This is a genomic window from Helicobacter sp. NHP19-012 (assembly GCF_019703325.1).
In the GTDB taxonomy this organism is placed as follows: domain Bacteria; phylum Campylobacterota; class Campylobacteria; order Campylobacterales; family Helicobacteraceae; genus Helicobacter; species Helicobacter gastrofelis.
This window is the reverse complement of the sequence record NZ_AP024819.1, coordinates 913,770-1,028,843: the sequence shown is the minus strand read 5'-3', so window position 1 is coordinate 1,028,843 and position 115,074 is coordinate 913,770. Positions and strand designations below refer to the sequence as shown.

General features: G+C 45.1%; 113 protein-coding genes, 1 tRNA gene, 2 rRNA genes and 9 pseudogenes (2 of these 125 running past the window's edge). 54 read left to right on the top strand and 71 right to left on the bottom strand.

What is annotated here, in order from left to right; translation table 11 throughout:
- Nucleotides 1-119, bottom strand: the 5' portion of a protein-coding gene (locus K6J74_RS05210; protein WP_221271233.1) for a tetratricopeptide repeat protein. It extends 190 nt beyond the left edge of the window; only the first 119 of its 309 coding nucleotides appear in the window; the start codon lies at nt 117-119; its stop codon lies beyond the left edge, outside the window.
- Nucleotides 120-738: 619 nt separating this feature from the next.
- Nucleotides 739-1,077, bottom strand: a complete 339-nt coding sequence (locus K6J74_RS05205; RefSeq protein WP_221271232.1) for a cupin domain-containing protein — start codon at nt 1,075-1,077, stop codon at nt 739-741.
- A gap of 83 nt (nt 1,078-1,160) precedes the next feature.
- On the opposite strand from K6J74_RS05205, the gene K6J74_RS05200 reads away from it, so the two are divergent.
- Nucleotides 1,161-2,324: an epoxyqueuosine reductase QueH gene (locus K6J74_RS05200; RefSeq protein ID WP_260321535.1), complete on the top strand. Its 1,164-nt coding sequence runs from the start codon at nt 1,161-1,163 to the stop codon at nt 2,322-2,324.
- On the opposite strand, the gene K6J74_RS05195 is transcribed toward K6J74_RS05200, so the two are convergent.
- The 3 genes from K6J74_RS05195 to K6J74_RS05185 form a co-directional block, all read right to left on the bottom strand.
- A complete protein-coding gene (locus K6J74_RS05195) occupies nt 2,314-2,691 on the bottom strand; it encodes a hypothetical protein (protein WP_221271231.1) in 378 nt (125 codons plus the stop codon). The genes K6J74_RS05200 and K6J74_RS05195 overlap by 11 nt on opposite strands.
- An 11-nt stretch (nt 2,692-2,702) precedes the next feature.
- Nucleotides 2,703-3,329: an NAD(P)H-dependent oxidoreductase gene (locus K6J74_RS05190; protein WP_221271230.1), complete on the bottom strand. Its 627-nt coding sequence runs from the start codon at nt 3,327-3,329 to the stop codon at nt 2,703-2,705.
- An 81-nt stretch (nt 3,330-3,410) separates the two neighbouring features.
- Nucleotides 3,411-5,279, bottom strand: a complete 1,869-nt coding sequence (locus tag K6J74_RS05185) for an outer membrane beta-barrel protein (protein WP_221271229.1) — start codon at nt 5,277-5,279, stop codon at nt 3,411-3,413.
- A gap of 328 nt (nt 5,280-5,607) precedes the next feature.
- Between K6J74_RS05185 and K6J74_RS05180 the strand changes: the two genes are divergently transcribed.
- The 3 genes from K6J74_RS05180 (at nt 5,608) to K6J74_RS05170 (ending at nt 9,553) form a co-directional block, all read left to right on the top strand.
- A complete protein-coding gene (locus K6J74_RS05180) occupies nt 5,608-7,602 on the top strand; it encodes a methyl-accepting chemotaxis protein (protein WP_260321534.1) in 1,995 nt (664 codons plus the stop codon).
- 176 nt (nt 7,603-7,778) lie between these two features.
- Entirely contained in the window at nt 7,779-8,633 is an 855-nt protein-coding gene (locus K6J74_RS05175; RefSeq protein WP_221271228.1) for a menaquinone biosynthesis family protein, read from the top strand.
- 11 nt (nt 8,634-8,644) lie between these two features.
- Nucleotides 8,645-9,553 carry an alpha/beta fold hydrolase gene (locus tag K6J74_RS05170; protein ID WP_221271227.1) on the top strand — a complete coding sequence of 303 codons (909 nt, stop codon included), beginning with the start codon at nt 8,645-8,647 and terminating at the stop codon, nt 9,551-9,553.
- On the opposite strand, the gene flhB is transcribed toward K6J74_RS05170, so the two are convergent.
- The 4 genes from flhB to K6J74_RS05150 are packed head-to-tail and all read right to left on the bottom strand — an operon-like array spanning nt 9,550 to nt 12,772.
- Nucleotides 9,550-10,605, bottom strand: coding sequence for a flagellar biosynthesis protein FlhB (gene flhB / locus K6J74_RS05165; protein ID WP_221271226.1), 1,056 nt, complete (start codon nt 10,603-10,605; stop codon nt 9,550-9,552). The two genes, K6J74_RS05170 and flhB, sit on opposite strands and share 4 nt — an antisense overlap.
- The gene (locus K6J74_RS05160) at nt 10,598-11,107 is read right to left on the bottom strand and encodes an NTP transferase domain-containing protein (protein ID WP_221271225.1); all 510 of its coding nucleotides are present in this window, start codon (nt 11,105-11,107) and stop codon (nt 10,598-10,600) included. Before K6J74_RS05160 ends, flhB begins: the two co-directional genes overlap by 8 nt.
- 47 nt (nt 11,108-11,154) lie before the next feature.
- Nucleotides 11,155-11,961, bottom strand: a complete 807-nt coding sequence (locus K6J74_RS05155; protein WP_221271224.1) for a DNA-methyltransferase — start codon at nt 11,959-11,961, stop codon at nt 11,155-11,157.
- Complete coding sequence (locus K6J74_RS05150; RefSeq protein ID WP_221271223.1) at nt 11,954-12,772, bottom strand: type II restriction endonuclease; 819 nt, start codon at nt 12,770-12,772, stop codon at nt 11,954-11,956. Before K6J74_RS05150 ends, K6J74_RS05155 begins: the two co-directional genes overlap by 8 nt.
- 101 nt (nt 12,773-12,873) lie before the next feature.
- Between K6J74_RS05150 and K6J74_RS05145 the strand changes: the two genes are divergently transcribed.
- The gene (locus K6J74_RS05145; protein WP_221271222.1) at nt 12,874-13,575 is read left to right on the top strand and encodes a GIY-YIG nuclease family protein; all 702 of its coding nucleotides are present in this window, start codon (nt 12,874-12,876) and stop codon (nt 13,573-13,575) included.
- Here the strand turns inward: K6J74_RS05145 and K6J74_RS05140 are convergent.
- A complete protein-coding gene (locus tag K6J74_RS05140) occupies nt 13,572-14,819 on the bottom strand; it encodes an Eco57I restriction-modification methylase domain-containing protein (protein WP_221271221.1) in 1,248 nt (415 codons plus the stop codon). The two genes, K6J74_RS05145 and K6J74_RS05140, sit on opposite strands and share 4 nt — an antisense overlap.
- A gap of 105 nt (nt 14,820-14,924) precedes the next feature.
- On the opposite strand from K6J74_RS05140, the gene moaA reads away from it, so the two are divergent.
- The 5 genes from moaA (at nt 14,925) to K6J74_RS05115 (ending at nt 22,107) form a co-directional block, all read left to right on the top strand.
- A complete protein-coding gene (gene moaA / locus K6J74_RS05135) occupies nt 14,925-15,893 on the top strand; it encodes a GTP 3',8-cyclase MoaA (protein WP_221271220.1) in 969 nt (322 codons plus the stop codon).
- An 18-nt stretch (nt 15,894-15,911) separates the two neighbouring features.
- Nucleotides 15,912-16,994, top strand: coding sequence for an aminofutalosine synthase MqnE (mqnE, locus tag K6J74_RS05130; RefSeq protein WP_221271219.1), 1,083 nt, complete (start codon nt 15,912-15,914; stop codon nt 16,992-16,994).
- A gap of 199 nt (nt 16,995-17,193) precedes the next feature.
- Nucleotides 17,194-19,608 carry an outer membrane protein assembly factor BamA gene (gene bamA, locus K6J74_RS05125; RefSeq protein WP_260321533.1) on the top strand — a complete coding sequence of 805 codons (2,415 nt, stop codon included), beginning with the start codon at nt 17,194-17,196 and terminating at the stop codon, nt 19,606-19,608.
- Between the two features lie 8 nt (nt 19,609-19,616).
- Entirely contained in the window at nt 19,617-20,666 is a 1,050-nt protein-coding gene (locus K6J74_RS05120) for a dehypoxanthine futalosine cyclase (protein WP_221271217.1), read from the top strand.
- Nucleotides 20,667-20,751: 85 nt separating this feature from the next.
- Nucleotides 20,752-22,107: a M16 family metallopeptidase gene (locus tag K6J74_RS05115; protein ID WP_260321532.1), complete on the top strand. Its 1,356-nt coding sequence runs from the start codon at nt 20,752-20,754 to the stop codon at nt 22,105-22,107.
- Here K6J74_RS05115 and hypD read toward each other — a convergent pair.
- From hypD to hypB, 3 genes are read right to left on the bottom strand one after another with little or no spacing between them, the layout of a single operon-like run.
- Entirely contained in the window at nt 22,100-23,206 is a 1,107-nt protein-coding gene (gene hypD / locus K6J74_RS05110; RefSeq protein ID WP_221272595.1) for a hydrogenase formation protein HypD, read from the bottom strand. The genes K6J74_RS05115 and hypD overlap by 8 nt on opposite strands.
- Nucleotides 23,193-23,426, bottom strand: a complete 234-nt coding sequence (locus K6J74_RS05105) for a HypC/HybG/HupF family hydrogenase formation chaperone (protein WP_221271216.1) — start codon at nt 23,424-23,426, stop codon at nt 23,193-23,195. Before K6J74_RS05105 ends, hypD begins: the two co-directional genes overlap by 14 nt.
- On the bottom strand, nt 23,426-24,160 hold the full coding sequence (gene hypB / locus K6J74_RS05100; RefSeq protein ID WP_221271215.1) for a hydrogenase nickel incorporation protein HypB: 735 nt from the start codon (nt 24,158-24,160) through the stop codon (nt 23,426-23,428). The genes K6J74_RS05105 and hypB overlap by 1 nt, the downstream gene beginning before the upstream one ends.
- A gap of 85 nt (nt 24,161-24,245) precedes the next feature.
- Here hypB and K6J74_RS05095 point away from each other — a divergent pair, with 85 nt between their 5' ends.
- A complete protein-coding gene (locus K6J74_RS05095) occupies nt 24,246-24,914 on the top strand; it encodes a non-canonical purine NTP pyrophosphatase (RefSeq protein WP_221271214.1) in 669 nt (222 codons plus the stop codon).
- Nucleotides 24,915-25,068: 154 nt separating this feature from the next.
- Here the strand turns inward: K6J74_RS05095 and K6J74_RS05090 are convergent, their stop codons facing one another.
- The 4 genes from K6J74_RS05090 to K6J74_RS05075 are packed head-to-tail and all read right to left on the bottom strand — an operon-like array spanning nt 25,069 to nt 30,691.
- Entirely contained in the window at nt 25,069-28,182 is a 3,114-nt protein-coding gene (locus tag K6J74_RS05090; RefSeq protein WP_221272594.1) for an efflux RND transporter permease subunit, read from the bottom strand.
- Nucleotides 28,182-29,126, bottom strand: coding sequence for an HlyD family efflux transporter periplasmic adaptor subunit (locus K6J74_RS05085; protein ID WP_221271213.1), 945 nt, complete (start codon nt 29,124-29,126; stop codon nt 28,182-28,184). Before K6J74_RS05085 ends, K6J74_RS05090 begins: the two co-directional genes overlap by 1 nt.
- Nucleotides 29,123-30,316, bottom strand: a complete 1,194-nt coding sequence (gene crdB, locus K6J74_RS05080; RefSeq protein ID WP_221271212.1) for a copper resistance outer membrane protein CrdB — start codon at nt 30,314-30,316, stop codon at nt 29,123-29,125. The genes K6J74_RS05085 and crdB overlap by 4 nt, the downstream gene beginning before the upstream one ends.
- Nucleotides 30,317-30,691 carry a FixH family protein gene (locus tag K6J74_RS05075; RefSeq protein WP_221271211.1) on the bottom strand — a complete coding sequence of 125 codons (375 nt, stop codon included), beginning with the start codon at nt 30,689-30,691 and terminating at the stop codon, nt 30,317-30,319.
- A gap of 101 nt (nt 30,692-30,792) precedes the next feature.
- Here K6J74_RS05075 and fumC point away from each other — a divergent pair, with 101 nt between their 5' ends.
- From fumC to K6J74_RS05050, 6 genes are all read left to right on the top strand, one after another.
- The gene (fumC, locus tag K6J74_RS05070; protein ID WP_221271210.1) at nt 30,793-32,184 is read left to right on the top strand and encodes a class II fumarate hydratase; all 1,392 of its coding nucleotides are present in this window, start codon (nt 30,793-30,795) and stop codon (nt 32,182-32,184) included.
- Nucleotides 32,185-33,248: 1,064 nt separating this feature from the next.
- Nucleotides 33,249-33,452 carry a hypothetical protein gene (locus K6J74_RS08850; RefSeq protein WP_279346969.1) on the top strand — a complete coding sequence of 68 codons (204 nt, stop codon included), beginning with the start codon at nt 33,249-33,251 and terminating at the stop codon, nt 33,450-33,452.
- A complete protein-coding gene (locus tag K6J74_RS05065) occupies nt 33,443-34,348 on the top strand; it encodes a zinc-binding dehydrogenase (RefSeq protein ID WP_279346968.1) in 906 nt (301 codons plus the stop codon). The genes K6J74_RS08850 and K6J74_RS05065 overlap by 10 nt, the downstream gene beginning before the upstream one ends.
- A 7-nt stretch (nt 34,349-34,355) precedes the next feature.
- On the top strand, nt 34,356-35,462 hold the full coding sequence (locus K6J74_RS05060) for an NAD(P)/FAD-dependent oxidoreductase (RefSeq protein ID WP_221271209.1): 1,107 nt from the start codon (nt 34,356-34,358) through the stop codon (nt 35,460-35,462).
- A gap of 64 nt (nt 35,463-35,526) precedes the next feature.
- A tRNA-Asn gene (locus K6J74_RS05055) sits at nt 35,527-35,601 on the top strand.
- A 180-nt stretch (nt 35,602-35,781) separates the two neighbouring features.
- The gene (locus K6J74_RS05050; RefSeq protein ID WP_430886798.1) at nt 35,782-36,330 is read left to right on the top strand and encodes an outer membrane protein; all 549 of its coding nucleotides are present in this window, start codon (nt 35,782-35,784) and stop codon (nt 36,328-36,330) included.
- Nucleotides 36,331-36,345: 15 nt separating this feature from the next.
- Here the strand turns inward: K6J74_RS05050 and hemE are convergent, their stop codons facing one another.
- From hemE to ftsY, 20 genes and pseudogenes are all read right to left on the bottom strand, one after another.
- Complete coding sequence (gene hemE, locus K6J74_RS05045) at nt 36,346-37,368, bottom strand: uroporphyrinogen decarboxylase (RefSeq protein WP_221271208.1); 1,023 nt, start codon at nt 37,366-37,368, stop codon at nt 36,346-36,348.
- 1,098 nt (nt 37,369-38,466) lie between these two features.
- The gene (locus K6J74_RS05040; protein WP_221271207.1) at nt 38,467-40,107 is read right to left on the bottom strand and encodes an ABC transporter ATP-binding protein; all 1,641 of its coding nucleotides are present in this window, start codon (nt 40,105-40,107) and stop codon (nt 38,467-38,469) included.
- A complete protein-coding gene (gene copP / locus K6J74_RS05035; protein WP_221271206.1) occupies nt 40,104-40,304 on the bottom strand; it encodes a copper-binding metallochaperone CopP in 201 nt (66 codons plus the stop codon). Before copP ends, K6J74_RS05040 begins: the two co-directional genes overlap by 4 nt.
- 2 nt (nt 40,305-40,306) lie before the next feature.
- Nucleotides 40,307-42,466, bottom strand: coding sequence for a heavy metal translocating P-type ATPase (locus tag K6J74_RS05030; RefSeq protein WP_221271205.1), 2,160 nt, complete (start codon nt 42,464-42,466; stop codon nt 40,307-40,309).
- A gap of 12 nt (nt 42,467-42,478) precedes the next feature.
- Nucleotides 42,479-43,117: a CDP-diacylglycerol--serine O-phosphatidyltransferase gene (gene pssA / locus K6J74_RS05025; RefSeq protein WP_260321718.1), complete on the bottom strand. Its 639-nt coding sequence runs from the start codon at nt 43,115-43,117 to the stop codon at nt 42,479-42,481.
- 59 nt (nt 43,118-43,176) lie between these two features.
- The gene (gene ftsH / locus K6J74_RS05020) at nt 43,177-45,090 is read right to left on the bottom strand and encodes an ATP-dependent zinc metalloprotease FtsH (protein ID WP_221271203.1); all 1,914 of its coding nucleotides are present in this window, start codon (nt 45,088-45,090) and stop codon (nt 43,177-43,179) included.
- A 17-nt stretch (nt 45,091-45,107) separates the two neighbouring features.
- Nucleotides 45,108-46,001, bottom strand: a complete 894-nt coding sequence (gene prmA / locus K6J74_RS05015) for a 50S ribosomal protein L11 methyltransferase (RefSeq protein WP_430886775.1) — start codon at nt 45,999-46,001, stop codon at nt 45,108-45,110.
- Between the two features lie 6 nt (nt 46,002-46,007).
- Entirely contained in the window at nt 46,008-46,382 is a 375-nt protein-coding gene (locus tag K6J74_RS05010) for a chemotaxis response regulator CheY (RefSeq protein WP_015107116.1), read from the bottom strand.
- Nucleotides 46,383-46,493: 111 nt separating this feature from the next.
- Nucleotides 46,494-47,462: an McrC family protein gene (locus K6J74_RS05005; RefSeq protein WP_260321530.1), complete on the bottom strand. Its 969-nt coding sequence runs from the start codon at nt 47,460-47,462 to the stop codon at nt 46,494-46,496.
- Nucleotides 47,463-47,552: 90 nt separating this feature from the next.
- On the bottom strand, nt 47,553-47,861 hold the full coding sequence (locus tag K6J74_RS08610; RefSeq protein WP_260321529.1) for an McrC family protein: 309 nt from the start codon (nt 47,859-47,861) through the stop codon (nt 47,553-47,555).
- Nucleotides 47,858-48,612, bottom strand: a pseudogene (locus tag K6J74_RS05000) (McrB family protein); the annotation flags it as partial. The gene K6J74_RS08610 and the pseudogene K6J74_RS05000, both read right to left, overlap by 4 nt.
- Before the next feature lie 482 nt (nt 48,613-49,094).
- Nucleotides 49,095-49,397: a hypothetical protein gene (locus K6J74_RS04990; protein WP_221271199.1), complete on the bottom strand. Its 303-nt coding sequence runs from the start codon at nt 49,395-49,397 to the stop codon at nt 49,095-49,097.
- Nucleotides 49,398-49,466: 69 nt separating this feature from the next.
- Complete coding sequence (locus tag K6J74_RS04985) at nt 49,467-49,877, bottom strand: hypothetical protein (protein ID WP_221271198.1); 411 nt, start codon at nt 49,875-49,877, stop codon at nt 49,467-49,469.
- Nucleotides 49,867-50,205, bottom strand: a complete 339-nt coding sequence (locus tag K6J74_RS04980) for a hypothetical protein (protein ID WP_221271197.1) — start codon at nt 50,203-50,205, stop codon at nt 49,867-49,869. The genes K6J74_RS04985 and K6J74_RS04980 overlap by 11 nt, the downstream gene beginning before the upstream one ends.
- A 151-nt stretch (nt 50,206-50,356) precedes the next feature.
- Nucleotides 50,357-51,644 (bottom strand): annotated as a pseudogene (locus K6J74_RS08605) (RNA-guided endonuclease InsQ/TnpB family protein).
- Nucleotides 51,619-52,268, bottom strand: a pseudogene (locus K6J74_RS04960) (IS607 family transposase). Before K6J74_RS04960 ends, K6J74_RS08605 begins: the two co-directional pseudogenes overlap by 26 nt.
- A gap of 72 nt (nt 52,269-52,340) precedes the next feature.
- Nucleotides 52,341-52,586 carry a hypothetical protein gene (locus K6J74_RS04955; RefSeq protein WP_221271195.1) on the bottom strand — a complete coding sequence of 82 codons (246 nt, stop codon included), beginning with the start codon at nt 52,584-52,586 and terminating at the stop codon, nt 52,341-52,343.
- 3 nt (nt 52,587-52,589) lie between these two features.
- Nucleotides 52,590-52,922: a hypothetical protein gene (locus K6J74_RS04950; RefSeq protein ID WP_221271194.1), complete on the bottom strand. Its 333-nt coding sequence runs from the start codon at nt 52,920-52,922 to the stop codon at nt 52,590-52,592.
- A gap of 50 nt (nt 52,923-52,972) precedes the next feature.
- A pseudogene (radA, locus tag K6J74_RS04945) lies at nt 52,973-54,309 on the bottom strand (DNA repair protein RadA).
- The gene (gene ftsY / locus K6J74_RS04940) at nt 54,293-55,177 is read right to left on the bottom strand and encodes a signal recognition particle-docking protein FtsY (protein WP_221271193.1); all 885 of its coding nucleotides are present in this window, start codon (nt 55,175-55,177) and stop codon (nt 54,293-54,295) included. The pseudogene radA and the gene ftsY overlap by 17 nt, the downstream one beginning before the upstream one ends.
- Before the next feature lie 682 nt (nt 55,178-55,859).
- On the opposite strand from ftsY, the gene K6J74_RS04935 reads away from it, so the two are divergent.
- The 10 genes and pseudogenes from K6J74_RS04935 to K6J74_RS04890 all read left to right on the top strand — a co-directional run bounded on the left by K6J74_RS04935 (nt 55,860) and on the right by K6J74_RS04890 (nt 63,496).
- Nucleotides 55,860-56,063, top strand: a complete 204-nt coding sequence (locus K6J74_RS04935) for a hypothetical protein (RefSeq protein ID WP_221271192.1) — start codon at nt 55,860-55,862, stop codon at nt 56,061-56,063.
- Between the two features lie 113 nt (nt 56,064-56,176).
- Nucleotides 56,177-56,515: a hypothetical protein gene (locus K6J74_RS04930; protein ID WP_221271191.1), complete on the top strand. Its 339-nt coding sequence runs from the start codon at nt 56,177-56,179 to the stop codon at nt 56,513-56,515.
- A 194-nt stretch (nt 56,516-56,709) separates the two neighbouring features.
- Complete coding sequence (locus tag K6J74_RS04925; RefSeq protein WP_221271190.1) at nt 56,710-57,546, top strand: carbon-nitrogen hydrolase family protein; 837 nt, start codon at nt 56,710-56,712, stop codon at nt 57,544-57,546.
- 18 nt (nt 57,547-57,564) lie between these two features.
- A complete protein-coding gene (locus K6J74_RS04920; RefSeq protein ID WP_221271189.1) occupies nt 57,565-58,446 on the top strand; it encodes a polysaccharide deacetylase family protein in 882 nt (293 codons plus the stop codon).
- The gene (locus K6J74_RS04915; protein WP_221271188.1) at nt 58,446-58,736 is read left to right on the top strand and encodes a hypothetical protein; all 291 of its coding nucleotides are present in this window, start codon (nt 58,446-58,448) and stop codon (nt 58,734-58,736) included. Before K6J74_RS04920 ends, K6J74_RS04915 begins: the two co-directional genes overlap by 1 nt.
- On the top strand, nt 58,729-59,679 hold the full coding sequence (locus K6J74_RS04910; RefSeq protein WP_221271187.1) for a CobW family GTP-binding protein: 951 nt from the start codon (nt 58,729-58,731) through the stop codon (nt 59,677-59,679). Before K6J74_RS04915 ends, K6J74_RS04910 begins: the two co-directional genes overlap by 8 nt.
- Nucleotides 59,680-59,767: 88 nt before the next feature.
- Entirely contained in the window at nt 59,768-60,142 is a 375-nt protein-coding gene (locus tag K6J74_RS04905; protein ID WP_221271186.1) for a hypothetical protein, read from the top strand.
- Nucleotides 60,143-61,886: 1,744 nt separating this feature from the next.
- Nucleotides 61,887-62,339, top strand: a complete 453-nt coding sequence (gene exbB / locus K6J74_RS04900) for a TonB-system energizer ExbB (RefSeq protein WP_221271185.1) — start codon at nt 61,887-61,889, stop codon at nt 62,337-62,339.
- Nucleotides 62,339-62,728, top strand: a complete 390-nt coding sequence (exbD, locus tag K6J74_RS04895; RefSeq protein ID WP_221271184.1) for a TonB system transport protein ExbD — start codon at nt 62,339-62,341, stop codon at nt 62,726-62,728. Before exbB ends, exbD begins: the two co-directional genes overlap by 1 nt.
- Nucleotides 62,694-63,496 (top strand): annotated as a pseudogene (locus K6J74_RS04890) (energy transducer TonB). The gene exbD and the pseudogene K6J74_RS04890 overlap by 35 nt, the downstream one beginning before the upstream one ends.
- 152 nt (nt 63,497-63,648) lie before the next feature.
- On the opposite strand, the gene K6J74_RS04885 reads toward K6J74_RS04890, so the two are convergent.
- From K6J74_RS04885 to K6J74_RS04850, 8 genes are all read right to left on the bottom strand, one after another.
- Nucleotides 63,649-63,804 (bottom strand): hypothetical protein, encoded by a 156-nt coding sequence (locus tag K6J74_RS04885; RefSeq protein ID WP_221271183.1) that lies wholly within the window; start codon nt 63,802-63,804, stop codon nt 63,649-63,651.
- Nucleotides 63,795-63,944 carry a hypothetical protein gene (locus K6J74_RS04880; protein ID WP_221271182.1) on the bottom strand — a complete coding sequence of 50 codons (150 nt, stop codon included), beginning with the start codon at nt 63,942-63,944 and terminating at the stop codon, nt 63,795-63,797. The genes K6J74_RS04885 and K6J74_RS04880 overlap by 10 nt, the downstream gene beginning before the upstream one ends.
- Nucleotides 63,938-64,639: a replication initiation protein gene (locus tag K6J74_RS04875; protein WP_221271181.1), complete on the bottom strand. Its 702-nt coding sequence runs from the start codon at nt 64,637-64,639 to the stop codon at nt 63,938-63,940. The genes K6J74_RS04880 and K6J74_RS04875 overlap by 7 nt, the downstream gene beginning before the upstream one ends.
- Before the next feature lie 1,776 nt (nt 64,640-66,415).
- On the bottom strand, nt 66,416-67,579 hold the full coding sequence (locus K6J74_RS04870) for a glycosyltransferase family 4 protein (RefSeq protein ID WP_221271180.1): 1,164 nt from the start codon (nt 67,577-67,579) through the stop codon (nt 66,416-66,418).
- 299 nt (nt 67,580-67,878) lie between these two features.
- Nucleotides 67,879-68,091, bottom strand: coding sequence for a hypothetical protein (locus K6J74_RS04865; RefSeq protein WP_221271179.1), 213 nt, complete (start codon nt 68,089-68,091; stop codon nt 67,879-67,881).
- Between the two features lie 2 nt (nt 68,092-68,093).
- A complete protein-coding gene (locus tag K6J74_RS04860) occupies nt 68,094-68,405 on the bottom strand; it encodes a class I SAM-dependent methyltransferase (RefSeq protein WP_221271178.1) in 312 nt (103 codons plus the stop codon).
- Nucleotides 68,406-68,418: 13 nt separating this feature from the next.
- The gene (locus K6J74_RS04855; protein ID WP_221271177.1) at nt 68,419-68,667 is read right to left on the bottom strand and encodes a helix-turn-helix domain-containing transcriptional regulator; all 249 of its coding nucleotides are present in this window, start codon (nt 68,665-68,667) and stop codon (nt 68,419-68,421) included.
- A complete protein-coding gene (locus K6J74_RS04850) occupies nt 68,660-68,827 on the bottom strand; it encodes a type II toxin-antitoxin system RelE/ParE family toxin (protein ID WP_260321528.1) in 168 nt (55 codons plus the stop codon). The genes K6J74_RS04855 and K6J74_RS04850 overlap by 8 nt, the downstream gene beginning before the upstream one ends.
- Nucleotides 68,828-70,044: 1,217 nt before the next feature.
- Between K6J74_RS04850 and K6J74_RS04845 the strand changes: the two genes are divergently transcribed.
- From K6J74_RS04845 to K6J74_RS04835, 3 genes are all read left to right on the top strand, one after another.
- Nucleotides 70,045-70,296, top strand: coding sequence for a hypothetical protein (locus K6J74_RS04845; RefSeq protein ID WP_221271176.1), 252 nt, complete (start codon nt 70,045-70,047; stop codon nt 70,294-70,296).
- Nucleotides 70,297-70,860: 564 nt separating this feature from the next.
- Nucleotides 70,861-71,142, top strand: a complete 282-nt coding sequence (locus K6J74_RS04840; RefSeq protein WP_221271175.1) for a hypothetical protein — start codon at nt 70,861-70,863, stop codon at nt 71,140-71,142.
- A 9-nt stretch (nt 71,143-71,151) separates the two neighbouring features.
- Nucleotides 71,152-71,376 (top strand): hypothetical protein, encoded by a 225-nt coding sequence (locus K6J74_RS04835; RefSeq protein WP_221271174.1) that lies wholly within the window; start codon nt 71,152-71,154, stop codon nt 71,374-71,376.
- Nucleotides 71,377-71,650: 274 nt separating this feature from the next.
- Here K6J74_RS04835 and K6J74_RS04830 read toward each other — a convergent pair whose 3' ends face one another.
- Genes K6J74_RS04830 through K6J74_RS08595 form a run of 3 tightly spaced genes read right to left on the bottom strand, consistent with a single transcriptional unit; the run spans nt 71,651 to nt 73,678 of the window.
- A complete protein-coding gene (locus K6J74_RS04830) occupies nt 71,651-72,925 on the bottom strand; it encodes an adenine-specific methyltransferase EcoRI family protein (protein ID WP_221271173.1) in 1,275 nt (424 codons plus the stop codon).
- Between the two features lie 34 nt (nt 72,926-72,959).
- Entirely contained in the window at nt 72,960-73,214 is a 255-nt protein-coding gene (locus K6J74_RS08600; RefSeq protein ID WP_260321527.1) for a hypothetical protein, read from the bottom strand.
- Between the two features lie 26 nt (nt 73,215-73,240).
- Nucleotides 73,241-73,678, bottom strand: coding sequence for a hypothetical protein (locus K6J74_RS08595; RefSeq protein WP_260321526.1), 438 nt, complete (start codon nt 73,676-73,678; stop codon nt 73,241-73,243).
- Nucleotides 73,679-74,238: 560 nt separating this feature from the next.
- Here K6J74_RS08595 and K6J74_RS04820 point away from each other — a divergent pair.
- The 3 genes from K6J74_RS04820 to K6J74_RS04810 are packed head-to-tail and all read left to right on the top strand — an operon-like array spanning nt 74,239 to nt 75,751.
- Nucleotides 74,239-74,811, top strand: a complete 573-nt coding sequence (locus tag K6J74_RS04820) for a hypothetical protein (protein WP_221271172.1) — start codon at nt 74,239-74,241, stop codon at nt 74,809-74,811.
- A complete protein-coding gene (locus K6J74_RS04815; RefSeq protein ID WP_221271171.1) occupies nt 74,811-74,990 on the top strand; it encodes a hypothetical protein in 180 nt (59 codons plus the stop codon). Before K6J74_RS04820 ends, K6J74_RS04815 begins: the two co-directional genes overlap by 1 nt.
- Before the next feature lie 23 nt (nt 74,991-75,013).
- Nucleotides 75,014-75,751, top strand: coding sequence for a hypothetical protein (locus tag K6J74_RS04810; RefSeq protein WP_221271170.1), 738 nt, complete (start codon nt 75,014-75,016; stop codon nt 75,749-75,751).
- 232 nt (nt 75,752-75,983) lie between these two features.
- On the opposite strand, the gene K6J74_RS08590 is transcribed toward K6J74_RS04810, so the two are convergent.
- The 4 genes from K6J74_RS08590 to K6J74_RS04795 form a co-directional block, all read right to left on the bottom strand.
- Complete coding sequence (locus K6J74_RS08590) at nt 75,984-76,109, bottom strand: hypothetical protein (protein ID WP_260321525.1); 126 nt, start codon at nt 76,107-76,109, stop codon at nt 75,984-75,986.
- A gap of 15 nt (nt 76,110-76,124) precedes the next feature.
- Nucleotides 76,125-76,484 carry a hypothetical protein gene (locus K6J74_RS04805; protein ID WP_221271169.1) on the bottom strand — a complete coding sequence of 120 codons (360 nt, stop codon included), beginning with the start codon at nt 76,482-76,484 and terminating at the stop codon, nt 76,125-76,127.
- A gap of 272 nt (nt 76,485-76,756) precedes the next feature.
- Nucleotides 76,757-76,872, bottom strand: a 5S ribosomal RNA gene (gene rrf, locus K6J74_RS04800).
- Between the two features lie 305 nt (nt 76,873-77,177).
- Nucleotides 77,178-80,063 (bottom strand): 23S ribosomal RNA (locus K6J74_RS04795).
- Nucleotides 80,064-80,463: 400 nt separating this feature from the next.
- On the opposite strand from K6J74_RS04795, the gene K6J74_RS04790 reads away from it, so the two are divergent.
- From K6J74_RS04790 to K6J74_RS04770, 5 genes and pseudogenes are all read left to right on the top strand, one after another.
- On the top strand, nt 80,464-81,087 hold the full coding sequence (locus K6J74_RS04790) for an MBL fold metallo-hydrolase (protein ID WP_221271168.1): 624 nt from the start codon (nt 80,464-80,466) through the stop codon (nt 81,085-81,087).
- 17 nt (nt 81,088-81,104) lie between these two features.
- Nucleotides 81,105-81,875: a HesA/MoeB/ThiF family protein gene (locus tag K6J74_RS04785; protein WP_221271167.1), complete on the top strand. Its 771-nt coding sequence runs from the start codon at nt 81,105-81,107 to the stop codon at nt 81,873-81,875.
- A 24-nt stretch (nt 81,876-81,899) separates the two neighbouring features.
- A pseudogene (gene motA, locus K6J74_RS04780) lies at nt 81,900-82,669 on the top strand (flagellar motor stator protein MotA).
- On the top strand, nt 82,669-83,451 hold the full coding sequence (gene motB, locus K6J74_RS04775) for a flagellar motor protein MotB (protein WP_221271166.1): 783 nt from the start codon (nt 82,669-82,671) through the stop codon (nt 83,449-83,451). The pseudogene motA and the gene motB overlap by 1 nt, the downstream one beginning before the upstream one ends.
- Nucleotides 83,448-83,855 carry a hypothetical protein gene (locus K6J74_RS04770; protein WP_260321524.1) on the top strand — a complete coding sequence of 136 codons (408 nt, stop codon included), beginning with the start codon at nt 83,448-83,450 and terminating at the stop codon, nt 83,853-83,855. Before motB ends, K6J74_RS04770 begins: the two co-directional genes overlap by 4 nt.
- Here K6J74_RS04770 and K6J74_RS04765 read toward each other — a convergent pair.
- Complete coding sequence (locus K6J74_RS04765; RefSeq protein ID WP_221271165.1) at nt 83,839-84,576, bottom strand: HpaA family protein; 738 nt, start codon at nt 84,574-84,576, stop codon at nt 83,839-83,841. The genes K6J74_RS04770 and K6J74_RS04765 overlap by 17 nt on opposite strands.
- 108 nt (nt 84,577-84,684) lie before the next feature.
- Nucleotides 84,685-86,124, bottom strand: a complete 1,440-nt coding sequence (gene glnA, locus K6J74_RS04760) for a type I glutamate--ammonia ligase (RefSeq protein WP_430886774.1) — start codon at nt 86,122-86,124, stop codon at nt 84,685-84,687.
- 440 nt (nt 86,125-86,564) lie between these two features.
- Here glnA and K6J74_RS04755 point away from each other — a divergent pair, with 440 nt between their 5' ends.
- The 3 genes from K6J74_RS04755 (at nt 86,565) to K6J74_RS04745 (ending at nt 88,408) form a co-directional block, all read left to right on the top strand.
- Nucleotides 86,565-86,957, top strand: a complete 393-nt coding sequence (locus K6J74_RS04755) for a hypothetical protein (RefSeq protein WP_221271164.1) — start codon at nt 86,565-86,567, stop codon at nt 86,955-86,957.
- Nucleotides 86,958-87,095: 138 nt separating this feature from the next.
- Entirely contained in the window at nt 87,096-87,512 is a 417-nt protein-coding gene (locus tag K6J74_RS04750; protein WP_221271163.1) for a hypothetical protein, read from the top strand.
- Nucleotides 87,513-87,532: 20 nt separating this feature from the next.
- Complete coding sequence (locus K6J74_RS04745; protein ID WP_221271162.1) at nt 87,533-88,408, top strand: hypothetical protein; 876 nt, start codon at nt 87,533-87,535, stop codon at nt 88,406-88,408.
- Nucleotides 88,409-88,450: 42 nt separating this feature from the next.
- Here the strand turns inward: K6J74_RS04745 and K6J74_RS04740 are convergent, their stop codons facing one another.
- Nucleotides 88,451-90,142 (bottom strand): outer membrane beta-barrel protein, encoded by a 1,692-nt coding sequence (locus tag K6J74_RS04740; RefSeq protein WP_221271161.1) that lies wholly within the window; start codon nt 90,140-90,142, stop codon nt 88,451-88,453.
- 129 nt (nt 90,143-90,271) lie between these two features.
- Nucleotides 90,272-91,264, bottom strand: a complete 993-nt coding sequence (locus tag K6J74_RS04735; RefSeq protein ID WP_221271160.1) for an alginate lyase family protein — start codon at nt 91,262-91,264, stop codon at nt 90,272-90,274.
- A 294-nt stretch (nt 91,265-91,558) separates the two neighbouring features.
- On the opposite strand from K6J74_RS04735, the gene K6J74_RS04730 reads away from it, so the two are divergent.
- The 4 genes from K6J74_RS04730 (at nt 91,559) to K6J74_RS08580 (ending at nt 94,047) form a co-directional block, all read left to right on the top strand.
- Nucleotides 91,559-91,903, top strand: a complete 345-nt coding sequence (locus K6J74_RS04730) for a type II toxin-antitoxin system death-on-curing family toxin (protein WP_221271159.1) — start codon at nt 91,559-91,561, stop codon at nt 91,901-91,903.
- Between the two features lie 138 nt (nt 91,904-92,041).
- Nucleotides 92,042-93,430 (top strand): mannose-1-phosphate guanylyltransferase/mannose-6-phosphate isomerase, encoded by a 1,389-nt coding sequence (locus K6J74_RS04725; protein WP_221271158.1) that lies wholly within the window; start codon nt 92,042-92,044, stop codon nt 93,428-93,430.
- Between the two features lie 290 nt (nt 93,431-93,720).
- Nucleotides 93,721-93,921: a GDP-mannose 4,6-dehydratase gene (locus K6J74_RS08585; protein WP_260321717.1), complete on the top strand. Its 201-nt coding sequence runs from the start codon at nt 93,721-93,723 to the stop codon at nt 93,919-93,921.
- 3 nt (nt 93,922-93,924) lie between these two features.
- A complete protein-coding gene (locus K6J74_RS08580) occupies nt 93,925-94,047 on the top strand; it encodes a hypothetical protein (RefSeq protein WP_260321523.1) in 123 nt (40 codons plus the stop codon).
- A 261-nt stretch (nt 94,048-94,308) separates the two neighbouring features.
- Here the strand turns inward: K6J74_RS08580 and K6J74_RS04715 are convergent, their stop codons facing one another.
- The 4 genes and pseudogenes from K6J74_RS04715 to speA all read right to left on the bottom strand — a co-directional run bounded on the left by K6J74_RS04715 (nt 94,309) and on the right by speA (nt 99,756).
- Nucleotides 94,309-95,586 (bottom strand): MATE family efflux transporter, encoded by a 1,278-nt coding sequence (locus K6J74_RS04715; RefSeq protein WP_221271157.1) that lies wholly within the window; start codon nt 95,584-95,586, stop codon nt 94,309-94,311.
- A 56-nt stretch (nt 95,587-95,642) separates the two neighbouring features.
- Nucleotides 95,643-96,935 (bottom strand): Na+/H+ antiporter family protein, encoded by a 1,293-nt coding sequence (locus K6J74_RS04710; RefSeq protein WP_221271156.1) that lies wholly within the window; start codon nt 96,933-96,935, stop codon nt 95,643-95,645.
- Nucleotides 96,936-96,938: 3 nt separating this feature from the next.
- Nucleotides 96,939-97,855 (bottom strand): annotated as a pseudogene (locus K6J74_RS04705) (carbon-nitrogen hydrolase).
- Between the two features lie 35 nt (nt 97,856-97,890).
- The gene (gene speA, locus K6J74_RS04700) at nt 97,891-99,756 is read right to left on the bottom strand and encodes an arginine decarboxylase (protein WP_221271155.1); all 1,866 of its coding nucleotides are present in this window, start codon (nt 99,754-99,756) and stop codon (nt 97,891-97,893) included.
- Between the two features lie 68 nt (nt 99,757-99,824).
- Between speA and selA the strand changes: the two genes are divergently transcribed.
- Nucleotides 99,825-101,105, top strand: coding sequence for an L-seryl-tRNA(Sec) selenium transferase (gene selA, locus K6J74_RS04695; protein WP_221271154.1), 1,281 nt, complete (start codon nt 99,825-99,827; stop codon nt 101,103-101,105).
- Nucleotides 101,106-101,316: 211 nt separating this feature from the next.
- Here selA and dapB read toward each other — a convergent pair whose 3' ends face one another.
- The 6 genes and pseudogenes from dapB to K6J74_RS04665 all read right to left on the bottom strand — a co-directional run bounded on the left by dapB (nt 101,317) and on the right by K6J74_RS04665 (nt 106,137).
- Nucleotides 101,317-102,090 (bottom strand): 4-hydroxy-tetrahydrodipicolinate reductase, encoded by a 774-nt coding sequence (gene dapB / locus K6J74_RS04690; protein ID WP_221271153.1) that lies wholly within the window; start codon nt 102,088-102,090, stop codon nt 101,317-101,319.
- Nucleotides 102,091-103,049 (bottom strand): annotated as a pseudogene (trxB, locus tag K6J74_RS04685) (thioredoxin-disulfide reductase).
- The gene (gene trxA / locus K6J74_RS04680; RefSeq protein ID WP_221271152.1) at nt 103,033-103,350 is read right to left on the bottom strand and encodes a thioredoxin; all 318 of its coding nucleotides are present in this window, start codon (nt 103,348-103,350) and stop codon (nt 103,033-103,035) included. The pseudogene trxB and the gene trxA overlap by 17 nt, the downstream one beginning before the upstream one ends.
- A gap of 64 nt (nt 103,351-103,414) precedes the next feature.
- Nucleotides 103,415-103,753: a YraN family protein gene (locus K6J74_RS04675; protein WP_221271151.1), complete on the bottom strand. Its 339-nt coding sequence runs from the start codon at nt 103,751-103,753 to the stop codon at nt 103,415-103,417.
- Entirely contained in the window at nt 103,750-104,892 is a 1,143-nt protein-coding gene (locus K6J74_RS04670; RefSeq protein WP_221271150.1) for a homoserine dehydrogenase, read from the bottom strand. Before K6J74_RS04670 ends, K6J74_RS04675 begins: the two co-directional genes overlap by 4 nt.
- A 6-nt stretch (nt 104,893-104,898) precedes the next feature.
- A complete protein-coding gene (locus K6J74_RS04665) occupies nt 104,899-106,137 on the bottom strand; it encodes a cation:proton antiporter domain-containing protein (protein ID WP_221271149.1) in 1,239 nt (412 codons plus the stop codon).
- Between the two features lie 97 nt (nt 106,138-106,234).
- On the opposite strand from K6J74_RS04665, the gene K6J74_RS04660 reads away from it, so the two are divergent.
- The 7 genes from K6J74_RS04660 to K6J74_RS04630 all read left to right on the top strand — a co-directional run bounded on the left by K6J74_RS04660 (nt 106,235) and on the right by K6J74_RS04630 (nt 111,720).
- On the top strand, nt 106,235-106,549 hold the full coding sequence (locus K6J74_RS04660; protein ID WP_221271148.1) for a hypothetical protein: 315 nt from the start codon (nt 106,235-106,237) through the stop codon (nt 106,547-106,549).
- Entirely contained in the window at nt 106,540-106,821 is a 282-nt protein-coding gene (locus tag K6J74_RS04655) for a CiaD-like domain-containing protein (RefSeq protein ID WP_221271147.1), read from the top strand. Before K6J74_RS04660 ends, K6J74_RS04655 begins: the two co-directional genes overlap by 10 nt.
- 61 nt (nt 106,822-106,882) lie before the next feature.
- Nucleotides 106,883-107,566 carry an acid response regulator transcription factor ArsR gene (gene arsR, locus K6J74_RS04650; RefSeq protein WP_221271146.1) on the top strand — a complete coding sequence of 228 codons (684 nt, stop codon included), beginning with the start codon at nt 106,883-106,885 and terminating at the stop codon, nt 107,564-107,566.
- Entirely contained in the window at nt 107,567-108,838 is a 1,272-nt protein-coding gene (locus K6J74_RS04645) for an ArsS family sensor histidine kinase (RefSeq protein ID WP_221271145.1), read from the top strand.
- A complete protein-coding gene (locus K6J74_RS04640) occupies nt 108,838-110,037 on the top strand; it encodes an amidophosphoribosyltransferase (protein ID WP_221271144.1) in 1,200 nt (399 codons plus the stop codon). Before K6J74_RS04645 ends, K6J74_RS04640 begins: the two co-directional genes overlap by 1 nt.
- Nucleotides 110,030-110,998, top strand: a complete 969-nt coding sequence (gene hemB, locus K6J74_RS04635; protein WP_221271143.1) for a porphobilinogen synthase — start codon at nt 110,030-110,032, stop codon at nt 110,996-110,998. The genes K6J74_RS04640 and hemB overlap by 8 nt, the downstream gene beginning before the upstream one ends.
- Entirely contained in the window at nt 110,998-111,720 is a 723-nt protein-coding gene (locus K6J74_RS04630) for a YebC/PmpR family DNA-binding transcriptional regulator (RefSeq protein WP_221271142.1), read from the top strand. Before hemB ends, K6J74_RS04630 begins: the two co-directional genes overlap by 1 nt.
- Here K6J74_RS04630 and ruvX read toward each other — a convergent pair.
- From ruvX to ilvC, 5 genes are read right to left on the bottom strand one after another with little or no spacing between them, the layout of a single operon-like run.
- Entirely contained in the window at nt 111,702-112,094 is a 393-nt protein-coding gene (ruvX, locus tag K6J74_RS04625) for a Holliday junction resolvase RuvX (RefSeq protein WP_221271141.1), read from the bottom strand. The genes K6J74_RS04630 and ruvX overlap by 19 nt on opposite strands.
- Complete coding sequence (gene dprA, locus K6J74_RS04620) at nt 112,091-112,903, bottom strand: DNA-processing protein DprA (RefSeq protein WP_221271140.1); 813 nt, start codon at nt 112,901-112,903, stop codon at nt 112,091-112,093. Before dprA ends, ruvX begins: the two co-directional genes overlap by 4 nt.
- Nucleotides 112,904-113,152: a cell division topological specificity factor MinE gene (minE, locus tag K6J74_RS04615; protein ID WP_221271139.1), complete on the bottom strand. Its 249-nt coding sequence runs from the start codon at nt 113,150-113,152 to the stop codon at nt 112,904-112,906. It abuts the gene before it with no gap.
- The gene (minD, locus tag K6J74_RS04610; RefSeq protein WP_221271138.1) at nt 113,149-113,949 is read right to left on the bottom strand and encodes a septum site-determining protein MinD; all 801 of its coding nucleotides are present in this window, start codon (nt 113,947-113,949) and stop codon (nt 113,149-113,151) included. Before minD ends, minE begins: the two co-directional genes overlap by 4 nt.
- Nucleotides 113,950-113,957: 8 nt before the next feature.
- On the bottom strand, nt 113,958-114,950 hold the full coding sequence (ilvC, locus tag K6J74_RS04605; RefSeq protein WP_221271137.1) for a ketol-acid reductoisomerase: 993 nt from the start codon (nt 114,948-114,950) through the stop codon (nt 113,958-113,960).
- A 73-nt stretch (nt 114,951-115,023) separates the two neighbouring features.
- On the opposite strand from ilvC, the pseudogene K6J74_RS04600 reads away from it, so the two are divergent.
- Nucleotides 115,024-115,074: pseudogene (locus K6J74_RS04600) on the top strand (phosphoenolpyruvate carboxylase); it runs 2,563 nt beyond the window's last position.

The following is a 115,074-nucleotide window of genomic DNA, read 5'->3' as shown; positions in this document are numbered from 1 at the left end:
AAGGCTTTGGCATGATCTTGAGTAACTCCATTACCCATAAAATACAACATGCCCAATTTGTAGTATCCTCTACCATATCCACCCTCTCCAGCTTTTAAGTAGTATTCCTCAGCTTTCAAGTAATCCTTGTTTTCATAAGCTTTGCTGGCTATCTCAAAACACGATATAGGGCCTCTTTCATATAAAAACTCCTGATTTTTAGATAAAGATATGCGATTCTATCAGCTTTAAGTATCAATTTTTTAAATTTTTTCTATCGTCTAGATAGTGTGATAAATATTAACATGTGCACACGATCACTCACTAAGGATTAAGAGGATAGCTAATATAAAAAATCCTCAACTCCACCTAGCAAACACTTTTTTACGATGAACTCCAAAAAATCAAAGTCGCCATGAAAAAAGTGGACTTGTTAGAGCAATACGAAAGTTTTAGAGATTGAAAAGGTCCTTGAAACCATGCTTTCTAAGACCCCAAAAACCCCCAAACCCCCAAAAACGCCTCGTAGACCATTCCCTGAATCAATAGATAATCGTTCTGAAGCTAAAGCCATATCTTGTACGACACTTCCGAAACTCTGTTTTGATAGAGTTTATAAAATTCGTTACCTTCGACAGCTTGACAACCAAACAGGTGATTCAAATCACAAACTTTAAAAATAAAATTGTGTCGTTCTTATAGTCCGTTCAATTCCGATGCCATATTATGCACCACTGTTAGGTTGTAATAACCTTGACCCTACTTATTAGAGGCTACATCCAACACTCTTTGGACGCTGTCCAACTTGCTTAAAGTTAAATTAAGCACACTATCTTCTAGTCCGCCAAGGCTATGGGGGACGTGCGCCTCTAGGGCGATACAATCGCCTCTCTCTAGTGTGTGTTTTGCCCCTTGCACTTCAAACCAAATGCGTCCTTGCAACACCCGCACCACAATCGCCCCGGGGGCTTGGTGCTCGCGCATTTCCTTTCCTTTTGGCATACAAATGCGGATTTCTTTGCTGTTTTCTGTTTCCAAGAGCTTTTGGATATCTAAAGATGCAAAACTTGGATTTTCTAAGAAGTGTAAAATCTGCATAAAATTCCTTTAATCAAAAATGAGGCATATTCTAGCACAAGATGGCAAATTTAGATACAATGGTCTAAAAACGGAAAAAATGTATGCAAAAAGGCATGTTGGTGCACATTTGTTGTTCGGTCGATAGCCATTATTTCTTGCAAGAGATACAAAAGCTTTACCCCCACACCCCTCTTACAGGTTTTTTTTACAACCCCAACATACACCCAAAAGAAGAGCATGACTTGCGTCTGCTCGATGTCAAACGCTCGTGCATGGCTTTAAATATCCCTTTGCTCGAGGGCGATTACACCTTAGAGGCGTGGATGCAAGCCGTTCGGGGTTTGGAGCAAGAAAAAGAGAAGGGCAAAAGGTGCAATGTCTGCTTTGATGTCCGTTTAGAAGTGAGCGCACAAATGGCGTTAATGCTTGGGTCAAAGCGTTTTAGCACCACCCTACTTTCAAGCCCCATGAAAGAGCAAGAAGTGTTGAAGGCGCAAGGAGAAACCATAGCAAAAAAATACGGCTTGGAGTTTGTCTACGTTAATGTGCGCGCCAAAGGAGGGGTGGAAAAACAGAACGCCCTTGCCAAAAAAGACAAGCTCTACCGCCAAAACTATTGTGGTTGTGTCTTCGCTCTTGAAAAGCAACGCCAAGCGCAAGACAAGCCTTGCACAGAATTAATCAGTCCCCTAAACCGCCAAATACATCCCACTAGCGTGACTAGCCGTTTGGAGCTTTTTAAACAACGACAAGAGTTAGAAGCCAAGGCGCAAAACTACCAACTCTTACAACAAAACCTACAAACTTATCTACTTTTAAGAGGATATGCTAACACAAAAGGAGAGGTGATTGCTAGCCAAATCCTTGCCCACTCCGCCACCAAGAAAGCTAAAATCAAGGATTTACAGATTGCTAAAACCACTCTAAAGCCCACTTTAGCCGAAGAAATTCTTTGTAAAAGGTTGGATATTTTGCCCCCCACGCTAGAAATTAATCTAGGTTTTAGCCCCAAAGACGACACATTATTCCTAGACACCGCTGGCGTGGCACACATTTTAAACACCCCACAAACCCCCGTAAAATCTTTGAAGCTCACCTACAAGCAAGAACTCTATTTGAGAGAGAAAATAGCCGGAGCTGAGAGCATCCAGCCCATTTTTATCGTGCAAGACTTAAACGCCTTACTTGGGGGTGTTGTTGAAGTGGAGATCACCGCTGCATTTTTTGAGCAAAAAAACTTTTACCTACTCCAAACTATCTCTTGACTAAAATAGCCCGGTTATCCCCGCGCCTTTCTAAGCGGTAGGTGCGTAAATGCTCTAAAATCTCTATGCTTCCAGCGGCTAAGGCTATTGCAATAGCTGCGTAAGTCGCCTCAGTCCCCAAAACATCCACAGCCCCAGCTACATCTTTTTTAGCCATGATGCTTTGGGGCACAGCCGCCCCCAGCCCTACAGTCTCCGTTGAATCGATGAAAGCCGTGGTGATGGCGACCATAGCGATACACCAAGCGGTGTTGTTGGCACCTACCAAGGGGGCAATCTTGGCGACAATCTGTCCCTCCATGCCTATATCCTCAATATTTTTCTCTAAAGCTTGTTGTAACTCTTTTTCGTTGTACACAACTTGCATATAAACCTCTCTTACAAAAGATACTTAATGGCACTCCCCTTTTCCTTGCGGGCTTTAATCGTGGTGGGCATGGCGGCTTTACCCAGAGCCACTAGGCAAGCGATGTTTGGGGGGTTAAAATAGGCGTTCAGCACGCTTTGAACTTTTTGTGCCTCAAAGCCCCCGATGATGCACGAATCCACGCCCATTAAAGTGGCAGCTAAAGTCATTTGCCCCACCGCAATGTAGCATTGCTCTTTCATATAGGCTTCAATCAAGGTTTGATCGTTTTTTAGGCGTTCTTTTAGCAAAACCTCCACCCCTTTAGAGACCCTTTCGTGGTATTCCTTGGTGTAAAAGCGGCTCAAGTAAGCGGCGTTAAGCTCACTAAAGTGCATATAGCCCACGACCACCAAAACGGCGCAACTTTTAACCAATTCGGTGTTAAAGTAAACATAGGGCAAGAGTTTGTCTTTCATCGCGCCTTGCAAAACGACAAACTCCCAGGGTTGGGTGTTATAGGAACTTGGGGCAAGTCTTGCCGCCTCTAGGATTTGTTCCAAGACCTCTTTGGATAGGGGGGTGTTGGGGTCAAACTTCTTGCACGCAAAGCGGCGGTGTAGAAAGCTGTTAAGTGCCATTGGACTTAGTGTTTGCATGTGTCTCCTTTAATCAAAAGTCGCCCATGCTAGCGTATTTAGAAAAACACTCGGCAAATAGCCTAGCACGCTCACTTCTTTTTAAAAGATTAGTTTTTCATAAGTTATAAAAATCCCAATGTCTTTAAAATCCTCGTCAAGATATAGATGTGTGGAGTCTATCTGCCAATTGATGTCTTGGTGTAGGAGTGGGAGATCAACCCCCCACTTAATAATATTTGTTGAAAACTGAAACCTAAGACCTAAGTCCACATCTAAATTGTAAGAGGCGCGCCACAGATTTTGACCGCCAGCACTCAACACAAAGTTAGTGCTGCCCCCTTGCACCCCCGCAAATATCCCATAAAATGCGTGAGACTCGCCATTTTCAGGCGTATTAAAATCATAGATGAGATTTCCACCTACATTTACTTGGACATCCTGCAAGCGTTTGAAGAATGGGAGGCTGGTATAAATAGGGCTGCGTATATAGCCATAACCTAGGAAAGCATCTAAGGAAAACCCTAGATGTTGGCTAAAAAAGTGCTGGTAGCCAGCCACCAAACTACCATTGATGCCCATGTCATGGTAAAAGGCATTGCTAAAGGCATGCACCATGCCTGATAAATTGGGACGGGTGGCAAATTGAGGAACATTTAAACTTGCAATCTTGGCAAAACTAAATTTGTAACTAAATTTTGGGTTGGGGAGTGGACTAATAGGGGGAGGAGGTTTGCCCGGGGGTGTGGGAGTTGGATAAGGGTTGTGTGCTTGCCCAGGAGTGGGAAAACTAGAGGTGCTAAGAGTATTTAAGTAGGATTGGTATGCATTGATTAGTCCCTCTTCAGCATTCTGAATAGTGTTTTCACTATAGCCCCCGATCTTTTTCAAATCAGAGATCAACACCGCTTTTTGGTAGAACCATGACTGGACTTCTATGAGCTGGTATGGATTGGTGGGCAGTATTCCTTGATCTAGTTTGGGCACCATGTTTTGTATGCAATTTATAAAATACTGCCCCCACCCACCAGCAGCTTGAGCAGCACTTTGATCCACCCTGCACGCGCTACCTTGAGCTTCGTGGTAACCATCTTGCTGGTATTGGCTAAATTCTTGGGGGTTCCAGGGCATTGTCAGTATCGCTTTATTGGCGCTAATCATTGCATTGATCGCATCAAGATTGCCACTAATGGATTTAAGATTATTCAAAAAAGCCTGCCATGAAGGGGGATTGCTTATCTGGTCTCCTTGATTGTTGTATTGGGGCACATACTCGCGGATGTTTTGAATCAGGTTGTCTAGCGTTTGGTTGTAGTCATTGACAACTCCTGAAGCTTTATTATATTGCTGCTTTTGTTGATCATAAGCCCGTTCTTTTTGCTGATACTGGGTGTTTTCTTGTGCGGTTTGTTGGTGTTTTTCAAGAGCACTCTTGTAGGCAGCTTTGGCTGCATCTAATGCCTTGTTATAGGCATCGATCGCATCATTGATCTCATGGATTAAATTTTTAGATCCCTCTTGCAGGGCTTTTAGAATGTTGGCATACTCGGTGCTGGCTTGCTGGATTTCTGGAGTATCTGGAATCTGTTTGTTAGCTATCATCGCATCCAGTGCTCCAATCTTTTGTGCAATGGCCTGCTCCAAAGTGTTGTCCTGGCTTTCAAGCCCATTTAAAAGCGGAGTGGATAACGGATCGAGGTTGTTTACATCCCCTGTAGTAGAAACCTGATTGTTTTGTGCCCTATAGGTCTCCTTATTGTTCTTCAAGGCATTCTCTATGGCTTTGATCGCTATGCTATTGAGATTGGCAACAAGCTTGTCAATATCGGCGTTGAGTTGCTGTTGCAAGGCAAAAGCTTGGGTATCAGAGGGATTAGAGGCATTGTGCTGTGGTGCTTCATAAGAGGGGCTCACATTTGTCAAACCTAGCCGCCCCCCTACAAAAAACCCATCGCGCACATCGGCAGACACCACACCCCAAACAAGAGGTATTAGTAAAAGCCTTCTAATACACAACATACGCCATGATCTGCCCATTAAGTTAATGGTAAAACAACAATAATTGGAAGGTCGCCTTTGACACCATCTTTATAAGTAGGCATGGCTTTTACTGACAAACCAAGCGCACTTAGACATTAGCATTAAATAGAGAGAAATGCTATGTAGTGAAAGAGCCTTGACGCAGTTTATCATAGAAAAAAATAGAAAACAGCTACTTTTCTTTTTTCTTTTTTTGCATAAGATGACTTGATTTACCTAATTTTTATTAGAATGGTGCTTTCTTAATTAGGAGTCTTCGTTGCGTTTACTAAATGGTTTGAGGCTACAAGGCAAAATCATAGCGATCATTTCTATCCCTATGGTTACCTTATTGTTTTTTATGTTCTGGCAGTTGTACGACACTTACAACCCTTTGCTGTCCAATAAGGATTTGGTGCACCAAATAGAGGTTTCTAAACACTTATCTTGGTTAGTGCATGAAATGCAAAAAGAGCGGGGGATGAGCGCAGGGTTCTTGTCGAGTGGTGGGGTGCAATTTGCCCATAGGCTGCAAGAACAAAGAAAACACACAGATGTAAAGTTAGAGGATCTTAAAAAGTTCTTAAGTTCTATTTCGGGTTTAGACTCTAATTATGTGCAAAACCTACAAAGGGGGCTTAATTTTTTAGACCGATTGCCACAGATCCGCAATGCTATGGAGTCCAAAGACAAGAAGGCGATTGTAGATAGCACGGTTGCATACTTTACGCAGAGCATTACGATATTCCTTGACACCGTGCTTAAGTCTATTAATATTATCCATAATTCTGAAATCTCTAATGCTTTGATGGGTTATGCCAGTTTTCTTTACACTAAAGAGATGTCTGGGTTAGAGCGCGCCACGGCTGACCGCATTTTTATTGCCAATGACCCCGCCGATCCGCAATACGCACATTTCATTGCCCTAGTGGCTAAACAAGAAGTCTTTGAGAAATATTTTCTATCCTTTGCAGATGCACAAAGCATCGCGCTCTTTAAGCGTGTTTCTAAGGACTCTAGTTTTAGGGATGTGGAAAAAATGCGCCAAATATTGATGAAAAAATACCTCATGGGGGGATTTGGGGTTGATCCATCGATGTGGTTCAATACCATTACAAGAAAAATCGATTTGCTTAAACAGGTGGAGGATAGTATTAGTGCGCACATCACAAAGCTTGCTAGGGTTGAGATTATAAAAGATACCCACTATCTTGAATTTCTAGCAGTCTGTGAAACATTACTCATTCTCATTACAACGATTTTGTCTTTCTCGGTGATGCGCCATATCTCTAAGAGATTGCAAAAGGTCAATAAGACACTAGAACATATTGTCGTCAATAAAACTTTCACAGATAAGATCAACATCACCACTAACGATGAAATAGGTTTTATGGGTAGGTCTGTAAATGTCTTCATAGAATACATGCGCGACACCTTGCAAAGAATCTTTAAACAGGTGCAAAACAATACAGCTATCTCTAGATCTTTGAACACCATTTCCGCAGGTTTGGACTCAAATTCTAAACAAATCAAACAAATTAGTCAAAACAACACGGATTTAAGCCGCTCCAGTCGACAAGCATTAGATGAAAGTTTATCTATGTCTATTTCTACTAGAGATCTTTTAGAGGGCGTGTTAAAAAATGTCTCTGACACGAAAGCAGCTGTGGCTGTGATTGATGAACATGTCCAGCGCAATATGACCAATGAAGAAAATGATGTGGTGAAAATGCAATCTTTATCCACAGAGGCACAAAATATACGGGGCATTCTAGACACACTCACAGAGATAGCTAAGCAAACAAATTTATTAGCTCTCAATGCAGCCATCGAGGCGGCGCGGGCGGGTGAGCATGGCAGGGGCTTTGCGGTGGTGGCTGATGAGGTGCGGGCTTTGGCTGAAAGAACCCAAAATAGCATCACGGAAAGCGAATCCATCGTCAAACATATCTTAGAGTCCATCGCCAAGATCAACCAAGAGAGAAAAGACAATCTCCAATTAATGCAAGTGCTGACCCAGCACTCAAGCGACATGCAAAGCCATGTAAATCATCTTTCTAGCGTGATCGTTGGTGTTGTGGACCAATCTTTAGCCAATCTCGATAACATCAATAGAATCAACAAGCACACCACAAATATCCTTGAAAATGGAGACAAGATCGCCTCGTGCGTGCAAGATTTATTAAAGATCAACGATTCCATGCAAAAGTCTTCTAACGATCTCAATAAACAGACTAATGATTTAAACACTTTCCTTAGTGTTTTTAAAATTTGAAGTGAGTTAAGCAAGATGTAGCGGACACCTTAAGCACCATGACGATTTTTATACGACTCGCCTTTCTAGGAAGAAAAGGTGATGTCTTTTTCCCTAACATCGTTTTCAATGTTTAGCAATGCTTAGGTGAGGACAAAATGGCTAAAACAAGCTAAAATGGGAGAAAAGAAGAACACATGTTGAGCATAGCGCACAGCCCCGATGCGGACGATATTTTTATGTTTTACGCCCTAGCCTTTGGCTGGGTGAGTTTCCCTAAGCCTTTCACGCACCACGCCCTGGACATAGAGAGTCTAAACCAAGAAGCCCTCAAAGGCACGCACGCCATTAGTGCCATTAGTTTTGGGCTCTATCCGCTCATTAAGGAGCATTACGCCCTATTGCAGCCGGCCACGAGTTTTGGGCAAGGTTATGGACCTAAGCTCATTCGGCGCAAGGACAAGCCCCTTAAAAAGAACTTTAAAGTGGCCTTGAGCGGGCAATACACCACAAACGCCCTTTTATTTCGGCTCTACTACCCACAGGCGCGGGTGGTGTATAAGCATTTCTTAGAGATTGAGGGGGCGGTGCTCAGCGGGGAGGTGGATGCGGGGGTGCTCATCCACGAGAGCATTTTAGAATTTAATAGCGATTTAATGGTAGAAAAAGAGATTTGGGAGGTGTGGTGTGAGCTGACCCAAAGCGCGTTGCCTCTGCCTTTAGGGGGGATGGCTCTTAGGCGCTCGATCCCTTTAACGCAGGCCATACGCATGCAAAGGGCGTTGAGCCAAGCCATCGTCATTGCCCTAAAGCACCAAGATTTATTAGCGGATATGCTTTTAGAGCGCAGTTTAGTTAGGGTCAATAAGGCGCATTTAGACACCTACCTAGGTATGTATGCCAATGCCAGCTCTTGCGCTTTGAGTGAAGAGCAAATGGCAGGCATTGATGCCTTGTTTGCGTTGGGCTTTAAACACGGGCTTTACCCTGAGCTTGTGGCGTGCAGGGACTACTTGATCCCCGATAGCTATGAAAATCTGCGCTTTTCTTAAAGGATGGCTAGGTGGCTAAGAACGAACACATTAACAGCGACAACCCCCCTTATTTAGAACTTTATTTTGACCACTACGAGCCCACGCAATCTAAAGGGGTAGTGGTGCAGATTGCCACGGGCATGGTGGAGCATAAGGAGCATTATAAATGGGTAGCTAGCGAGCTTTGCTCTAGGGGGTATGTGGTCTTTGTCGCCGATCACAGAGGGCATGGCTTGAGTGTGTTAGAAAATGGTGGCGAGATTTTTTGGGGGGAGATGGGCGATGAGGGCTTTGAGTGGGCAGCCAAAGACATGGCTAAACTTGCCAAACACATAAAAAGTCTTTACCCCACGCATAAGTTAGTGGTGTTAGGCCATAGCATGGGTTCGTTGCTCGCACGGCGGTGGGTGCAACACGACTACGCCCCCCTGGACGCTTTGGTTTTAACCGGCACGCCCGCCCCCTTCTTGGGCTTAAGGCTATGCGCCTTTTTGCTAAAAATCTTAAGCCATTTGAATATCCACTTTAAGGGCGGGGTCAATGCACTCTTTAGTTTGCACCCCAGGGTGCGGGCGTATCAGGGTAATTGGGTGTGCCGCAATACGGGGGCGTTGCGCCTCTTAAGGGTCGATCCGGCTTCGCGCTTTGTGTTTAGCACCAAGAGTTTTGCGCTCTTAGTGCAAGGGGCTTTTAAGGTGTTTCACACCCATGCCTATGGGCGCAAGGATTTACCCATTTTGTTTTTAAGCGGATTAGATGATGTGTGTGGGGGCTTTGGCGTGGGGGTGATTAAAGCGCACCGTTGCCTAGAGAAACAGGGCTTTAAGGATATTGAACTGCGTCTTTTTTCTAAAGATCGCCATAAAATCCTAGATGAGAGCGACAAGCAGGCGGTGCTAGAGAGCCTTTTAGAGTGGCTAGAGAGTAAGGGGCTTTAGCGGTTTTTCATTTGTTGGATGTGCGCCACTTGGGCAAACACAATCGCCACTGTCTCAAAGAGCACCTTAGGGATCACCTCATCAATATCCACATCTTGGTAGAGTTGGCGGGCGAGTTTGGGGTTTTCTATGATTTCTATTTCGTGCTCCCTTGCCACGCCTTTAATGCGGATCGCCAAGTGGTCGACTCCCTTAGCCACGACTATAGGGGCGGGGTCTTTCTCCTCAAAGCGCAGAGCCACAGCGTAGTGCGTGGGGTTGGTAACGACCACATTGGCGCTTGGGATGGCTGCCATCATTTTGCTCATGGAGTTTTTGAGCATGAGCTGTTTGATTTTGACTTTGATCTCAGGGTTACCTTCTTGTTGCCTATATTCGTCCTTGACTTCTTGCTTTGTCATTTTGAGCGAGTTGATGTATTGTCGGCGTTTTAGCATGAAGTCCAAGATCGAAGCCACTAAGAATAAAAACAACAAGCTAGCGATGACTTCTAAGGATTTGCTTTTAAACCATAAAAGTTGATCTTTATAGTTAAACTGCGCCACGCCCACAAGTTCGTCTACAAACGAATACACCAAAACAAAACCCAAAAGAAAAGCGATAAAAACTTTAGTGGTGATGAGTAACCCGTCTAAGAACCTCTTTAACCCAAAGAGATTTTTAAAGCCCGTGATGGGGTTGATTTTGCTCCACTTGGGCGCAATGGCTTTGGGGCTGAATAAAAAGCCAAATTGCAAGACATTAGCCAAAAACGCGACAAGCCCCACTAATAAGAGAAAGGGCAAGAGCACCCATAAAATGTCTTTGAGTAGTTGCAAAGAGAGCGCATGTAAATTATGGGGCGTGAAGTCTAGCTTGATCCACTGCAAAGATTGCCTAAACATGCTTTCAAAGCTCTTAAGCCAAAAGCTAAAGAACGTAAAAATCCCCCCAAAACTCGCCACCAAGCCCAAAAACCCCAAGACCTCCAAACTCTTGGCGACATTGCCCTCTTCTCTGGCCTTTTCGATCTTTTTGGCTGAGGGCAGCTCGGTTTTTTCTTCTTCAGCCATTGAGTGCTTTTATGTAGTCGCTATAGGTGTTTAAATTGCAAAACTCTTTGCTCTCTTTCACTTCCACCCCAAAGCCTATTTTCTTAAACACCGCCCCCACTTTCTCTTGCTCCTCGTCTAGGGCTTCTTGCAACAAGTCTAGGGCACTGGGCTGGCATAAATTTGGTAAATAAAAAGTCTTGGGGCTCTTGAGATAAACCAAGGGGGCTTTTTGGCGGTTTTTATAAAGCTTTAAAAGACTCTCTTGGGTGATGAAGGGCATATCCACGGGGATAAAGATCAAAGGACTTCTTAGGGCAGCTAAACCATGCACCATCCCCACTAAGGGGTTAAAATGCCCTTCGCCCTCGATCAAATACGAAGCACTTAGGTGGTATCTCTCTTTGCAAGAGATATAAACCCCTTGAAACCACGCTTGGAGTTTATGGTATTGGTATTCTAAAAGTGTGCCATTGCCAAAGGGCAATAAAGCTTTGTCAAACTGCTTACCCTCTATTTGCATACGGCTGCTTTTTCCTCCACATAGTAACACACAATTAAGTTCAAACATTAGGCGATCCATTTAGAAATTTTTTTAGACAACTCCCCAAAACGCGAATCCAAATCCTCTTTGCGCTTAGTGGCTAGCTCTATAAACTCTAACTCCCTTTCAATCCCCACAAAATTGCGCCCTAATAAATTCGCCGCAATGCCCGTAGAACCCGAACCACTAAAAGGGTCGCAAATAAGACTTTCCTCTGTGCTTGCCATAAGGATCAAACGGCTTAATAGGCTTAGGGGTTTTTGTGTGGGGTGCTTGCCTAGGCTCTTCTCCCACGGGGCGATGGCGGGCAAGGTCCAAACATCGCGCATTTGCTTATTGCCGTTGATTTCCTTCATGCGCCGGTAATTGAAAATGTGGGCGTGTTTGGGGCTTTTTCTCGCCCACAAAATCTGCTCACTGGCGTGCGCTAAGGTGCGGCAAGAAAAATTAGGCGGGGGGTTGCTCTTATGCCAAGTGATGATATTTAAGAGTTTAAAGCCCAAAGCTTGCAAGGCCAACCCCAAAGAAAAGAGATTGTGATAAGTCGCGCTGATAAACAATGAGCCCGTGGGTTTTAGGGCGGCTTTAGCCAAACCCAGCCACTCCACATTAAAAGCGTGCATGTGCTCTAGCCCTTGGCTTTTATCCCACTCACCCTTATTGACGCTCACGATCTGCCCGCTTTGGATACTAAGCCCCCCATTGGAGAGAAAATAGGGCGGATCGGCAAAGATCAAATCCACACTCTCTTTTAAATGGGGCAACACCTCCAAGCAATTGGCGTGGTAGAGGGTGAATTTTTGATCCACGCTAGAAAAAGTGGGCTTAAGCATGGTTTAGTTCCCTTAAAAGGGTGTCTAGCTGGCTTAAGTTGTAGACACGCACACTTTTATAGGCTTCTTGGAGTTTGTTTTTCGCCTCAAGCCACCCTTGCCCGTCTGTGATCCAAATAAATTCCTTATGCGGGTGCTTGGCAAAGCGGGGGGCAAGCTCCAAATACGCCCGTGCGACCTCGTTTAATTTACTCCCCCCACTGCTGTAAAAATTGCACTCGATAAAATAGGTCGTCTGTGCGCCATAGATCACAAAATCAAACTTCTTAATGTCGTTGCCAAAACTGGCGTGCAGGTCTTTAAACTCGGTTACACTCACTTGCGTTTTGAAATTTAACTTGGCCTCTTTAAAGGCGTGTTCTAAATATTGCTCCATCAGCGCCCCACTGCGGTTTTTGCGCGCGTTGCTGTCTAAGCCCACTTCAATCCCTAGGATCAGGTCGTTCAAGTCCTTAACCTTGTGTGTGCTCAAAATCTCAAATAGCCCGCTCTCGTGTAGCAGCGTACAAATGCCCTTTGGGCTTTGTAAATAATCTTGTAAAGTCCCTTGTTTGACAAGCTCTTTAGGGTTTCTAATGGCAAGCAGTAGGGGCAAAAGACTAAAGGCTTCTTGGTTGTCTTTAAAAAGTTGCGCCACTTTGGCGGGCAAGTCTAGTGCGCTCACACCTAGTAGGGCATTTAAATGCGTGGCGTAAAGGCGGGTTTTTTTGCGATTTTCTAGGCACTTTTGCCAATCCACGAAAAAATCAAGCGTCCGGTTGGTTTTTTGCAAAGTGGCTAGAAACTCAGTAAAAGGCGTGGGGTTTGTCATCAATGTCCTTAAAGGGTTGTGCTGTTTTCAGCCTGAATTTTTAATGGATTTGCTATTTTACCCATTTAGCCTAAAAGTCTAAGAAGTTTGGGGAGCGTAAAGTGGCGCAGGGCGATAAACCGACTTTAGATGAGTTAAAAACCTTATGTGATTGTGTGGATGGGGTGTTTGTTTCAAAGAGTGGAGCAGAGTATATTAAGGCTCTAGGTGTGTTGTTTGCGCTAAAGAATCAAAACGATCAGCCCTTTAGCCTTCAAGAAATCCAACAACAACCCACCTTGCAAGAGTTTTCTTTTACGGGCAAAGACGAGTTTGTCTATATCTGTACACTTCGAGCCGAGTCTTTGAAAATTATAGGCACTAAGCGCACAAATGAGAAAATCAAAGCAGAGGATTTTACTAGCGATGAAGCCCAAAGGGTTTTTAATCAATCTAGCGGGGTCGCTTATTTGATCACTTGTCCGCTTGAGGGCAAAGAGCATATCATTAAGATAGGGCAGACAAGAAAATCGTTTAAAGAAAGGTTAGGCTCTTATAATTGTGGCACCGTTTATAATTGGCGCACCGCAAGCACCACAAATATTAAAATCACACAATCCCTGGTTGCCACTCGCTTGTACTATTATAATCTCTATCTTTGTGATTGCAGCAATGATCCCTACACGATCGAGTGGCACGGGGTCAAATCCGCCCCACTCCCCTCCCCTAAATCCTTAGCCGTTGAGGATATCATGGTAAAAAAGTTTATAGAGCAATTCAAACAAAAACCCCTAGCCAATATCCAAGTGGACGCAAGCCACTAGTATTTGATGTGTTGGCAAAGGGTGCGGATGGCTTCAAGCTCCGCCTGTGTGAAGTCTATTTTCTTGGTGAAATTAAGGTGCTTTAACACCTTGATGTTGTTGAAGTTGCCATACCTTGTCAAGTGGATCAAGAGCTTGATGTGGGGCTGTTTTAAAAAGGGCATGTAGTTTTGCGCCTCCGCTTGGCTCTCAAAGGCGATGTAGCCCACGGATTGCGTGGTGTTGGCGTGGTGCTTGATGTAGGGCAGAAAATAAGTGGATAGGGGGATAACAACGATCCATTTGTCGTAAATGTCTTGCTTGATAGTGGCGTAGCGGGTCTTTTTAGGGGTGTGGATCGTTTCGTATTGAAAAGTCGAATCGGGGGTGTCGCTCAATTTGTCCTTTTGGGTGAAATTATGCAGATCGCACCTATAGGCGAAGGCGTTGTTTTCTGTGGGCTCTAGGCATTTTTGGATCAGGCTGACAATCTCATTTGAAAGGTAGAGGGGCAAAAGGGGCAAGTCTTTAGGGATTTGCACCCTTTGGCTGTCTTTTTGCAAGAAGGCGTTTTTCACCAAAGTTTTTTTGCCAAAAACCCCCTTTTGCCACACAAACACGACAAAAGACGAGCCGATGCCCTTAAAATACTTTTTAATGTCATTGTCTAGCACTAAAAAGCTCCCACAGTTAAGGAGTTTCTTTAGCGTGGTGTTGTTATTGTTGTAGCTCATCCAATTATTGGGTGTAACAAAACACAGGAAGCCTTGATCTTTTAATAGGTCAATGGCGTGTTCTATGAATCGATTTGAGAGGCTGCGGTTTTTGTTGCCCCCACCTGAGTAGGGGGGATTTGCCATGATGAGGTCGTATGTGTAGGGGGTGTTGATGTCAAAAAAGTTTTGGTTGGTGATGTGTTTGGGGTTTAGAACACGCACACAATGCAAGAACCTTTGTTTGGAAAGCTCGTTGCAATGGATATTGTCTAGACTTGTTTTATACTGAGCATAGGCGGCAAAATTCCCATTGCCCACGCAAGGATCGAGGATTTTAAGGTGTTTTCTATGCCAAAGCTCTTGGGGCAGATAGTCTAGCATGCACTCCACACACGCCATAGGGGTGCAAATGTTGTCCCTTGAGGTTGCGTGCGCACAATCCTTGTTGATCGCCTCATAATGCGCCCTTAACTTGGTGTAAGTGTTTGCACCCTTAAATGCGTAAGCCCCCCCGTCTATGTCTGTTTTTAAACCCGTCTTTGTGCCCATGCCTCATTTCCTTGGAACCCTTGCTTGGGTTTTAATCTCGGTTTCAGCCTAAATTGTCAATAGATTTGCTATTTTACCCATTCAGTCTAAAAAGTGGAGAAGTTCATGCTTGTGGATACCTTTGCACGCCAAATCGATTACTTGCGGGTGTCGGTAACCAAGCAGTGTAATTTCCGCTGCCAGTATTGCATGCCGACCACGCCGATGGACTTCGTGGAGAGTGAAGAGGTCTTGCCCCTAGATAAAATGCTCGAGTTCATTAAAATCGCCATTGATGAGGGGGTGGCTAAAATTAGAATCACAGGAGGCGAACCACTCATCCGCAAGGACTTAGCCCCTTTCATCGCTAAAATCCATGCCTATGCCCCGCATGTGAAGTTGGCTTTAACCACCAATGGGTTTTTACTCAAAGCCCAAGCTAAAGCCCTTAAAGAGGCAGGGCTAGAGCGGGTCAATGTGTCTTTAGATTCTCTAAAGCCCGAGAGGGTGGCTAAAATCTCGCAAAAGGACGGACTAAAGTCTGTCTTAGAGGGCATTGAGGAGGCGTTAAAAGTGGGCTTGGGGCTCAAATTCAACATGGTCGTGCTCAAGGGCATTAACGAGGATGAGATCATTGCTCTTTTGGAGTTTGCCAAGAGCAAAAACGCCCAAATCCGCTTCATTGAGTTCATGGAGAACACGCACGCCAACAGCCAGCTAAAAGGGCTAAGCGAGGCGCAGATTTTAGAGGCGGTGCGCCAAAAATATCCCAACTTGTGCCTCAAAAGCGAGGGGGTGAGCCCCTCTAAGATTTACGCCCTAGAGGATGGCTACGAATTTGGGATCATTGCCCCACATAATGACGACTTTTGCAAGCACTGCAATAAAATCCGCCTGAGTGCCGATGGCACGATTTTCCCCTGCCTTTACTACCAAGACAGCGTGAACGCGAAGGGGGCGATTTTAAAGGGCGAACCCGCTTTAATGCGCCAAGCCCTCAAGCAGTCTGTGCATAACAAGCCCGAAAAGAATTTATGGCAACAAGGCACGCAAAACCAAGTCTCCGAGCGCGCTTTTTACAAAACGGGGGGATAACCCTAAGAAGGATTCAACATGGATTTATTAGAACAAGCCCTAAGTGGGCAGTGCACTGAGGCGAGCACTTTAGCTAGGCTTTACGATTATGATTTGTTTGTATTAGCCAAAGAAGCGCACACGATCCGCACGCAAATGCACCAAGACAAAGTGTTCTTCAATACCAACCGCCACATTAACCCGAGCAATATCTGCACGGATAGTTGCAAGTTCTGCGCCTTTTCTGCTAGCCGCAAGAACCCTAACCCCTATGAGATGACCCACGCACAGATTTTAGGGCAAATTTCTAGCTCTTATGCTAAGGGCATTAAAGAGGTGCATGTGGTGAGCGCGCACAACCCTAATTACAGCTATGCGTGGTATTTTGAGCTCTTTAGGGCGATCAAGGGGGCGTTTAAGGATTTGCATTTAAAGGCGATGACGGCTGCCGAGGTGCATTTTTTAAGCACGAAGTTTAACAAGCCCTACCAAGAGGTGCTAGAGGACATGCTAAAAGCCGGGGTGGATTCTATGCCCGGGGGTGGGGCGGAGATTTTTGATGAAAAGGTGAGAAAGCACATTTGCTCGGGTAAGGTGAGCTCTGCCCGGTGGCTTGAAATCCATAAACATTGGCACTCTTTAGGCAAGATGAGCAACGCCACCATGCTTTTTGGACATGTGGAGAGCAGGGAGCACCGCTTAGACCATATGTTGCGCTTAAAGCACGCCCAAAGCCCAACCAACAAAGTGGAGGCAAAAAAAGGAGGCTTTAACGCCTTTATCCCCTTGCTTTATCAAAAAGACAACAACTTTTTAAAGGTGGAGCATAGCCCGAGTGCGGTGGAGATTTTAAAGACGATCGCCATCGCCCGTATTGTGCTAAAAAACATCCCCCACATCAAAGCTTATTGGGCGACCTTGGGGCTGAATTTAGCCCTAGTGGCGCAAGAATTTGGGGCGGATGATTTGGACGGCACGATCGAGGTGGAGATGATCCAATCAGCCGGGGGGGCTAAGAGCAAAAAAGGGGTGGGTAAAGAGGATTTGATCTACCAAATCAAGGATGCGCGTTTTCAAGCCATTGAAAGGGATAGTCTATATAACCAAATCCAGGCATGGTAAAAAGTGTGCATTTTCGTTAATTTTTTGTTTACCAAGATGTTATTTTTGGGTATAATACACGGATTGCAAAAGCCAAGTGCAAGGATTCCGCATTAAAAAGTATTTCTCGTTTTTGTTGGTTTGGCTTGGCCAATTTTTTTTACCCCTAGATGCCACAGAGGAGAGAATTACCCGCATCGAATATAAAGATCTTTCCTATATGTCGGACATGCTTGCTAGTGAGATTGTCAAGATTAGAGAAAACGACATTTTGGACCTTAAGGCGGTCGATAAAGCAGTCTTGGCCCTTTATAGCCAAGGCTATTTTGAAGATGTTTACGCCACTTTTAATAAGGGTAAGTTGGTTTTCCATTTCAAAGAAAAACCCCGCATCGCCGGTATTGAAATTAAAGGTTATGGGACAGAGAAAGAAAAAGAGACCCTTTACACCCAAATGGGGATCAAAAAAGGCGATACCTACGATGATACCAAGCTAGACAATGCCAAATATATTTTAAAAACCGCTTTAGAACAGCAGGGCTACTACGGCAGTGTGGTGGAAGTACGCACCGAAAATTTAGCCGGTGAGGGGGCTTATCGGATCATCTTTGATGTCAACCGTGGGAACAACATTTACATCACAAGATCCGTCTATGAGGGGCGCAAGCAGCTCAAACCCCGCCTAGTGGAAAGTCTTAGTGCCAATAAACAGCGCGACTTCATGGGCTGGATGTGGGGGTTAAACTCGGGTAAGTTGCACTTAAATGAGTTAGAATACGACTCCATGCGTATCCAAGATGTCTATCTGCGCAATGGATTTTTAGATGTCAATGTATCCGCCCCTTTCTTGAACACCAACTTTGGCACACACAAAGCAAAACTCTACTACAAGGTCAAAGAGGGGATCCAATACCGCATTTCAGGCATTGAGATCAAAATCAACAAACAAGTTGTGCCGATGGCTAAACTCTTAAAATCCATTAAAGTCCACAAAGGCGATGTTTTTAACATCGAACACATGCGTGCAGATGCCCAAATTTTAAAAAGAGAGGTGGCTGACCAAGGCTATGCCTTTGCGGTGGTCAAGCCTGACCTAGACAAGGATGAAAAACACGGCAAGGTGAAGGTGATTTACCGTATCCAAACTGGGGATATGGTTTATATCAACGACATCATCATCTCGGGCAACCAGCGCACCAGTGACCGCGTGATCCGCCGTGAAGTGTGGTTAAGCCCCAAGGAGCGTTATAGCCTCACTAAGGTCGCTAGCTCTGAAAACTCTTTGCGCCGGCTGGGCTTTTTCTCTAAGGTCAAAATTGAGGAACGCCGGGTCAACAGCCAGCTTATGGACTTGCTCGTCAATGTTGAGGAGGGGCGCACGGGGCAGTTGCAATTTGGGCTGGGTTATGGCAGCTACGGGGGGCTCATGCTCAACGGCAGTGTGAGCGAGAAAAACCTCTTTGGCACAGGTCAAAGCATGAGTTTATACGCCAACATCGCGACCGGTGGAGGCCATAACTACGGCATTAGAGGGAGTGGGCGCATGTTCTCGGGCAACCTCACCTTAAGAAACCCGCGTATTTTTGACAGCCGTTACAGCTCATCTATCAGCCTCTTTGCCGAATACATCATCAGCTACAACTACATCCAACAAGGGGGGGGCTTTAGCGTGAGTGCGGGGCGCATGCTCACAAACACCTTTAGTATGAACTTGGGTTATACCTTCAGCCTTAATAAACTCATGGGTTTTTCTAGCCCTCTGTATAAGATGTTTTATTACAGCGATAAACAGCTAATCACATACGATGGGCAGCCTTTCGAACCCTATGGTAAGCCTTTATACGGCATGTGGAGCCGCAATTACGACACCCCCAAAACTAGCTCATTTACACTCAGCACGCGTTTTGACAACACAGACGACTATTACTTCCCTAGAAATGGTTTTACTTTTTCTAACTACACCTCGATGTCGGGTCTGCCCGGTCCTGGACAGCTCAACTCTTGGAATGGACTAGGGGGAAATGTGCGCAACACCAAAATTTATGGCAAATTCGCCGCCTATAAAGATCTCAAAAAATATTTACTCATAGATCTCATTGCCCGCTTTAAAACCCAGGGAGGCTATATTTTCCGCTACAACACAGAAGACTACTTGCCCCTAAACTCTGTATTCTATATGGGGGGCGTTACCACCATTAGAGGCTTTAGAAACAGCTCGATCACACCTAAAAACAAGTATGGCATGTGGATAGGGGGCGATGGGCTCTACACGGGCTCGGTGGAGCTTAGTTATGGGCTTTTAAAAGCGGCAAAAATGCGTTTAGCGTGGTTTTTTGACTGGGGCTTTTTGACTTATAAAACCACCAGCAAAGCCGGGGGCTTTTGGCAACAAACCGCCTATACGCCCAATGCAGACTTTAAAGATTATGGCGTGGTCGGCGCAGGCTTTGAACACGGCACTTGGCGGGCTTCTACGGGAATCCAAATTGAGTGGGTTTCACCCATGGGTCCTTTGGTGTTGATTTTCCCCATCGCCTTTTTCAACGACTGGAGCGATAAAAAGGGCTTGTGGTTTAACCCCAACTTGCACGACTACACCCAACGCTTTGCCTTCTCTATGGGCACGCGTTTTTAGGAGAACACATGCGCTTAAGTAGAACGGAATTATTAGACTACATGGCAAATAAACCCCTCAAAGAGTTGGGGCAAATGGCATTGGCTAAAAAAGAGGAGCTGCACCCCGAGAACACCACGACCTTTATTGTGGATCGCAATATTAATTACACAAATATTTGCTTTGTGGATTGTAAGTTTTGCGCCTTTAAGCGCACGCTCAAGGATAAGGACGCCTATATTTTGGACTTTGAAACGATCGATAAAAAGATTGAGGAGTTGCTAGCCATTGGGGGGACGCAAATCCTCTTTCAAGGCGGGGTGCACCCACAGCTTAAAATTGATTACTACGAAAACCTAGTCGCCCATATTGCTAAGAAGTTTCCCACGATCACCATACACGGCTTTTCAGCGGTGGAGATCGACTACATCGCCAAAGTTTCTAGGCTGTCTTTGCAAGAAGTGTTGGAGCGTTTGAAGGCGGCGGGCTTAAGCTCAATTCCGGGGGCAGGAGCAGAGATTTTAAGCGATCGGGTTAGGGCGAAAATCGCGCCTAAGAAACTCAGTGCCGATCGTTGGATTGAGGTGCATAAGGAAGCGCATAAGCTTGGGATTAAAAGCACGGCGACCATGATGTTTGGCACGACAGACACTGATGAGGACATCGCCGAGCATTTGGAGCGGGTGCGTAACTTGCAAGATGAGACGGGGGGGTTTCGGGCGTTCATTTTGTGGAGCTTTCAGCCAGACTTTACCCCCTTGCAGCAAGAAATGCCCCACATTAAAAAGGCAAGTTCTAACCGCTATTTGCGTTTGTTAGCTTGCAGTCGGTTATTTTTAGATAATGTTAGAAATATCCAAAGTTCTTGGGTAACACAGGGGGCGTTTATCGGGCAGTTAGCCTTGCTCTTTGGGGCGAATGATTTAGGGAGTGTGATGATGGAGGAAAATGTCGTCAAGGCGGCGGGCACGAGCTTTTGCTTAAACGAGCAGGAAATGGTGCACTTGATTGCGGACATTGGTAGCAAGGCAGCCAAACGCAACACGGCTTACGAAATCTTAAAACGCTACCATGTCTAACAAAGTCCGCAGTGTGCGCTATGTTTTGATCTTAGCCCTAGTGGCTATACTTCTCATAGTGTTTAGAACTTATAAGGGAGAGAACATGCCAACAAAAATAAAGACGCAAGAAAAGACCGCAGAAGTGATCAAACGCGACGAGGTGGGCGAGGGGATCCATTACTTTGAGGTTAAGGGGGTAAAAATCCCTGTGATTTACGAGGACAACCACTTGTTGCCCATGGGGACGATCAAGCTGATGTTCATGGGTGGGGGCAATATCATGGACAAGGACAAATACGGCTTATCAAAGCTCAGTGCCGGCATACTAAATAAGGGCACGAAGGAGTTAGGCAATGTCGCCTTTGCCGAGCAGTTGGAGCAATTAGCCATCACTTTGGATGCAGATATCCGCCTAGAGTCTTTGCACATTGACTTGAGCTTTTTAAAAGAGTATGAGGGCAAAGCCATAGGTTATTTACACGATCTCTTGCTCTCACCCAACCTTACACCCAGAGCACTAGAGAAGGTCCAACAGCACATGGTCGCCGCCGCCTTGAATAAAGAGAGCAATTTTGACTATGTGGCGCAGCTAGGTTTAAATGAAATTCTTTTTGCAGGCACCCCTCTAGCCCACCCTGCCACAGGCACACCCAAGAGCATTAAATCGATCTCTTTGGAGGATGTCAAAAAACGCCTAGAGGACGCGCTAGACATTGAGCGGTTAATCATTGTCATGGGGGGGGATTTAGATATTGATAAAACCCTAGAAGCTTTGAAACCCACCTTAGAGGCTTTGCCCTCCAACAAGCCTTTTTTCACCCCTTACTTTGACACCACCCAAAAGCCCGAAACCAAAATCATTTACAAGGACAGCCAACAAGCCTATATCTACTTTGGCTCACCCTTCCACATGAAAGACCTAGAAAAAGACCTACCCCTAGCTAAAGTGATGGGCTTTGTGCTAGGTTCTAGTGGGTTTGGCTCGCGTTTAATGGATATTATTCGGGTTAAAGAGGGCTTGGCTTACAGCGCGTATATGCGTATCCAACTCTCACGTATCATCAATTGCACCACAGGTTATCTACAAACCAAACTAGAAAATCAGGATAAGAGCATCGCCTTAGTCAAAAAAGTGATTAAAGAATTTGTCGAAAAGGGGATCACGCAAGAGGAATTAGACGGGGCGAAAAAATTCTTGCTAGGCTCAGAACCTCTAGCTAATGAAACGATCAGCAAACGCCTCACTAGCAAGTTTCATAATTTCTACTTAGGCTTGCCCCTAAACTACGATGCCATCATGCTCGATCGGATCAAAAACATGACTCTAAAAGAAATCAACGACTACATCAAGTCCCACACAGAGATCAACGACCTAAGCTTTAGCATCGTAACGATGGATCCAAAAAACCCCAAATACAATAAATCTGTGGGTAAAGAGGAACAAAAAAAGGCTAACTAAGGTATTTATAATACGCCGCACAAGCCCCTTCTGCGCTCACCATGCATGCCCCCACGGGGTGGCTAGGTGTGCAAGCCTTGTTAAACAAGGTGCAATCCAAAGGTTTGGCAAGTCCTTTTAAGATCTCCCCACATAGGCAGTTTTTAGGCTCTAATGCGCTCGCCTTTGGCAAGAACTCAGCAAAGACCACTTCAACGTCAAAATCCGCAAACTCGGGGCGCATTTGCATTGCCGAAAATGGGATTTCTCCCAATCCTCGCCACTCAAAGTTTTCACGCACTTGCATAGTCTCAGCGATCAAACTTTGCGCCTTTAAATTGCCCTCAAAGCTCACCGCCCGGCTGTATTGGATCTCTAAAAGGGTTTGTTTCTTTAGAGCTTGGCGCACAATGCGTAAAATGCCATCGAGCATGTCCACAGGCTCAAAGCCCGCCACCACAATGGGGATTTTAAACAAATCCAGCAAAGGTCTATAAATCTTAGCCCCCGTGATCACACTCACATGCGAGGGGGCGATGAGGGCATCGATCTTAGAGTTCTTTAGCACCGCTTGCACGCTAGGAGGCACAAGGACATGGTTATTGTGTATGAAAAGGTTTTTTATTCCTTTTTCCTTTGCTTGCAATAGAAGGCTTGCGGTCATTGGCGTGGTGGTTTCAAAGCCGATCGCCACAAAGACCACCTTTTTATCGGGGTTTTGTATCGCCACTTCTAGGGCTTGTAAGGGGGCGTAGGCAAAGCGTACATCTGCCCCTTGTGCCCTTAAAGATTGCAAACTGCCCTTACTGCCGGGCACACGCATTAAATCCGCAAGGGTGATCAAAATTGTATTTGGCATTTGGGCTAGGGCAATGGCTTCATCAATGCGTAATTTGGGCATCACGCACACAGGGCAACCCGGGCCATGCACAAAGTCTAGGGGGGTATCTTGCAAGAGATTTAATAAGCCATAGCGCATTAAAGCATGCGTGTGCCCCCCACACACTTCCATGATCTTAAAGGGGGTTTTGAGTCCTATGCTCTCTTTTTTGATTTGGCTCACTAGGGCTAAAATGGTGTGTTTATCCCTAAACGAGTCGATCAAATCAGCCATCTTGATCCATTTTGGCGATCATCTCGGCGTAAAGTTTTAAAGACTCTAGGGCTTCATCAGTGTCGATCTTGCCCACCACAAAGCCCACATGCAAGAGCACGAAATCCCCCACTTCTAGCGGCTCGTCTATCAAATCCAAGCTCGCCTGCCTTTGCACGCCCAAAGTTTCTAAAGTCGCCGTGTTGCCTTGTAGGGCAATGACCTTAGAGGGGATCGCCAAACACATTAGAAGGCGTGGGTGGATTGGTAATTCTCAGCCCTTCTTGACACGATGAAGTCTTTAAAGGCTTCTAAACTTGCCCTATCTTTAGAGCTTAGGGTGAAAATGGGGGTATTTGGTTTGAGTTTATCCATGTCTTCTTGCACCTGAGAGATTCTAAAGCCAAAGACATCCATCAAATCCGCCTTGCTCACCACCACGGCATCGGCGCATAAAAACATGCTGGGGTATTTGAGCACCTTGTCATCGCCTTCAGGCGTGGAGAGCAAAACAATATTCATCGCTGCGCCCAAGTTGTAGCTAGAGGGGCAAACCAAGTTGCCGACATTTTCAATCACCAAATAATCGCTAGCCGCAACCGCACCCTTGTCTTTTAAAATGTCATAAGCCCCCTCTAACATCGCCGCCTCCAAGTGGCACGCCTCCCCCGTGGTGATTTGCTGGGCAGCCACGCCTTTTTTGACGAGCCTATCAGCATCGCGGTTTGTCTGTAAATCCCCCTCGATCACGCAGAATTTAAAATCTTCAAAGCTGGCTAGATTCTCTAACAGCGTGGTTTTGCCGCTCCCGGGGGAACTCATGAAGTTCAACACATACAGCCCGTCTGCTGTGTAGCGTTCCTTCATTTCAAGGGCTTTTAAATCGTTCTTGCTTAAAATTTTCTCCACCACCTTGACATCTTTTTTACTCAAGTTGGGGTTGTTGTTTAAGTTTTGTTCTCTTGTAGTTGCTTCTACCATGTCTGCTCCTAAGTTTAAAAACCCCCAATATTAGCACAAAAGGTTTAATAATCTCTTTGCAAGCCAAAAAGGCTAAAATGTCTGCGTGTTACCTTTAATCTTTTTTAGCAACAACGCCCATAAATGCGCCGAAGTGCAAGCCATTTTAGGGCAGGAAGTGTTACCCTACACCCGCCTTTTAGGGCGTGTAGAAGTGGTGGAGAGTGCTCAGAGTTTTGAAGAGAACGCCCACCTAAAAGCGCAGGCACTTTATCCCTTTTTGGCGGACAAATTGCAAGACTTTTTAGTGCTGGCAGAGGATAGTGGGCTGTGCGTGGAGGCTTTGGGCGGATATCCGGGCATTTACAGCGCGCGCTTTGCCAACATTAAAGAGGGTGCAAAAGAAATTGTAAGGGGCAATTTTATGCCCCCTAGTGCGTCTTCAAGCGACATAGAGAACAACCGCAAACTCTTGGCGTGTTTAGACATATTAGGGCTTTTAGAGTCACCCGCTTGTTTTGTGTGTGTGGCGGCTCTACGTGGACGGGTGGGCGGACAAGAGGTTAGCCAAAGCTTTAGGGGGGAGTGCTTAGGCAGGGTTGTTAAAGCCCCCTTAAAGCCTAATGCCTTTGGCTACGACCCGCTTTTTATCCCCAAGGGCTACCACACCACTATAGACAACATTGAGGAGAAAAACCAAATCTCGCACCGCTTTAACGCCTTAAAGCAAGTGCAAGTGTTTCTAAAACGCGCATGCCTTAAGCTGCCCCATTAGGGCTTTTAATACGCTATATCCTCGCAAAAAGGCGTTTTCTGTGTGTGTCAAACTTGGGGCTGAATAAATCCTTACTCTCTTTGTTGTCCTTGGTGTGTATGCCGACAATCGGCAGTAGGGTTTATACACCGCTTGAGCTATGAGTTTAACTTTGTTAGGGTATTTTTGTAAGAGCGCTCACTTTTAAACGCGCGTTTTTGATCACAAAGTAGGCGGTGGGGATGATAAAAAGGGTGAGGATCACGCTAGTGATCATCCCGCCTAGCATGGGGGCGGCGATGGAGTGCATGATCTCCGAGCCCACGCCATGCGAATACATGATGGGCACAAGAGAAACTAGGATACTAAAAAAAGTCATTAACTTAGGGCGCACCCTTTGCACCGCCCCGTGCATGATCGCCTCTTTGAGTTTGCTGCTGGTCTGCTCGGCTTCTTTTAAGAAGTTTTGGTAAGCGTCCTCTAAGTAAATGATCATCACAATCGCCGTTTCGCTTGCCACGCCTAAAAGAGCCAAAAAGCCCACCAACGCGGCGATGCTTAAATTCAAGCCCCAAAGTTTCATGAAAACAAGACCGCCCAAAAAGGCAAAGGGTAGGCTAAAGAAGCAAAGCAAAGAGTTCGTGGTGCTTTTGAGTGCAAACACGATTAAGAGAAAGATGATGAAAATGCTCATGGGCACAATGTATTTTAGAGTCGCAAAGGCTTCGTCTAAGTATTGGCTTTCACCCGAAAACTCGTAGTAATACCCACTAGGTAGGTGCAAACTCTCTAGGGCCTTGATCGCCGCCTCGCGGTAACTCTCTGAGCTCACCCCATTTTTAGGCACAATGTAAATGAAGTGCACATTTAATCCCTTCTCGCTTTTAAGCACCGCAGGGGCGTTTTCATAATAGACATTGGCAAACTCCCTTAAGGGGACATAGCTTGCTGCAGGGGTTTTAATGTAGAGATTTTGCAGGGCTTGTATGTTGTTGCGCTCAGTGTCTTTTAAACGCACAGAGATGGGATAACTCTCCACGCCATCGATTAGGGTGGTGATATTTGCTCCGCCTAAGCCAAAGCTTACCATATTTAGCACCGCCTCTTTGGTGAGGTTGTATTGCGCCAATTTTTCAGGGCGTAAATCCACATTGAGGTAGTAGCCATTGTTAGACTTCTCAGCAAAGACGGATAAACTTTGGGGCAGGGTTTTTAACTTTTGCTCCATTTGGATCGCCAAATCTTGGAGCAAGTAGGGGTCTTTGCCATAAAGTTTAATGCCTAAAGGGGTGCGAATCCCCGTTAAGAGCATGTCAATGCGGCCTCTAATGGGGTAGGTCCAAGAATTGACAAGCCCTTTAAGCTGCAAAGTGTGCTCTAACAAGTCCCTTAGTTTTTTATAAGTCATGCCCGGCCGCCACTCACTCTTGGGTTTTAGCTCAATGTAGGTTTCGAGCATGGATAGGGCTGCGGCGTCCGTGCTGCTATTAGCCCGCCCTGCCTTGCCAAAGACTTGCTTGACTTCAGGGATCGCCTTAATGCGCTTATTGGCTTCTTCTAAATATTTTTTAGCCGTGTCAATGCCAACGGCGTTGGTGGTTACGGGCATATACATCACCACCCCCTCGTTAATGGCAGGGATGAACTCCCAGTTGAGTTTTTTATACACAAAGTAAAGCCCGCCAAGACCCACCACGCTAAGGGCTAAGAACACCCATCTAAAGCGTAGAACAAAGGTCAAACACACCCCATAAACTTTAATGAAAAAGGCGTTGATGGGGTTTTTAGATTCCTCTATGATTTTGCCCTTGATAAAAAAGAGCATTAAAATCGGCACGACACTGATAGAGAGCAAAGCCCCTACAAGCATGGCGAAGGTTTTGGTGTAGGCTAGGGGGGAGAAAAGGCGTTTTTCTTGTCCGCTGAGATCAAAGATGGGCAAGAAAGACACCACGATGATCATTAAGGCAAAGAAGATCGCCGGTCCCACTTGTTTCACCCCAGCGATGATCGCCTCTTGGCGTTCTTGGTCGTTCTCTATATTGGCGTGGCTTAAGTGTTTGTGGGCGTTTTCCACCATCACGATCGCCGCATCCACCATCGCCCCTATAGCAATGGCGATCCCCCCTAAACTCATGATACTCGCCTCAATGTTAAAAAAGTGCATGAGTAAGAAGCTTAGGCACACACAAAGGGGCAAAGTGATGATCACCACCAGCGCACTTCTAAAGTGCAAGAGAAACAGGGCGATCACGGCAAGCACGATCACACTCTCCTCTATGAGCGTGTGGATGAGATTATCCACACCTTTTTTAATGAGCTCGCTTCGATCATACACGGGCACAATCTTCACATCGGGGTTGCCCTCTTGCAAACGGGCGATCTTGGCTTTGATGCGTTCTAAAATGCGATAGGTGTCGGCGTGGTAACGCACCATCACAATCCCCCCCACGACTTCTTGTGTGCCGTTTAAGTTTGCCACCGAACGGCGGGGCTTTGGGGTTAAATTCAAGGTGGCGACATCTTTAAGCTTAATGGGGGTGAGATTAGGGGTTTTTAGCACAATCTCGCCCAAATCCTTTAGGCTTTTGGTGTAGCCCTGTGCGTGGATGATCTTTTCAAAGCCGTTTTCTAGGATAATCCCCCCGCCCGTGTCGTTATTGGACTTTTTAATGGCATTGACCACATCTTGTACGCTTAGATCGTATTTGACTAACGCATCGTTGTCTAGGGTAACTTCGTAATTTTTCTCAAAGCCCCCCACACTCGCCACCTCGCTCACCCCATCCACGCCTAAAAGCGCATAGCGGTAATAAAAATCCTGCAAGGTCTTAAGCTCGGCTAGGCTCTTGGTTTTGCTCGTTAGGGCGTATTGATACGCCCAGCCAATGGAAGTCGAGTCGCTCCCCATTTCTACTTTCACCCCAGCGGGCAATTTCACCCGCGCCATTTGCTCGCTCACCCGATCGCGGGCAAAATACAAATCCACGCCGTCTTTAAAGATGATGTAGACCAAGCCCGTTTCATAGCTGGAGATCCCCCGCACGGTTTCAATGTCGGCGATCCCCATAAAATTAGCCACCAACGGATAAACCGCCTGCTCTTGCACCACCTGCGGGCTTTGGTTGGGGTAGCTCACCTGCACGACCACCTGCGTGGGCGAGAGATCGGGCAAAGCGTCTAAACGGGTGTTTTGGATCGCCCAAAGAGAAATCAAAAAGAGCAAGAAGGTCCCCATTAAAACGATCAGTTTATTCTTGAGGCAGAGCGAAATGATCGCGTTAATCATCATTCATCTCCATTGTTGATCGCGTCGGCATCTAAAATAAAGAGTGCATTTTTAGCGACCTCATCGCCCGCCTTAAGCCCCTCTAAAACTTGATAGCTGCCATCGCTTAGACGTTTAGCTTTGATCTGTGTGAACTCATACGAGTCGTCATCTTTTTTAAACACCACCGCATGCCCGTTCTTGATCAACACTGCCTCTTTAGGCAAGATGAGCATTTTTTGTTTGGGCTGGTAGATCGTAACTTTGGCGAACATATTGGGGAAAAAAAGTTGCTTAGGGTTTTTTAAGATAAAGCGGGCTTCGAGCATTTTATCCTGTGTGCCCACAAGGGGGTTGATGTTAGAAAACTCCAAATCAAACACCCCGGGCACGCCCTCAACGCTGATTTGCGCCTTAGATAAATGCCGTATAAAGTCCAAATCCTCTTGATTGACCCGCACCAAGACATACAGAGCCTTCAAGTCAATGATTTGAAACACCACCGCCCCACTCTTGATAAAAACCCCCTCATTGACATTTTTAGCAAAGACCACGCCGCTAAAAGGGCTTTTCATCTCTACGCTGTTTTGCACTTTTTTCGTCTGCATGATTTTAGCGATCTGCTCGCTCCCCACGCCCAATAAACGCAACTTCTCTTGCATTTGTACCACTTGGCGGTTGAAGTGCAAGGATGAGAGCAACTCGCTTTGCACGGAGATTAAGGCGGGGGAGTAAATGCTAAAGAGTTTGTCCCCGGCTTTCACGCTTTGGTAGGTGCGGTTCACATAGAGTTTTTCCACAAAGCCGTCAAAACGCAAATTATAGGTGTAGGTTTTGCGCTCATCGGCTTGCAAAGTGGCGTAATACTGCCTAAAGGGGGCAAATTCTTTAAGTTGCACCGCCACACTCCCCACCGCCTGCACCTGCGATAAACTGAGTAAAAGCCCTAAAATCCATCTTTTCATTTGAGTCCTTTGAGATTTTCTAGCGCAAGGTAGGTTGTGGCTAGGGCACTCTTGGTTTCTAGCTCTAATAATTTCGTGTTGATCGTGTCGTTGAAGGCGTTGTAATAGCTGTTGTAATCGCCTTGAGAGGAGGGCAGATTGTCTTTATAGATTTTAACGATGTGCTCGCTGGCTTGTAAAATTTGATCGATGTTGCTGAGATTTTTTTGTAATTGTGTGAGTTTTTTAATCAATTTGCGGGCGTTGTGCTGCACGCTGTTTTTGGTGTTCTCTAGGGCGTTGAGGGCGGCTAAATGTTCTTCTTTACGCTGCTGCAAAGTATTGCTTTGTTTGCCATAGAGGGGCAGAGGGATCGCCACCCCGATGGTGAACATGTCAAAGATTTTAGAACGGAAGAGGTAATTGGCGGTTACATTGATGTCTTCTAAAAAGCTTTTCTTGGCTAGGGTGATGTTCTTTAAAGATTGGCTGTCTTTGAGGCTGGCGATCTTGATTGTGCGATTCGTCTCCATGATTTCCTTGATTTCATGCTCGGGCTTGAAAGCCACGGGGCTGGGTGCTAGGCTTAATAAATCACTTTGATTAAAGGTCAGCTCGCTGATGTTGATTTTATTATCGGCGAGGCTGTCTTGTAAATCGTTTTGCTTGATCTCCCATTGCGCTTTGATGACTTCTAATTTGGCGATGGCGATTTGATCAGGGCTGCTGGAGTGCTCGGCTCTATAAAGCAAATTTTCTAAATTGCTTAAAGCGTCTTTAAGCAAAGCTAATTTTTGGGTGTTTTTGTAGACATTAACGGCGTTTGTTAAAATGTTGATGGCGATTTGTTGTTTGAGTTGTTCTAATTCTAAAATCTTTTTTTGGCGCTCAATTTGCACCACTTGCTTTTGCGTGTGCCTCTTGCCGGTCACATCGAACTTTTGGCTAAGCCCCACACTGATGCTTTGCATAAAACTCGAATCTAGGATAAAAAAGTTATTGACATCGGCGTTGTTGTAGCCCACATACAAAATGGGGTTATCCCAACGACTCACCGCCTTTGCCTGCGCTTGTAGGCTGTCGATCTGCGCTTGTAAACTTGCGATTTTAGCGTTTTTAACTAGGTATTTTGTATACACCACTTGCAAGTTTAAAGGAACTGCCCGTAGGGCGAGCGTGGCAAAGACCAAACCAAGCACAAGCGCACGCATTTAGATATCCACGCTGCTTTTACCTTTGTAAACATGCCCGTCCTTGGTCTTGATCTCCACTTTGATTTGCCAAGTCCCGTTCATGGGCAAGTTTACAGAGCCTGAATAAACCCCGTCTTTTTCTGTCAATTTGGCGCTTTCGTGCATAGCGGGCATGCCCGGCATTTCGGGCATGAAGAATTTGACTTTCACCTGCGCCCCTTTGATCGCCTTGCCGTGTAGGGTGGGCGCAATACTGAATTTATTGTCGCCATTGACAAATTTATTAACAGACTTTAAAGAGACATCTGTCCCGCTGGCTTTAAACTTCAGCTCGTAGGCGTTGAGGTTAAACGCCATTGCTCCTGCTAAAAAGATGAGAGCGAATTTTTTCATGGTTTCTCCTTGGTTTTAAAATGCCCTAATTCTAGGTAAGGATTGTGTAAAATTTGTGTAAAAATGTGTTAAAGTTTGAGAAATTTTTTAAAAGGAAGTGCATGCATTATCGAGTCGAACACGACACCATGGGCGAGGTTAAAGTTGAAGACAACAAATACTGGGGGGCACAAACCCAACGAAGCTATGAGAACTTCAAAATCGGGGTGGAGAAAATGCCCCCTGAACTCATCGCCGCCTTTGCCAAACTCAAACGCTCTTTAGCCAAGGTCAATCAGGATTTAGGCAAGCTGGACGCTAAAAAAGCGGGCGCGATCATGCAGGCTTGCGAGGACATTTTAGAGGGCAAGCTTGATGGCATGTTCCCCCTAGCCATTTGGCAAACGGGCAGTGGCACACAGACAAACATGAACATGAACGAAGTCATCGCCAACAGAGCCACAGAAATTTTGGGAGCGGATTTTAGAAAAGAAAAATTGATACACCCCAACGACCATGTGAATATGTCCCAAAGCTCAAACGACACCTTCCCCACTGCCATGCACATTGTGGCGGTGTTGGAGCTAACAAAAACCTTACTGCCCGCCCTAGACACCCTGCACACCACCCTGCACGCTAAAAGCGAGGCGTTTAAAGACATCATCAAAATCGGGCGCACCCATTTGCAAGACGCCACCCCCTTAACTCTAGGTCAAGAGTTTAGCGGCTATGCCAGCATGTTAGAACACTCTAAGGCGCAGATTTTAGAGAGTTTAGAGGGGCTAAGGGAACTTGCCATCGGGGGCACTGCTGTAGGCACGGGCCTTAACGCCCATCCGCAGTTGTCTCAAAAGGTTGCTGAGGAACTGACCCGCTTTACAGGTCAGGCCTTTAAAAGCGCACCCAATAAGTTCCACGCCCTCACCAGCCACGATGCCATCAACTTCGCACACGGCGCACTCAAAGGGCTTGCGGCAAATTTAATGAAAATCGCTAATGACATTAGGTGGCTTGCCAGCGGCCCGCGCTGTGGTTTGGGCGAACTTGCTATCCCTGAAAATGAACCGGGCAGCTCGATTATGCCCGGCAAGGTCAATCCCACCCAATGCGAAGCCTTGACGATGGTTGCCGTGCAAGTGATGGGCAACGATGCGGCGATCGGCTTTGCGGCCTCTCAGGGCAATTTTGAACTCAATGTCTTTAAACCCGTGATTATCTATAACTTCTTGCAAAGCGTAAAACTTCTAAGCGATGCGATGCTGAGCTTTAACGAACATTGCGCTAGCGGTATTGAGCCCAACAAGGACAAGATTGACTATTATTTGCACCACTCTTTAATGCTAGTGACAGCCTTAAACCCACATATCGGCTATGAAAACGCCGCTAAAGTCGCCAAAAACGCCCACAAGAAGGGCATTAGCCTCAAAGAATCCGCCCTAGAGCTTGGGTTACTCAGCGAAAAAGACTTCGACGCTTGGGTTGTGCCCGCTCACATGATCGCCCCGAAAGCATAGTTGTAATTTGGACTTGTAGTTCTAAGGGTCTTTTAGGCTCTTAGTGCCCTTGTAAAATGTAAAAAGCTGAGCTTCTTAGCGGATTTTCTTCACGCCTAGGATCTTCCTTGTCTCTTGAGCCTCCTATACCATTGTATGTAGGTTTTCGAATCAACTTAGGAGATAATTTTGACCCTGCAATGAAACACATTCACATGTTTTTCACATGTTTGGCACATAGCAAGTGTTCTTGCGTAGGGACTTTGTGGGATTTTCTTAGCTTTAGGCACATGCATGTGAAGACTTTAAGCACATGTCATCTATGTATTTTCACATGTTGGCGTGGATTTGTGCCCAAGAACACCTAGAAAAGAGATTTTTTAGCACATGTTATGCACTGTCCAAGCAAATAAAATAAGTTTTTTATAATGGTGGCGAGCTCGCATGCAAGGGGACTAGATTAGACTCTAGGCACAAATTCACATCCCCTACTACTACTACTAAAATTATATCAACATGTGTTTTTGGGCTTTTAAAACGAGCTTATCTAGTATCCCATGGGTGTGTCAATTCTCTAGTAAATAATTGTTACTTGTTCTCTTAATGAGTGTACCCACCTTGTTTGTAGTTCTTACAAATTTGAGCGCACAAACACTTGGAAACCCTTCAAAATTTAACCGACTATAGAAGTCTTAAGGTGCGCAATTTTTATTACATCTCTATTTCAATCATGTTGACCACTAAATTAAAATATACATCACGCCTACCTTTTGTAAAGTAAACTCTTATTGAAAACTTAAAAAAGTTAGTCATCAATTTTTTGAATGAAATATGATAAATCTTATACTAATCAAACTACAAATTAGCGTTTAACAATTCTCCATAATCTTACATACGTGCTTTTGAACCTACACATGTTGCAGAATACCTATCGTTTAGCTCAAGAAATCCTAATTAAGTTTGGTAACATAGATGTTTTCCAGGAGTATAAAAAGATGGTAAATAGTATACAGAAATTAAAATGGTGCGATCGTTACTCTAAATCGTTATAATCTCTTATTTAAAATTCACGATGGAGGTTTGCTATGGTTAAAGGTTTTGCAATGCTAGGCATTGGAAAAGTGGGGATCATTGAAAAAGAATCCTTGGAGTGCGTGGTGCCCGTGCGTAAAAAGTTGGAGTTAGGTCCGCTAGATGCCTTTGTGCGTCCTTTGGCAGTTGCCCCTTGCACTTCAGACTTACACACTTGTTATGAGGGGGGATTGGCGAGCGCTCAAATATGTTCTTAGGGCATGAGGGGGTGGGGGAGGTCTTGCAAGTGGGGGCGTTGGTGCAAGATTTTAAAGAGGGGGACATTGTCATTATCCCCGCGATCACGCCTGATTGGAGCTCTTTAGGGGCGCAAAGGGGCTATGCGCAACATGACCACGGCGCGCTTGCGGGTTGGAAGTTTTCTAACTTTAAAGACGGGGTTTTTGCCGAGAAAATCCATATTAACGATGCGGACGGTAATTTGGGGCATTTGCCCGAGGGGGTAGACTTGGTCGATGCCGTGATGCTAAGCGATATGATCACCACGGGCTTTCACTGCGCCGAGCAGGCAAACATTAAACCGGGCGATCGCGTGGCGGTGGTGGGCTTAGGTCCTGTGGGGCTGATGGCTTTGGCGGGGGCAAATCTCATGGGGGCTAGTGAGATTTATGCGGTGGATTGCGTGCCTTTTAGATACGAGGTGGCACATAAACATTATGGAGCGACACATTTTATTGACTTTAGCAAAGCCCCCATGCACACGCAGATTTTAGAGCTCACTAAGGGCGTAGGGGCGGATAAAATCCTCATCGCCGGGGGAGGCACGGACATTTTGAGTGAGGCTTGCTCTTGTCTTATCAATGGCGGGGTGGTGTCTAATGTCAATTACTTTGGCAGTGGCGCAAACTTGCCCATCTCACGCATGGCATGGGATGTGGGCATGGGGCATAAGACCATTAAAGGGGGGCTAACCCCGGGGGGCAGAGCGCGCATGGAAAAACTTGCCCGCTTATTGCAAACTAAAAAACTGAGCGTCAAACCCATCATCACGCACCACTTAGAGGGCAAATTTGAGGAAATCGCACAGGCTCTAGCGTGGATGAAGGACAAACCGGCTAATTTCATCAAACCCGTTGTAAAAATCAAGTGGTAAGTTAAGCGTGCAGGAAGTTTTAGTTTTGGGGGCAGGGTATGCTAGCCTTGCGTTTATCAAGTCCTTGAGTAAAGAGGTGCTTCAAGCGTATTCTTTCACCCTCGTGTCGCAAAGTTATCAGCACAGCGTGCAGGTTTTATTACACGATGTGGTGGCGGGCTTGCCCGGTTGCCACGCCTTAAGCCTTACAGAAATTTTGCCCCAAGGGGTGCGCTTTATCCAGGATGAGGTGTTAGAGATCAAGGAGGGGGTGGTGTTGGGGCAACAGCAAGAACACCCCTACACGCATTTAGTCGTGGGGCTAGGTTTTGCGAGCGAGAGTTTTGGCGTGGCAGGGGTTAAAGAGCACGCCCACACCTTGAGCCACTATAAGCAATGCCAAGACTTGCACCAGCAATTACAAAAAGCATTGCAAGCAAGCCCAAAGCCCTTAGAGATTGTGGTGTGTGGGGCGGGTTTTAGCGGAATCGAGCTAGTGGGGGCTCTAGCGGATGCGTTTAAAGATAAGGTCCGCATCACTTGTGTAGAGGCGATGTCTGGGATTTTGCCCATGTTTGTCCCTAAACTCGCCCAAAAGGCGCATAAATATTTGCAAAGTTTGGGTGTGCGCTTACAGGTGGGGGCAAAAATCCTAGAATGTTTGGAAAATGGAGTGCTTGTAGAAATTAACGGGCAAAAAGAGCAAATTGGGGCGGATTTTGTATTTTGGACTTGTGGTGTGCGTGGTAGCCCCGTCATTGAAAACTCGCCCTTCTTTAAGAGCGCGCGTAGCCGTGTAGAGGTCAATGGTTTTTTAGAACCGGTGGGGTTAGAAAAGCGGGGGGTGTTTGTGCTGGGAGATTGCGCCCTCCTTAAAGACGCGCAAAATCGTCCCTACCCGCCCACAGCGCAATTAGCCAGCCAAATGGGGGCGTATTTGGGGGCACATTTCAAAAGTGTGCTTGTAAACAAGCCCCCTAAAAATTCTTTTATTTACAAACCCAAGGGAACCATTTGCTCTTTGGGAACACACTATGCAATTGGGCAAATTGGAGGGCTGTGTGTAACGGGCAAGCCCGCCTTGTGGCTTAAAAAAACCATTGAGTGGTGGCACAGACGGGCTTTAAAGCTTTAGCTAGGTTTTTAGGGCGATGTCTCTTGACAAATCCTATAAAAAAATGTTAGAATCGAGCTTTCGTTCCAGATTAGCTCAGCGGTAGAGTAGGCGGCTGTTAACCGCTTGGTCGTAGGTTCGAATCCTACATCTGGAGCCACTTTTTCACTCGAGTTACATTATTTACTCAGTATTTACCACTTTAGCCGATTTTGTCCTCGCTTGTTTATTAAGCACATGGAACACTCTTAGCTTGTGTGTCCGTACCAATTTGTATTAAGGAGTTTTTATGGTTCTTGGTTCCAAACGCGTGTTAAAAGGTTTGGCCCTCTCTAGTTTGATGGCTTTTGGTGCAGTGTCTGTAGCCCAAGCAGATGAAAAAAATGGCTTTTTCTTGGGTCTAGGTTACCAACAAGGTAAAGCCGGTGGCGATGCCTACCGCGCGCCCCTCACCTCTGGCATGCCCCTTTATGGTCTAGGTGCGCAAATTGGGGGCGTGGGGTTTTTGAATAAGTGGTTTGGGGGGCAAGTTTATGGTTTCTTTGATTATGACCAATCTAACAGATATGGCCCTAACTCCAATGATAAGTGGAACATGTACACCTATGGTGGCGCAGCGGACATGATCGTCAATCTCATCGCCACTAGCCCATTTTCTTTCGGTCTTGTGGGCGGTATCCAACTTGCAGGCAACACGTGGCAGTATGCTGGTGTTGCCGATCACACCGGTTTTCAGTTCCTCTTTAATGTGGGCGGACGCATTAGAATGGGCGAGCACTCTGCTTTGCAAGCAGGCATTAAGTTCCCCATGATCCCCCAAAAATTTGGAAACGGCTTTTCCATGACGCGTCACTATGCGTGGTATGTGAACTATGTGTTCACTTTCTAGTTAGTCTCTCTGCACCTAGCGTCGGCTAATCTCGCGCACTAGGCGCACGAGTTCAAGGGCGTTAGAACGGGGCAAATCGGGCAACATCCCATGCCCCAAGTTAAAAATGAGGCCTGCTTTTTTACCCATAACTTCGAGAATGTGCTCGATGCCGTTGCGCATCGCCTCTTGGCTATAGAGTCGTGCCGGTTCTAAATTCCCCTGCAAGACATAACGATCCCCCAAGACTTCTTTAGCGTGCTCTAGTGGTGTGTCCCAACCACATCCAAAAACTTCAAAATCCCCCTTTAAATGCGCCAAATACGTCCCCACGCCTTTGGGGAACACAATCAAGGGGACTTTAGGGTGCTTTGTTTTTAGGGCTTTAGTGATTTTTTGGATATAGTCCCAACCAAATTCTAAATATGCCTCTAGCTCCAATGCCCCCGCCCACGAGTCAAAGAGCATGAGCGCATTTGCCCCTGCCCGTGCTTGTGCATCTAAATAGCTAATAATTTCTATGCTCAACGCCTCTAACAAGGCGTGTGCCACTTCCGGTTGGGCATAAAGGATTTTTTTAGACCGACTGTAGGTCTTGCTGCCTTGTCCCTCTAGCATATAGGTCGCTAAAGTCCAAGGTGCGCCACTAAAGCCAATCAACGCCTTAGACTTGTCTAATTTAGAGCGCACATTAGAGACAATCTCATATACATAACCTAAATCTTTATAGGCCCCTCTCTTCAGGGCTTTAATGTCTTCTAGGCTCTTTATAGTGTCTAGGAATTTTGGACCAAAACTAGGCACAAATTCTAGAGGTAAGCCCATTGCGTGGGGCAAGAGCAAAATATCGCTAAAGAGTATGGCTGCATCCACATCTAAAATTTCAATGGGTTGTAGGGTAACTTCTGTGGCAAGCACAACATTAGCGCATAAATCTAAGAAATTTTTAGTCTTTTGGCGCACCCCTTGGTATTCGCTTAAATACCGCCCCGCCTGGCGCATGAGCCAAATGGGGGTGTAGGGGGTTTCTTGCCTAAAACATGCATCAATAAAGACCATCACAATCCTTTAAGTCAAAATTAAGGTTATTGTATATATTAAACACAAACCTTGTGGAATTAATTAATTAATGTTGTAGTTAACAATGGCACTCCGATACTCAATCTATGAGCTCAAAACATGATATGCACGCCATAGCCCAACATCTTCCTCTCTACCGATTATTTCATTATAAAACCCTAACTGCTAAACTGAGCTTTTACTCTATTGGATTGGCTTCCCGTTTAACAAGCTTCAAGTTTACTACAATATTTAGAAAGATAGGTGTTCTGCTTGCTTCTACAAGCGTAACTTCAAAAGTTTCTCCTAGAGAAAATATATATTATCTACAAACACAGTTCCTAATTGATGTTTATATGTGGGTCTTCTTAGTGATGTGTGTAATCAAAAAAGTTAACTAAAGTCTATAACAATTAGAATAAATTTTAGTTTGCATTACCCCCAAGTAAAGTAGCTTTGATAACTGGTGAGATATTGCTATTTTATATTTTATATATGATTTTTTCCAAAGTAGTCCTATGTGCTTTTTAGTAAACAAATGAGCTTAAATCGATAGTATTGAAGATATTGAAGTAGGATTTATCCGCATTATATGAAGAATAGGACTCCAGTTAATGGTAGAACTTTAGGTAAAAACTTATAAGGCCCAATCAAGATAGCTTTTCTAGACTCAGATCGTTTTGCTTAACTGCCCTGCGAACCTGTTTCTAGGTATTACAGAACATAGAAAGACTGCTTATATTTTGGACTTAAATCCAAGACAACCTATTCATTTAGTAAAAAATCCACCAAAGGCTACCATTTATCCAACACGCCACTTTTAAACGATATTCCAAGAAATGATCACAGACTACCATTGTGTGCGATTTAGTATGACCAAGGCGACTATCTGCGATATCTCTTATTAGCACAAAAAGGACCTGAAACTTCATCGCCTTAAATTAGGAATAAAAGTAAACTTTGATTTGCTAATGGCGATAAAAGCCAATTAAACTATCTAGATGGTTATTTTTTGGTCATTCCACAAAAGAAACCAACCCTAAAAACCACGGGGAGGTGGACCTATAAAAAGGAAGTGGCAAACAAAAACCTAGCCTTTTAAATTAATCGACCCCCCTCCAAGTGATAGACGCAATCTGCCATTTCTAGGCTAGCGGGGTTATGGGAGATGATGATGATGAGGCGGTTTTCTCTTAGGCTGTAAATGGTTTGTTTAATGTTCTCTTCGGTGTGGCGATCAAGGGCAGAAGTGGCTTCGTCAAAAATAAGGACGCTTGCGTCTTTGTATAACGCCCGTGCAATGGCAATCCTTTGGCGTTGCCCCCCGCTCAAATTCGCCCCAAACTCCTCTAAGGTGGCTTCAATCCCGCCCAAATTCTGCACGAACTCTAACGCCTGTGCCTGCTCTAGGCATTTTTGCACCCTAGCCGTGTCAATGTCTAGCCCATAAGCGACATTCTCGGCGACTGAACCGCTGAAGATAAAGACTTTTTGGGTAACAATGCCTATTTGTGCCCTTAGACTCTTTTGTTGCAAGTCTTGTAAGGGGATGTTGTTGATGGTGATTTGCCCGCTTGTGGGCTCGTATAGGCGTAAAATGAGATTCACCAAAGAGCTTTTACCGCTCCCACTCTTGCCCTGCAGGGCGACAATTTGGTTAGCCTGTAGGTTTAGGTTAATGTCTTGCAAGGCTGGGGCGGAGTTGTCTTTATAAGCAAGGCTGACATTTTTGAAGTTAATTTCTGTAATGGGTTGCTCTAAAGTCTGTGCCCCATCCATAATAGCGGGTTTTCTCTCTAAAATCTCGTAAATCCTCTCCCCTGCCACCAACGCCTCTTGAAAATTAGACGCGATCCTTACGATCCGCTTTAAGGGGGTGTAGAGCATGAAAAGGGCAGTGATGAAAGAGAAAAACGCTCCCACGCTAATATGCCCCCTAATCACCTCCAAACCGCCTAGATAAATCACTAAAGCAATGGCGATGGAGCCCAAAAACTCCATTAAGGGGCTGGAGATTTCGGCGTATTTAATGCTCTTTAGGCTCAAGTTAAAGAAGGCTTGGTTTTCTTTTTGAAAGGCTTGCAACTCTAGCTTTTCGCCATTAGAAGTTTTAATCACCTCGACGCTGTGGAAAATCTCGGACAATCTAGCGGTCATGCGGGCGTTGGTTTCTTGGTTTGCTTTGGAGAGTTTTTTCACTTTTTTAATGATTTTGCTTAAAGGGATCGCCGCTAGGGGCATGATGATGAGCCCCACAATGGAGAGTTTGGGGCTTTGGTAAATCACCACGCAAATAAGCCCTATCACGCTGAGTAACTCTCTAACGCTTTCAGCTAAGTAATTTGACAAACTCGCCCGAACTAAAGCGATGTCGTTGGTGATGCGTGAAATCAACTCGCCCTTGTGGGTGCTGTTGAAAAAGCCCATCTCCATACGCAACATGGTTTCTAGCATTTTATGGCGTAGGTTTTTGATGATGTCTAAGCCAATGAAATTTGTGAAGTAGGTTTGTATGTAAATGCCCCCACTCTTACCCAAATACGCCACAATCACCAAAAAAGGCAGGACACCAAGCATATGCGTGTCTTTTTTAATGAAAATGTCATCTAGGGTGGGTTTGACTAAATAAGTCCCCCACGCTGTGCTAAGAGCCACAACGATAGACGCTAGCACAATCCACACAAACGAGCTCACATGCCCCTTTAAAAAGGGGGCAAAACGCCTAAAAAACAGCCTCACGCTAGGGTGTAGCCCGCGTCTAAAATCGCCTCTTTAATGTCCTCTAAGGTCGCTGGGGGGTTAAAGGTTACCGCCACTTCTTGTTGCTCTAACTTAACTTCAATATGCTCCACGCCCTCAATTTCGCCCACAAACTTCTCCACTTTATCCACGCAATGATCGCAAGTCATGCCCTCAACTTTTAGCACTTCTTTCATAATTATCCTTTGATTTTTTTATGCACGCCCCTTAAGCGTTGGGCGTTAAACACCACGCTTAAACTGCTAAGGCTCATCGCTAGGCTGGCTAGCATAGGATTTAGCATGAAGGGATACGCCACGCCACAGGCTAGGGGGATTGCCAGCGCATTATAACAAAAAGCCCAAAACAGGTTTTGTTTAATGTTTCTAATCGTGTATTGGCTTAGTTTGATCGCGTGCAAGGCCGCGCTTGGGTGGTTCTTTAGGCTTAGCACATCGGCGACTTCTAAGCTTGCCCCACTGCCTAGCCCCATCACCACCCCCACATCGCTTTTAGCTAGAGCCGGGGCATCGTTTAAGCCATCGCCCACCATCATCACCACCGCCCCGCTTTTTTGCAAGTCCTCTAGGGTGGATAATTTGTCCGCCGGCTTCGCCTCTGCTTTGTAGTCTAAATTTAAGGCACTTGCCATTTTTGCCACACTTGCCTCTCTATCGCCGCTTAAAAGCAAGGTTTTAAGCCCAAAGCTATGCATCGCCTCTATCGCCTCTTTTGCCCTCTCTTTAAGCTGGTCTTCAAGCACGATCAGCCCCAAGATTTTATCTTGCGTGCCAAAGAACACCCCAATCCCCTCAAACTCCCCTAAAGTATTGGGGGTATTGAAAAAGTCTAAGCTCCCAGCTAAATACTCTTGCCCTGCAATTTCTCCACTTAAGCCAAGCCCCGGGGTCGCCTTCACCCCCCTAGCTTCTAGCAAATGCACCCCTTGAGATTTGGCGTACTCCACAATGCCCTTTGCGATCACATGCTCGCTTTGGGCTTCTAGACTGGCACACAGGCTTAAAAGCTCTAATGTCTTTACACCGCCGGCCGTGCGGACTTCCTTCACTACGGGTTTGCCTAGCGTGATGGTGCCCGTTTTGTCTAGCAAAACATGGCTAACGTCCTTAGCCTTCTCTAAACTCTTAGCGTCCTTGAAAAAGAGCCCTAATAAGCCTGCCTCTTTTTGTGCCACTAACAAAGCCATCGGCGTGGCTAACCCCAAAGCACAAGGACAAGAGATCACCAGCACGGCGATAAACACCTCCAAAGCCTCTTTAAAGCCCCCCTTAAACACCCACACGATAAACGCCAAGCTGGCTATGGCGATCACAATGGGGACAAACACCCCTGCCACTTGGTCGGCAAGCCTTGCAATGGGGGCTTTAGAGCCTTGTGCTTTGGCGATTAAATCTAGGATTTGTGCCAGCGTGCTTTGCGCCTTGTTGTGGGTGGCTTGCATTAAAAAGGGGGTGTTGGTGTTGAGTGTACCTGCAAACACCTGAGAGCCCTCTTTTTTGAGCACGGGCACGCTTTCGCCACTGAGCATCGACTCGTCTATCTCGCTCGCTCCCTCAATTAAAACCCCATCCACAGGGACATACGCCCCGGGCAAAACCCTTAAAATGTCGCCTTTTTGAAGGCTCTCAATCTCCACCTCACGATCTTGCCCCTCTTGCACCTTGAGGGCTTTGGTGTTGTGCTCTTGCATGAGCTCTTGCATGGCTTGCACGGCTTTATCTTTAGAGCTTTGCTCGACCCGCTTGCCGCCCATCACAAAGAGTAAAATCACGCACACACTCTCAAAGTAATAACCCTCAATGCTTGTGTGGCTCAACACTCTAAAGAGCAAGACAAGGCTATAACAAAATGCCGCACTGGTGCCTAGAGCCACTAGGCTATCCATATTCGGCTGCCGTGCCCACAACGCCTTAAAGCCGTGTATGTAGAAATTACGCCCCATGTGCATGACAACTAAGGTCAAAATGAGCTGTGCTAAACCATTGTTAAAGGGGGCTTTTAAAAAGGCGGGCAGGGGCAAAAGGGGGGCAAACATAGACAGAGTGAGCACCCCCAAAGTGCCTAAGAGTGCAAAGAGTAGTTTAAGATTGGGCGTTAGAAAAGTCGGCTCAAGCAAGTCTTTCAACGGCTTTTTTTGGGCGGTGTAGCCCAGCTTAGAGATTTGCTTAAAAATGTCCTCTAGGCTGGCTTGGCTTTCATCATAGACCACAAAGGCTTTTTTGCTGAGTAAATCCACCCCCACCTCTTTGACATACGCCTTACGACCCAAAGAGCGTTCAATCCCACTCGAGCATGCGCTACAAGTCATGCCCTCAATGTAAAACTGCGCCTTTGTCATTATGTCCTCCTATCATTTGTGTTTGAAGACAATCCTAGCCATGAGAAACACCCAACGAAGTAACCCGTAAAAGAGATAACAGAACATAAACGAGCCCAGCACTTCTAGCGGGCGCACAAAGAGCAAGAGCAAGAAGAGCAAGAGCAAGACAAAGAGTTTTAAATTCCATTGCACTTTTTTAAAATTGGGGTAGCGGATATTGCTCACCATCAGCACCCCCAAAAACACAATGTAGGCTAGAAAGAACTTACCCCAGCCCTCTTGCAACACCCCATATTTGTTATCGATCAACACCCCCAGCACCACCAGCACCGCCGCACTAGGGATGGGGATACCGATGAACGAATAAGGGTCTGTGGTTTGGGTCGTAACATTAAAACGGGCTAGGCGGATTGCCCCAAAAATCACAAAAAGCGCACAAGCCGCCATGCCCCACCTCCCATAAAAATGCCCCACATAAAAGTAAGCGATGAGGCTTGGCGCCACCCCAAACGCCACGACATCCGCTAGCGAGTCGAACTCTAGCCCAAACTTGCTCGTGGTGTTGGTAAGCCGTGCTATGCGTCCATCTAGCCCGTCTAAAACTAAACTCCCCACCACCATCCAGCACGCCACGATAAACTCCCCATGCGAAGCATAAAGCATCGCCATCACGCCTAAAAAAATGCTGCTCGCCGTGAAAAGATTGGGGAAGAGATAGAGCGGTTTCACTAACTTGCGTGTTCCTCTAGGGGCACAAGGCGGCTTTGCAGATTGTGGCTTGTCTCATACTCGCTAATGATCTCACGCACCCTTTCACCCGTGATCACTTCTTTTTCAAACAGCTCATTTACCATCACTTCGATCGCCTCTTTATAGTCGCTCAAAGTCTGCTTGACATGCGTATAACGCTCTTCTAGCAAGGTTTTAATAAAGTGGTCCATTTGTTCGGCGGTTTTCTCGCTAAACTCTCTAGGGCTGCCAAAGCCCCCCCCTAAAAACGAATTGCGTTGCTTTTCTAGCACCATAAGGCCGCTCACATCGCTCATGCCATAGTAGCTCACCATGCCCTTGATAATGTCAGTCGCCCTTTCTAAGTCGTTGCTCGCCCCCGTTGAAATCTCTTGTAAAAACACATCTTCAGCCGCCCGTCCGCCTAAAAGCACATCAATCTCGGCGATCAGCTCGTGTTTTTGCATGAGATATTTATTCTCTTCAGGGGTGTTTAGCGTATAACCTAAAGCCGCCATGCCCCTTGGGATAATAGACACCTTATTTACCCGTGCTGAGCCCTTTGTCATCTCGCTAATCACAGCGTGGCCGCTCTCATGGTAGGCGACAATCTTTTTCTCTTTGGGCGAAATGCGCCGACTCTTTTTCTCTAGCCCGGCAATGCCCCTTTCTACCGCCTCTTTCAAATGCTGTTGCTTGACTTCTTTTTGGTTATTACGGCCTGCCAACAATGCCGCCTCGTTAATGATATTGGCTAAATCCGCCCCAGCTAGCCCAGCGGTGAGCTTGGCGATCTCTTGCAAATCTACATCGTTAGCCAGTTTCACGGGCTTGATATGCACCTTTAAAATCTCCACCCTGCCATTGAAGTCTGGTTTATCCACCAAGACTTGGCGGTCAAAGCGCCCGGGGCGTAGAAGGGCTGGATCTAAAATCTCGGGGCGGTTGGTGGCGGCAAGCACGATCACGGGGGCGTTCTCTGAGCCAAAGCCATCCATCTCGGCTAAAAGCTGGTTTAAGGTTTGCTCCCTTTCATCATTGCCGCTAATCATCCCACCAGCTGCCCGGCTCTTGCCGATCGCATCGATCTCATCGATGAAGATAATGCTCGGGGCTTCTTTTTTAGCAATGTCAAAGAGATCACGCACCCGGCTTGCCCCAAGCCCCACAAACATCTCAATAAAGCTACTACCCCCCATTGAAAAGAAAGGCACGCTTGCCTCGCCTGCCACCGCCTTAGCTAGTAAAGTCTTGCCTGTGCCGGGGGGGCCAACTAAGAGCACGCCTTTAGGGATTTTCGCCCCCAAAGAAGCGTAGCGATCGGGGTATTTTAAAAAATCCACGATCTCCACGACTTCCTCTTTCGCCTCTTCATTGCCCGCCATGTCGTTAAAGCGGACTTTGGGTTTCTCGGCGTTGATGAGCTTTTTAGAGCTGCCCATGCCAAAAATCCCCCCCCCCATGTTCTTTTGCATGCGGCTTGCCATAAACATCCATAAGCCCAAAATCACCAGCACGGGCAAGAGCCAGCCTAAAATCTCGGTGAAAAAATTAGACTCGCTAAAGCCGGAGTAATTGATCTTTTGTGCGTCCAGTAGGGGGACTAAGGAGAGATCGGGCACTCTCTTAGCCACATAGATAATCTTAGAGCCCCCCTCTTTGCTCGTGGCTTTAATCAAGGTCTGCCCGATACTCACGCTATCCACTTCTTTTTTCTCAATCAACTCCTTCATCTCGTGGTAGCTGATATTTTTCGTGCTGGTGGATAAAAAGCGCTCCCCAAAGCCATCATCGCTGTTCATCACCCGCATCGCCACGATCGCCACAAGGATAAACACCACGATCAAAACCAAGGGGTTTTGCAAAATGGGCTTTTTGGGGTTTGGATCGCCCGGTCCTTTGTTGTTTTCCATACAATTCCTTACAATGTTTAACTTTTAGATAAATGCAAACACACCCACTCGTTTTCTTGGGTGCGTCGCTTTAGGTTAAAGGCTTTTAAATAGGTTTTTAAAACGCTTTGCTCGTGTTGGTCTAAAATCCCTGATAAAAAAACTTCTGTTTGGGCGTGGCTTGCCTTTAAAATCTCGGCATAAAGCCCGATAATCACGCTTGCCACGATATTCACCACGATCAAATCGTAGCCGCCCCCCTTGATTGAGCCTAGCCAAAGGTCTTCATAAGTGGCGTGGTTTTTAGAAAAATTCTTTTTAGTTTCTTCAATAGCCAAAGGGTCTATGTCGCATAAAGACACTTTAGCTCCCTTTTTGGCTAAAGCTAGCCCTAAAATCCCGCTCCCACAGCCCACATCTAGGGCGATTTTACCGCCCACTTCAAGGGGGCTAAAGGCTTGTAAAAGTAGCCTTGTGCTTTCGTGGTGTCCCGTGCCAAAGGCTAGGCTTGGATCAAGGCTTAAACAAATGGGGGCGTTTAAGGGCTCTTTAGCCCAGCTGGGGTTAATGGCAAAATCCCCACACACAATGGGTTGCACGCCGGCTTTATACGCCTCGATCCAGTCTTTATTTTCGTGTTGTGCGCTGTGGTGGTAAAAGCCCACCGCCAAGCCTATACGGCTAGACAATTCAGTGCAAAAGCCCTCTAGTGCCTTTAAAAGGGGCTTGGGATCGTGGGGCGAATAGATAATAAAACCCTCTTTAGGTAAGGGTGCTGTGCCCTCTTTGGTGCCAAAAAACGCATAGGGCAAGTTAGGGGCTTTGGCTTCCTCGATCGCCTCGTTGGTGAAGTCCAGCAAAAAGGCACTGAAGAGATCGGGGTGGTCTGTAGGTAAAATGATCGTTTTGAAATAGACTTCTTGCAAGAGCACGCCTATTTAGTCATTGGTCCCCAACACGACTTCTAATTTTTCCTTCAGCACTTGCGGGGTGAAGGGTTTGACGATATAGTTATTCACCCCAGCTTTTAAGGCGGTGATCACCTCCGCCTTGCCCCCCTCAGTGGTGATCATGATGATGGGTAAATCTTTAAAACGCCCGTCAGATCGCACCTTTTTGACTAAATCTAGCCCATTCATTTCAGGCATGTTCCAGTCGGTGATTAAAACCCCTGTGGTGTCGTTAGCGTCTAACTTGCCCCACGCCTCCACGCCGTGCTCGGCTTCTAAAATGTCCTCATAGCCCAAGCGTTGCAAGGTGTTTCTAATGATGCGTCTCATCGTTGAACTATCATCTACAATCAAAATTTTCAATCTCGCTCCTTATTTTGGTGCACCGCCAAAAATCAACGCACCATTCTAACATATTTATTTAACCTCTAGCTTTAAAGCCCCACAGCCCAAACCCGCTTCAAACCGCTAAAATCACAGCGGAAAAAATTTAATGAGAAGCTCGATCTCTTTGCCTCCAACAACTTTAGGCTTAAAGGTTAAATCTTGTATCTTTTGGGTTTCTTGCTGTGGATACACCAACCACACGCACACCTCCTTAGCGGGGGTGCAAGTGGCATACTTGCTCGCATACGCCCACATTTGGTAAAGGTCGGCGTGTGCGATGTCTTTTTGCGCATTTAATGCCTTCCATTTGGTGTCTAAAATGGTGATTTTGGTCTCCTCTCTTAGCACAATGTCGGGGCGCATTTCAAAGCAATTATTAAGGTTGTCGCAAGTTGCACCATAGCACATTAGATACTTGCGGTTTTGTTTTTGCAAGGTAACTTGATACCCCCCACTTTTTTGCACCCAAAACCCCACAAAGTCCTCAAAAAGCCTTTCCATAGGAAACAGCAATGCATAGGCACGGCTTGCTCCGCTGTAGGGGGCTAGGGACTTTTGACGCAAGAACAAATCACACCATGTTAAAAGGTTTTCATACTCCTTAAAACGGCTCGCTTGTGTGCTTTTAGAAAAATCAGTGTCTATATCTTTATCCTTACTCGGTTTTACTTCATCAAAGACAAAGGACGCAGCATTTAAGCCCTCTTGGTTCTTAGGGCTTAAACTCAAGGTTTTAAAAAGCTCTAAAACCGCCTTAATGAGACGGTTAGGGGCAACATCTAGGCTATATTCATCGCTAGAAGTGTAAAAGCGTTCTTTGTGTATCAAATTTTTTTGTAGGTGTGTGCTAAATTCTAACTTGCCCTTAAGGTAGGGGCGATTTTGTGAAATATTTAAATAATCCCGCTTTAGTCCCCGTTTTATAAGAGTTTGGCACTCTTGTAAAAACGCTTGGATAAAAACATCTAGTAGGGGCAATTTTGCGTCTTCTAGGTTGGAAAACCTGTTTTGTTTAAAGGGGGTGTTTTTGAGTGTGGCTAGGCAATTGTAAAGCACTTGTTTGGCGTAACAAAGGGGGCAAGGGGGACTTTAGGGGGCTTGGCACACTTTTAGGCTTTAAAAACTCTTGCACTTGCCCTTGAAACTCTAGGGGTTAAATTTAGGGATTTTTTTAGGGCAGTTTGGGGCATGCTCTTTTAAATCCCGCCCATAAATCTTAGGTAGAATCTCCACGCTAAAACCTTGCACTTGGATCAAACCCACATAATTTTGTGTCCTTAGGGCGTGTTTATTTTTAAAGCGTAAAAAGATATGGTTGCTTTCTTGGTGGGCGAAGTCTAAAAGAGCCTCCCATATTTTGGGAGCTTTCTTCCTTTTCTCCCCTAGACACTCCTCGATGTTCGCTTGGCTAAACTCTTGGTATTCGGCTAAATACAGCGTGGGCGTGGTTTTCATGGATTAGGGGTTTGCTCTGTCGTTTCGTTGCTCTGTGCTTGGCTAGCATCTTTATAAATCTTTATAAATGTTTCAACACCCCACCCACTCGCCTCTGTGATTTGGTAAATCTTTTTATCGGTGTCTATAAAATCCCCCAAAAGTTTTTGCAATGCGCTATCCATTGTTTTTTCTTTTAACATGTCATTGTTGTTAAGCACCGCATTGATTTTGGCGTGGTCGTCATAAAAATACTCTTGCAAAAGGGGGATGATTTTATCCTTAAAACACTCTTTTAAGCCCTCTAAGCTGTCTAGCCCTAAAAAGTAAGCATGCCCTATGGTGTGGTCTTTGTCTAGCAAAAACTCTATGCGGGCATTCATCGCCTCTAAGAGAAATTGCAAATTGACTCCAGCGCAATCCGTGCTAAGCAAGCTTGAATTAGGCAACATTTCTATAAAGACAAATCTACGGCGCAAAGCGGTGTCTAATAGGGCAATGGAGCGGTCGGCGGTATTCATTGTGCCGATGATGTAGAGATTCTTGGGCACACCAAAAATTCCTTTTCTTCTTCTCCCTTTGTCTCCTCTATTTCTTTATTTTCCCTCTCTTGATGTTGGTTCTTCTTTTGACCTTGACTATAAGGCAATATAACCCTTAACTCCTCATCATTGCCTATGCGTTTGCTTTCCTCTATAAGCGTGATGAGTTCGCCAAAAATCTTAGAGATATTGCCCCGGTTGATCTCGTCAATGATGAGAATGTAGGGGAGTTTGTCGGAGTTTTGTGGGGATTCTTCGCGCATCTCAAGAGGTGGTTTGGTTAAATTTTGCTCCTTAAGATATTCAGCCTCAAATGCCGTGAGTTTTTTAAGGAGGGCAAAGCCGTAGGTGTCATGGGATCTGTCCACATCTCTTGGTCTTTCAATTCCTTTACTTTTATCTTTGGAATACAAATTGTGTAATGCATCCTCTTGGATTGTTTCCTTATCCCCTTGTGTATTGATGATGATTGAAAAACTTAGACCATCTTTTTTGTCCGCCCACACAAGTTCTTTTTGTAACCCTGTATGGAGTGCAACTAAACATTGCCCCCTATTTTCTTTTTCTTTCTCCAAAGAAGAAATAAAGGATTTTAACAAGGTGTTCCAATAACCCAAAGCAACTTCTGCCACTTTTTTAGAGGTGGGTTGTTCCAAAGATTCTTGAGCCTTTTGGCACATTTGCTTAAAAATCCCATTTTTAATGGGGTAGGTCACCTGCCCCTTGTTATCCACCTCCGCTTAATCCCCTCCACAAACTCTTCATAACCATAACTTTGGTGGAAGGTAACAAAGCCAATACGCCCCTTTTGTTTATAAGAGTCAAAGAGGGCTTTAGCCTCTGCGCGCTCCATTTTTTTAGTGTCGTGCCCTAAAATCTCTAAGGCCTTGTCAATGGTGTAGTGCGTTTTGCCCGTGCCCGAGGTCCATAGAGGATTTGGTTTAATGGGATTTTCATAGTCTTTCCTTTGTGGTTTTCTTGGGGGTATGTGGATCACTGCTCTTTTTAAAGTCATTAATGGAGATTGTGTGGAATTTGTCAATGCACCATAAAAATCTATCTATAATGTCCCGCATAAATGCCTCTAAGGTGGTGTAAGTATAAAGGTAGTCGTTTTTATAGACAAGGTGCCTATTTTTGCCTGAAAAAGTTGCGGATAAGCCCGACATTTGTGACACATCTCTTTGTGCTTTTTATCTTTATCCAAATAACCTAAACCTATGCAACAAACAAATCCTTTTGGGGGAACATTGATAACTTCTTTGTCATGCCAGTTATAACCCACCCAAAGATCAAAGCCTCGAATGTCACCCTCTTTTCTAATGTTGACAAATTCCCCATCTACACCCCCTACAATTTTCGTGCGGAAAAAGGCAAGTCCCGGATACCCTCTTTCTTCAAAATTTGCAACCTTAGCACGCACAAAACACTCATACCCCCAATCCCTAGCAAAGTTGTTTAGCTTCCTTTCAAGGGCATTGCGCTCACTCTCCAAAGTCTGTATTCCCTCCTCCACAGCCATCCACTAAATCCACAAACTCTTGCAACAGCTTTAAAAATGTCTGTCTTTGCTCTGCGCTCCACTCTACTTTTTCCACACTATCTCCTTTAAAGTCCTCTAGGGGGATCGCGTTAAATGCCTCTACCAAGTTTAAAAAATCATCCGCGATTTTATGGATCGTGTCTAAATGGCGGTTTTCATATCCAAGTGGGCGATCGTTGCCAAATAATTTTTGATAAGCAACGCACTTTTGGCATTCTTCCAAACCCTCATCGGCGCGCCCTATGTAAAGGTCAAAAAGCTTGGGTTGTTCCTTGCGCAAATAGGCAAACCATATAAAAGCCTTTTTGTGGGGTTAGCTTTTAGGATCGCTAAACCACACATTTAAGGTGTCTTGCCTAAAAAAGGCGATCGCCGGTGCGTTGGCTAAATTGCCAAACCGTTCTTACAAACCTATAAAACCGCATAAAATCCTATAAAATCCTATCAATAGAAAAAAATTTTAAAGATTGCGGTTTTTGTTGTATTCCTGTTTCTACCATGCTGGTTACTAAGCCATTTTTTGCAAAATCGCTCAGTAGAGCCGTCATGTCCGCAGGCGTTAATTCAGTGGGAACTCCACTTACTAAATGCCTCACTAGATTGACACTTGCGTTAAAATCTCTATCGACCACAACACCGCAAACACCGCACTTATAAACTCTATCGTTTAGTGTTAAGTCCGCCTTTTTATTGCCACAGCTAGAGCAGGTTTTAGAGCTCGGGTAAAAGGCATCGGCTCTTAAAATTTTCCGCCCATAATACTTTGCCTTATACTCTAAGAGCGTGTTAAAGGCGGAGATGCTGACATCGCTCAAAGCTTTAGCTAGTTTAGAGTTTTTAAGCATATTTTTGACTTTTAAACTCTCTAAACAAAGGGTTTTAGCGTGCCGCACTAGGGCGGTGCTCAGTTTGTGTAAAAGTTATTACGGGTGTTGGCTATACGGGTATGCAATCGATTCAGCCGCAAGCTGGCTTTAAGAAAATTAGCGGACTTCTTAATCCCGTCATTCTTGGTTTTCGAATGCCGTTTTTTGCTAAGTTGTCTGCTAAGTCTTTTGAGCCGTCTTGCGAGCCTATTTAAGGGCTTGGGGGCGAAAATCTGTAAGCCATTAGATAGACTAGCAAAAGCCTTTATTCCTGTGTCAATACCTAGAGTGTGGTTGTTTGCTATGGGCTTATGGGTGCGGTGAAACTCCTCTTGTGTGGTGTCTGTTTGGATTGAAACATAGAATTTATTGCCTCTTTGCGTGATGGTCGCCCCATTAACTTTACCTTTAAAGCGTAGTTTTTCGGTCATTTTGATTTTAGGCAAGTTGGGGATTTTAAGATAGTCTTTTGTGCTGCCTTGAATGATTTTTATTTGGTCGCCCCCAATGTAAAAGCTCCCCTGATATTCTCTTTTGCGTTTAAAACGGGGGTAACTGACTTTGCCCAATTTTAAATCTTTAAAGAACTTTTGAAACGCTAGGTTTAAATGGTTAAAGGGCTGTGCTGTAGCGTATTTGGACACTTCATAGACAAAGGGGTAATGCGTCTTTTTAAGGGCGTTGAACTCTTTCTTTAGGGCAAAATGGTTAGATTTTATGCCCTTTTGGTAATTTTCTTTCCACTTCGCCAAGCCCCAGTTATAGGCAAGTCTTGCACAGCCAAAGGCTTTTTTAAGTGTGTTTGGGCTTTGTTGTTGGGTTGTAATTCAATCTTGTGGGTCAGTTGTAACATTGTCCTCTACCACCGCCTGCATTTGTTCTAAAAGCTGTTTGTTTTTCTTGGAGCGTGCTCCATAAAGCCTAGCTGAGAATACTGTGATAATTTCCAACACATTTTTGGCTAACTCTTCTTCAAAGCGGACATTTTCATCGCCTTGATTAATGATAATCACCTCCACACCTTTAGCCTCACAAATGGCAAACACCAGCTCCGCACCAAAACGCAATAAGCGGTCTTTATGGGTCAAAACAAGCCTTTTTACTTGGCTTTCTAGGATAAGGTTAAGAAGCTTGGTTAAGCCTTTTTGTAATAATTCATCCCAGAGCCTAAGTCCTGTATCACCTCGTAATTAAAGCCCAACTTCGAACAATACAACTCCAAAACCTGCACTTGGCGGATTAAATCCTCTTTTTGGTCGGCACTAGAAACACGGGCATAGGCGATGGTTTTGCGGCTATCGTTATGAAAAACGATATTTTTGTTGATATTTTCAAGGCTCTCTAGCTTGTATCTGCGCTCACCGCCTTTTGTGTAATTGTCGGGTTTTAGTAAGCCTCTTTTCTCCCAGTTTCTCAAAGTTTGGATACTGACACCTAAAACCTTACTTGCTTGACCTATGGATAGCAAATTATTCATGCCAACATGGTAGCACCTAGAAACTTAAAAACATATAAAAAATTTACAGAGAATTATAGGATTTTATAGGGTTTATCTTGCTGTTTCTAGCCCCACACTCACCACACATACATATCCCCACTTTTCTAAAAAGGTATTCAATTTATTTTGCAAAGCGTGGCATGCACTCTTTGGGGCTTTGGGTGCCAAACTCTCTTGTGTTGCCTCCCACTCTTGCACCGATTCATCCACTAATCCCATAAACTCTTGCAACAGCCCTAAAAAGGTCTGCTTTTGCTCCGCACTCCACTCTACTTTTTTCGTTTCTGCTTGCGCCATAACTCACTCCTCCTTATGGCTTAAAACCTGTGCGCTCACTTGATTGCCGATCGTGTTTTGCACAAATAAAGTGAGTTTATCGACGCTGTAATTGTTGGGGCTAAAATCTTGCTGTTCTGTATAAGCATAGCTCCCGTCTAAATCCACCCGGGCTAAACAACTGACAGAATACATCCCTATGATCTCACGCCTAAAGACCTGTGCGCTGACATAGTAGCCCTTTTTAAGGCGTTGCAAGATCAAAGTGTATTCATCGTTGCCAAGTGTAAAGGTTTGGCTCTCTTGATCGCTTTCTCCATTGACTAGGTCTAAATCCACTCTTGCCAAACAGCGCATGCCAGCTCCTTAAAGAATAAGCCAAATTCTACTCTAAAAAACAAAATCTCCTACATCCACTCAATGATTTGGGCGACATCCTTGGCTTCGTAGCAGGCGATGGGCGTGTTTAAACTAGGTTTTTTAGGCACAATCGCCTTTAAAAAGCCGTAATTCTCCATTTCTTTTAAGCGCACATTTAAATTCGGCACTTCTTGCACCGAGCCGGTTAAGCCCACCTCCCCGATGAAGGCGGTTTTATTGCTGATCGGGCGGTTTCTAAAGCTCGATAGTATGCTGGCGATCACAGCTAAATCTGCGCTCGTTTCGCTGATCTTAATCCCCCCAGAGACATTGATAAACACATCGTAGCGATTTAGGGGGATTTCTAGCTTTTTCTCTAGCAGGGCTAAGAGCATGTGCAAGCGGTTGGTGTCAAAGCTCGTGGCTAATCTCTTAGGGTTGGCTAAAGAGCTTTCACACACTAAGGCTTGGATTTCTAAAATCAACGCCCTTGAGCCCTCCAGCACCACACTTAAGGCACTGCCCGCTAGGCTTTGCTTTTGAGAGAAAAAGAGTTTAGAAGCCTCTTTAGCACTCATCAAGCCCTCTTGGTGCATTTCAAAAATCCCCACCTCACTGGTCGCCCCAAAGCGGTTTTTAAAGCTCCTTAAAATCCTAAGTTCTCGACTAGGATCGCCCTCAAAGTAAAGCACAGAATCGACCATGTGCTCTAGCACCCTAGGGCCGGCGATTGAGCCCTCTTTGGTGATGTGCCCGATGATGAAAATGGCGATCTGCTCTTGTTTGGCAAGACGCATCAAATCAAAGGTGATCTCTCTTACCTGAGAGATCGAGCCGGGGGCGGAGCTTATGGCACTGGAATATAAAGTTTGTATCGAGTCGATCACACACACGGCGTAACTTGAGCTGAGTAAATGGGCTTTGATGGTGTCTAGGTCAATTTCATTGAGTAAATATAATTGCTCTTGCACGCATTGTAGGCGGTCTGCTCTTAAGCGGATTTGCCCCGCACTCTCTTCGCCACTCACATACAGCACACTCAAACCCGTGCCAGCTAGCCCGCCCGCCATTTTTAATAACAGCGTGCTTTTACCCACGCCCGGCGCCCCCGATGAGATACAGCCCCCGGCACAATCCCCCCCCCTAGGACAATGTCTAATTCCTTTTGCGTGGAGCTAAAGGTGCTCACACTCTCTTGCTCCACTTTAGCAATGGAGATTGCCGAAAGTCGGGGGGTGTTTTTAAGGGGCTTTAGGCTCTCTAGCTCTTTGGGACTGATTTCAACAAAGCTTTCCCACTGGTTGCAATTATTGCACTTGCCCAGCCACTTGGGGCTGACAAATCCGCAATGTTGGCACTCAAAGACCCTAGACTTCTTTGCCATCTTTAAAGATCGCATCTAGTAGGCTTTTGACATACTCCATCTCATCAAAGGCGATCAAGTCGTTTTCCTTCTCCCCCACGCCTAGATACAAAATAGGCAGTTGCAATTCGTAAAGAATGCTTAAAATACACCCCCCCTTGCTTGTGCCATCTAGCTTAGTAACGATCACCCCGTCTAACTCCAGGCTCTCGTGAAAGATTTTAGCCTGCTCTAAGGCGGAACTACCCTGAGTGCCATCTAGGATAAGGATTTTATAGTAAGGGGCGTTGTTTAATGCCTTGCTACACACCCTTGAGATTTTTAACAGCTCGTTTTTAAGGTTGGTTTGATTATGCAAACGCCCGGCGGTATCAATAATGATTTGATCTGCCCCCCTAGCAATCCCCGCCTCAATGGTGTTGTAAGCTAGGGCACTCGGGTCGCTGTTTTGCCCCGCGCTAATCACCTCTAATTGCAACTTCTCCCCCCAAAGTTGGAGTTGTTTCACGGCTGCGGCTCTAAAGGTATCCCCTGCCCCTAGTAGGACTTTTTGCTTGTTGAGTAGGTGCTTTTTGGCGAGTTTGGCGATTGTAGTGGTCTTGCCCGCCCCATTGACCCCCAAAATGAGCGAAACTAAAGGCTTGGTGTCTAGGGGCTTTAGACGCACTTGGTCGTAATAGCTCTCTTTGCGTAAAAAACGCATTAGGGCAACTTCTAAATGCTTGCGTTTGATTTGCTCGGGCAGGTGCTCTAAGAGTTTTTCGACTAAATCAAATTGCACATCAAAGCCGATTAAAATTTCCTCTAGCTCATCCTTGCTAAAAGTCGCGTCTTTGGACTTTAAAAGCGAGGCGACATTTTGGATTGTTTTTTTAAAGAAGTTAAACATAAACCTAGCCAACTATCCTAATCTTAAGAGTTTTAAATGTTCCTTTCCACCCTCTGCTTTATTTTGAGTGGAACACCTAGGCTATTATAGGGCAATTTTACAAAGGAAGGGCTTAGATAGTCATCGGGAAATTTTGCCACTGGCATCGCCTAAAATTACTTTAACCAACTTTAATATGATTGGCTAGCCTCTAATTTAAAACTCAATTATCTTAGAATTTGGTTGATCGTGTTAGTGGGAATCTCTTGGACTAAATAATCACTTCTAAACATCTTGCATCGAAAATAATTTTATTATATTCAATGATATTCAGTACACATGGGGTAAAGAAGGGGGATTTTTGGCATAAAACATGCTTACTCAGATCTTTTAAGGCTATTCAAATAATAAGATAGAATATACAGAGAAAATAGAGTGATTTATCTTTGCCACAAGATCTATCTTGCCTATAATCCCTAATCCTTTCGTAGGCATTTTCTTTAAGCAAAAAGCCCACCCGTCTTTATCGGGTGGGTGATTCACAAGCGCTCAATGAAATGGGCACACGCCTAGAATGCTTTTTAACCACTATGGATATTAGTAAAAACTTGCGATATACCGCTCCATTGCTGGAGAAAAAGACGGCTATCAGGGCGAGAAAGTCCCTACAGGAAAAGAATTAGCCCAACACATCGGGTTTGGTTTGGGGGCTTGCGAACCTTTAGACTATGTGTTTGTGTTCGATCAATTAGGCATTAACCCCTTGCATGCCCACACTTTTAAAGGGCGGGCATTAGAAGAGTGGCAAAAACGGGACACGGCGCGATTACTCCAAACCAAAGCTTTGAGCTTGCGTGAAAAAGTGTTTGACAGCATTAGCGAAAAATTTAGCGGACGATCAAGATAAGGTAAGAAGTCTAAGAAAGACAGATAAGCAGCACTATGGCAAATCAAACAACAAGCCAAGTCAAAGAGACCAAGAGTGGGGATAACAAAAAGTAGGCAAATGGGGCTAACAAGGTGCTAGACCTAGAAACTTTACTATCCCAAAGGCGTTTGGGCTCTTATGGCAAAGACCTACAAGCGCACCTAGAGAATTTAAAGCTCATCGGCAAATACACGCATAAAATCGCCCTTGTAGAGATTGCCTTGCGTAATTCTTTAAACCACTTACTGAGTGCCAAAAATACAGAATGGATCAACAACTCCACCGACCCCCGTGTCATCCAAATGCGGACAGAAACGCTTAAGGCGTGCAATGCAACCACCCTAAGCCACGATAGCTATCTCTCTAATTTGTTTCATATCCTACGCAACCGCTGTTACTATTGGGAGAACATCACAAAGGTTAGGGAGTGATAAACAAAAAGAGAGTTTTTAAAGGGCTTTTAAAGGGTCATAGATTGCAAGTTTAGGGGTTGGGAGTATTAACAAAAAATAGTTTGGAGATTGGGAGCGGTTGTGGGGGTTAATGTAGCTCTTTATTGAAACTATGTTTATAATTTCTAAATAAACTCACTCTAAGTGCACTGAATTCCAAAGAAGGAGAGCAAATGCAAAGGAAGATTGTTGCGGGTGTGGTGCAGATACAGGCTTTCTCTTTTGAGCTAGAAAAAAATCTTAAGCTAGCTTTAGACTTAGCTAGCCAAGCATATGAGCAGGGGGCGCAATTAGTTGTCTTCCCGGAATTATTTGATAGCGGGTATTGTGTGCACCCCAAGGATGCAAAGTTAGCAAGCCACTTAGAAAGCTTGTCATCTCCCACACTCCAAGAGATGCATGCCTTTGCTAAGCAAACGGGTGTGGTGCTAGTAGGTTGTGGGATTGAAAAAGAGGGAGGGGGTTTGTATGATAGTGCCTACATCATCTCTAAGGAGGGGTTGGTGGGCAAATACCGCAAGATTTATCTATGGGGAGACGAGGTCGATCGCTTCGAGCGCGGAGAAAACTACCCGGTCTTTGAGATAAACCTAGGGGGTGTTAAGGTCAAAGTAGGCTTACAGATTTGCTATGAAGTGGGTTTTCCTGAGGGCTCTAGAGCACTAGCACTTCAAGGTGCTGAAGTGCTTATTTTCAGTGCTGCCTTTAGTCAAAGGAGGGGCTATGCGTGGGATTTGGGTAGTCGTGCTAGGGCATTAGAGAATGGGGCTTTTGTGTTGGCATCTAATCGAAGTGGGAGTGAGGAGCACCCTTATAGCAAGGCAAATTTAGAGTTTGCAGGAAGATCTAAGATTATCAACCCCATGGGGAGCGTGGTGTGCGAGGCGCAAAGTTTCAATGAGGTGTTGGTGGCAGAACTTAACTTGGACATGGTGGCCGATCAAAGAAAAGAGATTCCCTATCTAAGAGATCTTAGCTTGGTGCAGTCCCTTAAAACACATGCATCTTAAAAAATAAAGGAGTAAAGAGTGGCAAAAGAAATTTTGGTGGCTTATGGTGTGGATATTGATGCTGTAGCGGGTTGGCTGGGTAGTTATGGGGGCGAGGATTCGCCTGATGACATCTCAAGAGGGCTGTTTGCTGGTGAGATCGGGGTTCCTAGGCTCTTGAATTTATTTAAAAAATATCATTTGCCTGCCACTTGGTTTATACCGGGGCACTCCATAGAGACTTTTCCCGATCAGGTTAAAATGATTGTAGAAGCTGGACATGAAATTGGCTTGCATGGCTATTCTCATGAAAATCCTATTGTCATGACAGCCAAACAAGAAGAGGATGTTTTGATCAAGACCATTGGACTGATTAAGAATTTAACCGACAAAAACCCCACAGGTTATGTCGCGCCTTGGTGGGAGTTTTCTAGTGTGACTAATGAGTTGCTCTTAAAACACGGGATTAAATACGATCACTCTTTGATGCACAATGATTTCACGCCCTACTATGTGCGTGTGGGAGATTCTTGGACTAAGATTGATTACAGCCTAGAGGCTAAGGATTGGATGAAACCTTTGGTGCGGGGCAAAGAAACCGATTTGGTAGAGATTCCGGGGAATTGGTATTTAGACGATCTGCCCCCCATGATGTTTATCAAAAAAGCCCCTAATAGTTTTGGCTTCATCCCACCTCGCCATATCGAAGAACTTTGGTTAGAGCAGTTTGATTGGGTTTATCATGAGATGGATTATGCGATCTTTTGTATGACCATTCATCCAGATGTGAGCGGTAGACCACAAGTCTTAAGAATGCACGAGCGCATTATCCAATACATCAACCGCCATAAAGGCGTGCGTTGGGTGGACTTTAACACCATTGCTAGTGATTTTGTTGCGCGTTGTCCTAGAAAAAAATAATGTGTGTGTTGTGCGCGGATTTGAATACTGCCCTGCATTGGAGCGATGTGAGCACTCAGCAAGGTCGCTTGCGCTCAAGGATTCAAAAACTCAAGGTGGCGAATCTCATCTTGAAATTCTATGGATTGAAACTGAGTGTGTGGGGAAATCAATTCGTTTTAGAGGATCAAAAGGGACGCAAGGAGCTCGTTAGAGATTTAGGTGATCTGTGTTACAAAGCCCAAAATTTAAGCAACAGACCACTGGATATTTTAGACCCAGATCTGCTAGCTTTTTTAGATTGTGGCTAAGATCCCTGTCATTATCCTCACGGGCTTTTTAGGCAGTGGTAAAACTACGCTATTAGCCCAGATTTTAGAATGCCATAGAGATAAGTCTATTGCCGTAGTGGTGAATGAGCGGGGGCAGATGGGCTTAGATGCGCAAATTTTGACCCACTTGTGTTTTATCCAAGAAAATGTGCGTTTGTTGCAAGGTGGCTGTGTGTGCTGCGCTTACCGCCAAGATTTGATAGATTGTCTTAAAGAGTTGATCGATCAAGATCGTATTAGCCATGTGATCCTTGAGACAACCGGTATTGCTAATCCTGCTCCTATTCTTTTTAGTCTCCTAAATGATGTCTTTTTAAGTCAGCATTTTTTCCCCCAAAGCGTGATCACCTGTTTAGACGCCGTGCATGGTTTTTCACACCTAAAAGAAAACATAGAGGCGCAAAATCAAATTACTGCCTCCGATGTGGTGGTGGTTACTAAGACAGACTTACAAAATGACTTTGAGAAGCTTAGGGCATGCATACAAAGCACCAATCCCACTGCCACGATCCATGACAAGGCGCGCATGGATTTAAGTGCCCTGTTGCAACAAGGCACTTTTGTAAAAAAGGACATCGTTTTTACGAGCGCGCACCAGAATTTTAGAACATTATGCATGGAATTTGAAGAATTACTAGATTGGAGCGCATTCACTCTGTGGCTGAGCTTTTTACTTTACAAGCACGGCAATGCAATTTTACGCACCAAGGGCATTTTAAGAACAAATTCTGGACAATGCATTGCACTCAATGGTGTGCAACACATCATTTACCCACCCACGCATTTAGGCAAAACACAGGAAAAAGCCTCCCAGTTGGTCTTTATTTTAAAAGACCTAGACCCTCAAAGGATTTATTTTTCTTTTAAAACCCTGCTTAAGGCTCTAGGCATAGAGTTCAATCCTCGCATGCAATTGACTTAGTTTTCTCTAACCCTACTTGATAGGTGGCAATACCAAGATGTGTTAACCTCCCAGTGCGTAAGAATTAGAGCAAGCCATAGAGGCGGTGATGGGTAAGCAAGCCTTGAGTGATCTAATGCTCTTTGATGCCATTATTGGCAATGTGGATCGGCATTTGGGTAATCTTGGGATGTTGATTGACAACGACACAAATGAGCTCATTAAACCTGCTCCTATCTTTGACAATGGGCGGGCGTTCATTAATTTCATTAAAGGGGGTAAGAGCGATCAAGTTGTCAATCATTTCAAGCTAGGCCGTAAATACCCGTTTTTTAAAAGTTATTTTAATCACCGCTTTGACAAGCTTGTAAAAATGCACGCCACACCTCGTCATTTGGAGTTGTTAGACAAGATCGAAGGCTTTGCCTTCACTCCACACCCTAAATACACCCCGTCTGTAAGTTTTCTTGCCACACTAAGCTAAGTGATTTTCCAAAGGGCAAAAGACGCTAAAGAAGTAGTAGAGCAAGCATTGCAAAGCAAATAGAGCTAGCTAAATATGGTGTTGACAAAATTTAAATCTAAAGACACGATTTTATCTTTTATGCCGTGCGCTCCATACGCTGAAGTCTAAAGGTACGGTAATTCCTTTCTAAAAATATCTCTCTTTGTTCTTAATCTACTTAGTATCTATTGTTTATTCTAGGTATGTCTATAAAGCCTACAGACAGCACACCTTAAGGTTTTTGTACCGTCTTGGCATTTTGCTTTTTAAATTTATTTTTAAATTCTAGTATGGGCATTTTAACATTGACTTGCGCCACTATCCCCACTAGCGCAAAAATGCCACTTCAATGTGGGTGTTGAGTGCAACATTGGGATTAGCCATTCTAACATAATCCCATCGTCCCATGGATCTCTCTATCCAAAGTGCGACACCCCATAATGAGAGGACCGTTTAGTTCTATGCTTCTTGCCATGTGCTTAAGTGGACAAAGTAAGTGTTAGCTTGGGTGTTGTTAAGCAGTCTAAAAGTCTATTGCCTTTCAATCTCTGAGTGGATTTAAACTTGGGGTGCGATATAAAAGTTGTCTTAGATATTAGATATTAGATATTGAATACTAGATATTTAGGGAGTTTAGGTGCTTTTTAAAGAAGCTGAGTAATCTTATAACACCTAACGCCCTTAAAGTGGTGCTGAATGTATCTAGGGCAGACTTTTAGCACTAACGCACACGAATTTTTGAAGCTCTCCAATGAGCTCAATGGAGTTGTGTTTTTAAGCCTTAACCCATCGATCTCGTATTCGCTTAGTTCTATCTCGTCTTTTGAACCATTAAGTACACTTACGATCGCCAAATCAAAATATAGTAGGTTTTTTCCGTTGGGCTGAGTGGTATTTTCGCACTTCTGGTGTTTCATATATGAAACCCAATTTTCTAAAAACCTTTAAAATCTCAAGCACTCCGCCCTCAAAGGCGGATAACTCTACGCTTTAGACCCAGCAACATCTACAAGGGAGCATTAAATTCTGTTGTGTCCCATTTTCTAAAACCATATTGAGATGACATTGCTAACAGTAATTTTGATGTTATCTGTATGAATAGTTGATTGGAGGTAATATAGCTGTGTTGTTCTGCGACATCTTTGTTCAATCCAAAATCCAACCACTACACTTACAGAAACTTGAAAAAGAAGTGCTATAACTGCAAAAGACCATATTGTAGGCTTAGAAAACTTGTGATAGTAAGCCAGCTTGCAATTAATGCAATCTAAGTTGTGGATATAATTAAGGACTTAAACACCCTTGATTTTCAGAGTGGCTTAAAATAAAGTGCAACCCACGCCAAATAAAGCACAAGAGTATTTTTATGAGAGTAGCAGAAATAGGCAACACAAATAAAGCCTTAATTCCAATGCTAATATATATGGCGTGGATAGGTAAGTGGGCTTTTAGACAATTTTTGGCAAAAAGGGAGGAAAGCACATAAGGCATGGGTGCGTAGGCGAAACGCTATGGCATGCAAATTACTTCTAAATCCTCCTACGACCAGCCAGCGTAACCATAACAGATATGATTGTATCTCTTAGTGTAGTGTTTCTTCTGTGTAGAGTTTTTGAGATAACAAAAACTACATTTATCATCGTTGTTATTTGAAAATATTTTTCCTTGACTTTTTATTACAAATGTAATATAGTCAACACTTATTTTTGTTTGAAGGACAGCTATGGAATCTGGACTCTCTGTTAAGGTGATTGGTGAATATGTGGACATTGCGATCTTTGTAACTTTGGGGGTGATGAGTTTTGTGGCGATATGGTTCACCATTGAGCGCATCATTTTTTATAGCAAGCTCGATTTTAGCTTGTATGACGACCCCGATCGGCTCGATTTAGACCTAAGCAAGAACCTCACGACTCTTTATATTGTCTTCTCAAATGCGCCCTATGTGGGCTTGCTTGGCACGGTTTTGGGTGTGATGGTGACTTTCTATGACATGAGCACCAGCTCCACAGGACTAGACGCAAAAGCCATCACTTTGGGCTTATCTTTAGCTCTAAAGGCCACAGCTTTTGGGCTGATCGTGGCGATCCCCACCTTGGTGGCTTACAACGCTATGTTGCGTAAAAGCGATGTGCTGTCTGAGAATTTTCGTCTCATGCGTAAAAAGGGTGCCTAATGCGCTCTAAACTAAGGAGGGGCGATGGGCTAAACATCGTCCCTTTCATTGATGTGATGTTGGTGTTGCTAGCGTTGGTCTTAAGCGTGTCTACTTTCATTGCTGAGGGCAAGATCAAGGTTAATTTGCCCAGCGCGAGCAGTGCCCAAAAAGCCCCTCCACAAGAGAAGAAAATTACGATTGTAGTGGATAAAAACGATGGGATTTTTATAGACGACAAACAAAAGAGTGTGGAAGAGTTGCGCGCACTCATCAAATCACTAGACCCCAAAACCTTAGTGGATTTGCGCAGCGATAAAGATTCAAAGTTTGGCACTTTTATAGAAATCATTGATGTTCTCAAAGACCTAAACCATGAAAACTTCTCCATCTCTACAGAAAAAAAGTAGGTCATCTACCCGTGTAAGCTTTGTCATCACAAGCGTTTTATACGCTTTGGGGTTTTTGGTGGCTTTTCATTACATGCAAGATCACCCAAAAAGTCTGGCGCAATCTGGCAATAAAAGCATCACGATGAGCCTAGCCAGCATCGACACGCACGCCACTCACCTAGAACACACACAGCAAACCCCCACCCCACCCAAACAACCCCCAAACAAGAACCCAAACCAAAACCCCACCCCCACCATAAACCCAAACCCAAACCAAAGCCCACCCCTAAACCTAAACCCGAGCCAAAGCCTGAACCTAAGCCCACTCCCAAACCTAAACCAAAGCCTGAGCCCAAACCCAAAGAAGAGCCAAAGCCTGAGCCCAAAAAAGAGGAGCAGACCAAAGCCAAAGACTTAGACAAGAAACAAGAGCCTAAGAAGCCTCAGGAGTCTAACAAAACTTCTCAAGGGGCAAAAACCAGCTCAATGGCATACAATCAGGGCGTGAGCGATGCCTTCTTGATGAAAATCCAAATGGCGATTTCCTCTAAGAACCGCTACCCCCGTATGGCAATGATTCGAGAGATTGAAGGCGAAGTGTTGGTGGAGTTTGTGCTAAACACCAACGGCAGCACCACAGACATTAAAATCTCTAAAAGCTCAGGCTCAGACATTTTAGACCACGCCGCCTTGCAAGCCGTCAAAGAAGCCTCAAGTCTCTTCCCCACACCTAAACAAATCGTGCGCATAAGAATCCCCATTGCCTACACACTCAAGGACGAGTGAATGTATCGCATTATTAGCTAATACCTAATTTTCCAAGGGGGTTAGGGGTTTTTCATGGTTTTTAAAGCTTTTAAGATGCCTTTCATCGGTTGTATAGATCTTTAATAACTTGCCTTTTCTAGGGCTTTTAGGGAATTTGCCTTGTTAAAGGTTTACAACAAAGATCTACTTAAATGGTGGCTTGTGTGGGGCGAGGCTCTAAACTGCACAATGAGAGCTTTGCTGTCTTTAGTGGGGATGATCTGTTCTATGGTGGCAAGGGGGATGCTAAAGGGATTGCTATCTTTGTCTTTGAGCACTACATCCACATACTTGTGTAGGCAGTCATTAAGGATTTTAATGTCTTTTTGCTGAAGTATTTGAGTCTAGGGACTTTGGCATTTTCTAGGGCTTTTTCTAACTCTTGCATAGCGGGGTTTATGGCAACTTCAAAGGTGTAGCCTAGCACTTTTGCTCCCCGCGCTCTTGCTTTGTTCTTGATGACTTTAATGGATTTGTAGGGGGTTCATGGGGGCTTGTGGGGAGTTTTTGGGTGAGTTGTTTGATAGTTGGGTTTAGTACACGGCTACCTATGTTGTCTTTTCTAAAACCTTTAGGGATTCCCATAAAGGCACAAAAACCTTCAAGATTATTTTCGTATACATACACCTTAAAAGTCCCTTTCTTATCCGTAGTGTTTTTAAACCGCTCTAGCAGCCTAAATAAATTCTTGGTGTATTTGCCGCTTAGGTCTACAAAGGTTTGGAGTTGCATTGTGGTGAAGTTCGCTTCTAAGTCATTTAGCAAGTAGGTAAAGTAGGGGTCATTGACTTGTATATCCAAGTACTCAATGTTTTTATTTTTATCATACCCGACAGCAAAACGCCGAAAGAATAGTATTTTATTCTGTTCAGACCTCCCATCCGCAAATTTTATAATTAAATCAAAATTAGCCCCTGCAATATTGTTAAAAAGGTTAATGGTTGTTCTGCGCAACCTTTCATTAGGCATATAAGGGTCACCTGCTAAAGCCTTTAACTCTTTTGGGTTAAAACGGATAATAAAGTCTTTTTTGTCTTTTAAGCGATTAAAAAGGCTAAAGAATAGATTGTTCTCAAGCTCACCTAGCATGCCTAGATTAACCTTATAGATGTTGTTATCCATAATGATTTTCCCCGATTAGCAATGCTCAAGTCTTTTGCCAAAATGGGGGCTTTTGTGGTCTCTTTTGTGGCCTTGGGTGTAGGTTTCTGCACTACGGGGGCCAAGGCTTTTTGTGGCTCTTGCTGTGGGATTTCTTTAGGGGAGTCTTGTGGGGGTACAACTTCTATGGTGTTGTTTTTAGTGGTGGTAGCAACTTTTATAGTTGGTTGTACGCTCTGTGGTTTATCCTTTAAGTCTATCTCTGTCTGTGTGGTTAGAACATTTTGCAAGTTTTCTATGCAATCCCTAATACCTATTTCTAGCCCCTCTTGTAACATGGGACTTGTGGTGTTGTCTAACTCTCTGTAGGTCAGTTATCAAAGTATCAAAATGTGCGAGCGTTTTATAGTCTCTATTGCTACATTGTGTCTCTAGAGCACTAAAATATTAAAGCTATCTATCTAAGTCATTTTTAAGGTTTTAAGTCTTTGAGTTATGGCGTTTTTTGTAGCCGTTTCTCATGTTTTTTCTTTAAGTTTCAGTGAAAAATTAGGATGATTATAACAAACTTTATAAAAAATATTTCAAGGTTACCGCAATTTCTCCATGCTAAAACTGTGATTTTTCCATGAAACCCCCTTTGCCATACCTGTTAACATCTTAAAAACTAAATATAAAAACTACTTTTTTAAAACCGCGTGCGGGTGTGCTTGCCCGTGTTACACATTTCTTTTATGAAAAAAATTTTTAATTTGTTGAAAAGTTGATTGAGCGGGTTTTTTGAAAACATGTCCTCGGTATTTTTGTATCTTTGATAAGGTAAAATAAAATAAAGTAAATTAAACATAGCGTTAAAGCACTTTTAAAGGGTCGTAGAGCGGAAGGTTTGGGGTTGGGAGTATCAAACTATGGTTTGGGGGCGGGAGGGATTGGGGGAGATTTTAAGGATAAAAACAAAATCAAATTTGGAAGCAAATCTCAATTTCATCAATTATGCTGTTTTAATCTTTGATAAGTTCTTAGGAATTTTAGAATATTCTTAAAGAAATCAAACATTGAGAGGTGGTCTATGCGTGTGTGTGAAAAAAACTCATGGGCATGATCGCGATATAACTATGATTACCTAAACCAAATAGACTGCCACGGTATTAAATGGTGTATAAGCACGAGAAATTAAACAGGACATTGCCTCTAGTCTTCTATGACGAAAAGGTGGGGAGAGAATAGAAATGATGATAAATATATCTGTGCCAAGATTGCAACCTAGCTCGTTTTATACGATGCCTTTAGCCAGCTACCTATATTTTAACAACACCAAAACCCCCTTTTTCTCTCTTTATTTGTCCAACTCTTACACGCTCAAATGAGAGTACTGCACAACCCCTTGCCCTCCAAATTCTCTAAGCCCGATTAAAGTTCCAAACATGCTGCAACATTGTCGTGGATTTGTCAGCACGCTTGGCAGCGCCCTAGACCCCTAATAGACACTCTCATTAATGTAAAACATTAGAAAGTGATCAAAGATCTAGAAGCTCTCCGACAGATTATCAATGACAATACACCCGAGAAGCCACACAAAAACATCATCAAAACCCAAGAATCCTGGTAAACCTGCAAAATATTCCAAGAGTTTTATAACAAAATCTCCCACCTCTTTCAAAAAGCTCAAAGCCGTTAGAATAAAAGGATAGCAGTGAATCCGAGAATAGACAGTAAGACAAGATTCGAGGCGTAAAAACCCTACACCAACGCTGTTAATCTATCTTAAGATGCCACACAAAAAGACATCATAGCCAATCAATCCAACATCTTTTCTACTATCTCAATATGCTTGCGCATACTCTCTTCAAAATCAAAGAGTTTCACTCTTTCAAAGCCTTTGGCAATACATTCAGTTCTTAATGCTTCATCAGTCAAGGCTCTTTCTAGTTGTTTAGCTATATCTTGCACATTATAAGGATTACAATAGATCCCTGCGTCGCCTAGAATTTCTGGCATACAAGACACATCGCTAGAAAGCACCACACAACCCACATGCATCGCTTCTAACATGGGCAAACCAAAGCCTTCGGCTAGAGAGCCCCACCACAATAATCTGGCGTGAGCATAAAGGGCAGAGAGCAAAGAGTCAGAAACATAGCCTAGATCGATCACAAAATCGCTAGAAGCGATGGCATTATCTTCCCCCCTATCTATTGGCCCATTCTCCACCCCCGTGATCACGATCTTAAAACGCTGCTTGGAGGCTGCGGGTAACAATTCAAAGGCTTTGATGAGATTTTTAATGTTTTTACGCCGTGCCTTGCCCACCACTAAAATGAATTCTCCTAAATTTGGTGGTAGATCTTCTGAAGTCTGTCTATAGGATCTCACGCCATGGTGTATCACATGCACTTTAGTCTCAGAAAATCCAAAGGTTTTTAAAATATCTTTTCTGACAGTTTCTGTAAAACAGATGACTTGATCGTAAGTGCGGATTTGTGGAAAAATGAAAAATTCCCAAATCGTATATGTTTCTGGCTTGCAACGCCATGCCTCCATATCACATGGCGGTATATCATGAACACACCCTAAGGTCTTCCTAGTTTTACCATTAATCCCCAAAATACCCAAGACACCCGGCTCGATACACAAGTCGTAGGTTTCTTGGAATAATCCTCTATTCATGGTTTTGTGGAGTATGTTGTAGGAGAAATAACATGCTAACCAAAAAAGCCATTTAGGCAACCATTTTTTTAAGATGTCTCTGGATGATTTGACAAAACTGTTGGGCATGGCGAGTGATTGGAATTTTTCCAAGCTAGGCAAATCATTAAAAAGCTTGCCATTAGCGTAGTAAACCAAATCTACATCTGTATCTCGAAAACGTTTTTCTAAGGCGTGGATCAAAGCAAGACTATATACGCCAATTCCTGTTACTTTACCCAAAGTATAAGATGCATTGACAATAATCTTTTTCAAATTATCCCTCCAGACTTACACCTTTTCCTTAATTTCCTCAAATCCATACCCAACCCCGTCTGTGCGCAACTGCAAGCTGAAAGGCGGATCAGAGCTATAACCCGTGTGGCGGTTTTGCATAACAAAAACACGATATTTTTGTATAGAGACTTGAATTTGGAATAAATCCCTAAAATCTTCTTTTTACCTACCATATCATAAGGGATCTTATTGCTCAGCAATTTCTTGTGATGCTCCTTAAAATCAGTTAAGGGTTTAGGCGTTCTTTTAAATAGGTCTAAAAAATCCACACGGCACTCCTAAAACACATATCGCAAATAGCGTGGGCGTGTTTTAGCCACCAATGCCCCCTTTAGTTTTTGTAACTCTTTGATGAGCTCAATGGGGTTACGTTTTTTCACCCGCAAGCCATCGATTTCGTATTCGCTGATCTCCACGCCCTCTTTTGGCCCGTTTAAGACATGCTCTAGGGCAGTGTCTATGGCGTGGATTTTTTGGTTAACATCAAGCAACTTTAGACCTCCTGTTCACTAAAAAAGAAAGAATTATTTTTAAGCACCCTTTCAAATTGGCGAAAAACGCTTTGCATCCAAAGCCCCCACACCCGCTGGTCTTTGCCATCGCCCACAAAGTCGTAGTAGGCGATGGAGCGGTCTGTGCCATACTTGGCAGTCGTGTTTGTGTTGTGAGCATTCAGGGACTTAACGCCTCCGCTACAATAGGGTGGATCTATCAAAATGCAATCAATGCAAGAGTCGGGCAGTTTGACCAAGAAGTCCAAACAATCCGCCCTAAACACCTTGTTAAGATAAGGACTTAAATCCACTCAACGCTCCATATTAGGCACTTTGGCATTTTTTAGCCTCCAAAGCTTGCAAGCCAAAGCCTAGTTTTTTTATAACCTCCAAAAACCAAGCCTCGCCCTCAAAGGGGGGTAACTCCACGCCTTTAGACTCGGCAATCACGGCTAGAGCGTCCTTGATTTCTTCAAAATCGCCATCCTCTAGAACGGCGTTAAGATGCGCCGTGCGTCTTTCATCGGTGTTGAGAGCCTCTGCTACACTAAAATTTTCAAAAGTTTCAGCCATGAAAATCCTTTAAGATTTCTTGCACCTTGATTATATCCTTTTGTTGCGCGCTTTTATCACCTCCACACAGCAAAATCACCAACGCCCCGCCTTGTTTAGCCACATACAGCCGGTAACCCGGTCCCGTGTGTATGTGTGACTCAAAAATTGCACAACCCACAATGTGTTTACAATCGCCAAATGTCCGTTTTTCTCCAAAACCTATAAGAGGCGTGCGATTACATATCGTGTTTTCAAATCCTTAAGCTTTTCTAGCTACTCTATAAAAATACTTGTGCTCTGTATTTCCGCACTTGCATTTTAACGCAAGAATGCTCATTATGGGGTGTTAGGTTAGGGACTCATACGCTAAGTTACAGCCTTGCTAAACACCCCTAAATTTGGACTTTATTCTTTATCAAGCCCAAAAAGTAGATTAGGCTAAAATGGTCTAATGCACTAGAACTTGAACTTGCAACACAACACCCTAAAGCTCAGCCAAACACTTTTTAAAAGCCAACGTTGACTTTTTGTCATTTCGTTTTATTTGCGTGTTATTTGTGTGAATACCACTTCTAGCCCCCTAAAATCCCCTACAGTCAACAACAACACCCCTAACCCATAAGTTTTCTTAACCACTCTTAACGCTCTGGGGCGTTTAAAATGTAAAAGACACACATTCTAGGTTTTCTTTGGTTTTTGAAACAAGAGTTTTGTGGTTAATTTGGGCTTTTTGGAGCTTTTTTATGCAACGTGGTGTTTTGCGCTTCTGCTTAATTGGGTTATACAGCGCGACTTTGACAAAAACCACCGACCCCACAAAATCGATTGTGGCAATCCTAGAGCATTCTAAGACTATATCCACTCATTAGTTTCTCTTTACATTTGCCACACCTATGGACAAGCGCCCTGAATACATTGAATGCAAAACTCTATGAACTAGAGCATGATAAAACCAATATCGAAACAAAAAACAAGCCTTGCAACAAAAAATTGAGCAAGTCCAAGCGCATTTGTCTAGTATAGACACATACTTACAAACCTTAAAGAGGAACAACGGGTTTTAGAGTCTAATAAACCCAGCTTTTTCGCTCGGGTCTTTAAAACCCCTAATTTTAAGTTGCAAACAGAACAAGAACAACAAATTCTAGAAAACCTCAAGGATTTTGCCCAACAAAAGAAGGAAAGCCAAGCCCACTATAACCGCCTTTTGGCAGAATTACAACGGCTACAAGCTTCAAACATAGGCCAAGAGCGACAAACCCTACAAGAAAATTTTAATCGGTTTGTCAATCAAGGCACCAAGGACTTAGAAAGTTTAGCACAAAAGATAACCCGCATATCAAACACCCAAGACAACGCAATTAAGCCCCTAGATTTTCTTTATCCTATGAGGATTTGCAAAAATCCAATCCTTGGTTTAATGCCGACTTTAGAAAATTACAAAACCAACTCTTTTTATTAGCTTTAGGGGTTAAAAAGCAATTTTTACTAGACAATTTAGATAATCTTAAAAACGCTAAAGACATATGGGGCAATGCCTATAAACTCAAAGATAAAGAAAATGGCAAAGAGTTATTGAAGGGGGCTTTTCATTGGATTAATCTAGCTATCCCTTGCGCAGTGTTCCCACATTGTAGCAGTGCTTAATGGTTGGTAAATCCTCGTTGCTATATTTCATCAAAATTAACTCAATGTGTTCCAAGTATTTACATTTATAACTTTTAAATTCGCAAGAATTGGTTTGCTGTTACATTAATACAATACAAAGAACTGATCAGACTCAACGGTTTTACTTTTTTAGACAACGAGGATTAACAAAAATGAGGAAAAGGAATAGCAATGTCTGCGCTCTATTGTAGCATGTAAGGTGAAAATTACTATGTAGGCGACATACCTTTGGAGGGTATATGGAATTTTAATGTAAATGGAAAATACAAAGAGCGCGATTATCTAGAAGAACATGGGAGCAATTTAAAAAAGGATGAGGCGTTTTTTATCAAAGCTCCCATGAAAACTCAAAGATCATGAATTGGTGATTAATGACGAACCATCTGCCATTAATAAGATTGATCTAAGGGTTTTGGAAAGGGATGACGAGAATGGAGACAGATCCAAAGTGCTGTTTGTGCGTACAGACGAAAACAAAAATGTTAAATTATACTTTCAAGTGATTAGACAAGGTGCTATGATTAAGAAGGGTGTTCTCTATTTTTGGATGAGAATCCATCGGTTGAAAATAAACCAATTATTTTGCTTCGCGATCAGGTAGATGCTTATTGGAGTCAAGCGACAGAGAAACTTTATTTTAAAAAAATTGGAGATGTTGAGCGTGTGTTACCTCACTTGTTTGAAGAAAAAGTTCAAGATCTCAGACAGGGACTTATGGCTATCAAGAGCCCTGATTACCACTACTTGCGCTTAAATTTAGATTTAGATACAATCAAATCCTCTCTTCCAAGAACAAAATTAGCTAGAATCGATTTTTTACTGTAAAAGGGAAACTTGGAGATTTTTACAAAAAATGGCGATCCAAGAAAACGGAACGACTACCTAAAATACGCCCAAAAATACCGACCTCAAATCCTTAAAGATAACAAGTTGGTGATCTGCAAGGTTGCCGATTTGGACCCTCTCTATCATGCCATGCGTGAAGCCTATTACACCACAGAAATAGGAGGAGAGCAACGGTTTGCTGCTGTTTTTGAAAAAAATAATGCTAAAGACTAAATTGGCTTAACGTTTTTAATGGAGGCAATGCCGAGCGTGTGCCAAAAGACACTGATTTTTTGATCCTCATCACACGGTTGTAGCACAAGCCCCGCACATCCCCACCTTTTCCGCACTCTAAAAGAGCATACCTCTCCTGTCTCTAGGCTACCACCCCTTACCCTTGTGCTCCTCAGCCTTAGCCTCATTTTGCTTTTGGGATTTGTATTGGTATTGCACTTGTGCCATGTAGCTTTCTCTCAAAACCAGTAAGCCCCTTATAATCCCCACCCATTCACGCCTTGCAGAGCAAAACCCTTTTAAATTTTATCTTGCCTTCAACACAGGGGTCATATTGTTTAAGGTGGGCGACTTTATACCCACACTCCAGCACGCCATTGACAATTTGCCGTGCCGACACTGCAAAGGGTAGATCGTAATCTGTGGGGATGTAGTTGTTTTCCACTAAGAGCACCCCGTCATCATCATATTTTTTATAGGTGTCGGGGATGTCTGCTAGGGGGACAAGCTTGAGTCTAGAAATATTAGCTCGATTTTTAATGGTAAAGTTTGTAAAAAAGTGTGCCGCTGCCCGCACTAATTGCCTTTTTGGGTTAAGAAACCAATCCACGCTATTAAACCCTGCCCACGCTTGTCTTTTAGCAAAATAGGGGATACAAGCGGTGCTGATGGGGATGGTAATATTGGATAAAATAATGAACTTCTTTTTGCTTTTGATGAGGATTTTCCAATAGTCAATCGCCCGTGAAAAAGGCGGATTGGTGCAAACAATATCCGCTTCCTCGTTTAAAATCCTTAAGGACTCCTTTTCCTCAAACCCCCCACCATAGTGGCGAGGCGAGTACTTCATTTCACGCGCCCCCTCTTTGGTGAAGATATAACCCTTTGCCCCTGCACTGAATAAATCCACCGGACTGCCCCCATAGTGGGTACAAATGAGTTTTTTAAGCTTGAGCCTAAAGAAGTGCCTTAAGAAGTAAAGCGCAAAGGCAGACGAGTCTGTATAATCTCTATTCTCCCCAATCGCATCATCGCAATTACAAAAGACCACCTTATCCCGCCATATCTTTAGGGGGTATTTAGACAGCTCATTTTCCACATCCTCGTATCTTGTGTAAAACTCATCGTATTTGATACGCTTGGCTCTATCTAGTAGGGTCTTTCTGGTAACGCCCCGCTCTTGCATGCTGGGCGTGGTGAGGGGCTTTAGGGTGCGTTGTTGCTTAGACTCTTTGATGCTCACTTGGGCTAAAAATAAGGGGTGGGCTTTGATGAAACTTAAATAAGTTTCAAACAAACTTGGGTTATAAAAATAAATCTCACGGGTGTGCACTTCTCTTAAGTGGGCAAAAGCGTTTTTGATGTCCTGCTCGATCGCACGCATATTGGCAACTTCGCAAGTAAAAAGGTAGCTGTAGGTGTTGTCGCTGGATTTACCAGTCATTTGGTTGTATTCTTTGAGCCTACGCGCTAAATCGTTGGTGATGCCAATTTTGCAACGCGTGCTCTCATGGCTGGCTTGGACAATGTAAAGGTATTGTTTTGGCATATGGCTTTCCTAAAGGGCTTGCTGAGCTGTTATTTTAACATAAAGAGCACTCCAAACCCCCAATCACCCCCAACACCACCCCTTGCAACACCCCACAATTCCCATAGGCAAGGATCAAGCCCACACTTGAGCTTGCCAACAAATTTGCCCCAAAGACAAACATGCTATTCAAGCCTTGTAGTTGCAGTTTATGCTTAGACTTAAGGGCATTGAGCATAAAAGTGCCCCCGTTAAAACTAAGTGCCCAGCCCACCCCCACCAACACCAAGGACATAAAAAAGGCGAACAAGCTGGCACTACAAAGCGCAAGGACGCTCACCCCACATAACACAACATGCCAAGCGCAACCAAGTGCATAGGGCTTAATCTCTTGCTAAAGACTAAAAACAAACTGGGCGCAACCATCGCCACAAAACGCATCACAAGTACGCTTTTGCTCAACGCAAGGCTAAAACTATGTGCATGCATGGCTAAAGGCGTGGCACTCATCACTAAAGTCATCAAGCCAAAGCTTAAGTCACACGCACAGGTGGCTAAGAGAAAATGGGGTTCTTTTAAGAGGATTTTTAGAGGGACTTTGGAACTTTCTTTAGGGCTAAAGGGTTTTAACTTGAGCAAAGAGCTAAATGCCATATTAAGCGCACAGAGCAAGCCCACAAAAGCAAAAGAACCCACAAAGGGCACGCTGAAGAGATGCACCCCCATATTGCCTAAATGAGGCCCTAAAATGCCCCCTAAAATGCCCCCACTCACCACAAGAGCTGGCCCTATTTTGGGTGTTTTGGTGTGTTGCGTTAATGGCTTCTAGGGCTAAAAAGCGATAAAACTGGTTGAGGGCTGTGAAAAAGCCTAGCAAAAAAGTGGCGAGACAAAAGAGAGTAGAACTTTTAACGAGTAATGCCACAATGGCTAAACACCCACCCATGACACCAAACAAAGACGCGCCCAAAAATGCCTTTTTTCTCCCCCACCTTGAAAAGATGGAAGCTGGAAACGATACGGCAATAAACGCCCCCGTAAGCGTAGTTGTAATAGGCAAAGTGGCTAGAGTGGTGCGCCCAAAAGCCACTGCCCCGCTAGCGCGCTGCTAAAGGTCAAAAGCGCAACCACCGCCCCGCTAAAACCTTGCACTAAGAGCAAGAGAAAGATGTTTTGGTTGAACATGGGGGGATTTTAGCGTATTTCTATGGGGACTATGCCTTGAATAGAGTGATGCCTCTATTTGTCTTAATGCGTACAAAAAATAATCTTAGGATTACTTTTATATCTTAGAATCCAAAAAATCCAGCTTGATGCACAAAGGGAGTTTGGGCATGAGGACACTTTTAGGTTTTTTCTATTTTATCTATGTGGGGCTCTCACTCACACCTGCAGGGGTCATTTTTTACCTAAACAATCCACACAAATGCCATGCGCCCTTCACTTTATCTCATCTTTTATTTGCGGTGGTTGGATTTGGAGTTTGTGCCCTATTGTCTTGGTTGTATGTGTGCCTTGTTGCAAGATATATACCAGTAACAGATAAAATGTGCGCTGTGGAGATGGTCGAAGTCGCAGAGCCTAAATACATCCCTGTTTATATTGCCTATTTCGTCATTGCAGTTGGTCTTGAGAATCGGGATATGTTTTTTGTAGTGTTTGGACTCATTTATTCCTTTATCATTATGGGAAAGTTTTCCTGCTTCAACCCTTATCTATTATTTTTTGGATACAACTTTTACGAAATTTCCATTGACCCTAGCCAAATCACTGGTGATTCCCACGAACATGCAAAATATAAGGTGTTTTTGATTTCAAAAAGGAATCTCAAAGTAGAAAAACAATACCAGCTCATTCGACTTAAAGAGTTTGTTTTTTTAGATCAGTATAAGCAAAGGAAATGGTGATGTCTATACTCTATTGCCACATACAAGGAGAAAACTATCTTGTGGGTGATGTGCCTTTGGAGGGGACATGGGACTTTAAAAAGTTTGAAACATACAAAAAAGAGATAGATTATGAGAAAGAGCCTGAGAGAAATTTAGAAAAAGGAGAGGTTTTTATATCCAAGTCCAAGACCCCATAAAGATTCTCAAAGATTATGCACTTGTGATCCATGGAGACACAACCAGCGTCAATAAGATTGACCTAGATATTTTGAAAAAGGATAAGAATAATGAGAAAAGGGAAGACCAGCTTCAAACATTGTTTGTATGCACAGAAGAACAGAACATGGAACACGAGGGAAAAAAGATTATTAAAGCATACTTTCAGGCGATTAGACAAGGCTCTATCATTAAGAAAGCCTTTTTATACTTTTTAAACGAAGAGCTACAGATTGAAAATAAACCCATCATTTTGATCCAAGATCGCACAGATGTTTATTGGAAACAAGAAATAGGGGAAATAGGAAAACTTTATTTTAAAAACATTGAGGACTTGAAGCGCGTGTTTCCCCACTTTTTTACCCATAAGGTTCAAGAAGTTAAGGAACAACTGCAACGCATTGCAAAGGATGACAACCATCCGTATTTGTCATTTGATTTAGATTGGGATACCCTGAAAGCAGACATGCCAAAAACCAAACTTGCCCGAATCAATGCTTTACTCAAAGAGGGATGCTTGGAGATTTTTACAAAGAATGGTGATTCAAGAAAGCGGAATGCCTATTTACAATACGCCAAAAAATACCGACCAAAAATATTTAAAGATGGCAAGTTAGTTGTCTGCAAGGTTGCCGATTTAGACTCTATTTACTATGCCATGCGCGAATCTTATTACACCACAGAGATCGGGGGAGAGCAACGCGTTGCCGCCGTTTTTGAAAAAAACAACACTAAAGACTAGCTTTATTTAGGGTTTTTAATGGAGGCAATACCAAGTGTGTTTCAAAAATGTCGACCTTATCCTTGTCGTATGGTTGTAACATGCCTCCAACCCCCCCTTTTTTTCTACATTTGCAAAAGGGGCGTAATTACCTCCCCTTTCTCTCTACCACCCCTTGCCCTTATGTTCTTCAGCCTTCGCCTCGTTTTGCTTTTGAGATTTGTATTGATATTGCGCTTGTGCCATGTGGCTTTTAGCGGCTTCTTTTATCCCCTCTTGCTTCTGCTTCCTTGCTTTGGGCGTAGTGGTAGTCGCCTTGTTTTTTGTTATTTTCTGCTCTTTGTCTAAACATGTCCTCTTGGTTTTTGTAATAAGCCATTGGATTCTCCTCTCCTCACGCCTTAGTGAGAATGACATGATTGTCAGAAATCTTTTTTAAATCGTAGCCTCGCAATTTGTTCAACACGCCGACACCCCCAGCCGCAACCGCAATGGTAACTGCCGAAATGGTAGGACCAGTTCCAAGAATCCCTACAGCTCCTGCCGCCGTAAAAAGACTAGCAGGTGCTCCAAGTCCGCCACTCGCAATAACAATAGCAACAGCTGCCGCAATAGCAGCAATAGCAATGCCCCACGCTACATCGCCAGTCGCTTTGATTTTAACGATCTTTTTTGAAAAATCGCCCACTATCTCAATGGAATTTTCCCCATTTTCAATCGCCTCAGCCAACTCTTTTTCATTGCTAACTTGCATCTTTGCCTCCAATAGAATTAGTTTTTACCATCTTCCTCAATTTACAACCTTCTTCATTTTCATAATTGCTCATATCTCTCACCCCAAGGAATTGAGGAATTGAGGAATTGAGGAATTGAGGAATTGAGGAATTGAGGAATTGAGGAATTGAGGAATTGAGGAATTGAGGAATTGAGGAATTGAGGAATTGAGGAATTGAGGAATTGAGGAATTGAGGAATTGAGGAATTGAGGAATTGTAGCATAAAAAACTAAAAAACACTTAAAACAAACCCCCCGCATCACCCTACTTTCCCACCCTTGCAAAGGGCAGTATCATCGGCGTAAGAGAGCTTGACTTCCAGGTTCGGGATGGGGCTGGGTATTTCCTCTCTTCTAGGGACACGGGAAAAAAGCAGAGCTTTTTCAGCAAAGCTTTTTAAGGCTTGCGGTTCTCTTAAAGTTTTAAGAGAACCTCGGGTTAAGCCCTTGTCTTAAGGGCTTAGATTCGACCATTCTAAGTTTAAAGCCTTAGAAGAATCAGGGATGGCTCAGGTTAGAGCTAAGCCATCCCTAAAATAAAAACACCATTCTAGCATTTTTATTGACAAAAAGCAAACAAAGCGATAAAAAGCAACGCTTTAAATCAATAGTCTATGTGGGTCTTTCTACAAGCCTTCATTACACTCAATAAGGCAGTGAAGCTTTTATACAAGCAAACAAGCCAAACGCTCTATTAGTAGTGGTTAGCTGAGTGCATTGCTGCACTTACACACCCACCCTATCAAACATAGTAGTCTTCATGCGAGCTTCAGGGAAAGCTTATCTTGGAGTTGGCTTCGAGCTTAGATGCTTTCAGCTCTTATCACAACCATGCGTGGCTACCCAGCGGTGCTCTTGGCAGAACAACTGGTGCACCAGTGGCATGTCCATCCCGGTCCTCTCGTACTAGGGACAGCTCTCCTCAGCTTTCCTACGCCCACAGCAGATAGGGACCGAACTGTCTCACGACGTTCTGAACCCAGCTCGCGTACCGCTTTAAATGGCGAACAGCCATACCCTTGGGACCTGCTCCAGCCCCAGGATGCGATGAGCCGACATCGAGGTGCCAAACCTCCCCGTCGATGTGAGCTCTTGGGGGAGATCAGCCTGTTATCCCCGGGGTACCTTTTATCCTTTGAGCGATGGCTCTTCCACACGAGAACCACCGGATCACTATGACCGACTTTCGTCTCTGCTTGAGTTGTCTCTCTTGCAGTTAAGCTAGCTTGTGCCATTACACTCAGCTGGCGATTTCCAACCGCCATGAGCTAACCTTTGTAAGCCTCCGTTACTTTTTAGGAGGCGACCGCCCCAGTCAAACTACCCACCAAGCATTGTCCTGCCTAAGGATGACTTAGGCCAGTTAGCTAACAAAAACGCCAAGGGTGGTATCTCAAGGATGGCTCCACAGACACCAAAGTGTCTGCTTCAAAGCCTCCCACCTATCCTGCGCATGGCATTCCCATTAGCAGTGCTAAGCTATAGTAAAGGTCCACGGGGTCTTTCCGTCTTGCTGCGGGTAGGAGGAATTTTCACCTCCACTACAATTTCACTGGATCTCTCTTTGAGACAGCTCCCATCTCGTTACGCCATTCATGCAGGTCGGTATTTAACCGACAAGGAATTTCGCTACCTTAGGACCGTTATAGTTACGGCCGCCGTTTACTCGGGCTTCAATTCAAAGCTTCGCCTTGCGGCTAACCCATCCTCTTAACCTTCGAGCACCGGGCAGGCGTCACACCTTATACTTCCTCTTACGAGTTGGCAAAGTGCTGTGTTTTTGGTAAACAGTCGGGAGGGACTCTTTGCTGAGACCACATTGCTGTGGCACACCTTATCGCGAACTTACGGTGCTAGTTTGCAGAGTTCCTTAAAGAGAGTTCATCCACGCGCCTTAGAATACTCATCTCATCTACCTGTGTCGGTTTGCGGTACGGACAATTGCAACTAAACTTAGAGACTTTTCTTGGCACGATAGTGTCAGTGATTCTCCCCTTGGCCCGAAGGCCTTAGAGAGCCTGTCAGGTTTGAAATACAGGAGCGGATTTGCCACTCTCCCAATCTACACCCTTCGACCAGCACATCCATCAGCTGGCTCACCTAACTTTATGTCCTCCCATCGCGCATTGCAATTGGTATGGGAATATTAACCTATTTTCCATCGCCTACCCCTTTCGGACTTGGCTTAGGACCCGACTAACCCTACGATGACGAACATCGCGTAGGAAACCTTAGATTTACGGCGGATACGATTCTTACGCATCTTATCGCTACTCATTCCTGCATGCTCACTTCTGTGCGCTCCAGCACTCCTTACCGGTATGCCTTCAACGCTGCACAGAACGCTCTTCTACCACTGCTCCTAAGAGCAATCTACAACTTCGGTGTCTATCTTAGCCCCGTTATATTTTCAGCGCATGATCACTAGACCAGTGAGCTGTTACGCTTTCTTTAAAGGATGGCTGCTTCTAAGCCAACCTCCTGGTTGTTTGAGTAGCCACACATCTTTTTCCACTTAGAATAGAACTTTGGGACCTTAGTTGGTAGTCTGGGTTGTTTCCCTCTTGACGATTGATTTTATCACCCACCGCCTGACTCCCAAGATACAACAAAGGGTATTCGCAGTTTGACAGGGTTTGGTACTGCGGCGAGCAGCCCTAGCCCAATCAGAGCTCTACCCCCCTTTGCTATGACTTGAGGCTATACCTAAATATATTTCGAAGAGAACCAGCTATCACCAAGTTTGTTTGGCCTTTCACCCCTATCCACAGCTCATCCCAGCCCGTTTCAATGGGCACGGGTTCAGTCCTCCACAAGCTGTTACACTCGTTTCAACTTGGCCATGGATAGATCACTTGGCTTCGGGTCTGCAGCGTCTGACTAAAGCGCCCTATTCAGACTCGCTTTCGCTACGGCTCGTTTTCACTTAACCTTGCCAGACACCACAACTCGCAGGATCATTATGCAAAAGGCAGTCCATCACCCTGATAAATCATAGGGCTTTGAATGATTGTAAGTAGATGGTTTCAGGTTCTATTTCACTCCGTTACCCACGGTTCTTTTCACCTTTCCCTCACGGTACTTGTGCGCTATCGGTCAAAGAGTAGTATTTAGGGTTGGAGAGTGGTCTCCCCGGCTTCAGCCCGGATTTCACGTGTCCTGGCCTACTCTGGATCCGGCTATCTAGGGTTTATCTTTCGCATACAGGGCTATCACCTTCTATGGCTTGTCTTTCCAAACAACTTTGCTAGAAAAACCCCTTGAATGTTGCCGTCCTCAACCCCGAGTGCAAGCACCCGGTTTGCCCTTATCCCCTTTCGCTCGCCACTACTGAGGGAATCTCGTTGATTTCTTTTCCTCTAGCTACTGAGATGTTTCACTTCGCTAGGTTCGCTCTCTATAAATAGAGTAACCTACATTGCTGTAAGTTGGGTTGCCCCATTCGGACACCTACGGATCAATGCTTCTTGACAGCTCCCCGTAGCTTATCGCAGTCTAGTGCGTCCTTCATCGCCTCTCTTTGCCAAGGCATCCACCATCTACTCTTAATATCTTGTTTGCCACTCTAGCATATCCGCTAGAGCGTTGCATAAGAGCCACACCGCCTTATTGAGTATAATTCTTTTGGCTTTGTAGTTTTTACCTTTACATAGGCTATTGACAATAATAAATCAAATAACACGCTTTAAGTCTGCCTTTTTTAGAAAAAAGCTTTCACCTTTTCCATGCAAGCTTTCTTAGAAGCAAAACGTGATAATAGCGGTTTTAAGCTTAAGGGGGGCTGAGGCCGTAAAAATTCTAGAGCACAGCATTTAGCCATGTAGGCTGTTAAAATAACCCTAACACAATCCACCCCCTACAGCTAGCCCTCTTTAAGACAGAGATCATTGGGTTAATTTTGGCGCTAAATCAAGCAATGGCTAGGGCTAAAATTAGGTAAATTTTGCTAGAATGGAAAAATGTTTAAAATCAAAGTACAAGCTTTTGGCACAGCGCAGACAAATTGTTATGTCTTGCAACTGAAGCAAGGCGATTTGGTGATCGATCCGGGGGTTGGCGCATGCTCTTGGGTGCGAGAGCATGCCAAAAATCCCTTGGCTATCTTAATCACGCATGGGCATTATGACCATATCTGGGATGTAGCTGCCTTGAAACAGGCTTGGGCTAGTGTGCCCTTGTATGCACCCAAAGAGGATATGTTTATGCTCACCACAGATTGCTTTAACTTGGGACAGCCCACTTGTAAAGAAGCGGACATTCATCCCATTGAGGGGTGCAAGGGGAACTATTCTTTTGAGGTGGGTGGGGTAGAGATCGTCTATTGGCACTTCCCCGGACACACCCCGGGTTGTAGTGTTGTTGAAGTTAACGGGGTGTTCTTTAGTGGAGATTTTATCTTTTATAGAAGCATAGGGCGTTATGACTTCCCCTACTCTAACCCACAAGACATGAAGGATTCTTTGCAACGCTTTTATGCTTTGGATAGGGCAGATTGTGCCATTTACCCCGGGCACGGGCACGCCACAAGCTTAAAAGCCGAACAGCCCCACATACCCGCTTGGATCGCACACATTAACCCTTAAGGAAAGAAAGGAAAGAGATGACAGAGAGCCAAAAAGAACGCTATAAACGGCATTTGATGTTGGAGGATGTGGGCGAGGAGGGACAGGAGAGGTTGCTTCGTGCTAGCGTGCTTGTGATCGGGGCTGGGGGCCTTGGCTCGCCTAATTGTTTTTATTTGGCGGCGGCAGGCATTGGGCGCATTGGGATTTTGGATTTTGACATCATCGAATTGAACAATTTACAGCGCCAAATCATCCACACCACACAGGAAATCCACAGCTCTAAGGTCAAATCTGCCGAGCGTAAAATGTTGGCTCTAAACCCTGAAGTGCAGGTTGAAACCCACTTTGAAAAGCTAACCGCTACAAACGCCTTGCATTTAGTTCAAGATTACGACTTTATCATCGATGCGACCGACAATTTTGCGAGCAAGTTTTTAATCAACGATGCTTGTATTCTAGCAAGTAAACCCCTAAGCCATGCCGGGATTTTCAAGCACCATGGGCAGACCATCACAATTTTGCCCAAAAAGAGTGCGTGCTTTGCTTGCGTCTTTGACAAGCCCCCAAGTGTAGAGCTTAACAGCGTGTTTAAAGCGGGGTTGTTTGGGGTTGTGCCCGGCGTTGTGGGCTGTATCCAAGCTTCTGAGGCGATTAAATATTTTCTAGGTTTCCCCTTACTCACCAACCAACTCTTGCATGTAGACACCAAGAGCATGGATTTTAGAAAAATCAATGTCCAACGCAATGCAGAATGCCGTGTGTGTGGGGCGCATGGCATTGAAAACTTAACGGATTATCCGCAGTAGATTTTAAAGAAAGGGTAGTTTCTCATGGATTTGTCATCAATCCTAGGTGTGTTTTTGGCGATTGCGTCTATTTCAGTGGGAGATATTTTGGAGGGGGGCAACCCCATCCATGTAGTGCATCTAAGCTCACTCATCATCATCATACCCACGACCCTGTGCGCGGCAATGGTAAGCACCCATGCCCACCATGTCAAGGCGGCCTTTAAAGAGATCAAGATTGTGTTTTTAAACCCTAAGGTGCATTTACAAGACACGATTAAAAACATCGTGGAACTCTCCACAATGGCAAGAAAAGACGGCGTGCTTTCGCTAGAGTCCAAGGTGGCGCAGATCGAGGACGACTTCTCCCGCAATGGCTTTTCAATGATTGTGGACGGCAAAGACATTCACTCTGTGCAAGAGAGCCTAAATGTGGCGATCGAAGAGTTAGAAGAGTATTACCACGGGGCGGCGCACTATTGGATCACCGCCGGGAGAGCGCGCCCACCTTTGGGCTCGTAGGAGCGGTGTTGGGCTTGATGCTCGCTTTGAAAAAGCTAGACAACCCTGCAGAAATGGCACTGGGCATTGCGGGGGCTTTCACCGCCACGGTTACGGGGATCATGTGTTCTTACGCCCTTTTTGGTCCCTTTGGCAACAAGCTTAAAAATAAGTCTAAAGACATTTTAAAAGAAAAGGTGGTGATTTTAGAGGGCATCATTGGGATTGCCAATGGGGATAACCCACGGGACTTAGAAATGAAGTTGCTCAACTACATCGCCCCCGGTGAGCCTAGAAAGTCGCAGTTTGAATAATGGCAAAGAAAGCTAAAAAGGTCGAGTGTCCTGCTGGGGAGCGTTGGGCTGTGCCTTATGCCGACTTTTTGTCCTTGCTACTCGCCCTTTTTATTGCCCTTTATGCGATCTCTGTGATCAATAAAGCCAAAGTCAAAGCCCTTAAAAAAGAGTTTATTAAGATTTTTGACTACGCTCCCGTGCCAGACTCTGTGCAACCTGTGATCCCCATCCCCCCCGCCCCGGGCGAAACCCAGAGTAATGAAGTTGAAGAAGAAAAGGAGTCTAAGGAGCATGCTAGTCGATCGCAAGTTACTATCACCAAAGTGGGAGAGGGCTCGATTTTAGAGCAAACCGATCATGGAGCTGTGTTAAAGCTACCTTCCAACTTGCGTTTTGAAGACCCCCCCTATGGAGATGTCATCAACGCCTCCATGCGCGAATACATCCGCCGCATCGCTAAGATCATCCAACTCTTGCCCGATCAAGTCCAAGTCAATGTGCGCGGCTACACGGATAATACCCCTCTGCCCGCTGCCAGCCACTTTAAAAACCACTACACCTTAGCGGCGAGTCGGGCATATAAGGTCATGCATGCTTTGCTAAATGATGGCATTAGTCCGCAAAAACTCTCTTTTGCCTCCTATGGCAAGAACAACCCCATCTTCCCCAATAACAGCGTTGAAAACCGCATACGCAATAATCGTGTAGAGATTTATTTTTACACGAGCCAGCACAATATAGAAAAAATCCGCTCCATTTTAGACCATAACATGGGCGAAATTAATGGAGAAGGTGATTGAAAGCAGTTCTTGCGCTTAGTTTACTCTTAAACTCTTTGCTTGCCTTGCCCACCGGCGAACAACTTTTAAGAGAAGAGCAAGTGCAACTGCCTAAAGTCCCCTTAAGTGCGGTGTTTTTTAGCCAAAAACAGCCCTACACCTCTTGGAGCAAAGATTATGGTGTGTGGCAAACCAAGCACATTTTAGAGATCAGGGCCCTTAGCAAAAGGGTGCATATCAATAAAATCACCCTCAATCGGGGGCGTTGTGCCCTCTTGCCTATTCTGCCTAGTTACATTTTGAACTTGGGTGAAAAAATGGACTATGAAGTCTTTTGCGAGGGGCGCTTAAGGGTGGAAGTGGACACGGACTTTGGGGCGCAAATCTTTCATTTGCGCGAAGATCTGCCTAACGACCCATCTTAGACTTAAACTTCTCCACTAAGTGGTGGTAATCCATGAGTTGATCAGCATCTAGGGCTTGGCTGATTTTATGCACCCCTTGTGCGTAGATTTGCGTTAAGATTTGGTAAACATTGCTGTCAAAGCCTTCCCCGCGTATGGGGGTTACCACACTTGTGGGCATAAACCCACCTGAAACGCTACGCTCTTGGCGCACGGTCACACGGGTGCGGACTTGATAGCCGGGCAACTCTAAACTTGCCATGTTTAAGGGTTTTTTGCTCTTAGGCTCTAGAACTTTTAAAGTCAAATAGCCCATAGACAAACTAGAGTTTTTGCCCTCCAACCCACCATTTCTTAACCTATCCTCTCGTAGGCTAATATCCTCTAACACTTTCACAGACCCATTCACTTCTACAAGCACATAGCCTTGCTCTTGCTGGGTAGGGGTTAGGGGGAGTTTTGCCTCTTGCACACTAAAACCGCGTTTTTCTAGGATTTCTTTGATTTGATCGCGCATGGAATCCTTGAAACCTTGTTGCATATTCAGCGGCACCGTCTTACTAAAGGTGATGTTTAAGGGTGGGAGCAAGACCAATAAGTGGTTTTTGGGTTCGGGTTTTTCGTTTTCTTCGTAGTAAGAAAAGGGGATGGGGCCTTGTTCGTGTTTGTCGGGGGCTTTAGGCGCACAACCAAGCCCCAACAGACCCACTAATACTAATGATAAAAGTCTAGATTTTTGCATGTTCTCCTCAATGTTTTTTTAAAAAACGCCCAAGAGCTTTTACCAAACGCATGAAAACTTTTAATTTTTTATAGCTTTCATAAAGGGATTTACCCCGGCGTTTAGGCATTAGCAAGAATAAGTGGTCTTAAACTCAAAGGGGTGGGGGCGGCTCTCCCAAGGGAAGACCTCTGAGCGGAATTTAAAGCTCTGGTAGGCTTGGATAAAATCTTCGGTAAACACTTCCCCTTTTTTCAAATACTCTTTATGCACCAACATTTCCTCTAGCGCACTTCTTAGGGTGTGGGGGAGTTGTTTAATCCCTTTGTCTCTGATCTCATCTAGGGTGAGCTGGAAGAGGTTGATGTCCATGGGTGCGCCCGGATCCATTTTTTGCGCTAGCCCGTCTAAACCTGCCATTAAAATAGCGGCAAAGGCCAAGTAAGGGTTAGAAGAGTTGTCGGGGAATCTAAACTCAAAGCGCGCTGCCTTGCCCTTCACCCCATAGGGGATACGCACGCTGGCACTGCGATTTTGCGCCGAATAAGTTAAAATCGAGGGGGCCTCAAAGCCGGGGATCAAGCGTTTATAAGAATTGCTAGAGGCGTTGGTAAAAGCCGCCAAACTTCTGGCGTGGCGCAAGACCCCGCCTAAAAAGTGTAGCGCCATTTGGCTTAGGTTTTTGTAAACATCACCGCTAAAGAGATTCTCGCCATTTTTCCACAAACTCACATGCGTGTGCATGCCGCTGCCATTGTCCCCGTGCAAGGGTTTTGGCATAAAAGTCGCCGTTTTGCCATTTAAATGGGCGACCATTTTCACCACATATTTAAGTTTTTGCACATTGTCCGCCGCCTCCACTAACTCCCCAAAGCGCACGCCGATCTCGCCCTGCGCCTGCGCCACTTCGTGGTGCACGACATAGGTTTCTAGCCCCACTTGGTTTAACACCTTGACAATTTCGGCGCGGATGTCCATCATCGTGTCCGTGGGGGGGGTGGGTAAATACCCGCCCTTATGCCCCGTGCGGTGCCCGAAATTCACCCCCCCCTCAAAACTGCGATCCCTATTCCATTCGCCCTCTTCGCTGTCAATTTCATAATACTGGCAATTTGCGCTGTTTTTGATCTTAATGGAGTCAAAAATAAAAAACTCATTTTCTGCCCCAAAGTAAGCCATGTCGGCAATGCCAAGATTTTGTAAATGCCTTAGTGCCCGCTTGGCAATGCTTCTAGGGCATTTTTCGTAGTCTTGCTCTTTGTAGACATCCCACACATCGCAAAAGACTATAACCGTGATATCCGCACTAAAGGGGTCGATGAAGTAGCGGATCAAGTCGGGCTTTAAAATCATATCTGACCTATCAATGCTCTGCCACGCCTTAATGGAGCTTGCGTCAAAAGGGATACCCTGTTGCAACAAGTCCTTATCCACACCCCCAATAAAATAGCCCATGTGATTCCAAGTGCCTTTCACATCTGTGAATCTAAAATCCACAAATTCCACTTCTTTTTCTTTACAGAAGGCAAAAAACTGCTCTACATCTGCATCGCTGTTATGAATGTCCATCATTATCCCTTGAATTTTTCGTTTATTTTAACATGGCTAGCATTAAGGCATGGCTATTGAGCCGATTTGACTAGGGCGGATGAGATAGGGGGCTTGAGGGGTTTTTAAAAGAAAAACGGTCTAGCTCAAGCTTGTATAGCTCTTGCAATTTGTTAAACTCCCACCCTTAAGGGGAAAACATCGCCTTAAACCGCTTTAAATTTTAAAATTAATTGTACTACAATACTAGAATCCATGGTTTCGTGCAGTTAATGGTCTGTGTGGGGTGTGGACATTTACCACATATTTGGATTAAAATGTTTTGATAGGTGCTAGGGCTTATGCGGATTGCCCAGATACGAGATGGTTAATAACAGTTGCTTTTATTTCTCTTAAATTGGTGTCCTTGTGTAACAAAAAGAGAGCCAAGACTTTAAAAATGCTTGCAGTGTTTGGGGCTCTTGGCATGGCTTTTACAGCTTGCCAACAGGGGGGCGAGCTTAAGGCATGACTTACGCAATGGCTTTTTTGTCGCCGCTAGTGTGGGCATTTCAAATGTGGCTACAAGCACACAAAAGCACACAACCACGCCCATTTATTCCTCAAGAACTCTCCAAGCCGCAAAGCTACAAGATGAAATCGTTTCTAACATCAACCAAATGAATGTAGCACTTAACGGCATTTGGCAAGTCATTGAGGCGGCTCAGCAGAACACAAGTGCGATCCCTATCCAAAGCATAAACATGCAGTTACCACTCGCTCAATTTAAGGCATTAGCGGCAGAAGTTCAACAAGAACTCAGCCAATTTTCTATAGTCCCCGGGGCTTTGGCAGAGTTGCAAGCAACGCTCTAAGTCCTAAATTTAGAGGCTGAAAAATTACAAAATCTCAGCAAAGCGGACAACACCCCCTCAACTTCTTTTTCTAATTTGCAAGACACAAAGAGCACACCCAACTCCCAAATACAACAAATCGCCTCCATTGTTAAGAACATGCAAGGTGCGCTAAATGAAATCACCACACAAGAGGCGCACATCATGCAAGGTGCCAACAACTACAACTCTGAATACAACACTTGGCAGAACCAAATAAATCAACAAGACGCCTACCAAGCCATTTACAACACTCTTAAAACCGAGTTAACCAACATGGAAAAATCAATCGAAAAAGCCGAAATAGCCGAAAATGGTGGAAATGGTGGAAATGGTGGAACACTTCAAAACACATTAGGTAGAATCGATGGGCTATTGAAAGGTTTTGAAAACATTACAACAAGTAGCGCAGGTCTACAAAAGGTCCTCAGCTCAAAAGATTACGAGGATAATGTAAAACAAGGTAGGCAAGACGCAGAGGGTTGCAAAAACCTAGCAGCTACCCCGAACTTTGCTTCGGACAATCTTTTCCCATAACTAGTCTTCAGCAAATGTCCATGCAAAATTTTTTACAAGTTCTAGGGTGGTTTAGGGAACTGGCTAAATATGCTGAATATGAACAAACGATACTTTCATCATCTGGTCCAGAGGAACAAAAGATACTAGACAAATATATTAATAGTCTGGAGGCAGCTTATCGCTTTAATCTCGGTACAATTCTTGATAGCTCAAACAATTTTTCAACAATCTTAGGCAGTCCACAGAAGTACTTCCCCATCACCCAACAACTCACCCCGGTCTCCGCCCCACATATCCAAGCTCCAAATTTTAAAAAAATGCCCTCTTCTGTAAACATTACGAGCACAAGCTTTATAAACTCCGTCTCCCGTGCCGTAAACAGCACTATCTTTGAAAACAAGGCTTATAACCTTGGTGGAGGTGCTGGCTACCAGCGGTTTTTTAGCAAATACTTTGGCTTTGATGTGTTTGCGCTCGGTGGCTATTCCTTTCTAGTACCAGCCCCCGGTTTTGCGGCACTCAAAAAGCTAGATGTGGGCTATTTGCAATTAACCGCAGACATTTTGGCAGATTTCTATGTCAACAACGATGCGTCTAATGCAAATTTTGCCGGCTTTTATGTGGGCTTTACAGAAAAATTCAATTTTATGGGCACACAAGCACCGATAGCCCCCACCCACGGGGTTTTATACGATTCGCTTATCGACTTTGGCACAAGATACCAGCACAATGCTTGGGTTTATAAACTAGGTGTGAGGATCCCCTTGTATAAGGGCACACCTTTTCGCATGGGCTATCAAGACTTTACCTACTTCATCAACAACACGCCCTCAAACATTGAGGTCTATTTTATGCTTGAAAGACTTTTTGGCAAATGGAGCGGTCGGCAAACAAGACATAGGCGCATTAGGTGAGCGGATAGTAAGCCTAATCTATGGGAGCTAAAGGCTACAGACCTACAAAGAAAACCCATAGTTAAAGAAAACATTAAAATGGGTGCTGCCCTCTTGGATCAGCACCTCGCCCGCATAATCTTGGGTGTTCACCCGAACCCTTAAACTTCTTTGTATCAAGGGCACAGAGACACCGAAACTATACTTAGAGCGTCCGTAGTAGTAATTAAAGCCCGAAACCGCATTCACATTGCCCGTGTCCCTAAAAGTCCGCAGTAAGTTATAGCGATTCCAAAGCCCCCTAGCCCCTACAAAAAACCCCATGCTCGTTTTATCCCTTGCAAAAAAGTTCACCAACATATCCGCCCCAACCCCAGCACCCATTTGCGTGACGGTCTTGGCATAGCCTTTTGTTTTTGTCCAGCCATATTTAAAGAGTGCGTAGTAGGCTAAACCAAAGTAGGGGTTAAAAAATTGCTGATAACCACTTTTGACATTAAAGCCCACAATGGCATCCGTGCTTTGGTTATTCAAGGTGTTAGAGAAACCTTGCATAAAGCTTGCGTAGGGAACAGAGTTGATTGTGTGCGAAATGGGGATCTCGGTGTAATTAATCGGCAACTTATTGGCATGCCCTAATTGCGCCCAAACCTTTTCAGTCAATCTAACAAAACCGGCATCCACCTTTTGGTTGTCGATGGTGTATTGGCTATTGGGGGCATTGGCATAGGTCATGTTGCCGTTGTGGGTGTAATTCTTGGTGTGTGCAAACTCGTGTATAATGGCCTCTAAAGGCTCGTGCTCACGCTCTTTTGTCAAAGTGTCGTAAGTTTTCCACATCCTAGCCCTTGAAGGGTCTATCATCCAAGGTTGCAAACCAAATGACCCCACCCCTCCCAAACCATAGAGATTATATTTTTTCTCATTGATCACACCAAGATCGAGATGTGCTGCTTGGCGGAAAACATCCACCACTACTTGCGGATCGATCTTAGAAGCCACAGCACCTAGTTTGCTAGGATCAAGCCTACCATTTTGCCCGGGAGGTGTCCTATCTGAGAAGTCAAAAGGGGCATTTAAAATTGCCTCTTCAAATTCTTTTGAGCTGAGAACGGAAGTGAGGTTTAAAAGCAAATCCACATATTCGCTCGCTTGTTTGGGAGTGGGGGGCTGCCAATTATTCGTTTTATCCCCATTGGACCAATCCACAAAAGTTCCCATTAGATTAACTTTAATCTGCTCAATCGCCTCCAATACCCTATGCGTGATGACATCGGATTGTGCAGAACTCCTAATCAAAAATTCAGAACCTAAATTGTTCTCCACTTTGGCAATTTCTGGCAAGAGATTAACAGAGAGGGTTGTTTCTATGTGCCCGGGCAAGGATTCTAGCGTCCCAACCTTAACTTCTTTGCCATTGATGTTAGCGTAGAGATCTACATTGTGGAGAGTGTAGGGTAGAAAGTTTTGCAGAGTGAGAGTTTTGTCTTTAAGAGAGATTTTAATGGGGGATAGGGTGCTAAAATCCCTCTTGGGATTTTTAATCACCTTATCTGCAGAGTTGAACATGGTTAAAGCGTGTGCTTTAAGTTGGGCGGTGCTAACAAAAGACGTCGCCCTTTGTTTCTTAGCCAACACCTCGCTACTTTTTAGCATGCCTGTCATAAACCCCGCCTCTATGAAGAAACCACTCTTGGAATCCGCCAAGCATTCACCAAGCCCCACCAACACGAGGGCATAAAGTAACTTACTCATACCACATATTGCTAGCATAAATTTTTTAATTTGTCAAGAGCTAGTGCCATTTGGCATTTTTATTTTAGAATAAAGGCTTCGTAGTTACCCATAAAGAAATGGGGGCACGCCATAAACTTGGCGAAATATCTACCTAATTTTTAAATCATCATTGAACTGCAACCTAAAACGATCGCCCTTAAAGCCGTCTTGTTTAATGGCTTGCTGCCCAGCTGCACTCTTAAAGTATTGGTTTAACAGAAGAAAATAAGCGTCATGGGTTACGCCAATTAAGTTTGGTTGGTAGTAAGGAAAGGTTGTAGGGTCAAGCACCCACTCTGCAGTTTTGTTGTAGGCTTTAAAAAGTTTTTGGGCTGCACGGCTATGCCATAGATCAAAGCCATTTTCTGCAAGTAATTGTCCGGCTACACTGATAGGTGTAAGGGCAAAGTGCGTATAGGCAATTCCCTTAATGCCCTTAGTGGGGCCTCCATTGTAATTAGCGGTGTTGCTGCGCACGATTTCTTTTGCCATCACACCATTTTCATCAATGGCATTTAAAATCCACTTTTGCCACTTATGCGCCATCCTTAGAAGCAGAGCATGATCACCGATTACAAGTGCGCTACTCACACCAAAAAGTATACTCCAAGCCCCGATGTTATTGTCTTTGCTATAACGCGCATACACTAGCATATTACGAGAAAATCGCTCAAATGCAGGGCTAGGAAACTTTGAGCGGATGAAAAGATAAGCCATGTTCATGTAGGGCATGTAGAAATTGATCAAGTTTTCGGCTTCTTTTGAGCCAACCACTTCAAGACTTTGTGCCCACTTCTCCAAGATCTCTTTAGCTCTTTCTCCGTATTCTTTCTTTTCACTGACAAGGAAGCCTAAGGCTAAATCGTAGGACAGAGTGGCCGATCTTTTGAATTCTGCGCTGCATGGATCGGCTTTTCTCTCACCCGTGGGGGTATAATGTGGCAGTGTGTTAAGTTGCGTACATGTTTGGATTTCTTTTCTAAGCTTTCTGTGCAGATGGGTAGAGCGCTCCAAATGAGCAGAGTGAAAATCTCTAAAGAAATATTGCGTGGCTTGCAGAGTGCTTAAAAAATACAATCCTAAAAGTATCATTTTTTTCATCATGTTCCTTACTAATGCATATCTGTTGATTCTACCAATAATCTCACCTTTTGGAGAGGAAGTTGTAATTTTATGGTGGATAATCTAGTATGCTACAATAACACATGAAGACTTGCAAAGGATGGGTATGACAGACTCAGAAGGACCAAAAATGGGTAGGTTTTAGAGATAGGGCCACAAGCCAAGCACATGGCACAAGAATCTAAAGAGGTGCGTACTGCGTGTAGGGCGAGGTTGAATGACCCTGAGATTTTAGCGGTTTATCAACGATTGGCAAAAAAATAAGTGTTTTTTTTGTTTTTTTTTTGTTTTTTTGAAACGGTGATTGAAATCCATGATGAGATATTAGGGCTCACCGAGGGGCTTAAAGATTATAATCTAACTAGCATGGGGTATTTAGAGAGTGTCCTAAACTATATCCGCAACGATAGGCATTGCCCCACTTTTGAGTCTAAACTCGCATATCTTGTCTTTTCATGTGTGAAATTCCATCCATTTTTTGATGAAAACAAGCGCACAGCCGTGTATTTAGCCATACACTTTCTCAAGCTCAATGATAAACCTATAAACAATGATTGTGAAAAATTTTTTGAACCCTTAGTGTTAGACATTGCTACGGATAAGATTGGTAAGGAATAACCAGAGAGGACACTCAAAGAATATCTAAAAAAGGGGTTTAATGACAGATATATTGACAGAATCGTACTTTAAGTCTTATGGGGGAGTTTAAGTCCATTTACGCTAGCATGCGACTTTAGTTTATTTTAGGGGTTTGCTGTGGTGCATGTGGTTTTGAGTGGGGGCAGTGGCAAGAGATTATGGCCTTTAAGTCGAGAGCACTTCCCTAAACAATTTTTAAAACTCTATGGGGAGCAAAGTTTATTTGGGTTGGCTTTGGAGCGTTTGAAATCCCCCAACGCAAAATTTTTAGTGGTGTGTAACGAGGTGCATTACTTCCACGCCCTAGAAGAGATCACAAAAGCCCATTTAGAAAAGCACACGCAATTTTTGCTAGAGAGTGCGGGTAAGAATACGATGAACGCCTTAATGCTTGCCGCCCTAGCTTGCGACTCTAATGAGATTTTAGTCATCAGCCCCACAGACCACATAATGGATAAAGAGGCATTCAACACTGCCTTACAAACCGCCCTAGATTGCGCCAAAAATAACCATATGGTGCTCTTTGGCATTGCTAAGAAGCCGAGCAACCAATACGGCTTTATGCGCTGTGAAAAGGCACAAAATGGGGTGTGTGCGGTGTTAGACTTCATAGAAAAGCCAACCCCCGAAGAGATTGCCAAATTGCAGCAAGAGGACGGAGATTTTTATATCAATAGTGGCATGTTTGTCTTTAAGGCAGGGGTGTTCTTAGAGGCGTGCAAACAACACGCCCCCCAAATGTTGGAGGCGTGCAAAAAGGTTTACCTCAGCGCCAAGAAACTGCCCACCATTTTAAAATGCGAGGATATGGCAGATCTAGAAGAGGGCAGCGTGGATGTGTTGTTGTGGCAAAAGTGCAAGGGGTTAAAGCTCGTGCCCTTAGATGCCCATTGGCAGGATGTGGGGCATTTTGCGAGCTTGCAGGCGAGTTTGCCCGCCGATGATGTGGGCAATGTGGCGCACCAAGGCACGCTTTTAAACCTACACGCCAAGCACAACTACACCTACAGCACGCCCGATAAATTGGTGTGTTTGCTAGGGCTTGAAAATTGCGTGGTGGTGGATAGCAAGGACGCTTTGCTAGTCGCCACAAAGACGCATTTAGATCATTTAAAAGAGCTTGTGCTGTGCGTGGGGGAGAAATACCCCAATCTGCTTAAAACCTACCCCCTAGAATACCGCCCTTGGGGTAGTTTTGAAGTGCTGCTAGAGCGTCCTTTTTTTAAGGTAAAACTCTTAGAGATCACCCCACATAAACGCCTGAGCCTTCAAAAGCACCAACACAGAAGCGAGCATTGGGTCGTGGTGGAGGGGGTGGCGAGCGTGGTGGTGGGCGAAAAGTCTTTAAGTGTGCCCACCAATGAGAGCGTGTTTATCAAACAGGGGCAAATCCACCGCCTTGGCAACGACACAGACCAGCCCCTAAAAATCTTAGAAGTGCAATGCGGAGCAATCCTAGATGAAAACGACATTGAACGCTTGCACGATGACTACCAAAGACCTTAGAGGATAAAAAGACCACCCTCATCGCAGGCATTATAGGATAGGACGGGAGCTATTTAGCCCACTTCTACTAGATTTGGCTATGCAGGCATTAAAAGGTTGTTTGTCTTTTCGCCGCCCGTATAGACGCGATTTATGAAGACATCCTTGCCCATAAACTGCTTTTTGCACTATGGCGATTTGATCGACCCAAGCAACAAGCTAGCTTAGTTGCCAAAGTCTAGCCCGCAAAATGAAAACACCCCCTTAACCCACGAAGCCCCCACGCCGTAGCTAAACTCTACGCCTATTACATCAGCAAGAAGCACTGCGAAGCCTACAACATGTTTGCGCTCAATGGGATTTTATTCAACCACGAAAGCCCCATGCGGGGCGAAACCTTTGTAACGCGTAAAATCACCATGGCACTTAGCCGTATTGTTTTGGGACTACAAGAGTGCTTGTATTTAGGTATTTGGATACTAAGAGGGTTACGGGCACGCCAGGGACTATGAGCCATGCGCTTGATTTTACAACACAGCCAGTCGGTGGATTATGTGGTGACGAGCGGACAGACGATGAGAATTAGGGATTTCGTTTTAATGGCGTGTGAAAAGCTAGGGCTCAAGCTCGAGTTTTAAGGCAGTGGGCTAGATGAGAAAGGGTGTTGATAATTTTAAATCTAGCCCGCTTTTAGACAGTCTCAAACTTGCTCCGCTTAAAAAAGGGTGTGTGCTACTTAGGGTAGATCACCACTACTTCCGCCCATAGAGGTGAATTTACTCCCTGGCAACCCTCTAAAATTGAAAAAGAGTTAGGCTAGCAAAGGGAGTTTAGCGTGCAAGATTTGGTGCTAGACATGCTCCAAAGCGATTTAAAACGCCCCCATAAAGAAGCTCTAACTAGGTAGCAAAACGCCCGGGCTTTTTCCATATACCCTTTTTGTAGGCAATGTAAAAAAAGCCCGCCCGTGCAAAGGTTTCCAAACAAATCAGCACAAAGAACCAACGCACTGAAAGCCCCAAACGCCAAAAGATAAACATGGGCAAAATCCGCAAACTCCACAAGCTACAGGTGTTGATGAACAGCGATACCTTCGCCATCCCCGCCCCCCGAAACGCCCCATCGAGCACAAACAAGCAAATTAAAGGCATTTGCGACACCCCCACCGCCATTAAATACCACGCCGCCACCTGCACAACCTCCTTATTGGTGCTAAAGATTGTGGCTAGCTCTTTGGCAAAAACAATCATCCCCACGCCCAAGAAGCCCAGCCCCACCCCCGCCACTTTTAAAGTCGTGCGGATATACTCTTGCGCTCTGTTGACTTGATTTGCCCCCAAATGCTGCCCCACCAACACCATACACGCAATGGTGAAGCCAAGACCTGGCATGTAGCTAAAGGTTTCCACCCTTAAGCCCACTTGCATGCCCGCCAGCACTTCATTGCCATAACTTGCCACGAACTTAGACACCAACGCCATAGAAAAGAGGGTCAAGAGCCTTTCAAAACCCGAGGGCCAGCCCACTTGCCAAGCTTTCTTAAAGAGGGTGTTGTCAAAGACCAAGCGGAACTTTAAGGGGTTGTGCTTTTTAAGACTAATGGCTAAAAAGAGCAGCAAGAGCTCTATAACCGCCACCGCCACGCTCGCCACCGCTGCCCCCTTAATGCCAAGGCGCGCAAAGCCAAAATGCCCAAAAATCAAGGCATAATTTAAGAACAAGCACAGCGCACTCATCACAATTTTAAGCACAAAGGGGGTCAGGGTGTCAGACAAGCTTGCGAGTGCGCTTGCCATCGTGTTTTTCACCAAGAGGGCGGGCATCGCCCAAATTAAAATCTGTAAATACTCTTTGGCTAGGCTTCTTGCTGTGCCAGCAATTCCCATCCACTTGACAAACGTATTAATGCCAAGAAAGCCGGCCACCCCAGCCGCCGCACACAGCACACACGCCCCGATTAAAATGCTTGAGTAGCCTATGGCGACCAATTCGATATCCTTTGCCCCCACGAGGCGGCTTAAAGTCGCGTTTGTGCCTATGTAAAAAATGGAGTTTAGGGCGTAGAAAAGCATGATGTATTGCAAGCCCACGCCCATGGCTACAATATGGTTGTCCGAAAGCCGTCCCATGAAAACCACAGACACGGCGAGCACAAAAATTTCTAAAAAGTTATTCACCCCTGAGGGGATCGCCAGCTTTAAAATGCGCCTTAAACGCCACCATTTTTGCGCTTTTATAATAGCAACGCTCCCACTATGCCAAAGACCATGAGGGGGATATTGTAAACCAAGAAAGTGGGGATACAAGTGTCGTAGATGTGGTTGTGCTGCTGGTCGGCGTTTAGCCCCGTGGTCGGTCCTATGGTGCTATCTGAAGCCGGTGAGCCTGCATCGCCTAAGCCCGCTGCGATGCCTATAAGCAGGATTGTTGCTTTTGTGTCAAAGCCCAAAGCCACACATAGGGGGCAGTAAAAGGTGGCGATGATGGGCAGAGTGCCAAAGGAAGTGCCTATGCCTAGCGTGATGAATAGTCCAATCACTAGCATGATAAGAGCCCCCGCAAACTTACCTGAGATCGCCCCACTGGCGATATGGACTAAATCCGTGATCGCATGGGTCTTTTGCAAAACTTCGCCAAAGCCCGAAGCCACGAGCATGACAAAGGCGACAAACGCCATCATTTTCACGCCCTCATCAATCACCATGTCCATCTGTCTCCACTTAATCACCCCCCCCACGAGCATCACCATAAGCCCAATAAACGCCCCAAGGGGCAAAGACCCCGTGAGGATCTGCACCACAAAGGCGAGCACAATGCCCACTAAAGCAAGATAGTCCTTTTTTTGCAGTTTCAGCTCTTCATGGGTGCTGCTTTCTAAGCGGTCCTCATAAATACGGGGCTTTCTATACAGCACCAAGATCGCTACCACAAGCCCGCAGAGCATGGCTAAACCAGAAATAGACATGACGGCCACCACTTCGCTAAGGTTGGTTTGTATGCCGTTTTGGTGTAGATTATCCACGATCAAATTTAGAAAAATCAGCCCAAAGCCCGCTGGGATGGTCATGTAAGGGGCTTGCAAGCCAAAGGTGAGCGCACACGCCACCGCGCGCCGATCGACTTGTAGGCGGTTCATTAAATGCAAGAGCGGGGGGATTAAAATGGGGATGAAGGCGATGTGCACGGGGATCAAATTTTGCGAAAAGCACGCAATGAAGGCGATTAAAAAGCAAAAAATCGTGCGTTTTTGATCCAACCAACCCACAAGCTTAAACAAAACCACCTTCATTAAATTACCGCTGGAAATCGTTACAGCCAAAGCCCCGAGCAGAATATAACTTAAAGCGGTTTCTAAATTGCCTTGCATGCCATTAATCATAATTCTTGTGGTGTCTACAAGCCCAAGCCCCCCCATAAGCCCACCCACAAGTGTGGCGCTGATGATCGCAAGCAAAATATTCAAGCGGGCTAAACTAAGAGCCACCATGACAAGCACGGCGATAACTGCGGGATTTGTGAGCAGCAAAACCTATCCTTTATCCACAACCCGTCTTATGAGGGGTTTATAAGTGTCGATGCGCCGATCCCTAAAAAAAGGCCACATTTGGCGCACTCTCGCGCTTTCATCCAAATCAATGCAGGTATATAAAATCTCTTCCTCAAAGCCCGCTTGGGCTAACTCTTTGCCAAACGCCCCAAAAATAAAACTAGAGCCAAAAACTCTAATCCGCTCGTCTCCCCCGAAGGGTCAGCCTCAAAGCCCACCCGATTAGAGGCGATCACGGGGATCGTGTTGGCGATGCTGTGCCCCCTTTGCACCCCAATCCACGCCTGCCTTTGTAAATCTTTCTCCTCTAAATCCTCGCTCTCTTCATCACAAAACCAGCCGATCGCACTCGGGTAAATCAAAATATCCGCCTTTTGTAAAGCCATAAGCCTTGCTGCCTCTGGATACCACTGATCCCAGCACACCAACACGCCCAAACTCCCCACACTGCTAGCAATGGGGGCGTATCTATCCCCTGGGGTGAAATAAAATTTTTCATAAAAGCGGGGGTCATCGGGGATATGCATTTTTCTTTGCACCCCGAGTAACTTGCCATTTTTCTCAAACACCACGGCGCTGTTATGATACACCCCCACCATGCGCTCCTCAAAGAGCGAGCCGACCAACACCACCTCGTGCGCCTTAGCCAGCCCACTTAAAAAATTGCACTGCGCCTTAAACTCCCGTGCCCATGCAAAATACTTAGCGTCCTCGTGTTGACAAAAATAAGGGTAGGGGTGCAACTCGGGCAAGACCACTAAATCTAAATGGGGGTGCTTGGCCTTGGCCTTGGCTAAAAGCGTGGCGATGTGCTCTAAAGTGGCTTGCACACTGCCCTGATAGCCGTGCTGTAAAATCGCAACTTCGATGGTGTTTAAACTAAAATCTACAAAATCCATGTGCGCTCCCTAAAAAACAAATTATAACAAAAAACCTACTCTTGCATAGCAAGGGTGCGTAAGTAGCCATTTTCACTCAGCATCACATACAACCGCCCGAGCATTTCCTTTTTATCCTCGCTATCCTCCAACAGCTCGCTATCCTCGATCTTTTGTTTCAAAATCCGCTCGATCTCTTTGGTGTCGTAGTCCAAATCCTCCAAAGCGTCTAAAATCGTTTGGGCTTGGGTGATATCGGTGAGTTCATAGCCCTCGTCTGTGATCTGCACGCTGCACTCTGTGGGGTGCGTGAATAAATTATGGTGCATGCCTAAAACCTCTTGATACGCCCCCACTAAAAAGAAACCCAAAAAATAATCTTCTTGGCGCACATCCACATCGTGCAAGAAAAGGGGTTTGTCTTTATCAAAGCTGATCTCCCCATCGCTATCGCATGTGATGTCCCATAAACTCGCACTCCTTGTAGGCTCCTCCTCTAACTTGTGTAAGGGCATTACAGGAAAGCCCTGCCTTAAGCCCCAATAATCGGGCAAGCTTTGGAAAAATGAGCAATTTAACAAATAACGCTCTTGCACCTGCTCTTGGATACGGATGATGTCGTTGTGATCTTTGTGGCGCAAAAACCCGATCGCCTTTTTAATGATCAAATGCCCCAACACCTCAGCATTGCTGCGATCTTGTAGGTCGATGTAGCCCAAATCAAAGAGCGTAAACAACGACTCCATGTGATCTAGGCTGTCGTGCAAATACTCAATGGCGTTTTTGCTATTGATGTTGTGGTATAAGTCCTCCATCTCTGCCACTAGGGGGGGGTTAGACTTTTTAAGGCGCAAGGTGCTTTCATCGTAATCTTGGGAGAACAACTCCAACACGGGGGCGACAAGCACGGCGTGTGTAGCACTGATGAAACGCCCCGATTCGATAAAAATATTTGGCTCTAGCTCTTTCTTATTTTTTACAATCTCTTTAAGCAAAAACACCACATCGCCGGCAAATTCCTCTAGGGTGTAGTTGCGCTCACACTGGTGCTTGTGCTGGGAATATTCAATGGCTAGCCCCCCGCCGATGTTGATGCTATTCAAGTTAAACGCCCCCATTTTACGCAACTCGGCGTAAATGTTGCCCGCCTCTTTGAGCGCCTTTTTTAGGGGGGTGATGTCGCTAATTTGGCTGCCGATGTGAAAATGGATCATGGTAAGTTGCCCTAGCAAGCCATGCGTTTCTAGTAGGTGCATGGCTTCTAGTAATTCAGTGCTGGCAAGCCCAAATTTGGCGTGGATGCCCGTGCTTTTAGCCCACACCCCCACCCCCGAGCTGTGTAAGCGCACACGGATGCCAATTTTAGGACAAAACTTAACATTTTCGCCAATCGTGTTATTTTCGAGCGCCACTTCAATAATGCTCTTTAATTCACTGAGTCCCTCAATGGTGAGTGTGATGTCTGCCCCCATGCTCGCGGCGATGAAGCCTAGCTCGATCATCTCCTTGTCTTTAAAACCATTGACTGTAACGGGGGCGTTGTCGTGGATATACGCCATGGCTAAAATCAGCTCCGCCTTAGATCCCGCCTCTAGCCCATACGCCCCCTTAAATTTTGCAGAAATTTCCACCAAAGCATGCACAAAGTTTGGCATGTGGTTGACCTTTAGGGGAAAGACCGCCTTAAACGCCCCGCTGTAATGGTATTGGGAAATGGCATGGGAGAACATAGAAAAGAGCTTGTGCACTTGTTTAGAAATCAAATGGGGGAAGCGTAAAAGCAAGGGACCCTTAAAGCCCTGCTCGCGCATATCCAAGACCAAATCTAGTAGGCTGGGCTTGTTGCCCGTATTGACTTTTACAAGCCCCTCCTCAATGATAAAATCCTCCTTGCCCCAATAATTCAAACCATAATTTTGCATGCCAACCCCTATGCGTTGATGAGCTTTTAGTATAACTAAAAATGCTCTTTTGTGTTACAATCCTCCCTATGAAAAACCGCCCCCCCGCCATGCACGCCCTCTTAAATGCCCCAGCTTTGCAAGATTACCCCAAAGCCCCTCTAAAAGCTCTAGCCACAGCCCTTTTTAAAGCCCACCAAGTTACTCCCTTTGCCTGTGCAAGTTTAAATGAGTGGGTAGAGCTTGTCAAGGAACGCTACGACTCTTTAATGTCGCCCCCCTTAAAGCTCCTTTACAACGCCACGGGGGTGGTGCTCTCCACAAATTTAGGGCGCGCCCCACTAGAAGCTAGCCATTTAAAAGAGCTAGAACTTTTAAGTGACTATGTTAATTTAGAAGTAGATATGCAAACGGGCAAACGGGCGAATCGGTGCGCCCTAGTGCAAGAGCTCTTAAAGGTGCTTTTTGGCGCAGAGGACGCTTTGGTGTTAAACAACAACGCCAGCGCCTTAGTCTTAGTGGCAAGCGTCTTTGCCCCTAAAGCCCAAAACAAAGAAACCTTGCTCTCTTACGGGCAGTTAGTGGAAATCGGGGGGCATTTTAGGGCACACGAACTCTTGGATTGCGTAACAAATTTAAAGTTTGTCGGCAGCACGAATAAGACCTATCTACAAGACTACCAACACGCCCTAAGCTCCAACACAACCCTCATTGTAAGCATACATCTTAGCAACTTCTCCCAACAAGGCTTTGTCGCCTCGGTGGGGGCTAAAGAGTTGCTTAAACTCACCACAGCGCATAAAATTTTATTCTATGAAGACCTGGGCAGTCTGCAAAGCGTGCCACAGGTGCAAAAATCCTTAAAGCACGCCCATTTAGTGAGTTTTAGCGCAGATAAACTCTTAGGGAGCGTGCAAGGGGGGGTGGTGCTAGGGGCTAGTGAGTGCATCCAAAAACTAGCCAAACACCCCCTTTATCGGGCATTTAGAGCGGATAAAATCCAACTTTACATGCTTTCTAAAAGTTTGCAAGCCCACATACAAGGGCAAACAAACCCCACACAAAGATTTTTAGCCCAAGATAGGGACGCTCTTTTAAACAAGGCGTTAAAACTCTTGCAACTTTTAGGCGGAGTGCGGGCTACGCTCATAGAAACAACCGCTTTAGTGGGGGGGGGCGTGGCAGATAGTGGGCTTAAAAGCTTTGGCTTGCTCTTAACGCCTAAAAGAAATTTTAAAGAGTTACACCACACTTTGCACCAACAAGGGCTAGCCTGTGTGCTGCGCTACGATGGGGTGCTTGTAGACATCTTTGCGCTGTTTGAAAAAGACTTAAACACGATTGCTAGCATTATTAAAAATACACTTTAAGAGGAGTCCCCCATGCTTTAAGTTAACAACTGGTTAATGCCCACATCTAGGTTGGCAGTGGAGGTGCTGAGCGCAATGTCGTTGATGATGTTAAAATGCTTTTTACCAACATCATGAATCTTTTATTGAAAAATTAGACTACAAGTGTGCTCTTGTTGGGTTAACATGAGCGTTAGTAGACCAAGGCACAGCTTCAATCCATGCTTAAATTTTAAGAGCGGTAGATGTCTTGGATATTGTAAAGTCCGGGTTTTTGGACGGATAACCACTTAGCCGCCTCCAGTGCCCCTTTGGCAAAAATGTTGCGGTCCGTGGCAGTGTGGCTCAGCTCCAAATACTCCCCATCTAAATAAAAGCCCACAGTGTGCCGCCCCAAGACATCACCCGCCCTTAAGCTCGTAAATCCGATCTCCCCCCCTTTGCGTGCGCCCTCTCTATGTTCTTGGATCACCTCTTTAAAATCCACACCTCTAGCGTGGGCGCAAGTTTGCCCTAGAGTCAAAGCCGTTCCGCTCGGTGAATCTTTTTTATAGCGGTGGTGGATCTCTGTGATCTCAATGTCGGCGTGTTCTAAGTTTCTAGCCACCTCTCCCACCACCTCGTTTAACACCGCCACACCTAAAGACATATTAGACGCGTATAAAACGGGGACTTTTTGGCTCAGTTCGGCTAAGACTTGCCATTGTTCTTGCAACCCTGTTGTGCCGCACACAAGGGGTAGGGGATTTGAAAGCAAGGCTTGCAAGAGCATGTCTAAAGCCTTGGGAGAAGAAAAGTCGATCACAAGCTGACAATGGGCAAGAAATTGCTCTACATCATTGGTTACAAAAGTTTCTTGGGGCAAGATTTGGGCGAGCTGCAGGCTCAAATTTTGGCGCAAAAAGACACTTGAAAGGGCTAGGTGGGGGTGCTTTTGTATCTCTTTAGCCAATAACCCCCCAACTTTTCCACTCGCCCCAAAAATCCCCACTTGTAATTGTGGCATTCAATGCCCCTCTAAATAGGCAAGAGCCGAGAGCGCAGCCGTAGCGCCATCCCCAGCCGCACAGACCACTTGTTTTGCCGCCTGTGTGCGTATATCTCCAACGGCAAATAGACCTTTAATGTTTGTTCTCATCGCCAAGTCCACCACAACAGCCCCATGAGGATCGCATGCACAAAGCATGTCCCCATCCTCTTGTTTTAAAATTTCATTGTTGATTTCATAGCCCACAAAAATAAAAACTCCGGGAACGGCCAATTCTTTCACCATGCCCGTATGGGTGTTTTTAAACACCACACCGCTAACCCCATTCGCATCACCCTTGATCTCTTCAATCACAGCGGGGTCAAAAACTCGATTTTGGGGTTATTTTTGGCTTTGTCTAAGGTAATGGGGGCGGCGCGGAAAGTATCGCGGCGGTGGATGAGGTAGACTTTGGTGCAAATTTTGGCTAGGTAAAGGGCTTCTTCTAAAGCCGTGTCGCCCCCGCCCAAAACCGCCACTTCTTTATTCTTGTAGAAAAAACCATCACAAGTTGCACAAGTACTCACCCCATTGCCCCAAAAAGTGTCCTCACCTTTAACGCCCGCTCTCTTAGGTCTACCACCTGTGGCTAGAATCACACTTTTGGCATAAAAAACCTTATTTTCATCCGTGTGGATTGCAAAATGTGTCCCATGGGGTTTAATCTGTGTTACAAGGGTCATTTCGTGCCTAAGCCCAAAGCGAAAACACTGCTCCTGCCAAGGTTGCATGAAGTCCAAACCGCTCACCACTTCACGCACCCCTGGGTAGTTTTCAATCTCGCTACTAAAGGTGATTTGTCCTCCGGGCGCGCCCTTTTCAAACAGCACCACCTCTTTAAGCCCCCCCCTTGTGGCGTAAAGCCCCGCACTTAGCCCAGCAGGACCCCCGCCGATGATCGCTAGGTCTAGTGGGGACGTATTAGAGGAGTTTATCAATGTGATCCTTTAAGGATTGTTTAGAGAGTGCACCCACGGTTTGGTTGAGCACTTTACCATCTTTCATATATAAAATAGTGGGGATGCTACGGATGCCGTAGCGGGCGGACAACTCCTCTTGTTCATCTGTGTTCACTTTGCAAATCTTAGCCCTACCGGCATATTCACTAGCCAGCTCATCAATGATGGGGGAGAGCATTTTACAAGGCCCGCACCAAGGTGCCCAAAAATCTACAATCACTGCGCCATTTTTAGTTTCTACATCAAAATTCTCATGTGTCAATTCAACATAACCTGACATTAATTCTCCTAAATTTTTAAATAGGTGTGCATTATAACATGGATTATCAAGCTTGCCTTTAAACCTAAAATATAATGTTTTGAATCCACTCAAACTGGCAATTTGGTAACTCCCCCTTAAGCGTGAGCACATCAATACAAAAGGCTAAATCATCACTAGGATTTTTTTGAAAATAAAACCCGATGGTTTGTTGGATTTTTTGCAACTTACTAGGTGTAACGGCATAAAGAGGCTCGTCTTTAGCCCGGCTTTTTACCTCAATAAAGTGCAACACCTCATCTTTTAAAGCAATGATGTCAATCTCGCCATAAGGACTGAAAAAGTTGCGGCAAATAATGGCACACCCATGTTTTTGCAGATACTGGCAAGCCAAATCCTCGGCTAACTGCCCCCTTGTGTTCACGCTAAAATGGGGTAAATCTGCGCCCCAGTGCCTAGGTGCTCTTGCAAATAGGCTAGACTTGTGGGCGGTGTGGTGTAGATGTGCTCTTGCCCTACACAAAAGTGCAAAGTGGCGGGGATATTTTTAGGCATGGCTTGTGCTAGGCGGACATAGTGGGGGGTGGGGGGAGTGGGGGCTGTGGCGATTTTGTTCAAGGTTGTTGGCTTTGGGGTGTGTCTTTGTTTGCAAAAGTCTACAATGTCGTTCACCACGGCACTGGCTGTGGCTAACCCTCCCGCTCCCGCTCCATAGTAAAAGGTCTCCCCCACAAAGTCGCCCACGACAATAGCCCCATTCATCACACCTTTAATTTGGGCAAGCAAATGCCCTTGTGGCAGCAAGACAGGACCCACGCTTAAGGCTAGCCCACTTACACTTTTATGCGCTTGGACTAGAAGTTTAAGGGTGTAACCTAAGCGTTTGGCATGCATTAAATCGGCGTTGCTAGTCCCCTCAATGCCTCGTACTGCCACGCCTTCAAGCGCAATCTGCCCTCCAAAGGCTAGGGAAGAAAGAATCAAAAGTTTATGTGCGCTGTCTTGCCCACTGATGTCTAAGTGGGCATTTGCCTCAGCGTAGCCTAACTCTTGGGCTTGTTTGAGCGCATCCTCAAAACTAGACCCCCCGCTCATTTGCTCCAAGATGAAGTTACAAGTTCCATTGACCACGCCTTGTATGCTGATAATGGCGTTAGACGCCAGCCCTTCTTTAAGTGCCTTGATGAGGGGGATGCCCCCGCCCACACTCGCCTCAAAGCCGATGGGGCTGTGGATCAACTTTTGGTGCTTGGCAAGCATGGCTTTGTTTGCAGTGATAAAGCCCTTGCCTTGCTCTAGGGCTTTTGTGGCGAGCTTGTAAGCCAAGTCCACCTGCCCACTCAGCTCCACAATGAGATCGATTTGCGGATCGTCTAAAAGGGCGTTGATGTCCGTGCTTAAAGCAAAGCCCACGGAGCGTTTTTTGCCTAAATCCCGAACTACTCCCCTTTGCACCACCAACTCACGCCCACACCTTTGTGCCAACAGATCGGCGTGCTTGTTTAAAATCTCCACCACACTTAGGCCCACACAGCCCAAGCCCACAATCCCAATTCGAACCATCCTTGATTAAGCCTTGTTTTTGTTAAATTTATCGGTGAAAAAGTCCACAATCGCATCCAAGTATTTCAAAATAAAGGGGGTGATGAGCATGGAAAAGATGATCATCAACACCAAGAATTGTTGGATGTCGTCCGCCCCGACATGGATGATGTCGTGATCGCGCAAGAAGGCTAAAATGCCCTCGTGTTTTTGCAAGGTTAAAAGTTTGTGTTTGCTCGCACTCAAAAACACCACTAGGGCAAACTCCCCAATTTGCGCTAAAGACAAGGCGGCTTTTAAAGAGCTCTTGCTGTCTCTAAAGATGCGTAAAATCCCAAATAAAAACGCTGTTTTTAAGAACATGGCAAAGACAAGTAAGAAAATCACCGCAAAGAGGTTTTCAAATAAAAAGCCCAAGTGGATTTGCATGCCCACCGTAACAAAGAAAAGCCCCAAAAAGATGTTTTTAAGCTGGGCGAACTCCTCTTGCACGCGGATACGATAACGCGACTTGGAGATCGCCATGCCCGCCACGAACGCCCCAAGCGACATGGAAAAGCCAAAAAAGTGGCTAAGGCTTGCTGCCCCAAAGACAATCAGTAGAATCGTTCCCATGAAAATCTCAGGCAAACGGCTCTCTGCGGCTAGGCTTAAAATCCTTGTGGCGGCAAGTTTTCCGGGCAAGAGCAAGAGGGTTAAAATGATCACCGCCGAAACGATGGTTTTGATCACCAAGCCTAAAAAGTGGTTACTCCCCCCACCCATGAGCATTAAAATCAAGAGCATGGGGATCGCCGCAATGTCTTGAAAGATCAAAATCCCCACCACAATTTTGCCCACGGGGGTGTTTAACTGCTTGCTCTCTTCAAAGAATGTCAGCACAATCGCCGTAGAGGAGAGCGAAAAGCCCATCGCCACAACCAAAGAAAAGCCCCAAGACGAACCCATCACAAAGTAGCCAAAGAGCAAGTACAAGGCGGAGGTAACGACTACCTGCAACCCGCCAAAAAGCAAGACCTCCTGTTTCATGGTCTTTAGTTTGTCAAAGTTGAACTCCAGCCCGATCATAAACATGAGGAACACGATCCCAAAGTCGGCGATTTCTGAAAGCGATTCAAAGTCTTGGATGTGAAAAAGGGCGGCGATGATAAGGCCGGTGAAGATATACCCGATGATGACGGGCATTTCGATCTTTTTAAGCAATAGACTGCTCACCACACTAAGTCCCAATCCTGCCACAACCACATACAGCGCATGCACTTCCATTTTGCGCCCTTATCCACTCTTTCAAACTGAATTTTAAAAGCAATTATTAAAAGGGGCTATTATATAATAAGTTGAATAAACGATTAAGGTTTTTAGAGTGGAACAAGCGATTGCGTTAGCGGGTGTGTATGAATTACAAGGGCGTGTTGTGGAAGCCTTACAAATTTACAAAAGCATTTTAAAGAGCGATCCACACCACAAGCAAGCCTTGCAAAGCCACAAACGCTTGAGTGCGCTTGAGCCAAAAACCCCCCAAAAACCCGCTCAAGCCAAGCCCAAAGTGGGGGCAAGTTTGAGCCAATACGCCCCCTTGCAGCGTTTTCAAATCCAAAACATGCAGACCCTATTTAGCCAAGCTGCCACCCCGGCTGAACTTGCAACAATCGAACAATGGTTACTCAAATGGAATTAAAAAACATCATCTCCCAAACTCTAGATGAAATCGAACAAGTCGAGCAAAAACCCAAGGCGGTTAACAAAACTCCGCCCCCCAAACAAAGCCCCAAGGTCTTGCAAGAGGAACAGCAATTCTTAAAGGACCTAGAGCAAAAGACCCTTTTACTCTTCGAGGGTCTAAAGTCCCCCCAAATCAAGAACTTGCCAATGAAGTTAGATCTAGTGGTCAATTATTTGCAATACCAACTCTATATGGTTCAAGAAAGGCTGAAATCTTTCAAGGATTGATTTCGTTTTCATTGATTTTATGTTAATATTTGGCGTTTGTTAACTTTCTATTGAGGTGCTTATGATCAAGATACTCATGATAGAAGATGATGTTGAGTTAGCTGAGATTTTGAGCGAATTTTTAAGCCAGCATGACATTGAAGTGGTGAATTGTGATGAGCCCTACACCGGCATCAGTGCCGCCACTACCCAACAATACGACCTACTGCTCTTGGACTTGACCTTGCCTAATTTAGATGGCTTAGAGGTGTGTAAGCGCATTTCTAAACAAAAAGACATTCCTATTATTATCTCTTCAGCTAGAAATGACCTTAGCGACAAGGTAGAAGCCCTAGAGTGTGGGGCGGACGACTACATCCCCAAACCCTACGACCCTAAAGAACTTCTAGCCCGCATCCAATCCTTGTTGCGCCGCTACAATAAAAAACCCCCACAAGAGGGAGAAACGCAAGCCAAAAACAACCTTTTTAAGATAGACCACGATGCTAGAGAGGTCTATATGCAAAATAGGAAACTCGAGCTCACCCGAGCGGAGTATGAAATTCTTACGCTCTTGATCAGCAAAAAGGGCTATGTCTTTTCTAGGGAGTCGATCGCCATTGAATCCGAGTCCATTAGTCCCGAAAGCTCCAATAAAAGCATAGATGTCATCATTGGGCGTTTGCGCTCCAAGATCGAGCAAGACCCTAAGAAGCCTAAGCACATCATCTCTGTGCGGGGGGTTGGCTATAAACTAGAGTTTTAAATGCCTTTTTCAATCTTTAGTAAGATTGTCTTTTTGTTTGTGATCTCGATCACAAGCTTTGCGGCGTTTTCTTACTATTTTATCCGCTCACAGATCGATCATGAGAATTTTCAAACCCAAATCCGCCACCAACAATTCATCACCACAATCAACCAAGTTCTAGCCGACAAAAATAACCGCTACTCTGCTGAAGTCTATTTACATGAATTGGGTTTTCAAGAGATCACCCAACAAGAACTGCACGAAATCCTAGACAAACAGAAGGGTATAATCGAAAACGATGAGAATCCCCTAGCCCGCATCATCAAGGTTGGCAACAAAATTTTTATCTCCCTTAAAAGTCAGGGCGACACGGTGCTGTATAAGGAAATCCAAAAGACCTCTTACCGCAACTACTACTTTGCGATCTCTGTGGGGGCGTTTTTAATCACCATGATTTTTGTTTTCATGTTGCAAGGTTTTATCCCCATCAATGAACTGCGTAAAAAAGTCCACCTATTTTCAAGCGGGGAAATGGATATAGAGTGCAAGTTAGACCAACAAGATGAGATCGGAGACTTAGCCCTAGCCTTTGACAATGCTATCAAAAAAATTAAAGGCATGAACGAGTCGCGCATTTTATTCTTGCGCGCTATCATGCACGAGCTACGCACCCCTATTGCAAAGGGAATGATTGTCGCCGAAATGGTGGACAACAGCGTGCAAAAAGAAAGGCTACTCACCACTTTTAAGCGTCTAAACGCTTTGATCGAGCAATTTGCCCGCATCGAGCAGCTCTCCTCTAAGAACTACAAAATCACCAAAGAAATGTTTTTGATGGACCGCCTATTAGAGCATGTAAAAAACATGTTGCTCTTAGACAAGGGGAGTGCTTGCATTGTAGCAAATGTGCCAAACCACACCCTTGAGACCGACTTTGAGCTTTTTAGCCTTGTGGTTAAAAATTTGCTAGACAATGCCTTAAAATACAGCCCCGATCGGCAGGTCAAAATTGAAACCATCGGTAAGGACATTGCCATCTCAAATCGGGGCGAGCCTTTAAAAGAGGACTTAATGCACTACTTCAAACCCTACTTCCACCACGAAAACCCTAGCGAGGCGCATGGTTTTGGGCTGGGCATGTATATCATCAAAAGCGCATTGGACACTTTAGAATTGCGTTTAAGCTACGCCTACAAAGATGAGCGCAACATTTTTACGATACACGGATGCATTTTGCAAGAATTTGGACCGCTCTTTTCCAAAGTGCCTAAACGGGGGGCTAGGGTCTAGTGTTTGGGCTCTTTGCTTGCGCCACCCCCGCTCTTGCCCACCAGGCCCTGCTCTCCTTGCAACACCGCGCCCAAGAGGGCATCGCCCTAGCCACTGCTAACAGCCACATAGAGTTTAAGCAATCTCAAGGGTTACTGAGCAGCACCCCCCCCGATTTTTTCACCTCCGCCCCCCACGCTTTAGGGCAGGTTTTAGGCAGTTACCACGACTTTTACGCCAATGAGAGATTAGCCATCGCCTTTTGTGGCAATTTACACAACACAACAACCCCCGCAAAGTTCATCGCCAAAGCCCTAGAGCAAGCCACAGCCCCTAGTCTAGAAGCTAGACTTAAGGAAATTGTCCCCACGCTTAAAGGAGCTTACTCCTTTCTAGTCTTAGCCCCCAATGATTTAATGGCAGTGCGCGACCCAAAAGGTTATCGCCCCCTTTTTGTGGGGGATTTAAACGGCGGGTTTGCCCTAGCCAGCGAGACCTGCGCCCTGCAGGCTTTAGAGGCGATAAACATCAAAGAATCCCCCCCCGCCACGCTTTACACTAAAAAGGGCGTAGCTCTTTTAGCCACCCCCACGCCTAGCCCCTGCGTGTTTGAAGCCATTTACTTTAGCCGCCCTAGCAGCATAGTGTTTAACCAAAGCGTGTATGCCCTGCGTGCCAAATTAGGCCAAGCCCTAGCCAAAGAACACCCCTTAAAAGCGGATTTTGTGCTGCCTATCCCAAGTAGCGGCACCCTAGCCGCCCTAGCTTATGCCAAAGAACTAGGTCTAGACTTTGCCCCTCTTTTAAGCCTTAATCCCTATGTGGGACGCTCTTTCATAGAGAGCAGTCAAGAGAGCAGGGAGCTTAAAGCCCGCCAAAAATTTAGCCTAGTGGCTGAACCCATTAAAGGCAAGGACATTATTTTAATAGACGACTCTTTGGTTAGGGGGACGACCAGTAAAGTCGTGGTCCAAATGCTCAAAAGTGCAGGGGCTAGGCACATCCATTTATTGCTCACTTCCCCCGCCATTTTAGCCCCCTGCCTTTGGGGCATTGACATCCCCAAAGAAAACGAGCTTTTAAGCGTGCAAGGCCATGAAGCCCAAACTATAGGGATTGATAGCGTGGGCTTTTTATCCCTAAACGCCCTAAAGACAGCCATCAATACCCCCTTTTGCAAGGATTGTTTCATCTTAAAAAATAAGGATTGCCATGTTTAAACGATTCCGCCGTCTTAGGACCACGCCCACTTTGCGTAACCTTGTGCGTGAAACGAGGTTACACACCGCCGACTTCATCGCCCCACTCTTTGTGCGCCAAGAAGGCAAGAGTGCGCCCATCGCCTCCATGCCCGGGGTGTTGCAAATGGATTTAGAGGATTTACTCAAAGAGTGCACCCTACTACAAAACCTAGGCATTAAGGCGGTGCTGCTCTTTGGACTGCCTAGCCACAAAGACAGCACGGGCTCAAGTGCCTTAAAAGATGATCACATTGTCGCCACCGCTACAAGGGCGATCAAAGAAAACTTTCCCGATTTGTGCGTGGTGGCGGATTTGTGCTTTTGCGAATACACCGACCACGGGCATTGTGGGATTTTAAAAAATGGGGTGTTAGACAACGATGCCACTTTAGAAATTTTGGCAAAACAAGCCCTCATCTTGGTGCAAAGTGGGGTGGATATGATTGCCCCTAGCAGCATGTTAGATGGTATGGTAGCCGCTTTACGCCAAGCCCTAGATTCTAACGGCTTTAGCCACCTACCCATTATGAGCTACTCTACAAAGTTTGCCAGCAGCTACTACGGGCCTTTTAGAGAGGCGGCTAACTCCGCGCCTAGCTTTGGAGATCGTAAGGCGTATCAAATGGACTTTTCTAACCGCTTTGAAGCGATTTTAGAGAGTTTAGAGGACGAAGTGCAGGGGGCGGACATTCTCATGGTAAAACCCGCCCTTGCCTATTTAGACATCATCAGGGACATTAAAGAACGCACCCTGCTGCCCCTTGCTATCTACAATGTGAGTGGGGAGTATTCCATGTTTAAACTCGCCCAAGCCCACAATCTCATGGACTACAATAATTTAGTGCTAGAGACCATGACCGCCTTTAAAAGGGCGGGGGCGGATATGATCATTAGCTACCACGCCAAAGAGGTGGCTGAGTTACTACAGAAAGGATTTTAATGGGACGGGCTTTTGAATACAGACGGGCAGCGAAAGAAAAACGCTGGGATAAAATGAGTAAGGTGTTTCCTAAATTGGCTAAGGCGATCACGCTAGCAGCTAAAGAGGGTGGAGGGGACCCGGCCAGCAACGCCAAATTACGCACAGCGATTTTAAACGCTAAAGCGCAAAACATGCCTAAGGACAACATAGACGCGGCGATCAAAAGGGCGAGCAGTAAAGAGGGGCAATTAGTGGAGGTGAGCTATGAGGGCAAGGCGAATCACGGGGTCTTGCTTTTCATCGAGTGCATGACCGACAACCCCACCCGCACCATCGCTAACCTTAAAAGCTACTTCAACAAAACCCCCGGGGCGAGCATTGTCAATAACGGCTCTTTGGAGTTTATGTTTTCAAGAAAAAGCGTTTTAGAGGGGCGTTTGGAGGATTTAAAACCTTTAAATCTGTCCTTAGAGGATTTGGAGCTTAGTTTAATCGATTATGGGCTAGAGAGTTTAGAAGTGGAAGGGGAAAGCTTTTTTGCCATTGGCGATTACCAAGACTTTAAACAGCTAAACGAGGGCTTTGAAACCTTAAAAATCCCTGTGCAAAAGGCGAGCTTGCAACGCATTGCCAACGCCCCCATTAGCCTAAGCGAGCAAGCCCTAGCCGAGAGCGAAAAACTGATCGACAAGATCGAAGAGGACGACGATGTGATCGCCCTTTACACCAACATTTCGTGATAGCGTTTTAAGATTTCACAGGCAGCGAGGCTATCCAGAGTGCCGTCCTTGCGGGCTTTTTGGCGTTTTTGTGTCTTGAGGTGGTGGGTGTGCTCTAGGGCATCTAGGCTGGTGTTGCACTCATTGACAAACACTACAGGGGCAAAGTTTAAAAGCCCCACAAAGTGCAGAATGCGTTTGCGTGTGTCGGCGTAGTTTTCAGGGGGCAAGCCCACCACAAGGCAAGAAGGCTTTTTGGTGTCTAAGAGGGCTTGCAACTCTTGACTGGCTTGTTTACGATTAAAGCGTAAAATCGGCTCTAAAGGCAAGATAATGCCCTGCACGCTCATAGCCAAGCCAATGCGTTTTAAGCCAATGTCGCACGCCAAAATCACAGCACCACCACTCGCCCGTTTTCTCTTTTCACCACGCCCAAGAGCTCTTGCTCGAGCAGTAAATCCCCAAACACCGCATAGGCTTCTTCAAAGCTAGGGGACTTTTGGCAAAACTCTAAAAAGTCTGTATTTGTGCTTTGGGTTTTTGCAACCGGTAGGCTTAAGCCAAAATCCCTAGCTAAATCTCCCACGAACTCCACTATGTCGTAAATGGCTTGGGCTTTATTTTGCGCTAAAAGAGCATTTGTGCCCGGGCTCTCAAAGAGCCTTTGGGGTAGGACAAATAAGGGCTTGTTTAATTCTTGGGCTAATCTTGCACTCGCCATAGACCCGCTGTTTTCTTGTGCTTCGGGGATAACGACGACATCACTTAAGGCAATAACCAAGCGGTTGCGCTCTAAAAAGGTGTAGCGGTGGGGCTGCAAATCCTTAGTGTATTCGCTTAAAATCAGCCCCTCTTTGGCAATTTCTTTAATGACTTGGGCGTTGCTAGGTGGGTAAATGCGCTCTAAGGAGCAGGGGGCGAGCATGATCGTGGCGGGTAGGGCGTTTTTTTGAGCGATGATGTCTACGCCTAGTGCTCCCCCACTTATAACCACCGCCCCGATTTTGGCTAATTCTCTTGCCAGCGTGGCGGTGCATTGCTGGGTGTAGGTGGTGGGTTTTCTTGTGCCCACAAGGGCGACTTTTAAGGGGGCTTGCAAGTGCCTTAACTCCCCCACATAGTGCAAGAGTTTAGGAGGGTTTTTTAGGGCTTTAAAACTTAAAGGCAAGAAGTCTAGGGGCTTTGGCGTAAAATGGCTTTGCATTTAAGAAGTGGGGGTTTGCTTTTCGAGCACAATCTCCACTTCTAGGGTGTCTATGTCGTGGTTGGAATTTGCCCGCACATCGATTTTGCTTGTATGGATGTATTTTTGCACAACGGCTAAAATCTCTTTTTTCATCTCCTCCATGTAGGGCAGACGGACACTGCGTTCATAGGCGAGCACGAGCTTTAAGCGGTCCTTGGCAATGTGTGCGCTGCTCGTGCCCTTAAACCATTTGGTGAGCAAGGTCATGCAAACAAGCCCCTTAACGCCCCCATCAACCCCCGCTTAGTTTTAAACTCTACAAAGGGGACATCCTCGCCCAAAATGCGCTTGGTGATCCTTTGAAATGCGAGTGCGCTTGGGCTTTGGGTGTAAATGATCGGCTCGCCCGTGTTTGTAGCGGATATGATTTTAGGATCCTCGGGCACTAAGCCGATTAAGGGCAGAGCAAGGATTTTTAACACATCCTCATTAGAGAGCATCTCTTGTTTCTCCACCAACTCGGGCTTAATGCGGTTGATCAAAATGTGCTTGACCATTTCTTGCCCGTCCTTAACCTTTTGGCTTTTGGCGTCCATGATCCCTATGACCCGATCGCTATCCCTAACACTGCTGACTTCAGGCGTTACCACCACGATCGCCCGATCGGCAAAGAGCATGGCGTGCTCAAATCCGCTTTCAATGCCTGCGGGCGAGTCGATCAACACGAAGTCAAACTGCGCTTTTAAATCCGCAATCAAGGCTTGCACTTTGGACTTCTCTAGGATATTTTTGTCCTTGCTCTGTGAAGCGGGCAAAAAGAACAAGTCTTTGTTCTTTTTGTCTGTGATTAAAGCCTGAGGCAACTTACAGTTGCCTTCCATCACATCCACCACATCGTAGACAATGCGGTTCTCTAGCCCCAAAATCATGTCTAAATTACGCAGACCTATGTCAAAGTCAATCGCCACGACTCTTTTGCCCTGCATGGCAAGCCCAATGGCTAAATTCGCCGTAGAGGTGCTTTTACCCACCCCGCCCTTGCCCGAAGTGATTGTGATGACCACGAAAACCCCTACTTAAACAAATATTGCCGCAAATGCGCCCCCACCTGCTCCAAGGGGTGCACCCCTAGGGCTTTGCGGCTCTCGTGGATTTGGGGATAGCCCTGCTCTTTCTCATCTAAGAAACTCTTTGCAAACGAGCCGTCCTGTATCTTCGCCAGAATGCTACGCATTCTTTCTTTCACGCTTGTATCCACGACTTTGCCCCCACTCACTAGCCCCCCATACTCAGCGGTGTTAGAGATATGCTCTTGCATGCTAACCAAGCCTTTAGCGTAAATCAAATCTGCAATCACCTTCAACTCTTGCACGCACTCAAAATAGGCAACTTCTTTAGGATAACCCGCCTCCACGAGGGTGTTAAAAGCGTTGAGCAGCAAGTGCTCCACCCCCCCGCACAGCACCGCTTGCTCGCCGAACAAATCGCAATGGGTTTCGTCCTTGAAGGTGGTTTCTAAAATCCCCACCCGCCCACAGCCCAAAGCGCAGGCGTAACTTAGGGCAATTTCTTTGGCGTTTTTGTGGCTGTTGTCTTGCTGCACGCCCATTAACGCGAAGACTCCTCGCCCCTCTTTGTAATTTTCTCTTAGGGCATAACCCGTACTTTTGGGCGACACCAACGCTAAGCCCACACCCTCAGGGGCTTGCACCTGCCCGAAACACACGCTAAAGCCATGCGCAAAGATCAAAGTCTGTCCGGGCTGTATGTAGGGGGCGAGCTCTTGCTTGTAAATGTCCCCGTGGATTTCATCGGGTAAGAGAAATGCCAAAGTGGAGCACTCTTTCACGCATTTTTTGACACTAGAGACTTCAAAGCCATCTTTTTTGGCAACGGCTGCACTAGGGCTTCCGTCATACAACCCGACTTGCACCGCCACCCCACTATCCCTTAAGTTAAGTGCGTGTGCACGCCCATGCGCCCCGTAGCCCAAAATGGCGACTCTTTGGTGTAAAAGTGTTTCTAAATTGCCATCTTGGTCGGTGTAAATGGGTAAATCGCCCATAAATTACCCTTTCATTTATGATGAGCGCCTATTCTAAACGAAAACAACTTAAGTTTTGTTTTTAGGAGAGTGCGTGGCGCAAAACATCCAAGTGGAATTAGACTTTTTGCAAGACTTGCTCTTA

What these genes read in the sequence shown, in the direction of transcription:
- K6J74_RS04745 (WP_221271162.1), top strand. Translation starts at nt 87,533, where the DNA reads ATGCAAAATTTTTTACAAGTTCTAGGGTGGTTTAGGGAACTGGCTAAA.
- K6J74_RS04790 (WP_221271168.1), top strand. Translation starts at nt 80,464, where the DNA reads ATGTTTAAAATCAAAGTACAAGCTTTTGGCACAGCGCAGACAAATTGT.
- K6J74_RS04950 (WP_221271194.1), bottom strand. Translation starts at nt 52,922, where the DNA reads ATGCGCTGTTTGGCAAGAGTGGATTTAGACCTAGTCAATGGAGAAAGC.
- K6J74_RS05175 (WP_221271228.1), top strand. Translation starts at nt 7,779, where the DNA reads ATGTTGAGCATAGCGCACAGCCCCGATGCGGACGATATTTTTATGTTT.
- ilvC (WP_221271137.1), bottom strand. Translation starts at nt 114,950, where the DNA reads ATGGGCGATTTACCCATTTACACCGACCAAGATGGCAATTTAGAAACA.
- K6J74_RS04820 (WP_221271172.1), top strand. Translation starts at nt 74,239, where the DNA reads ATGAGGACACTTTTAGGTTTTTTCTATTTTATCTATGTGGGGCTCTCA.
- K6J74_RS04830 (WP_221271173.1), bottom strand. Translation starts at nt 72,925, where the DNA reads ATGCCAAAACAATACCTTTACATTGTCCAAGCCAGCCATGAGAGCACG.
- mqnE (WP_221271219.1), top strand. Translation starts at nt 15,912, where the DNA reads ATGGATTTATTAGAACAAGCCCTAAGTGGGCAGTGCACTGAGGCGAGC.
- K6J74_RS04765 (WP_221271165.1), bottom strand. Translation starts at nt 84,576, where the DNA reads ATGCAAAAATCTAGACTTTTATCATTAGTATTAGTGGGTCTGTTGGGG.
- hemE (WP_221271208.1), bottom strand. Translation starts at nt 37,368, where the DNA reads ATGGTCTTTATTGATGCATGTTTTAGGCAAGAAACCCCCTACACCCCC.
- K6J74_RS04915 (WP_221271188.1), top strand. Translation starts at nt 58,446, where the DNA reads ATGTGTGTGTTGTGCGCGGATTTGAATACTGCCCTGCATTGGAGCGAT.
- K6J74_RS04990 (WP_221271199.1), bottom strand. Translation starts at nt 49,397, where the DNA reads ATGACTTTAAAAAGAGCAGTGATCCACATACCCCCAAGAAAACCACAA.
- K6J74_RS05085 (WP_221271213.1), bottom strand. Translation starts at nt 29,126, where the DNA reads ATGAAAAGATGGATTTTAGGGCTTTTACTCAGTTTATCGCAGGTGCAG.
- K6J74_RS04655 (WP_221271147.1), top strand. Translation starts at nt 106,540, where the DNA reads ATGGAATTAAAAAACATCATCTCCCAAACTCTAGATGAAATCGAACAA.
- K6J74_RS05140 (WP_221271221.1), bottom strand. Translation starts at nt 14,819, where the DNA reads ATGGGCACAAAGACGGGTTTAAAAACAGACATAGACGGGGGGGCTTAC.
- K6J74_RS08590 (WP_260321525.1), bottom strand. Translation starts at nt 76,109, where the DNA reads ATGGCTTATTACAAAAACCAAGAGGACATGTTTAGACAAAGAGCAGAA.
- pssA (WP_260321718.1), bottom strand. Translation starts at nt 43,117, where the DNA reads ATGGCGATGCTTTATGCTTCGCATGGGGAGTTTATCGTGGCGTGCTGG.
- K6J74_RS05050 (WP_430886798.1), top strand. Translation starts at nt 35,782, where the DNA reads ATGGCTTTTGGTGCAGTGTCTGTAGCCCAAGCAGATGAAAAAAATGGC.
- K6J74_RS05200 (WP_260321535.1), top strand. Translation starts at nt 1,161, where the DNA reads ATGCAAAAAGGCATGTTGGTGCACATTTGTTGTTCGGTCGATAGCCAT.
- minE (WP_221271139.1), bottom strand. Translation starts at nt 113,152, where the DNA reads ATGACCTTGCTCACCAAATGGTTTAAGGGCACGAGCAGCGCACACATT.
- K6J74_RS05160 (WP_221271225.1), bottom strand. Translation starts at nt 11,107, where the DNA reads ATGCAAATAGAGGGTAAGCAGTTTGACAAAGCTTTATTGCCCTTTGGC.
- K6J74_RS05195 (WP_221271231.1), bottom strand. Translation starts at nt 2,691, where the DNA reads ATGCAAGTTGTGTACAACGAAAAAGAGTTACAACAAGCTTTAGAGAAA.
- K6J74_RS05120 (WP_221271217.1), top strand. Translation starts at nt 19,617, where the DNA reads ATGCGCTTAAGTAGAACGGAATTATTAGACTACATGGCAAATAAACCC.
- bamA (WP_260321533.1), top strand. Translation starts at nt 17,194, where the DNA reads ATGTCGGACATGCTTGCTAGTGAGATTGTCAAGATTAGAGAAAACGAC.
- K6J74_RS05030 (WP_221271205.1), bottom strand. Translation starts at nt 42,466, where the DNA reads ATGACAAAGGCGCAGTTTTACATTGAGGGCATGACTTGTAGCGCATGC.
- K6J74_RS05075 (WP_221271211.1), bottom strand. Translation starts at nt 30,691, where the DNA reads ATGAAAAAATTCGCTCTCATCTTTTTAGCAGGAGCAATGGCGTTTAAC.
- K6J74_RS04630 (WP_221271142.1), top strand. Translation starts at nt 110,998, where the DNA reads ATGGGACGGGCTTTTGAATACAGACGGGCAGCGAAAGAAAAACGCTGG.
- K6J74_RS04670 (WP_221271150.1), bottom strand. Translation starts at nt 104,892, where the DNA reads ATGGTTCGAATTGGGATTGTGGGCTTGGGCTGTGTGGGCCTAAGTGTG.
- K6J74_RS05205 (WP_221271232.1), bottom strand. Translation starts at nt 1,077, where the DNA reads ATGCAGATTTTACACTTCTTAGAAAATCCAAGTTTTGCATCTTTAGAT.
- K6J74_RS05190 (WP_221271230.1), bottom strand. Translation starts at nt 3,329, where the DNA reads ATGCAAACACTAAGTCCAATGGCACTTAACAGCTTTCTACACCGCCGC.
- K6J74_RS04750 (WP_221271163.1), top strand. Translation starts at nt 87,096, where the DNA reads ATGCAAGGTGCGCTAAATGAAATCACCACACAAGAGGCGCACATCATG.
- ftsH (WP_221271203.1), bottom strand. Translation starts at nt 45,090, where the DNA reads ATGGAAAACAACAAAGGACCGGGCGATCCAAACCCCAAAAAGCCCATT.
- K6J74_RS04815 (WP_221271171.1), top strand. Translation starts at nt 74,811, where the DNA reads ATGTCTATACTCTATTGCCACATACAAGGAGAAAACTATCTTGTGGGT.
- K6J74_RS04805 (WP_221271169.1), bottom strand. Translation starts at nt 76,484, where the DNA reads ATGCAAGTTAGCAATGAAAAAGAGTTGGCTGAGGCGATTGAAAATGGG.
- K6J74_RS08850 (WP_279346969.1), top strand. Translation starts at nt 33,249, where the DNA reads ATGGTTAAAGGTTTTGCAATGCTAGGCATTGGAAAAGTGGGGATCATT.
- K6J74_RS04665 (WP_221271149.1), bottom strand. Translation starts at nt 106,137, where the DNA reads ATGGAAGTGCATGCGCTGTATGTGGTTGTGGCAGGATTGGGACTTAGT.
- K6J74_RS05115 (WP_260321532.1), top strand. Translation starts at nt 20,752, where the DNA reads ATGCCAACAAAAATAAAGACGCAAGAAAAGACCGCAGAAGTGATCAAA.
- K6J74_RS04955 (WP_221271195.1), bottom strand. Translation starts at nt 52,586, where the DNA reads ATGGCGCAAGCAGAAACGAAAAAAGTAGAGTGGAGTGCGGAGCAAAAG.
- copP (WP_221271206.1), bottom strand. Translation starts at nt 40,304, where the DNA reads ATGAAAGAAGTGCTAAAAGTTGAGGGCATGACTTGCGATCATTGCGTG.
- K6J74_RS04905 (WP_221271186.1), top strand. Translation starts at nt 59,768, where the DNA reads ATGGGTAAGCAAGCCTTGAGTGATCTAATGCTCTTTGATGCCATTATT.
- ftsY (WP_221271193.1), bottom strand. Translation starts at nt 55,177, where the DNA reads ATGTTTAACTTCTTTAAAAAAACAATCCAAAATGTCGCCTCGCTTTTA.
- hypB (WP_221271215.1), bottom strand. Translation starts at nt 24,160, where the DNA reads ATGGTAGAAGCAACTACAAGAGAACAAAACTTAAACAACAACCCCAAC.
- K6J74_RS05065 (WP_279346968.1), top strand. Translation starts at nt 33,443, where the DNA reads ATGTTCTTAGGGCATGAGGGGGTGGGGGAGGTCTTGCAAGTGGGGGCG.
- K6J74_RS04925 (WP_221271190.1), top strand. Translation starts at nt 56,710, where the DNA reads ATGCAAAGGAAGATTGTTGCGGGTGTGGTGCAGATACAGGCTTTCTCT.
- K6J74_RS04645 (WP_221271145.1), top strand. Translation starts at nt 107,567, where the DNA reads ATGCCTTTTTCAATCTTTAGTAAGATTGTCTTTTTGTTTGTGATCTCG.
- glnA (WP_430886774.1), bottom strand. Translation starts at nt 86,124, where the DNA reads ATGGACATTCATAACAGCGATGCAGATGTAGAGCAGTTTTTTGCCTTC.
- selA (WP_221271154.1), top strand. Translation starts at nt 99,825, where the DNA reads ATGAAAAACCGCCCCCCCGCCATGCACGCCCTCTTAAATGCCCCAGCT.
- exbD (WP_221271184.1), top strand. Translation starts at nt 62,339, where the DNA reads ATGCGCTCTAAACTAAGGAGGGGCGATGGGCTAAACATCGTCCCTTTC.
- trxA (WP_221271152.1), bottom strand. Translation starts at nt 103,350, where the DNA reads ATGTCAGGTTATGTTGAATTGACACATGAGAATTTTGATGTAGAAACT.
- K6J74_RS04740 (WP_221271161.1), bottom strand. Translation starts at nt 90,142, where the DNA reads ATGAGTAAGTTACTTTATGCCCTCGTGTTGGTGGGGCTTGGTGAATGC.
- hemB (WP_221271143.1), top strand. Translation starts at nt 110,030, where the DNA reads ATGTTTAAACGATTCCGCCGTCTTAGGACCACGCCCACTTTGCGTAAC.
- flhB (WP_221271226.1), bottom strand. Translation starts at nt 10,605, where the DNA reads ATGGCTGAAGAAGAAAAAACCGAGCTGCCCTCAGCCAAAAAGATCGAA.
- K6J74_RS04855 (WP_221271177.1), bottom strand. Translation starts at nt 68,667, where the DNA reads ATGGCTGAAACTTTTGAAAATTTTAGTGTAGCAGAGGCTCTCAACACC.
- crdB (WP_221271212.1), bottom strand. Translation starts at nt 30,316, where the DNA reads ATGCGTGCGCTTGTGCTTGGTTTGGTCTTTGCCACGCTCGCCCTACGG.
- K6J74_RS05150 (WP_221271223.1), bottom strand. Translation starts at nt 12,772, where the DNA reads ATGACAAACCCCACGCCTTTTACTGAGTTTCTAGCCACTTTGCAAAAA.
- motB (WP_221271166.1), top strand. Translation starts at nt 82,669, where the DNA reads ATGGCAAAGAAAGCTAAAAAGGTCGAGTGTCCTGCTGGGGAGCGTTGG.
- K6J74_RS04735 (WP_221271160.1), bottom strand. Translation starts at nt 91,264, where the DNA reads ATGAAAAAAATGATACTTTTAGGATTGTATTTTTTAAGCACTCTGCAA.
- K6J74_RS08610 (WP_260321529.1), bottom strand. Translation starts at nt 47,861, where the DNA reads ATGAAAACCACGCCCACGCTGTATTTAGCCGAATACCAAGAGTTTAGC.
- K6J74_RS05105 (WP_221271216.1), bottom strand. Translation starts at nt 23,426, where the DNA reads ATGTGTTTGGCGATCCCCTCTAAGGTCATTGCCCTACAAGGCAACACG.
- dprA (WP_221271140.1), bottom strand. Translation starts at nt 112,903, where the DNA reads ATGCAAAGCCATTTTACGCCAAAGCCCCTAGACTTCTTGCCTTTAAGT.
- K6J74_RS05090 (WP_221272594.1), bottom strand. Translation starts at nt 28,182, where the DNA reads ATGATTAACGCGATCATTTCGCTCTGCCTCAAGAATAAACTGATCGTT.
- dapB (WP_221271153.1), bottom strand. Translation starts at nt 102,090, where the DNA reads ATGCCACAATTACAAGTGGGGATTTTTGGGGCGAGTGGAAAAGTTGGG.
- exbB (WP_221271185.1), top strand. Translation starts at nt 61,887, where the DNA reads ATGGAATCTGGACTCTCTGTTAAGGTGATTGGTGAATATGTGGACATT.
- K6J74_RS04785 (WP_221271167.1), top strand. Translation starts at nt 81,105, where the DNA reads ATGACAGAGAGCCAAAAAGAACGCTATAAACGGCATTTGATGTTGGAG.
- arsR (WP_221271146.1), top strand. Translation starts at nt 106,883, where the DNA reads ATGATCAAGATACTCATGATAGAAGATGATGTTGAGTTAGCTGAGATT.
- K6J74_RS04875 (WP_221271181.1), bottom strand. Translation starts at nt 64,639, where the DNA reads ATGGATAACAACATCTATAAGGTTAATCTAGGCATGCTAGGTGAGCTT.
- K6J74_RS05155 (WP_221271224.1), bottom strand. Translation starts at nt 11,961, where the DNA reads ATGCTTAAGCCCACTTTTTCTAGCGTGGATCAAAAATTCACCCTCTAC.
- K6J74_RS08580 (WP_260321523.1), top strand. Translation starts at nt 93,925, where the DNA reads ATGCGCTTGATTTTACAACACAGCCAGTCGGTGGATTATGTGGTGACG.
- moaA (WP_221271220.1), top strand. Translation starts at nt 14,925, where the DNA reads ATGCTTGTGGATACCTTTGCACGCCAAATCGATTACTTGCGGGTGTCG.
- speA (WP_221271155.1), bottom strand. Translation starts at nt 99,756, where the DNA reads ATGCAAAATTATGGTTTGAATTATTGGGGCAAGGAGGATTTTATCATT.
- fumC (WP_221271210.1), top strand. Translation starts at nt 30,793, where the DNA reads ATGCATTATCGAGTCGAACACGACACCATGGGCGAGGTTAAAGTTGAA.